At 35.4% G+C, this 115,343-nt stretch carries 114 protein-coding genes, 14 tRNA genes, 4 pseudogenes and 4 riboswitches (1 of these 136 running past the window's edge); of the genes and pseudogenes, 94 read left to right on the forward strand and 38 right to left on the reverse strand.

Annotated features, from left to right (window positions below):
• Positions 1-6: 6 nt before the first annotated feature.
• The 14 genes from ACLBXA_RS00025 to ACLBXA_RS00090 all read left to right on the forward strand — a co-directional run bounded on the left by ACLBXA_RS00025 (position 7) and on the right by ACLBXA_RS00090 (position 1,218).
• Positions 7-81 (forward strand) — tRNA-Asn (locus ACLBXA_RS00025).
• Between the two features lie 2 nt (positions 82-83).
• Positions 84-175: transfer RNA gene (locus ACLBXA_RS00030), tRNA-Ser, on the forward strand.
• Between the two features lie 17 nt (positions 176-192).
• A tRNA-Glu gene (locus ACLBXA_RS00035) sits at positions 193-267 on the forward strand.
• Positions 268-271: 4 nt separating this feature from the next.
• A tRNA-Val gene (locus ACLBXA_RS00040) sits at positions 272-347 on the forward strand.
• Between the two features lie 26 nt (positions 348-373).
• Positions 374-450, forward strand: a tRNA-Met gene (locus tag ACLBXA_RS00045).
• A gap of 3 nt (positions 451-453) precedes the next feature.
• A tRNA-Asp gene (locus tag ACLBXA_RS00050) sits at positions 454-529 on the forward strand.
• A gap of 9 nt (positions 530-538) precedes the next feature.
• Positions 539-614 (forward strand) — tRNA-Phe (locus ACLBXA_RS00055).
• Between the two features lie 14 nt (positions 615-628).
• Positions 629-704: transfer RNA gene (locus ACLBXA_RS00060), tRNA-Thr, on the forward strand.
• Positions 705-714: 10 nt separating this feature from the next.
• Positions 715-790 (forward strand) — tRNA-Lys (locus ACLBXA_RS00065).
• 13 nt (positions 791-803) lie between these two features.
• Positions 804-874: transfer RNA gene (locus tag ACLBXA_RS00070), tRNA-Gly, on the forward strand.
• Positions 875-884: 10 nt separating this feature from the next.
• Positions 885-961, forward strand: a tRNA-Ile gene (locus ACLBXA_RS00075).
• Positions 962-968: 7 nt separating this feature from the next.
• Positions 969-1,043 (forward strand) — tRNA-Asn (locus ACLBXA_RS00080).
• 7 nt (positions 1,044-1,050) lie between these two features.
• Positions 1,051-1,141, forward strand: a tRNA-Ser gene (locus ACLBXA_RS00085).
• A 5-nt stretch (positions 1,142-1,146) separates the two neighbouring features.
• Positions 1,147-1,218, forward strand: a tRNA-Glu gene (locus ACLBXA_RS00090).
• A gap of 146 nt (positions 1,219-1,364) precedes the next feature.
• Here ACLBXA_RS00090 and ACLBXA_RS00095 read toward each other — a convergent pair.
• Complete coding sequence (locus ACLBXA_RS00095) at positions 1,365-2,588, reverse strand: MFS transporter (RefSeq protein ID WP_015945917.1); 1,224 nt, start codon at positions 2,586-2,588, stop codon at positions 1,365-1,367.
• Positions 2,589-2,909: 321 nt separating this feature from the next.
• Between ACLBXA_RS00095 and ACLBXA_RS00100 the strand changes: the two genes are divergently transcribed.
• Together ACLBXA_RS00100 and ACLBXA_RS00105 are read left to right on the forward strand one after the other, a co-directional pair.
• Entirely contained in the window at positions 2,910-3,509 is a 600-nt protein-coding gene (locus ACLBXA_RS00100) for a TetR/AcrR family transcriptional regulator (protein WP_000592778.1), read from the forward strand.
• A gap of 464 nt (positions 3,510-3,973) precedes the next feature.
• Entirely contained in the window at positions 3,974-4,918 is a 945-nt protein-coding gene (locus ACLBXA_RS00105) for an L-lactate dehydrogenase (protein WP_336455446.1), read from the forward strand.
• 174 nt (positions 4,919-5,092) lie between these two features.
• On the opposite strand, the pseudogene ACLBXA_RS00110 reads toward ACLBXA_RS00105, so the two are convergent.
• Together ACLBXA_RS00110 and ACLBXA_RS00115 are read right to left on the reverse strand one after the other, a co-directional pair.
• Positions 5,093-5,446: pseudogene (locus ACLBXA_RS00110) on the reverse strand (dockerin type I domain-containing protein); the annotation flags it as partial.
• Positions 5,437-5,559, reverse strand: a pseudogene (locus tag ACLBXA_RS00115) (TasA family protein); the annotation flags it as partial. The pseudogenes ACLBXA_RS00110 and ACLBXA_RS00115, both read right to left, overlap by 10 nt.
• Before the next feature lie 470 nt (positions 5,560-6,029).
• On the opposite strand from ACLBXA_RS00115, the gene glgB reads away from it, so the two are divergent.
• The 5 genes from glgB to glgP all read left to right on the forward strand — a co-directional run bounded on the left by glgB (position 6,030) and on the right by glgP (position 14,068).
• Positions 6,030-7,967 (forward strand): 1,4-alpha-glucan branching protein GlgB, encoded by a 1,938-nt coding sequence (gene glgB, locus ACLBXA_RS00120; protein WP_000111401.1) that lies wholly within the window; start codon positions 6,030-6,032, stop codon positions 7,965-7,967.
• Complete coding sequence (glgC, locus tag ACLBXA_RS00125; protein WP_000057602.1) at positions 7,915-9,045, forward strand: glucose-1-phosphate adenylyltransferase; 1,131 nt, start codon at positions 7,915-7,917, stop codon at positions 9,043-9,045. Before glgB ends, glgC begins: the two co-directional genes overlap by 53 nt.
• Positions 9,046-9,063: 18 nt before the next feature.
• Complete coding sequence (glgD, locus tag ACLBXA_RS00130; protein ID WP_000504159.1) at positions 9,064-10,098, forward strand: glucose-1-phosphate adenylyltransferase subunit GlgD; 1,035 nt, start codon at positions 9,064-9,066, stop codon at positions 10,096-10,098.
• 112 nt (positions 10,099-10,210) lie between these two features.
• Positions 10,211-11,641, forward strand: coding sequence for a glycogen synthase GlgA (glgA, locus tag ACLBXA_RS00135; protein WP_002081949.1), 1,431 nt, complete (start codon positions 10,211-10,213; stop codon positions 11,639-11,641).
• An 18-nt stretch (positions 11,642-11,659) separates the two neighbouring features.
• Positions 11,660-14,068 (forward strand): glycogen phosphorylase, encoded by a 2,409-nt coding sequence (gene glgP, locus ACLBXA_RS00140; protein ID WP_000494094.1) that lies wholly within the window; start codon positions 11,660-11,662, stop codon positions 14,066-14,068.
• Positions 14,069-14,382: 314 nt separating this feature from the next.
• Here the strand turns inward: glgP and ACLBXA_RS00145 are convergent, their stop codons facing one another.
• The gene (locus ACLBXA_RS00145; RefSeq protein ID WP_001260110.1) at positions 14,383-15,105 is read right to left on the reverse strand and encodes a lipase family protein; all 723 of its coding nucleotides are present in this window, start codon (positions 15,103-15,105) and stop codon (positions 14,383-14,385) included.
• A 140-nt stretch (positions 15,106-15,245) separates the two neighbouring features.
• Between ACLBXA_RS00145 and ACLBXA_RS00150 the strand changes: the two genes are divergently transcribed.
• Entirely contained in the window at positions 15,246-16,016 is a 771-nt protein-coding gene (locus ACLBXA_RS00150; RefSeq protein WP_000037218.1) for a MerR family transcriptional regulator, read from the forward strand.
• Positions 16,017-16,267: 251 nt separating this feature from the next.
• Here ACLBXA_RS00150 and ACLBXA_RS00155 read toward each other — a convergent pair whose 3' ends face one another.
• Together ACLBXA_RS00155 and ACLBXA_RS00160 are read right to left on the reverse strand one after the other, a co-directional pair.
• Complete coding sequence (locus tag ACLBXA_RS00155) at positions 16,268-16,417, reverse strand: hypothetical protein (RefSeq protein ID WP_000521642.1); 150 nt, start codon at positions 16,415-16,417, stop codon at positions 16,268-16,270.
• Between the two features lie 214 nt (positions 16,418-16,631).
• A complete protein-coding gene (locus tag ACLBXA_RS00160; RefSeq protein WP_001147844.1) occupies positions 16,632-17,414 on the reverse strand; it encodes a TIGR00266 family protein in 783 nt (260 codons plus the stop codon).
• 322 nt (positions 17,415-17,736) lie between these two features.
• On the opposite strand from ACLBXA_RS00160, the gene cspD reads away from it, so the two are divergent.
• On the forward strand, positions 17,737-17,937 hold the full coding sequence (gene cspD / locus ACLBXA_RS00165) for a cold-shock protein CspD (RefSeq protein WP_001193052.1): 201 nt from the start codon (positions 17,737-17,739) through the stop codon (positions 17,935-17,937).
• 44 nt (positions 17,938-17,981) lie between these two features.
• Here the strand turns inward: cspD and ACLBXA_RS00170 are convergent, their stop codons facing one another.
• A complete protein-coding gene (locus ACLBXA_RS00170) occupies positions 17,982-18,713 on the reverse strand; it encodes a yteA family sporulation protein (RefSeq protein WP_000957354.1) in 732 nt (243 codons plus the stop codon).
• 264 nt (positions 18,714-18,977) lie between these two features.
• Positions 18,978-19,931 carry a 1,4-dihydroxy-2-naphthoate polyprenyltransferase gene (locus tag ACLBXA_RS00175; protein WP_000425770.1) on the reverse strand — a complete coding sequence of 318 codons (954 nt, stop codon included), beginning with the start codon at positions 19,929-19,931 and terminating at the stop codon, positions 18,978-18,980.
• A gap of 194 nt (positions 19,932-20,125) precedes the next feature.
• Between ACLBXA_RS00175 and ACLBXA_RS00180 the strand changes: the two genes are divergently transcribed.
• From ACLBXA_RS00180 to ACLBXA_RS00255, 16 genes are all read left to right on the forward strand, one after another.
• Positions 20,126-21,520 (forward strand): isochorismate synthase, encoded by a 1,395-nt coding sequence (locus ACLBXA_RS00180; RefSeq protein WP_000616702.1) that lies wholly within the window; start codon positions 20,126-20,128, stop codon positions 21,518-21,520.
• Entirely contained in the window at positions 21,517-23,271 is a 1,755-nt protein-coding gene (gene menD, locus ACLBXA_RS00185) for a 2-succinyl-5-enolpyruvyl-6-hydroxy-3-cyclohexene-1-carboxylic-acid synthase (RefSeq protein ID WP_242298068.1), read from the forward strand. The genes ACLBXA_RS00180 and menD overlap by 4 nt, the downstream gene beginning before the upstream one ends.
• On the forward strand, positions 23,268-24,080 hold the full coding sequence (gene menH, locus ACLBXA_RS00190; protein ID WP_001103351.1) for a 2-succinyl-6-hydroxy-2,4-cyclohexadiene-1-carboxylate synthase: 813 nt from the start codon (positions 23,268-23,270) through the stop codon (positions 24,078-24,080). The genes menD and menH overlap by 4 nt, the downstream gene beginning before the upstream one ends.
• A 68-nt stretch (positions 24,081-24,148) precedes the next feature.
• Positions 24,149-24,967, forward strand: a complete 819-nt coding sequence (menB, locus tag ACLBXA_RS00195) for a 1,4-dihydroxy-2-naphthoyl-CoA synthase (protein WP_000963888.1) — start codon at positions 24,149-24,151, stop codon at positions 24,965-24,967.
• 318 nt (positions 24,968-25,285) lie between these two features.
• Positions 25,286-26,731 carry an o-succinylbenzoate--CoA ligase gene (locus ACLBXA_RS00200; protein WP_000449560.1) on the forward strand — a complete coding sequence of 482 codons (1,446 nt, stop codon included), beginning with the start codon at positions 25,286-25,288 and terminating at the stop codon, positions 26,729-26,731.
• A complete protein-coding gene (menC, locus tag ACLBXA_RS00205) occupies positions 26,731-27,837 on the forward strand; it encodes an o-succinylbenzoate synthase (RefSeq protein WP_000403313.1) in 1,107 nt (368 codons plus the stop codon). Before ACLBXA_RS00200 ends, menC begins: the two co-directional genes overlap by 1 nt.
• 199 nt (positions 27,838-28,036) lie before the next feature.
• Entirely contained in the window at positions 28,037-28,735 is a 699-nt protein-coding gene (locus tag ACLBXA_RS00210; RefSeq protein ID WP_000822507.1) for a response regulator transcription factor, read from the forward strand.
• A complete protein-coding gene (locus ACLBXA_RS00215; RefSeq protein ID WP_000002601.1) occupies positions 28,728-29,834 on the forward strand; it encodes a sensor histidine kinase in 1,107 nt (368 codons plus the stop codon). The genes ACLBXA_RS00210 and ACLBXA_RS00215 overlap by 8 nt, the downstream gene beginning before the upstream one ends.
• Positions 29,835-29,916: 82 nt before the next feature.
• Positions 29,917-30,777 (forward strand): D-Ala-D-Ala carboxypeptidase VanY, encoded by an 861-nt coding sequence (locus tag ACLBXA_RS00220; protein ID WP_000759400.1) that lies wholly within the window; start codon positions 29,917-29,919, stop codon positions 30,775-30,777.
• 360 nt (positions 30,778-31,137) lie between these two features.
• A complete protein-coding gene (locus tag ACLBXA_RS00225; RefSeq protein WP_000139936.1) occupies positions 31,138-32,238 on the forward strand; it encodes an amidohydrolase/deacetylase family metallohydrolase in 1,101 nt (366 codons plus the stop codon).
• Positions 32,216-33,319 (forward strand): DgaE family pyridoxal phosphate-dependent ammonia lyase, encoded by a 1,104-nt coding sequence (locus ACLBXA_RS00230; protein ID WP_000510111.1) that lies wholly within the window; start codon positions 32,216-32,218, stop codon positions 33,317-33,319. The genes ACLBXA_RS00225 and ACLBXA_RS00230 overlap by 23 nt, the downstream gene beginning before the upstream one ends.
• Position 33,320: 1 nt before the next feature.
• Entirely contained in the window at positions 33,321-34,076 is a 756-nt protein-coding gene (gene dagF, locus ACLBXA_RS00235) for a 2-dehydro-3-deoxy-phosphogluconate aldolase (RefSeq protein WP_000181897.1), read from the forward strand.
• Positions 34,069-35,085, forward strand: coding sequence for a sugar kinase (locus tag ACLBXA_RS00240; protein WP_001227514.1), 1,017 nt, complete (start codon positions 34,069-34,071; stop codon positions 35,083-35,085). The genes dagF and ACLBXA_RS00240 overlap by 8 nt, the downstream gene beginning before the upstream one ends.
• Positions 35,085-35,810, forward strand: a complete 726-nt coding sequence (locus tag ACLBXA_RS00245) for a GntR family transcriptional regulator (RefSeq protein ID WP_000539293.1) — start codon at positions 35,085-35,087, stop codon at positions 35,808-35,810. The genes ACLBXA_RS00240 and ACLBXA_RS00245 overlap by 1 nt, the downstream gene beginning before the upstream one ends.
• A gap of 114 nt (positions 35,811-35,924) precedes the next feature.
• Positions 35,925-37,250, forward strand: a complete 1,326-nt coding sequence (gene gntP / locus ACLBXA_RS00250; RefSeq protein WP_000356190.1) for a gluconate permease GntP — start codon at positions 35,925-35,927, stop codon at positions 37,248-37,250.
• Between the two features lie 169 nt (positions 37,251-37,419).
• Positions 37,420-37,611 (forward strand): YjcZ family sporulation protein, encoded by a 192-nt coding sequence (locus ACLBXA_RS00255; protein ID WP_001290406.1) that lies wholly within the window; start codon positions 37,420-37,422, stop codon positions 37,609-37,611.
• Between the two features lie 50 nt (positions 37,612-37,661).
• Here the strand turns inward: ACLBXA_RS00255 and ACLBXA_RS00260 are convergent, their stop codons facing one another.
• The 6 genes from ACLBXA_RS00260 to ACLBXA_RS00285 form a co-directional block, all read right to left on the reverse strand.
• A complete protein-coding gene (locus ACLBXA_RS00260; protein ID WP_000144936.1) occupies positions 37,662-39,635 on the reverse strand; it encodes an FtsX-like permease family protein in 1,974 nt (657 codons plus the stop codon).
• Positions 39,632-40,384: an ABC transporter ATP-binding protein gene (locus ACLBXA_RS00265; RefSeq protein WP_000393250.1), complete on the reverse strand. Its 753-nt coding sequence runs from the start codon at positions 40,382-40,384 to the stop codon at positions 39,632-39,634. Before ACLBXA_RS00265 ends, ACLBXA_RS00260 begins: the two co-directional genes overlap by 4 nt.
• A gap of 20 nt (positions 40,385-40,404) precedes the next feature.
• A complete protein-coding gene (locus tag ACLBXA_RS00270) occupies positions 40,405-42,360 on the reverse strand; it encodes an FtsX-like permease family protein (protein ID WP_000145001.1) in 1,956 nt (651 codons plus the stop codon).
• Positions 42,361-42,427: 67 nt separating this feature from the next.
• Complete coding sequence (locus ACLBXA_RS00275) at positions 42,428-44,407, reverse strand: ABC transporter permease (protein ID WP_000145077.1); 1,980 nt, start codon at positions 44,405-44,407, stop codon at positions 42,428-42,430.
• A gap of 94 nt (positions 44,408-44,501) precedes the next feature.
• A complete protein-coding gene (locus ACLBXA_RS00280) occupies positions 44,502-45,524 on the reverse strand; it encodes a sensor histidine kinase (protein ID WP_000765341.1) in 1,023 nt (340 codons plus the stop codon).
• Between the two features lie 2 nt (positions 45,525-45,526).
• Positions 45,527-46,222: a response regulator transcription factor gene (locus tag ACLBXA_RS00285; RefSeq protein ID WP_000276738.1), complete on the reverse strand. Its 696-nt coding sequence runs from the start codon at positions 46,220-46,222 to the stop codon at positions 45,527-45,529.
• A gap of 261 nt (positions 46,223-46,483) precedes the next feature.
• Here ACLBXA_RS00285 and ACLBXA_RS00290 point away from each other — a divergent pair, with 261 nt between their 5' ends.
• The 5 genes from ACLBXA_RS00290 to ACLBXA_RS00310 all read left to right on the forward strand — a co-directional run bounded on the left by ACLBXA_RS00290 (position 46,484) and on the right by ACLBXA_RS00310 (position 50,346).
• Complete coding sequence (locus tag ACLBXA_RS00290; RefSeq protein ID WP_000157858.1) at positions 46,484-46,897, forward strand: sigma factor; 414 nt, start codon at positions 46,484-46,486, stop codon at positions 46,895-46,897.
• A gap of 118 nt (positions 46,898-47,015) precedes the next feature.
• Positions 47,016-47,288: an autorepressor SdpR family transcription factor gene (locus ACLBXA_RS00295; protein ID WP_001070526.1), complete on the forward strand. Its 273-nt coding sequence runs from the start codon at positions 47,016-47,018 to the stop codon at positions 47,286-47,288.
• Positions 47,285-47,920 carry an SdpI family protein gene (locus tag ACLBXA_RS00300; protein ID WP_000716351.1) on the forward strand — a complete coding sequence of 212 codons (636 nt, stop codon included), beginning with the start codon at positions 47,285-47,287 and terminating at the stop codon, positions 47,918-47,920. The genes ACLBXA_RS00295 and ACLBXA_RS00300 overlap by 4 nt, the downstream gene beginning before the upstream one ends.
• Positions 47,921-48,065: 145 nt before the next feature.
• Positions 48,066-48,782 carry an ABC transporter ATP-binding protein gene (locus ACLBXA_RS00305; RefSeq protein ID WP_000889752.1) on the forward strand — a complete coding sequence of 239 codons (717 nt, stop codon included), beginning with the start codon at positions 48,066-48,068 and terminating at the stop codon, positions 48,780-48,782.
• Positions 48,772-50,346 carry a hypothetical protein gene (locus ACLBXA_RS00310; protein ID WP_044783226.1) on the forward strand — a complete coding sequence of 525 codons (1,575 nt, stop codon included), beginning with the start codon at positions 48,772-48,774 and terminating at the stop codon, positions 50,344-50,346. Before ACLBXA_RS00305 ends, ACLBXA_RS00310 begins: the two co-directional genes overlap by 11 nt.
• 65 nt (positions 50,347-50,411) lie before the next feature.
• Here ACLBXA_RS00310 and ACLBXA_RS00315 read toward each other — a convergent pair whose 3' ends face one another.
• A complete protein-coding gene (locus tag ACLBXA_RS00315) occupies positions 50,412-51,284 on the reverse strand; it encodes an AraC family transcriptional regulator (RefSeq protein WP_000377725.1) in 873 nt (290 codons plus the stop codon).
• Between the two features lie 306 nt (positions 51,285-51,590).
• Here ACLBXA_RS00315 and ACLBXA_RS00320 point away from each other — a divergent pair, with 306 nt between their 5' ends.
• The 10 genes from ACLBXA_RS00320 (at position 51,591) to ACLBXA_RS00365 (ending at position 62,221) form a co-directional block, all read left to right on the forward strand.
• The gene (locus tag ACLBXA_RS00320) at positions 51,591-52,361 is read left to right on the forward strand and encodes an ABC transporter ATP-binding protein (RefSeq protein WP_000859656.1); all 771 of its coding nucleotides are present in this window, start codon (positions 51,591-51,593) and stop codon (positions 52,359-52,361) included.
• On the forward strand, positions 52,348-54,297 hold the full coding sequence (locus ACLBXA_RS00325) for an ABC transporter permease (RefSeq protein ID WP_000176146.1): 1,950 nt from the start codon (positions 52,348-52,350) through the stop codon (positions 54,295-54,297). The genes ACLBXA_RS00320 and ACLBXA_RS00325 overlap by 14 nt, the downstream gene beginning before the upstream one ends.
• Positions 54,298-54,439: 142 nt before the next feature.
• The gene (locus ACLBXA_RS00330) at positions 54,440-55,018 is read left to right on the forward strand and encodes a class I SAM-dependent methyltransferase (RefSeq protein WP_001176071.1); all 579 of its coding nucleotides are present in this window, start codon (positions 54,440-54,442) and stop codon (positions 55,016-55,018) included.
• Complete coding sequence (locus ACLBXA_RS00335; RefSeq protein ID WP_000422376.1) at positions 55,018-55,632, forward strand: DedA family protein; 615 nt, start codon at positions 55,018-55,020, stop codon at positions 55,630-55,632. The genes ACLBXA_RS00330 and ACLBXA_RS00335 overlap by 1 nt, the downstream gene beginning before the upstream one ends.
• A 28-nt stretch (positions 55,633-55,660) precedes the next feature.
• Positions 55,661-56,362 carry a response regulator transcription factor gene (locus ACLBXA_RS00340; protein ID WP_000033682.1) on the forward strand — a complete coding sequence of 234 codons (702 nt, stop codon included), beginning with the start codon at positions 55,661-55,663 and terminating at the stop codon, positions 56,360-56,362.
• Positions 56,346-57,854 carry a sensor histidine kinase gene (locus tag ACLBXA_RS00345; RefSeq protein ID WP_001225802.1) on the forward strand — a complete coding sequence of 503 codons (1,509 nt, stop codon included), beginning with the start codon at positions 56,346-56,348 and terminating at the stop codon, positions 57,852-57,854. Before ACLBXA_RS00340 ends, ACLBXA_RS00345 begins: the two co-directional genes overlap by 17 nt.
• A gap of 112 nt (positions 57,855-57,966) precedes the next feature.
• Complete coding sequence (locus ACLBXA_RS00350) at positions 57,967-58,332, forward strand: YxeA family protein (RefSeq protein WP_000723891.1); 366 nt, start codon at positions 57,967-57,969, stop codon at positions 58,330-58,332.
• Positions 58,333-58,515: 183 nt separating this feature from the next.
• Complete coding sequence (gene mreC, locus ACLBXA_RS00355; protein WP_001198148.1) at positions 58,516-59,277, forward strand: rod shape-determining protein MreC; 762 nt, start codon at positions 58,516-58,518, stop codon at positions 59,275-59,277.
• A gap of 642 nt (positions 59,278-59,919) precedes the next feature.
• On the forward strand, positions 59,920-61,782 hold the full coding sequence (locus ACLBXA_RS00360) for an FtsX-like permease family protein (RefSeq protein ID WP_000924815.1): 1,863 nt from the start codon (positions 59,920-59,922) through the stop codon (positions 61,780-61,782).
• A 247-nt stretch (positions 61,783-62,029) separates the two neighbouring features.
• Positions 62,030-62,221: a hypothetical protein gene (locus ACLBXA_RS00365; protein WP_002162460.1), complete on the forward strand. Its 192-nt coding sequence runs from the start codon at positions 62,030-62,032 to the stop codon at positions 62,219-62,221.
• 474 nt (positions 62,222-62,695) lie between these two features.
• Here the strand turns inward: ACLBXA_RS00365 and ACLBXA_RS00370 are convergent, their stop codons facing one another.
• Positions 62,696-62,875: a cold-inducible protein YdjO-related protein gene (locus ACLBXA_RS00370; protein ID WP_000289928.1), complete on the reverse strand. Its 180-nt coding sequence runs from the start codon at positions 62,873-62,875 to the stop codon at positions 62,696-62,698.
• Positions 62,876-63,298: 423 nt separating this feature from the next.
• Between ACLBXA_RS00370 and ACLBXA_RS00375 the strand changes: the two are divergent.
• A pseudogene (locus ACLBXA_RS00375) lies at positions 63,299-63,508 on the forward strand (DUF1093 domain-containing protein); the annotation flags it as partial.
• A 296-nt stretch (positions 63,509-63,804) separates the two neighbouring features.
• Entirely contained in the window at positions 63,805-64,023 is a 219-nt protein-coding gene (locus tag ACLBXA_RS00380; RefSeq protein WP_002081958.1) for a hypothetical protein, read from the forward strand.
• Positions 64,024-64,063: 40 nt separating this feature from the next.
• Here ACLBXA_RS00380 and ACLBXA_RS00385 read toward each other — a convergent pair whose 3' ends face one another.
• Positions 64,064-65,047: an Rpn family recombination-promoting nuclease/putative transposase gene (locus tag ACLBXA_RS00385; protein WP_086403261.1), complete on the reverse strand. Its 984-nt coding sequence runs from the start codon at positions 65,045-65,047 to the stop codon at positions 64,064-64,066.
• Positions 65,048-65,277: 230 nt separating this feature from the next.
• On the opposite strand from ACLBXA_RS00385, the gene ACLBXA_RS00390 reads away from it, so the two are divergent.
• Entirely contained in the window at positions 65,278-65,787 is a 510-nt protein-coding gene (locus ACLBXA_RS00390) for a DUF2199 domain-containing protein (protein WP_000830226.1), read from the forward strand.
• Between the two features lie 41 nt (positions 65,788-65,828).
• Here ACLBXA_RS00390 and ACLBXA_RS00395 read toward each other — a convergent pair whose 3' ends face one another.
• Positions 65,829-66,731, reverse strand: a complete 903-nt coding sequence (locus tag ACLBXA_RS00395) for a diacylglycerol/lipid kinase family protein (protein WP_000167900.1) — start codon at positions 66,729-66,731, stop codon at positions 65,829-65,831.
• Positions 66,732-66,814: 83 nt separating this feature from the next.
• Positions 66,815-67,342, reverse strand: a complete 528-nt coding sequence (hpt, locus tag ACLBXA_RS00400; RefSeq protein ID WP_086403260.1) for a hypoxanthine phosphoribosyltransferase — start codon at positions 67,340-67,342, stop codon at positions 66,815-66,817.
• A gap of 161 nt (positions 67,343-67,503) precedes the next feature.
• Between hpt and ACLBXA_RS00405 the strand changes: the two genes are divergently transcribed.
• From ACLBXA_RS00405 to ACLBXA_RS00430, 6 genes are all read left to right on the forward strand, one after another.
• A complete protein-coding gene (locus ACLBXA_RS00405; protein WP_002081963.1) occupies positions 67,504-67,719 on the forward strand; it encodes a hypothetical protein in 216 nt (71 codons plus the stop codon).
• Between the two features lie 182 nt (positions 67,720-67,901).
• On the forward strand, positions 67,902-68,234 hold the full coding sequence (locus ACLBXA_RS00410) for a hypothetical protein (RefSeq protein ID WP_063675907.1): 333 nt from the start codon (positions 67,902-67,904) through the stop codon (positions 68,232-68,234).
• A gap of 178 nt (positions 68,235-68,412) precedes the next feature.
• The gene (locus tag ACLBXA_RS00415; RefSeq protein ID WP_000746712.1) at positions 68,413-68,904 is read left to right on the forward strand and encodes an LPXTG cell wall anchor domain-containing protein; all 492 of its coding nucleotides are present in this window, start codon (positions 68,413-68,415) and stop codon (positions 68,902-68,904) included.
• A gap of 89 nt (positions 68,905-68,993) precedes the next feature.
• Complete coding sequence (locus tag ACLBXA_RS00420) at positions 68,994-69,614, forward strand: class D sortase (protein WP_000771574.1); 621 nt, start codon at positions 68,994-68,996, stop codon at positions 69,612-69,614.
• 39 nt (positions 69,615-69,653) lie between these two features.
• Complete coding sequence (locus tag ACLBXA_RS00425; RefSeq protein ID WP_000041850.1) at positions 69,654-70,343, forward strand: response regulator transcription factor; 690 nt, start codon at positions 69,654-69,656, stop codon at positions 70,341-70,343.
• The gene (locus tag ACLBXA_RS00430) at positions 70,340-72,190 is read left to right on the forward strand and encodes a sensor histidine kinase (protein ID WP_000715418.1); all 1,851 of its coding nucleotides are present in this window, start codon (positions 70,340-70,342) and stop codon (positions 72,188-72,190) included. Before ACLBXA_RS00425 ends, ACLBXA_RS00430 begins: the two co-directional genes overlap by 4 nt.
• A gap of 208 nt (positions 72,191-72,398) precedes the next feature.
• Here the strand turns inward: ACLBXA_RS00430 and thiT are convergent, their stop codons facing one another.
• Positions 72,399-73,070, reverse strand: a complete 672-nt coding sequence (thiT, locus tag ACLBXA_RS00435; RefSeq protein WP_001246589.1) for an energy-coupled thiamine transporter ThiT — start codon at positions 73,068-73,070, stop codon at positions 72,399-72,401.
• 85 nt (positions 73,071-73,155) lie between these two features.
• Positions 73,156-73,257: riboswitch (TPP riboswitch) on the reverse strand.
• Positions 73,258-73,451: 194 nt separating this feature from the next.
• Between thiT and ACLBXA_RS00440 the strand changes: the two genes are divergently transcribed.
• From ACLBXA_RS00440 to ACLBXA_RS00450, 3 genes are read left to right on the forward strand one after another with little or no spacing between them, the layout of a single operon-like run.
• Positions 73,452-73,679, forward strand: a complete 228-nt coding sequence (locus tag ACLBXA_RS00440) for a FeoA family protein (protein WP_000060521.1) — start codon at positions 73,452-73,454, stop codon at positions 73,677-73,679.
• Positions 73,676-75,664, forward strand: a complete 1,989-nt coding sequence (feoB, locus tag ACLBXA_RS00445) for a ferrous iron transport protein B (protein ID WP_001044862.1) — start codon at positions 73,676-73,678, stop codon at positions 75,662-75,664. Before ACLBXA_RS00440 ends, feoB begins: the two co-directional genes overlap by 4 nt.
• Positions 75,665-75,677: 13 nt before the next feature.
• Positions 75,678-75,848: a FeoB-associated Cys-rich membrane protein gene (locus ACLBXA_RS00450; protein WP_000989591.1), complete on the forward strand. Its 171-nt coding sequence runs from the start codon at positions 75,678-75,680 to the stop codon at positions 75,846-75,848.
• 34 nt (positions 75,849-75,882) lie between these two features.
• On the opposite strand, the gene ACLBXA_RS00455 is transcribed toward ACLBXA_RS00450, so the two are convergent.
• Positions 75,883-76,461, reverse strand: a complete 579-nt coding sequence (locus tag ACLBXA_RS00455; RefSeq protein WP_000737467.1) for a lipoprotein BA_5634 family protein — start codon at positions 76,459-76,461, stop codon at positions 75,883-75,885.
• A gap of 402 nt (positions 76,462-76,863) precedes the next feature.
• Here ACLBXA_RS00455 and ACLBXA_RS00460 point away from each other — a divergent pair, with 402 nt between their 5' ends.
• The 5 genes from ACLBXA_RS00460 (at position 76,864) to ACLBXA_RS00480 (ending at position 79,690) form a co-directional block, all read left to right on the forward strand.
• Positions 76,864-77,529, forward strand: coding sequence for a PspA/IM30 family protein (locus tag ACLBXA_RS00460; protein WP_000110281.1), 666 nt, complete (start codon positions 76,864-76,866; stop codon positions 77,527-77,529).
• An 80-nt stretch (positions 77,530-77,609) separates the two neighbouring features.
• Entirely contained in the window at positions 77,610-78,014 is a 405-nt protein-coding gene (locus tag ACLBXA_RS00465; RefSeq protein ID WP_000220087.1) for a DUF350 domain-containing protein, read from the forward strand.
• Positions 78,015-78,035: 21 nt separating this feature from the next.
• Positions 78,036-78,542, forward strand: coding sequence for a DUF4178 domain-containing protein (locus ACLBXA_RS00470; RefSeq protein ID WP_000051750.1), 507 nt, complete (start codon positions 78,036-78,038; stop codon positions 78,540-78,542).
• Between the two features lie 12 nt (positions 78,543-78,554).
• A complete protein-coding gene (locus ACLBXA_RS00475; RefSeq protein WP_000071190.1) occupies positions 78,555-79,373 on the forward strand; it encodes a DUF4247 domain-containing protein in 819 nt (272 codons plus the stop codon).
• Between the two features lie 98 nt (positions 79,374-79,471).
• Entirely contained in the window at positions 79,472-79,690 is a 219-nt protein-coding gene (locus tag ACLBXA_RS00480) for a hypothetical protein (protein ID WP_000214757.1), read from the forward strand.
• Positions 79,691-79,788: 98 nt separating this feature from the next.
• Here ACLBXA_RS00480 and ACLBXA_RS00485 read toward each other — a convergent pair whose 3' ends face one another.
• Positions 79,789-80,661, reverse strand: a complete 873-nt coding sequence (locus ACLBXA_RS00485; protein ID WP_000411240.1) for a YitT family protein — start codon at positions 80,659-80,661, stop codon at positions 79,789-79,791.
• A 241-nt stretch (positions 80,662-80,902) separates the two neighbouring features.
• On the opposite strand from ACLBXA_RS00485, the gene ACLBXA_RS00490 reads away from it, so the two are divergent.
• Positions 80,903-81,232 carry a zinc ribbon domain-containing protein gene (locus tag ACLBXA_RS00490; RefSeq protein WP_016077177.1) on the forward strand — a complete coding sequence of 110 codons (330 nt, stop codon included), beginning with the start codon at positions 80,903-80,905 and terminating at the stop codon, positions 81,230-81,232.
• Between the two features lie 73 nt (positions 81,233-81,305).
• Here ACLBXA_RS00490 and ACLBXA_RS00495 read toward each other — a convergent pair whose 3' ends face one another.
• A complete protein-coding gene (locus ACLBXA_RS00495) occupies positions 81,306-82,340 on the reverse strand; it encodes a YdcF family protein (RefSeq protein ID WP_057187512.1) in 1,035 nt (344 codons plus the stop codon).
• A 677-nt stretch (positions 82,341-83,017) separates the two neighbouring features.
• Between ACLBXA_RS00495 and ACLBXA_RS00500 the strand changes: the two genes are divergently transcribed.
• On the forward strand, positions 83,018-83,251 hold the full coding sequence (locus tag ACLBXA_RS00500) for a spore germination protein (RefSeq protein ID WP_002005871.1): 234 nt from the start codon (positions 83,018-83,020) through the stop codon (positions 83,249-83,251).
• A gap of 166 nt (positions 83,252-83,417) precedes the next feature.
• On the opposite strand, the gene cydB is transcribed toward ACLBXA_RS00500, so the two are convergent.
• Both cydB and cydA read right to left on the reverse strand, forming a co-directional pair.
• Positions 83,418-84,446 carry a cytochrome d ubiquinol oxidase subunit II gene (gene cydB / locus ACLBXA_RS00505; protein WP_000017662.1) on the reverse strand — a complete coding sequence of 343 codons (1,029 nt, stop codon included), beginning with the start codon at positions 84,444-84,446 and terminating at the stop codon, positions 83,418-83,420.
• Complete coding sequence (cydA, locus tag ACLBXA_RS00510; RefSeq protein WP_001286166.1) at positions 84,436-85,785, reverse strand: cytochrome ubiquinol oxidase subunit I; 1,350 nt, start codon at positions 85,783-85,785, stop codon at positions 84,436-84,438. The genes cydB and cydA overlap by 11 nt, the downstream gene beginning before the upstream one ends.
• 224 nt (positions 85,786-86,009) lie before the next feature.
• Between cydA and ACLBXA_RS00515 the strand changes: the two genes are divergently transcribed.
• Positions 86,010-86,573: a beta-class carbonic anhydrase gene (locus ACLBXA_RS00515; RefSeq protein WP_000838173.1), complete on the forward strand. Its 564-nt coding sequence runs from the start codon at positions 86,010-86,012 to the stop codon at positions 86,571-86,573.
• Here ACLBXA_RS00515 and yidD read toward each other — a convergent pair.
• Positions 86,570-86,806 (reverse strand): membrane protein insertion efficiency factor YidD, encoded by a 237-nt coding sequence (gene yidD, locus ACLBXA_RS00520; RefSeq protein WP_086390923.1) that lies wholly within the window; start codon positions 86,804-86,806, stop codon positions 86,570-86,572. The genes ACLBXA_RS00515 and yidD overlap by 4 nt on opposite strands.
• A 128-nt stretch (positions 86,807-86,934) precedes the next feature.
• On the opposite strand from yidD, the gene luxS reads away from it, so the two are divergent.
• The 4 genes from luxS to ACLBXA_RS00540 all read left to right on the forward strand — a co-directional run bounded on the left by luxS (position 86,935) and on the right by ACLBXA_RS00540 (position 89,414).
• The gene (gene luxS / locus ACLBXA_RS00525) at positions 86,935-87,408 is read left to right on the forward strand and encodes an S-ribosylhomocysteine lyase LuxS (protein ID WP_001141371.1); all 474 of its coding nucleotides are present in this window, start codon (positions 86,935-86,937) and stop codon (positions 87,406-87,408) included.
• A 236-nt stretch (positions 87,409-87,644) separates the two neighbouring features.
• Positions 87,645-88,406, forward strand: a complete 762-nt coding sequence (locus ACLBXA_RS00530; RefSeq protein WP_086403257.1) for a MerR family transcriptional regulator — start codon at positions 87,645-87,647, stop codon at positions 88,404-88,406.
• Positions 88,403-89,098, forward strand: a complete 696-nt coding sequence (locus ACLBXA_RS00535) for a DMT family transporter (protein ID WP_000145220.1) — start codon at positions 88,403-88,405, stop codon at positions 89,096-89,098. The genes ACLBXA_RS00530 and ACLBXA_RS00535 overlap by 4 nt, the downstream gene beginning before the upstream one ends.
• 1 nt (position 89,099) lies before the next feature.
• Positions 89,100-89,414, forward strand: coding sequence for a DMT family transporter (locus ACLBXA_RS00540; protein ID WP_000312334.1), 315 nt, complete (start codon positions 89,100-89,102; stop codon positions 89,412-89,414).
• Positions 89,415-89,439: 25 nt separating this feature from the next.
• Here ACLBXA_RS00540 and ACLBXA_RS00545 read toward each other — a convergent pair whose 3' ends face one another.
• From ACLBXA_RS00545 to ytzI, 4 genes are all read right to left on the reverse strand, one after another.
• Positions 89,440-89,670: a DUF3953 domain-containing protein gene (locus ACLBXA_RS00545; RefSeq protein WP_000957185.1), complete on the reverse strand. Its 231-nt coding sequence runs from the start codon at positions 89,668-89,670 to the stop codon at positions 89,440-89,442.
• Between the two features lie 342 nt (positions 89,671-90,012).
• Positions 90,013-90,243 carry a DUF3953 domain-containing protein gene (locus tag ACLBXA_RS00550; RefSeq protein WP_000912056.1) on the reverse strand — a complete coding sequence of 77 codons (231 nt, stop codon included), beginning with the start codon at positions 90,241-90,243 and terminating at the stop codon, positions 90,013-90,015.
• 14 nt (positions 90,244-90,257) lie between these two features.
• Positions 90,258-90,488 carry a DUF3953 domain-containing protein gene (locus tag ACLBXA_RS00555; RefSeq protein WP_144514172.1) on the reverse strand — a complete coding sequence of 77 codons (231 nt, stop codon included), beginning with the start codon at positions 90,486-90,488 and terminating at the stop codon, positions 90,258-90,260.
• A 1-nt stretch (position 90,489) separates the two neighbouring features.
• Positions 90,490-90,639, reverse strand: coding sequence for a YtzI protein (ytzI, locus tag ACLBXA_RS00560; RefSeq protein WP_000472793.1), 150 nt, complete (start codon positions 90,637-90,639; stop codon positions 90,490-90,492).
• 83 nt (positions 90,640-90,722) lie between these two features.
• On the opposite strand from ytzI, the gene ACLBXA_RS00565 reads away from it, so the two are divergent.
• The 3 genes from ACLBXA_RS00565 (at position 90,723) to ACLBXA_RS00575 (ending at position 92,254) form a co-directional block, all read left to right on the forward strand.
• A complete protein-coding gene (locus ACLBXA_RS00565; RefSeq protein ID WP_000448411.1) occupies positions 90,723-91,040 on the forward strand; it encodes a hypothetical protein in 318 nt (105 codons plus the stop codon).
• Positions 91,041-91,124: 84 nt separating this feature from the next.
• Entirely contained in the window at positions 91,125-91,604 is a 480-nt protein-coding gene (gene mutTA, locus ACLBXA_RS00570) for an antimutator 8-oxo-(dGTP/GTP)ase (protein ID WP_000276385.1), read from the forward strand.
• Between the two features lie 113 nt (positions 91,605-91,717).
• Entirely contained in the window at positions 91,718-92,254 is a 537-nt protein-coding gene (locus ACLBXA_RS00575) for a DUF3267 domain-containing protein (RefSeq protein WP_000361285.1), read from the forward strand.
• A gap of 85 nt (positions 92,255-92,339) precedes the next feature.
• On the opposite strand, the gene ACLBXA_RS00580 is transcribed toward ACLBXA_RS00575, so the two are convergent.
• Entirely contained in the window at positions 92,340-93,011 is a 672-nt protein-coding gene (locus tag ACLBXA_RS00580; RefSeq protein WP_086403255.1) for an HAD family hydrolase, read from the reverse strand.
• 92 nt (positions 93,012-93,103) lie between these two features.
• On the opposite strand from ACLBXA_RS00580, the gene ACLBXA_RS00585 reads away from it, so the two are divergent.
• Both ACLBXA_RS00585 and ACLBXA_RS00590 read left to right on the forward strand, forming a co-directional pair.
• Positions 93,104-94,216 carry a hypothetical protein gene (locus ACLBXA_RS00585; protein WP_000737816.1) on the forward strand — a complete coding sequence of 371 codons (1,113 nt, stop codon included), beginning with the start codon at positions 93,104-93,106 and terminating at the stop codon, positions 94,214-94,216.
• 227 nt (positions 94,217-94,443) lie between these two features.
• Positions 94,444-94,671: a hypothetical protein gene (locus ACLBXA_RS00590; protein ID WP_000849112.1), complete on the forward strand. Its 228-nt coding sequence runs from the start codon at positions 94,444-94,446 to the stop codon at positions 94,669-94,671.
• 34 nt (positions 94,672-94,705) lie between these two features.
• On the opposite strand, the gene ACLBXA_RS00595 is transcribed toward ACLBXA_RS00590, so the two are convergent.
• From ACLBXA_RS00595 to ACLBXA_RS00605, 3 genes are read right to left on the reverse strand one after another with little or no spacing between them, the layout of a single operon-like run.
• On the reverse strand, positions 94,706-95,512 hold the full coding sequence (locus ACLBXA_RS00595; protein WP_000368777.1) for an ABC transporter permease: 807 nt from the start codon (positions 95,510-95,512) through the stop codon (positions 94,706-94,708).
• Positions 95,505-96,269, reverse strand: a complete 765-nt coding sequence (locus ACLBXA_RS00600; RefSeq protein ID WP_000009025.1) for an ABC transporter ATP-binding protein — start codon at positions 96,267-96,269, stop codon at positions 95,505-95,507. The genes ACLBXA_RS00595 and ACLBXA_RS00600 overlap by 8 nt, the downstream gene beginning before the upstream one ends.
• Positions 96,270-96,280: 11 nt before the next feature.
• Complete coding sequence (locus ACLBXA_RS00605; protein WP_000733138.1) at positions 96,281-97,288, reverse strand: ABC transporter substrate-binding protein; 1,008 nt, start codon at positions 97,286-97,288, stop codon at positions 96,281-96,283.
• Between the two features lie 120 nt (positions 97,289-97,408).
• On the opposite strand from ACLBXA_RS00605, the gene ACLBXA_RS00610 reads away from it, so the two are divergent.
• From ACLBXA_RS00610 to ACLBXA_RS00620, 3 genes and pseudogenes are all read left to right on the forward strand, one after another.
• A complete protein-coding gene (locus ACLBXA_RS00610) occupies positions 97,409-97,705 on the forward strand; it encodes a DUF3986 family protein (RefSeq protein ID WP_000455579.1) in 297 nt (98 codons plus the stop codon).
• A gap of 10 nt (positions 97,706-97,715) precedes the next feature.
• Entirely contained in the window at positions 97,716-97,946 is a 231-nt protein-coding gene (locus tag ACLBXA_RS00615; protein ID WP_000578979.1) for a hypothetical protein, read from the forward strand.
• 336 nt (positions 97,947-98,282) lie between these two features.
• A pseudogene (locus ACLBXA_RS00620) lies at positions 98,283-98,724 on the forward strand (DUF2196 domain-containing protein).
• 40 nt (positions 98,725-98,764) lie between these two features.
• Here ACLBXA_RS00620 and ACLBXA_RS00625 read toward each other — a convergent pair.
• Positions 98,765-100,018, reverse strand: coding sequence for a glycosyltransferase family 39 protein (locus tag ACLBXA_RS00625; RefSeq protein ID WP_000956215.1), 1,254 nt, complete (start codon positions 100,016-100,018; stop codon positions 98,765-98,767).
• Positions 100,019-100,308: 290 nt separating this feature from the next.
• On the opposite strand from ACLBXA_RS00625, the gene ACLBXA_RS00630 reads away from it, so the two are divergent.
• Positions 100,309-102,375, forward strand: a complete 2,067-nt coding sequence (locus ACLBXA_RS00630; protein ID WP_000873640.1) for an LTA synthase family protein — start codon at positions 100,309-100,311, stop codon at positions 102,373-102,375.
• Positions 102,376-102,588: 213 nt separating this feature from the next.
• On the opposite strand, the gene ACLBXA_RS00635 is transcribed toward ACLBXA_RS00630, so the two are convergent.
• Entirely contained in the window at positions 102,589-103,398 is an 810-nt protein-coding gene (locus tag ACLBXA_RS00635) for an alpha/beta fold hydrolase (protein ID WP_144514171.1), read from the reverse strand.
• Between the two features lie 15 nt (positions 103,399-103,413).
• Positions 103,414-105,444, reverse strand: coding sequence for a catalase (locus tag ACLBXA_RS00640; RefSeq protein WP_000348754.1), 2,031 nt, complete (start codon positions 105,442-105,444; stop codon positions 103,414-103,416).
• Between the two features lie 181 nt (positions 105,445-105,625).
• On the opposite strand from ACLBXA_RS00640, the gene ACLBXA_RS00645 reads away from it, so the two are divergent.
• From ACLBXA_RS00645 to ACLBXA_RS00675, 7 genes are all read left to right on the forward strand, one after another.
• Entirely contained in the window at positions 105,626-106,879 is a 1,254-nt protein-coding gene (locus tag ACLBXA_RS00645) for an ATP-binding protein (RefSeq protein ID WP_000664883.1), read from the forward strand.
• Positions 106,876-108,096, forward strand: coding sequence for an ATP-binding protein (locus ACLBXA_RS00650; RefSeq protein WP_001032631.1), 1,221 nt, complete (start codon positions 106,876-106,878; stop codon positions 108,094-108,096). The genes ACLBXA_RS00645 and ACLBXA_RS00650 overlap by 4 nt, the downstream gene beginning before the upstream one ends.
• Positions 108,097-108,362: 266 nt before the next feature.
• Positions 108,363-108,451: riboswitch (cyclic di-GMP riboswitch) on the forward strand.
• 68 nt (positions 108,452-108,519) lie between these two features.
• Positions 108,520-108,608, forward strand: a riboswitch (cyclic di-GMP riboswitch).
• A 67-nt stretch (positions 108,609-108,675) separates the two neighbouring features.
• A riboswitch (cyclic di-GMP riboswitch) is annotated at positions 108,676-108,764 on the forward strand.
• 152 nt (positions 108,765-108,916) lie between these two features.
• A complete protein-coding gene (locus ACLBXA_RS00655; protein ID WP_001180906.1) occupies positions 108,917-111,502 on the forward strand; it encodes a WxL domain-containing protein in 2,586 nt (861 codons plus the stop codon).
• A gap of 39 nt (positions 111,503-111,541) precedes the next feature.
• A complete protein-coding gene (locus tag ACLBXA_RS00660; RefSeq protein WP_000724871.1) occupies positions 111,542-111,859 on the forward strand; it encodes a hypothetical protein in 318 nt (105 codons plus the stop codon).
• A gap of 36 nt (positions 111,860-111,895) precedes the next feature.
• Entirely contained in the window at positions 111,896-112,624 is a 729-nt protein-coding gene (locus tag ACLBXA_RS00665; RefSeq protein ID WP_000761529.1) for a WxL domain-containing protein, read from the forward strand.
• Between the two features lie 67 nt (positions 112,625-112,691).
• The gene (locus ACLBXA_RS00670) at positions 112,692-113,417 is read left to right on the forward strand and encodes a WxL domain-containing protein (RefSeq protein ID WP_000761506.1); all 726 of its coding nucleotides are present in this window, start codon (positions 112,692-112,694) and stop codon (positions 113,415-113,417) included.
• 109 nt (positions 113,418-113,526) lie between these two features.
• A complete protein-coding gene (locus tag ACLBXA_RS00675) occupies positions 113,527-114,543 on the forward strand; it encodes a DUF916 and DUF3324 domain-containing protein (RefSeq protein ID WP_086403253.1) in 1,017 nt (338 codons plus the stop codon).
• A 382-nt stretch (positions 114,544-114,925) separates the two neighbouring features.
• Here the strand turns inward: ACLBXA_RS00675 and ACLBXA_RS00680 are convergent, their stop codons facing one another.
• Positions 114,926-115,343, reverse strand: the final stretch of a protein-coding gene (locus ACLBXA_RS00680; protein WP_001111119.1) for a Nif3-like dinuclear metal center hexameric protein. It continues 503 nt past the right edge of the window; 418 of the gene's 921 nt are visible here — the last part of the coding sequence; the start codon falls outside the window, past its right edge; the stop codon is at positions 114,926-114,928.

A 115,343-nucleotide genomic window follows, 5' to 3' on the forward strand; every position in this document is an offset into this window, starting at 1 on the left:
TATTATTCCGCAGTAGCTCAGCGGTAGAGCTATCGGCTGTTAACCGATCGGTCGTAGGTTCGATTCCTACCTGCGGAGCCATTGGAGAGCTGTCCGAGTTGGCCGAAGGAGCACGATTGGAAATCGTGTATACGTCACAAGCGTATCAAGGGTTCGAATCCCTTGCTCTCCGCCATAGGATTTATAATATTTGGCCCGTTGGTCAAGTGGTTAAGACACCGCCCTTTCACGGCGGTAACACGGGTTCGAATCCCGTACGGGTCACCACTTTGGAGGATTAGCTCAGCTGGGAGAGCACCTGCCTTACAAGCAGGGGGTCGGCGGTTCGATCCCGTCATCCTCCACCATATGAATTTTATATAAATAGTATTATCGCGGGGTGGAGCAGCACGGTAGCTCGTCGGGCTCATAACCCGAAGGTCGCAGGTTCAAATCCTGTCCCCGCAACCAAATGGTCCCGTGGTGTAGTGGTTAACATGCCTGCCTGTCACGCAGGAGATCGCCGGTTCGACCCCGGTCGGGACCGCCATTTTAATAAGGCTCGGTAGCTCAGTCGGTAGAGCAGAGGACTGAAAATCCTCGTGTCGGCGGTTCGATTCCGTCCCGAGCCACCATTTTGAAGTCGCAAGCCGGCTTAGCTCAATTGGTAGAGCAACTGACTTGTAATCAGTAGGTTGGGGGTTCAAGTCCTCTAGCCGGCACCACTTTCAAAATGAGCCATTAGCTCAGTTGGTAGAGCATCTGACTTTTAATCAGAGGGTCGAAGGTTCGAATCCTTCATGGCTCACCATTTTCAATTTTATGCGGGTGTAGTTTAGTGGTAAAACAAGAGCCTTCCAAGCTCTGGTCGAGAGTTCGATTCTCTTCACCCGCTTTTCAATTATGGGCCTATAGCTCAGCTGGTTAGAGCGCACGCCTGATAAGCGTGAGGTCGATGGTTCGAGTCCATTTAGGCCCACCATAATTGTTCCGCAGTAGCTCAGTGGTAGAGCTATCGGCTGTTAACCGATCGGTCGTAGGTTCGAGTCCTACCTGCGGAGCCATATTTATAGAGAAGTACCCAAGTGGCTCAAGGGGCTCCCCTGCTAAGGGAGTAGATCGCGAACGCGGTGCGAGGGTTCGAATCCCTTCTTCTCTGCCAGAACTGGCCCGTTGGTCAAGTGGTTAAGACACCGCCCTTTCACGGCGGTAACACGGGTTCGAATCCCGTACGGGTCATACTAAAAGAGATAGCATAATCTGCTATCTCTTTTTTGTTGTGTATAGATATAGAAGAAGCTATGACAGATTATAAATAATAAGTTTAAAATAGGATTACCTTTTCTCATACATAAGAAAAAGTAATCCTATTTTTTGAATATGTTTTAACTTTCTATTGAATGTTCATCTTGTTTAATAACAACATGACTATATGCGGAGTGAAGAGTTTTGTAGCCTAAAAGTGCAATAGTTAAGGCAAGGCCTCCTGCTATAATAGCCACATTAAATCCTACATGGGCTCCAAAGTTATCAATAACTAAACCAGCTATCGCTGATCCTAGGGAGACTCCAATTCCAAGTCCTGTAATTGCCCAAGTCATTCCTTCGGTTATCTTTGATTCAGGTACGATTTTTTCCACAAGCCCCATAGTAATAATCATAGTAGGAGCGACAGATAGCCCTGCAAAGAAAACAATAACTACTAGCCAAGTAATACTGTTTACAAAAACTAGTGGCAGCATTGTTATCATGGAAAGTGTGACCGCTATTAAAAACTGATTATAGGGTGGGGTATTGAGTTTAAGGGTACCGAAAATAAGGCCTGCCAGGCATGAACCGATTGCATAGACAGAAAGTACAAAGCTAGCAGCTACTGTGTTTCCTTGCTGCTCAGCAAAAGCTACACTAACGACATCTATTGTGCCGAAGATAGTACCTATAGCAATGAGTGTGAATACTAGTACTCGCAAAGAACCAATTTTAAATACTGTTCCGTTGTTTGTAATGTCGCGAGGGTGTACAGGCGGTTCTGTGCTTTTTTGCATAGTAAATAGGCATACCCCGATTGTAAGAAAAACAGATGATAAAAGTGGCGCTGCTTCTGGGAAGAACATAACACTTAAACTGACAGATAATACAGGACCAATTATGAAGCAAATTTCGTCGACGACCGATTCGAAGGAAAATGCTGTATGCAATTTATGGGATCCGCGGTATAGTTTAGTCCAACGTGCACGTACCATAGCTGACATATTTGGCATACAACCTGCACATAAAGCGGATAGAAATAGCGTCCAATAAGGAGCTTCATATTTCGTACATAGAAGTAAGAGGATTGTAAAGAAAACGCTAATACCTGTAGTCGGAAGAAGTATGCGAGATTGCCCTAATTGATCAGCCATCCGAGAAATATGAGGAGCTAGTAAAGCTGATGATAATGTAAAGGTAGCTGCAACAGCTCCAGCAAGCCAATAGTCACCACTTACTTGAGATAACATGGTAACAATACCAATACCCATCATTGATATGGGCATACGAGCTATAAATCCTGCTAATGAGAATCCTTTTGTACCAGGAGCACTGAAAATCTCACGGTAGGAATTAAACATGATAATCACCACAATATTTGACGTGTACATATACATTCTTCATTCTTTTAACTCCTCCTCTGTTTCATTAATACCTTCTATAAAAAGGGACAGTGAGTCAATGTAGGGTATAGGTAAGAAGTTATATTATCTTGTAAGCTAGAAATAATTGACATACGCACCGTATGCCAATATCATATTAACATACGGAGCGTATGTCAATTGAAATGTTTTATCTCTGGATAGAGCCGATGTTTAAAGGAGTTATTCTTTTATATAGAGAACGATACTATAGTGCAATTCATTTTGAATAAAGAGAATGAATAGAAGTAGGAGGAAAAGATGATTAAAAAAACGAGAGCAGAAATGATTACTGAAACACGTGCTAAATTGCTGTGGGCAGCAAGAGAGGCTTTTGGTACAGTTGGATATGTAAATACGTCTATGGATGATTTTACAGCATCTGTCGGTTTAACACGTGGTGCAATTTATCATCATTTTGGTGATAAAAAAGGATTGTTAGAAGCAGTTGTAAAAGAAATTGATATGGAAATGGATAATAAATTAGGGAAAGTATCAGATGAAGCGGAAGGAAAATGGGAAGGGTTTGTTGGGCGTTGTCGTGCATATTTAACGATGGCACTTAATCCAGAAATTCAGCGAATCGTACTTCGAGATGCACCAGCAGTATTAGGAACTAGTTATTATCAATCATCACAGTCACAATGTTTAGTGACGATGGCCGAGATGCTTCAGCAATTAATGAAGGACTGTATTATTGAAAAGACGGACTGTGAAGCTTTAGCAAGATATATAAATGGCGGACTAGTGGACCTTGCTTGTTGGATTGCGAATTCTGAAGATGCAGAGGCACGGTTGTCTAAAGCTTTGCATAGCCTATCACTTATATTGAATGGTTTATTATTAGAAAAGAATGCATAATTTTAACGGATATTTTTTAATATATAGTAATGATTAAAAGGGAGGTGATAAAGTATAGGCTAATTCATTTATTTAACCGTATTCTATATAAGCTAATTGACGTCCATCTTGTAAGGGAATGATGTGATCAGTCAGTTTAATCTTATAATGTGATTACATTTTTTGTGAATGTTAGGATTTTTATTATAGAAAGTGAATTTAGTTACAGTGAGTAATTGAATCATACATTTTTATTCACAATCTAAAGAAAACACCTAATTTGGTATGGATTCCACACCTGATCTAACAACTTTACACTCTATGTGAAAAAGTTCACAAATAGGTCATAAATTGTGAAGTAATTCACAATAATACGTGCTACAATATGAATGTAAAGAAGTTAAACAACATTAAATTAGTATTTTAATTAATTACTTAAACAATCATAAAAAAATATATGTGAACAATAGAGAGGGGAAATTACCATGAAAAAAGGTATCAATCGTGTAGTATTAGTAGGAACAGGAGCTGTAGGTTGTAGTTACGCTTACTCAATGATCAACCAAGGTGTAGCTGAAGAATTCGTATTAGTAGATGTTAATGAAGCAAAAGCAGAAGGGGAAGCAATGGACTTAAGCCATGCGGTACCATTCTCTCCATCACCAACAAAAGTTTGGAGCGGTAGCTATGCAGATTGTAAAGATGCAGATCTAGTTGTTATCACTGCTGGGTTACCACAAAAGCCAGGTGAAACTCGTTTAGACTTAGTTGAGAAAAATACAAAGATCTTTAAACAAATCGTTCGCGGCATTATGGATAGCGGATTCGATGGAATCTTCTTAATCGCAACTAACCCGGTTGATATTTTAACTTACGTAACTTGGAAAGAATCTGGTTTACCGAAAGAGCGCGTAATCGGTTCTGGTACTACTTTAGACTCTGCTCGTTTCCGTTACATGTTAGGTGACTACTTAGATGTAGATCCACGTAACGTTCATGCTTACATCGTTGGTGAGCACGGTGACACTGAACTTCCAGTATGGAGCCACGCTACTATCGGTGTACAAAAACTAGAAACAATCTTAGCTAACAACGAACAGTACAAACAAGAAGACTTAGATAAAATCTTCGAAAATGTACGTGATGCAGCTTACCATATCATCGAACGTAAAGGTGCAACTTACTACGGAATCGGTATGTCACTACTTCGTATAACTAAAGCGATCTTAAACAACGAGAACAGCGTATTAACTGTATCTGCATACCTTGAAGGTCAATACGGTGAGAAAGATGCTTACGTAGGTGTTCCAGCTGTTATTAACCGCGAAGGTGTACGTGAAATCGTAGAACTTGAGCTAAATGAAGAAGAAAAAGCGAAATTCGCTCATTCTGTAAAAGTATTAAAAGAAACTATGGCACCAGTACTATAATTAATTGCTAAATAATCCGGAAGTGGGGACCTGCTTCTTACTTCTGGATTTATATATAATTCAATATAAATTCCTTTTCCGGTTTCCCTTGTATATCCCCAATATACCCCTTTTGCTGGATAAGGGTCATTTATAGAAAAGAGCACTCTATTTTATATAGAGTGCTCTTTATGATTATTTTTTAGGTGTTAATCCTAACTTCTTTAAAATATCTGTCAGTGTACCGCTTTTTGATTTTTCTACAGGTGTTTGTGATTTAGATGCATCTGGACCTTTTTTCAAGAAGTTCTTTTCAACGAAGCGAATATCTTTTCCGTCGACAATTCCATCTTTATTAAGATCTCCGTCTTTTACAGTTAGTCCTTTTTTAATGTAGTTGCTAGCGATAATTTTAGCATCTTTAATATGGATTACTTTATCACCATTTACATCGCCGGCAAGGTTTTCGTCAGGTCTTGCATAATAATATTGGCCAAGCAGCTTACCGTCTTTTTCAGTACCAAGCTTCGTTGTTAGGCGGCTTGAAATGAGTTACTCGATGTTTCTGAATCACTGAAATAGGCGAATACACCTCCGAATGTAAGGGATAAACCAAGTGAAGCGGTGACAACTCCCATTCCTACTTTTTGTTTTAATGACATAAGAAAGCCCTCCTAGTTAAATTTTCATAGTGACCGTTCGCAACAAGGATAAATAAGTAAACATAGTAGTCCACTATGAATTATAGTTACGGAAGATCTAAGTTCTTTATTGAGAGCGAGTATATGCTTATGAATTTTGCATTTCAATAAAATTGTGACAAAAAATGTTGAGAAACATTTTTTTATGACAGATTATTTTGTTTTGATTTTGAATGAAAAATAGCATGAAAAATAGGATAAATCTAATAAAATAAAGGTTGAGAAAAAATAATAGGTAAAAATATAGAAGAATAATAAAGCGTTTTCAATGAATATTCGTCAAAATTCGATATTTTACACGGAAATGTGAAGAAAAACTAACATTTTTAAGAAAAAAACGAATATTTTTTATAAATTAACAAGGATATTGCAGTTTTTCGCAGAAATAGTTAAAGTATAAAAAATTCTGTCATCTAAGTGAGGTGAGCATATTGAGTGTAATAAATTGTGAAGAAGTGAAACGAGATGAGTTTCATACAGAAAAGTACTATGAAAGTTATAACATCTTTGGCGCACATGTTGTGACGGAAGATGAGATTCAAGGGGTACGATTTACAGTGTGGGCTCCTCATGCGAAAGCAATGAGTGTTGTTGGAGATTTTAATGAGTGGGATTATGAGCAACATAAGATGCTACAAGTGACAGAAGAAGGCATTTGGTCCTTATTTATACCGCATATTGAAGAAGGAGAAATATATAAATATGCGATTGAAACGTTGGCTGGTGACGTCATTTTAAAGGCAGATCCGTATGCTATATATGCAGAAGTAAGACCGAATACGGCATCTGTAGTTTTTGATATAAAAGGATATGAATGGAATGATAAAAACTGGACTCGTAAGAAAAAGAAAAAACCGATTTATAAAGAAGCGATGACAGTTTATGAATTACATTTTGGTTCTTGGAAAAAGAAAGAAGATGGAACGCTGTATTCTTACAGGGAAATGGTAGAAGAGCTCATCCCGTATGTGGTGGAACATCAATTTACACATATTGAAATTATGCCGCTTGTTGAGCATCCATATGATCGTTCTTGGGGATATCAAGGAACGGGATATTATGCAGCGACGAGTAGATTTGGTACGCCGCATGATTTAATGTATTTTGTCGACGAATGTCATAAATATGGAATCGGTGTCATTTTAGATTGGGTGCCGGGGCACTTTTGTAAAGATGCTCACGGTTTATATTTGTTTGATGGCACACCGACCTATGAATATAAAGATAAAGATGTACAAGAAAATCCAGTATGGGGAACTGTCAATTTTGATTTAGGGAAGAGAGAGGTACGTAATTTCTTAATTTCAAATGCGTTATTTTGGATGAGATATTTCCATATTGATGGTTTCAGAGTAGATGCAGTTGCGAACATGTTGTACTGGAATAAAGAAGGACAAGAGCAAAGTAATGAGCATGCTGTTTCATTTTTAAGAGAGTTAAATGAAGCAGTGTTTGCAGAGGATGAAGATTTTCTTATGACGGCAGAAGATTCAACAGCTTGGCCACTTGTAACAACTCCAACGTATGAAGGTGGGCTTGGATTCAATTACAAATGGAACATGGGCTGGATGAATGATGTACTGAAATATATGGAGTGTGCGCCTGAATATAGGAAACACATTCATGAGAAAATGACGTTTTCTTTACTATATGCGTACTCTGAAAACTTCATATTACCACTTTCTCATGATGAAGTCGTTCATGGGAAAAAGTCGTTATTAAATAAAATGCCAGGTGATTACTGGGATAAGTTTGCTCAGCTTCGTTTATTATATGGATATTTCTTTACTCACCCAGGAAAGAAGTTACTTTTCATGGGAGGAGAATTCGGACAGTTTGATGAGTGGAAAGACCTTGAAGATTTAGATTGGAATTTACATGATTTTGAAATGCATCGTTATATGCATGATTACTTTAAAGAGCTCATAGCATTGTATAAGCGCTCAAAACCACTTTGGCAGCTTGACCATTCACCTGAAGGCTTTCAGTGGATTGATGCTAATAATAATGAGCAAAGTATTTTCTCTTTTATCCGCCAAGGGGATAAACAAGAAGATGCGTTAGTTGTCGTATGTAATTTTACGAAAGCTACATATGAAAACTATAAAGTAGGTGTACCAGATTTCGAGTATTATAACGAGATTTTAAACAGTGATGCTGAGCAATATGGCGGTTCGGGGCAAGTGAATAAGAAACGTCTTAAGACGATTCTAGAACCGTACCATAATCAAGCAGCACATGTAGAGATTACAATTCCACCATTTGGCGTATCCATATTACGACCAGTGAAGACGAGAAAGGGGAGCAAAAAACAAGATGGCTCAAAAACAAAAGTGCGTAGCAATGTTACTAGCAGGGGGAAAAGGTAGTCGTTTAAGTGCATTAACAAAAAATTTAGCCAAGCCAGCTGTTCCATTTGGTGGTAAATATCGCATTATTGATTTTACGCTAAGTAACTGTGCGAATTCTGGTATTGAAACGGTTGGGATTTTAACACAATATCAACCACTTGAACTTCATAATTATATCGGAATTGGAAATGCGTGGGATTTAGACCGAGTAAACGGTGGAGTCACAGTATTACCTCCTTATGCGGAGTCTTCAGGGGTGAAGTGGTATACAGGTACGGCAAGTGCCATTTATCAAAACTTAAACTATTTAAGTCAGTATGAACCGGAGTATGTTCTCATTTTATCAGGCGACCATATTTATAAAATGGATTACAGTAAGATGCTAGATTACCATATTGAGAAAGAATCGGACGTATCCATTTCTGTTATTGAAGTACCTTGGGATGAAGCGAGTCGCTTTGGCATTATGAATACAAATGAAGAGATGGAGATTGTTGAGTTTGAAGAGAAACCACAATTTCCAAGAAGTAATCTTGCATCAATGGGAATTTATATTTTTAACTGGGCAATTTTGAAAGAGTATTTAGAGATGGATGCAAGAAATCCTGAATCTAGTAATGATTTCGGAAAAGATGTACTTCCACTTTTATTAGATGAAGGGAAGAAGCTAATGGCGTATCCATTTGAAGGATATTGGAAAGATGTTGGAACGGTGAAAAGCTTATGGGAAGCGAATATGGATTTACTTCGCGATGAAACATCGCTGAATTTAAACGATCGTAATTGGCGTATTTATTCTGTGAATCCAAATGAGCCACCTCAATATATTGCAGAAAAGGCAAAAGTAGAAGAATCACTTATTAACGAAGGATGCGTCATTGAAGGGGACGTGAAGCATTCTGTGTTATTCCAAGGGGTGACGGTGGAAGAAGGTAGTATGGTTATTGATTCTGTCGTTATGCCAGGAGCAAAGATTGGTAAAAATGTTGTGATTGAAAGAGCGATCGTTGGTTCGGAAATGGTTATTGAAGATGGAACAATTATTCGTCCAGAAAAAAATGTCGACGATGTAGTACTCATTGCTGAAGGGAAATAGAAAAGGGGGATGAAATGAATGGGAGAAAAAATGTTAGGAATTATTAATGCAACGGGAAGTTTTCCTTCCTTAAAGAAAGTAACAGGGCATCGTTCATTAGCGGCGTTACCGTTTGGGGGCCGTTACCGACTCATTGATTTCATGCTTTCAAATATGGTGAATTCTAATATTCATAGTGTAGCGGTTTTTACAAGTCATAAAAATCGCTCACTAATGGACCATGTTGGTTCAGGAAAACAGTGGGATTTAGATAGAAAACGAGACGGACTATTTTTATTCCCGCCAAATTGCCAATGTGACCAAGATGAGTTTGGGTCTTTTGCACACTTTAGAAGACATATTGATTATTTTCTAAGAAGCAGAGAAGAGTACGTTGTTATTACGAATAGCCATCTCGTAACAGCATTAAATTTCCAGGCGGTGTTAGAGCGACATATACATACGGCAGCTGATATTACGGAAGTTTGCCATGAAGGGGTTTCGCTTCAAACATACGTGTTAAAGAAACAATTATTGTTAGATTTATTTGAGACATATAAAGATGTGGAGCAATACAGTTTATTTGATGTAGTGAGAGAAAAGCGCGGAAAATCACTGCATATTGCTACGTATGAGCATACAGGATATGTAGCTATTATTGATTCGATTGAAAGTTACTATAAACATAGCTTAGAAATTTTGCAGCCTGCTATTTGGAAGCAATTATTTAAGAAAGAAGCGCCGATCTTTACGAAAGTAAAAGATGAGCCGCCAACTCGTTATCTAAAGGGTGCAGTCGTGAAAAATACAATGATTGCAAATGGCAGTATTATTGAAGGGGAAGTCGAAAACAGTGTTGTTTCCCGTTCGGTTAAAATTGGAAAAGGTTCAATTATTCGTAACAGTATTATTATGCAAAAGAGCCAAATTGGAGATAACTGTATAATAGACGGTGTTATTATTGATAAAGACGTGAAAATTGGCGACGGTGTCGTATTAAAAGGAAACATCGATGAGCCATATGTTGTAGAAAAAGGAAGCGTACAAAACAGTACGATTAATAGTTATTCCTAAAGAATCAGTGGGGGCTTTTTCTCCCACTGATTAAAGTTTTAATTTAAATGAAAACTCGAAGGGAGGAAGCTGCAAGAGGAGTATAAAAACTTTTCGCGCAGTGGGACAACAAGTGAATATTTTATTTGCAGTATCAGAATGTGTACCGTTTGTGAAATCGGGAGGATTAGCTGATGTAGCGGGTGCGCTCCCAAAAGAGCTGAAAAAATTAGGAGTGGACGTTCGTATTATACTTCCGAATTATAGTCTCATTCCGCAAAAGTTAAGAGATGGATGTACGTTACATAAAGTAATTAACGTCCCGCTTGGGTGGAGAAATCAATATTGCGGAATTTTAAAAGGTGAGCAAGACGGAATTACGTATTACTTAATAGATAATGAATATTATTTTAAGAGAGATTCTCTGTATGGTCATTATGATGACGGGGAGCGTTTTTCTTATTTCTCAAAAGCAGTGTTAGAGTGTATTCCGCATCTTGATTTTGAAGTGGATGTTCTTCATAGCCACGATTGGCATACGGCTATGGTTAATTTCTTACTTCGTGAAAAGTATCAAGATAACCCGTTATATGAGCGTATTAAAACGGTATATACGATTCACAACTTGCAGTTCCAAGGAGTATTTCCTTCTGAAGTGATGTACGACTTGTTAGAGCTTGGTGATGAATATTTTCATAGTGAGCAGCTAGAGTTTTATGGAAACATAAACTTTATGAAAGGCGGTATTATCGCTTCGGATCAAATTACAGCGGTGAGCCCGACGTATAAAGAAGAAATTCAATATGAATTTTTCGGTGAGAAGTTAGATGGATTACTGAGAAAATATAATGATAAGCTTAGTGGCATTGTAAATGGTATTGATACGAGCGTATATAATCCAGAAACGGATTCATATATTAAGGCTCAGTATGATGCAGAGTCATTATATGAAAAGAGTGAAAATAAACGCGCTTTGCAGCGTTATTTTGGTTTGCCAGAAAAAGAGGATACACCAATTATTTCAATGGTAACGAGATTAACGAAGCAAAAAGGTCTTGATTTAGTACGCACTGTATTCCGCGAAATAATGGAAGAAGATGTACAATGTATTATTTTAGGTTCAGGTGATTCGGAATATGAGCAATTCTTTGAGTGGATGGCATATGAGTATCCGGAGAAGGTAAAAGTTTATATCGGATTTAATGAAGAATTAGCGCACCAAGTGTATGCGGGAAGCGATTTATTTTTAATGCCATCGCTGTTTGAACCGTGTGGACTTGGACAACTTATCGCATTGGCGTACGGTACGATTCCAATTGTAAGAGAAACAGGTGGATTAAACGATACGGTACATTCTTATGATGAAGAAACAGGCGAAGGAAATGGTTTCAGTTTCACGAACTTTAATGCACATGACATGCTGCATACGGTTCACCGTGCAATTGAATTTTATCACGATAAACCAGTGTGGGAGCAGCTTGTAAAACAAGCGATGACTGAAGATTATAGCTGGAGGCAATCGGCTCTTGCTTATAAGGAATTGTATAAAAGTCTCATGGAATAACATGTAGGTGGTGAAAAAATGTTTACTCATGTTGAAAGTTTTAAATCAACTTTTCTAGAAAAGTTAGAGACGATGTATGGGAAAAGTTTCAAAGATTCTACAAATCGTGATCAATATAATACGCTCGGCCATATGGTACGTGAGTATATGAATAGTCAATGGATTGCAACGAACGAGAGTTATCGATCAGGAGAGCAAAAGCAAATGTATTACTTGTCTATTGAGTTTTTGCTTGGACGTTTGCTTGGAAGTAACATCTTGAATTTAGGTATTAGAGATGTATGCGAGCAGGGGTTATCTGAACTAGGGATTTCGTTACAAGAGTTAGAAGAAGTGGAAGCAGATGCAGGCCTTGGTAACGGTGGACTTGGACGCTTAGCAGCCTGTTTTCTTGATTCACTTGCATCTTTAAACTTACCAGGACACGGCTGTGGAATTCGTTATAAACATGGTTTGTTTGATCAGAAAATTGTTGATGGTTATCAAGTTGAATTTCCAGAACAGTGGCTTCTTCATGAAAACGTATGGGAAGTAAGAAGACATGATCAAGCTGTAGAAGTAAGTTATTTTGGCAGTGTTGAACCGCTAGAAATTGACGGGCGTTTAGAGTTTAGGCATACAAATGCAGAAGTCATTATGGCGGTGCCATATGATGTGCCGGTAGTAGGCTATGAGACGAGTACTGTAAATACACTTAGACTTTGGAATGCTGAACCAGTTCCTTTCCCGCAAAACTGCAAAGATATTTTGAAATATAAGCGCGAAACAGAGGCTGTATCGGAGTTTTTATATCCAGATGATACGCATGATGAGGGAAAAATACTTCGTTTAAAACAACAGTATTTCCTCGTATCAGCAAGTTTGCAAAATATCGTTCGAATGCATAGAGAAAGATATGGTGACCTTCGTCAACTACATGAAAAAATTGCGATTCACATTAACGATACACATCCGGTTTTAGCAATTCCAGAACTGATGCGTATTTTACTAGACGAAGAAAAGTTAACATGGGAAGAAGCTTGGCACATAACGACGCAGACGATTTCTTATACGAATCATACGACGTTATCAGAAGCGCTCGAAAAGTGGCCAATTCACATTTTTAAACCATTATTACCGAGAATTTATATGATTATTGAAGAGATTAATGAACGTTTCTGTCATGAACTTTGGGAACGTTATCCTTATGAATGGCATCGCATTGAAGACATGGCAATTATTGCGCATGATCTTGTGAAAATGGCTCATTTAGCAATTGTCGGTAGCCATAGCGTAAACGGTGTAGCAAAAATTCATACGGAAATATTAAAGCAGCGGGAAATGCGATTGTTTTATGAATTTTATCCAGATAAGTTTAATAATAAGACGAATGGAATTGCTCATAGGCGCTGGCTTATGAAAGCAAATCCACAGTTAACAAATCTCATTTCAGAGGCGATTGGACCAGAGTGGAAGAAAGAACCGATTAAGCTTCAATCGTTGCAAACAGTTCAATATGATGCGAGTTTCCAAGAGAAATTTGCAGAAGTAAAACAAGAACGTAAAGAGATTTTAGCGGAGCGCATTCATAATACAATGGGGGTTACGATTGATCCAAATTCTATTTTTGATGTGCAAGTGAAAAGATTACATGCTTACAAACGACAATTATTAAATGTTCTTCATATTTTATATTTGTATAACCGTTTGAAAGAGGATGCTAGTTTTACATTTTATCCGCGTACTTTTATTTTTGGAGCGAAAGCATCACCTGGTTATTATTACGCGAAAAAAATTATTAAATTAATAAATGAACTCGCAAGAAAAGTAAATAATGATCCGTATGTTAGTCAATATATGAAAGTTATCTTTCTAGAAAACTATCGAGTTTCTTTAGCTGAAGATATATTCCCGGCGGCGGATGTAAGTGAGCAAATTTCAACGGCGAGTAAAGAAGCATCGGGAACAGGCAATATGAAATTTATGATGAATGGTGCGATTACACTTGGAACGCTAGACGGAGCTAACGTTGAAATAAAAGACCGGGTCGGTGATGATAACTGTTTCATTTTCGGTTTAACAGCAGAAGAGGTTCTTCATTACCATCAAAATGGTGGATATCGTGCAAGTGACTATTATCACCACAATAGGCACATTAAAAAAATAGTAGATCAATTAACAAATGGTTTCTTTGCACAATCGGGTGCTGAATTTGAAGCGATCTATGATTCTCTCGTTATTCAAAATGATGAATATTTCGTTCTGCGAGATTTTGGTCCATATGCTGAAAGACAAGAAGCTGTTGGTAGAGCTTATGAGAACCGAACAAAGTGGCTAGAAATGTCGATTTTAAATATTGCACAGTCTGGTCATTTTGCGAGTGATCGAACGATTTTGCAGTACAGCAATGAAATTTGGGGTATTGGTAATGCAGTTAAACAGTTTTAAAGAGGTTGCTACGTTGGGGGATATATTATCTATTTACTAACAAAAATTGATATTAATAAATAAAACGAGCTTACTTTTTTTAAGCTCGTTTTATTTATTTTGCTTAAGAAAGAAATGGAATAGTGGTATATATTATACCTGCCCCATCATACTCTCCTGTCGCAAAGTATGAAAATGTAAAGAAACCTGTGACCGTAAAAATTACAATAAGAAAAAGTGTGAAGATAAATTTTAACATGTAAGGTCCCCTCATCCAAAAATAACTTCATAGAGTATTATAGTATATGAATATTTTATTTCCAATTGTTTACTGGTTAAAAATGAGAAGTCAGACATGTTTTGTATGTTGTAATGGAATGATTATTTGTAATGGATTTTGTGTTTTTTGTAAATGTCATATTGTGATGGACGTGTGCATACTCCCAATCATGATCATTAAAATTTATGTTTCGGGGAGGGAGAAGTGGAACGACATCGAACAAGTTGACGAAACGAAAGCTACTAGCTACTTGTAGTTTATAATAATTTCGAAAAGCGATATCTCCTACTTTTGGGGAAGCGAATGAATAAAGTCCATACTGTGCGAAGGCAGTATTTATACGTGCATCTAATATGTGTAATGTGGCAAGCGCGCCACCTAGACTATGCCCAGTAGCTAGCAGTTTTTTATGTGCTGGCAATGATACGAGCATATCCATAATAGAATCACGGCAAGACTCATAAATAGAGAGAAAGCCGTTATGGACATTTCCACCATTTAAAGCATAAGGATAAGGTTTTTGATTGACAAGAGAGTCAATAATCCAATCTGGGTCTGTTTGAGTGCCCCTAAAGGCAACGATAATTGTATCCTCAGATTCTAATATAAATCCGAACCATTCTGTTGTTTGAATGGCCTTTCCTTGAAACCCTTGTACATATTGAAAACCATCTGGTATTTCGAAAATACCATTTTGTTTATATTGTTCATACGTTAACTCACAACAAGAAGCTAACAGTATGGCAGTGTCTTTATCAAAGGATAAAGGAGTACGCATTAAGGAAGCCCTCCTTAAGAAAAGGTATAGTTTAATATATGCAGTGAGGAACTTGATTCATTCTTTTGGAAAAAAGCTTGAACCTACAGTTACGTGAGGGAGTATGATTTTTGTAAACATATTGTTAGGAGGAGTGTAAGATGAGCAAAAAGGAAGGCTGTTCAATTGGTGAGTTTTCAAAGAGAACAGGCACATCAATACGGACACTACAATATTACGATGAAATTGGACTACTTAAACCTGAAAAGAACGTTAGCTCTGGTCACCGTGTGTACAAAGGAAAAGATATATTAGAGCTACAGAAAATAGTCAGTCTTAAAGTATTAGGATATAGTTTAGAAGAAATACGCGTCATGCTTACAATTCCAAGTTTGAATGTAAGTTTAAAAGAAACGTTGGAACAACAAAGAAAAGCCTTTGAAGAAAAGAAAAAACACATTGAAGTTTCGATAAAGGCGCTTGAACGAACAAGGGTATGTCTTGAGGAAGATGAAGAGTTGGATAGTGACATATTAATGAGTCTAATTAACAGCATTCAAAAAGAAAACGAACAAAGTTTATGGCTTGAAGGATATGTATCAAAAGAATTGGCTAATGGATTATATAATAAGCCGGAAGAAGAAGGTATAGCACTTGATAAAGAGTTTGTGCGTTTAGCAAAAGAAGTGAAAAGGTTATTTGGAAGAGAAATTGAGGATTCAGAAGTGCAAAAATTGGTTGATGAACATATGAAGGCGACTCTTAAGTATGTTGGTGAAGAGACAATGTATTCTTTAGGTAAATTAGAGAATGTAGAAGAACAATATAATAATATGATGCCATCTCCTTACACGGAAGAAGAAGAGGCATGGCTTAATGACGCGATGGAGTATTATATGATTCGAAATGGTATGTATAGCCCTCCGCAGTAAAAATAAAATGCCATATTCATAAACTTTAGAGAAATGCCTCCAATGTTTTTTGCATTGGAGGCATTTTTTACTCTTTTCCATCTAAAAGGCGAACAAGGCCACCTAATATACTACTTTCACCAGTACTTTATAATGCTGGGCTTGTAAGAGGTTTGAAAAAATAGCCTGTATATATTTGAAAGATGAATAAATCACCTATTTTCTTGTGTTTGTTCGTACTATATACAGAAAATTTCGGGAAACAAAACATATTATTTATCTGTTTGTTTTTGCTTCTTTTTCAAATACTCCGCACGCAATTGTTCAAGTTGCTGCTTTTTATCAAATTTGGCAGGCTTCTGTTTTTCATGAAACTTTGCCACAGCTACCTGACTTTTGGAATCTAATTGATATTTTCCCACTTTGTTCACCTACTTTTCTTGTCTTGAAAGAGAATCTATTCAACAAATATAATATACCTTATTTTACTGAAGTAAACCTTATTACTTTATTTCATCTGTTTTTTCTCGTTTGTAGACGTAAATTAAAACACCCTTTCACTGCATTACTGCAAGCAAGGGTGTTTTAATTGTAGTATTTTATTAGTCGATGGCCATGCCAACATAAGGGCCCTTTTTACTCTTTCCCATCCAATAAACGACCAAGTCCACCTAATACACTACCTTCACCAGTACTTTGCGCTGCTGGGCTTGTAAGGCGTGCTGCTAATCGGCTAAGTGTTAAGGACTGAATCCAAACTGTTCCAGGACCTTCTAATGTTGCGAAGAATAAACCCTCACCGCCAAATAGAGCTGTTTTTACTTTTCCAACGAATTCGATATCATAGTTAATATCCTTTGTCATGGCAACGAGACAACCTGTATCAATGCGAAGTTTCTCACCAGGTTTTAATTCACGTTTATATACAGTTCCGCCTGCGTGCATGAAAGCGAGGCCGTCACCTTCAAGTTTCTGCATGATGAAACCTTCACCACCGAAGAAACCAGTTCCTATTTTTTTTGTAAATTCAATTCCAATAGAAACACCTTTTGCGGCACAAAGAAAGGCATCTTTTTGACAAACGATTTTCCCTTGGTATTCTGTTAAATCTACAGGAATAATTTTACCAGGATAAGGAGCAGCAAATGAGACGTGGCGTTTGCCGTGCCCTGTATTTGTAAATACAGTCATAAACATGCTTTCACCTGTAACGAGACGTTTACCTGCTCCCATTAATTTTCCGAATAGACCGTTAGATGGGCCAGAACCATCACCGAAGATTGTCTCCATTTCGATGTAGTCTTCCATCATCATCATTGCGCCCGCTTCTGCGACAACGCTTTCCTTTGGGTCTAATTCAATTTCAACAAATTGCATATCATCGCCATATAACTTATATTCGATTTCATGTGCTTGCATTTTTTCACCTCATAAATATGTAGTAATTATATTGTACAGAAGTTAAAAGAATTAGAACACTATAGTTTTGTTAATTTTCGAATAAAAGTAGAATGAAAATTTAAGGTTATACTAGGATTATAAAAAATGATGGAATGAAAGTGTTCTCATTTGACGTTTTCGACATAGCATGATATAGTGAAAACACTATTGAGCTACATAATGTGGTACGGAAATAAAGCACGTTGTATTAAAGGCTGTAAGCTTGTTATACATTCATGTCCTTTATATCCACCTTTTCATGTGGATTCATAGTTTCATTTTTATTTAGGAGGTACATGACATGCAAACAGGTAAAGTTAAATGGTTTAACGGCGAAAAAGGTTTTGGCTTCATCGAAGTTGAAGGCGGAGAAGACGTATTCGTACATTTCTCAGCTATCCAAGGCGACGGCTTCAAAACTTTAGAAGAAGGTCAAGAAGTTTCTTTCGAAATCGTTGAAGGAAACCGCGGACCACAAGCAGCTAACGTTACAAAAAACTAATTAGCTAGCGATAAAAAGCATTCCGATTTTCGGAATGCTTTTTTTTATTCTTTGGAACTAGATTCATTTGAAGATAATTCGCCCTTAAAGGTACGCTCTTCAAAGTCATCAAGCATTTGTTCATATTCTTCATGTTCCTCTGTAGCGAAAACTTGTGGGTTTTTCCCGTACATATCCGTACCGATAAAGTTTTCAAAATCCTCCACGTAGCCTACGTTTTCTTCACTATTTACATACATGCCATTATAGTTTTTTGAATCTTGTCTTTCTAAATCAGACGGCGTTTCAGATGTTCCGTAATTTGCGACATCTTGCCACGCATCTTCCGCATCGTACTCAACAGAATGGTCCTCATCATGCTTGTGGAAAGAAGGAGACAACACTTCTTCTTCAACTGGTCGTGTATTCATATTTAACTTATTTGTCGCGTGCTGGATGCATGTTGTAGCAGTCGGCATTGCTTCTAATCTTTCAAATGGAATTTCTTCGCCAGACACTTCGCAAATGCCGTACGTACCCGCTTCGATTTTTTGCAGTGCATGTTTTGTATCATCTAGTTGTTTATGCCAAAATTCGATGAGTCCGAAATCTTTTTCTCGTTCGTATAATTCTGTAGCCATATCACCTGGATGGTTGTCATAGCTAGACAGTTCTCCTACTGAATCGCGTTCAGAAGCACGATCTGTATTTTCATGAGTTTGTATCGTTTGCTCTAGTTCTTGTTTTTGTTTTTCTAAAATGGATTTAAATTGACCTATTTGTTGTGGAGTTAACATAGTCGTCCACCTTCCTACAATTCAGTTTCTTTACATAGTATGAGCGTTGAGAGTAGGAATTATGAGATGAATTTCAGATATGAAAAAGGAGCCGCATAAGCAGCTCCTTCTTACCCCGCTATTTGCCGGGCAGTAAAACTCCCACCTACAAATTCGGCTGGAGCAAAGAAGCTAGGTGAGAGATTAACTGCCCGTAAACGCCCGATTGGTGAGGGCTGATAATCAGTGGAAATGAACAACCCCTCCATTGATTAAAGTTTCACTTTATAGGAAATATCCAAGTAATAATCCGATTCCCATTAGGAAACCGAAGATTGTATTTGTTTTTGCTGTTGCAATCATCGCAGGTACCATTTCCATTGGAATGCTTTTGCCGATAAAGCCTTTCGTCGCTTTAAATGCTTTCGGTGCACTTAAAAATACGATAAGCATCCATGGTGATACGATGCCCACGATAATTAAAGCAATTGTCCAAATGTAGGAAACGATGAACATCGAAGCAAGTACACCAACAGCTCTTTCACGTCCAACGAGAATTGCTAACGTTTTACGACCGTTTTCTTTATCGCCATCCAAGTCACGAATATTATTAGCTAGTAAAATGGCACCAATTAAAATGGAGCTTGGAATAGATAGTAAAATGACTTCTGATGTTACAGTGCCAGTTTGAATAAAGAATGAAATCCCAATAATAATGACACCCATAAATAATCCGGCTGTCAACTCTCCAAATGGTGTATATGCAATTGGAAGTGGGCCACCTGTATAAAGGTAAGCAACGGCCATACAAACAAGACCGATTGCAGCAAGCCACCAACTAGAATTCATACAAATATAAACACCTAATAGTATTGCGATGCCGAAAAATCCAAATGCTAAGTTAAGCACTGTTTTTGGCTGAATGCCATCGCGAACGATAGCGCCGCCGATACCAACTGAACCTTCGTGATCAAGTCCTCTTTTATAATCAAAGTATTCATTAAACATGTTTGTTGCTGCTTGAATGAGAAGACAAGCAAGAAGCATCATAAGGAAAAGAGGAAGATGTATTTGATTTATACCTCCGACCTGCATCGAATATGCTGTTCCGATGAAAACAGGTACGAAAGCGGCTGTTAATGTATGGGGACGTAGTAAACTCCACCAGATGCGCCAGCCTGTTTGCTTACTTGGCTTTGGCGCCGTAGGAGAGGAATTCGTTTTGACGTTCATTTCCATGTTGAATCCTCCTTTGGTCACATATTGTACACAACTAAGTGTAGAAAAAGCATCATTTAGTGTCAACGTTTATTTTCTAGGAAGAGAAGGTGAATTTCTCAGAAATGCTAAACGTTGACAGGCCTTTCGTTTGAGGTGTATCTTAAAATCAAGCGTAATTATGACTATTTTTCGCCCATAGGGGGGAGACAATTGTGATTCAAACGAAACAAATAGGCTTGCAAGAAGCTCTTAGTGCAGCCATTAAGCGTGCAACTGATGAAAAAATATTGGTTAGCTTCGTAAAACAAATAGACTGGATGGATCCGCTTCTGTTTTATGCAGCAGGAAAAAGGATTGCATTCGAAAATAGATGTTATTTTGCAGACCCGGCTCAGCATGTAATATTTGCTGGAATTGGCTCTGTTTTCACTATAGCAACTGCTTCTCACAAACGCTTTCAAACTGCTCGTGACGAGTGGGATAAAGTAAAAGAGAAAGCATTTGTACAAAGAGAAAAATACGAATTTGGAACAGGTCCTCTTTTATTTGGTGGATTTTCATTTGACCAAGAAAAAGAGAAAACGGACTTATGGAAAGAATTTGATGATACGACATTTTCACTACCAGCATTTTTATTAACTGTAAAAAATGAAAAAGCATGGTTAACGATGAATACATTTGTCTCAGCAACAGATTGTGCAGAGACTCTTTCTAACGAAATGATTTCTTTAGAAGAGAAAATTTTTTGGGAGAGTAAATGTGCATTAGAAGGATCGAAATTAACAGTTACTTCTAAAGTAGAAGTGGATCCGAAAGGCTGGATGGAGGCCATTGAGAAAGTACAAGATGAAATGAAGCTGGGGAACGTGCAGAAGGTTGTATTAGCGAGGGAGTTAAAAGTAGAGATGGATCATCATATTGATTCTGCTCTTGTCTTAGAAGCACTTCGCATTGGGCAACCGGATTGTTACGTATTTTCTTTTGATTATAAAGGAGCATGCTTCTTAGGAGCGACGCCAGAGAGGTTAATTCGCAAAGAAGATGAGAAGTTTACTTCGATGTGTCTTGCTGGTTCAACTGGTCATGGTCAATCTATAGAAGAAAGTAAGCGAAATAGTAATGCGCTTCTTCATGATGAAAAGAATTTAGCTGAACACGGTTATGTTGTGAATATGATTAGGTCGGTATTAAATGAGCACTGCGAATCCGTTAATATTCCGGAAAGTCCGGGCTTATTAACAACGAAAAACTTAATTCATTTATATACGCCTGTAGAGGCAAAAGGCGATGCGAGTCTTTTAACAATGGTAGAAGAATTACATCCAACACCAGCTCTTGGCGGGACACCTCGTTTGGAAGCGATGAAACTGATTCGTGATGTTGAATTGTTAGACAGAGGATTATATGGCGCACCGATTGGCTGGATAGATGATGAAGGAAATGGTGAGTTTGCGGTTGCACTCCGCTGCGGGTTATTAAATGGCGAGAAAGCATCCTTATTTGCCGGTTGCGGGATTGTAATTGATTCTGTACCGCAACTTGAATATGAAGAAACAAGTTTGAAGTTTAGACCGATGCTTGGTGCTTTGGAGGAATTAATGAAATGAACAATCATATAGAAGCATTATCATATTATTTAGGCGCGTTCGTGGATGAACTGACGCGTCTAAATGTATGTGATGTTGTCATTAGTCCAGGCTCACGGTCAACGCCGATAGCTCTACTAATGGAACAACACGAAGGAATGAACACATATTTACATGTAGATGAAAGATCTGCAGGATTTTTTGCGCTCGGTATCGCAAAAGCGAAAAAACGTCCTGTTGCATTATTGTGTACATCAGGAACGGCAGCAGCTAATTACTATCCAGCTGTATGTGAAGCTTTTCATTCACGAGTGCCGCTTATCGTCTTAACGGCAGATAGACCGCATGAATTAAGAGATGTCGGTGCACCACAAGCGATGAATCAATTCAATTTATACGGTACATTTGTGAAGCAATTTACAGAGATGGCTCTTCCAGAAGCGAGTGAAGCGATGTATCATTACGCTCGCATGACAACGCAGCGTATGATAGCGAATGCTTGTTTAGCGCCGCAAGGACCTGTTCATCTTAATTTTCCAGTACGCGAACCGCTTATCCCGGATTTCTCATTAGAAGGTTTATGGGATAAAGGACGCGGGGAATATACAGGAGTAGTTCAGCAAGGGAACGTGACGATGCCGAGTGAATATGTAGATTCGCTTGTAGGGCGCCTTTCACATATGGAGAAGGGGCTTATTATTTGTGGAGACGATAGTCATTCAGAACTCGCAGCATTTGCGGCAGAATTAGCTGAAAAAACTGGATATCCAATATTGGCAGATCCGCTTTCTAATATTCGTAGCGGACATCACGATAAAACGATGGTAATCGACTGTTATGATACATTTTTACGAAATGAACTGTTAAAAGAAACGTGGAAGCCAGAAGTTATGATTCGCTTTGGTGGTATGCCTGTTTCCAAATCATTAACGCAGTTCATAAAAAAACAAACGAAAGCAGTTCATATCGTTGTTGATGAATCTGGACAATGGAGAGATCCAGCTCTCGTTGCGACAGAAGTTGTCCAAGCAAATGATATTGTATTTTGCAGTGCATTAATAGAAAAAATGCCAGTTATGAAAAAGAATGATTGGTTCGGAATGTGGCAACATATAAACGAAAAAACGAAGGAAACGCTTCGTGAAATGGAAACATATGATACTGCATTTGAAGGGAAAGTTATTACGGATATTGTCCGCGTACTACCAGACGGGGCAACATTCTTTGCGAGTAATAGTATGCCAATTCGTGATACGGATTCATTCTTCTTCACATTGGATAAAAATATTCAAGTTATGGCAAACCGCGGTGTGAATGGGATTGATGGCATCATTTCGACAGCTTTAGGAGCGAGCATTATTAGCGATCCGCTCGTATTAGTGATCGGTGATTTATCCTTTTATCACGACTTAAATGGACTGTTAGCCGCGAAATTACATGAATTAAATATAACAATTGTCGTTGTAAATAATGACGGTGGCGGTATTTTCTCATTCTTACCACAGTATGAGAAAAAGGAACATTTCGAATCATTATTTGGAACACCAATTGGTCTTGATTATGAACACGTTGTTAAAATGTACGGTGGTTCATTTAGCCGTGTAAATGGTTGGGAAAGCTTCCGAGAAGAGGTACAAAAAGGAACGACTACAGAAGGTTTACACGTTGTGGAAATTTGTACGAACCGTGATGAAAACTTAATATTGCACCGGACATTATGGGCAAAAACGATGGACGTGATTACTACATCTTTACAAGGTGAATCGAAATGAACGTAACGCTGCAAGGTGTATCGTATGAATATGAAGTAGTCGGAAGTGGGGAACCACTTCTACTTCTTCATGGTTTTACGGGAAGCATGGAAACGTGGCGTTCTTTTATCCCTTCATGGAGCGAGCAGTTTCAAGTTATTGTAGTAGATCTTGTTGGGCATGGAAAAACAGAAAGTCCCGAAGATGTGAATCATTATGATATTCGAAATGCGGCATTGCAAATGAAAGAACTACTAGATTACCTTCATATTGAAAAAGCGCACGTACTTGGCTATTCAATGGGCGGTAGACTGGCGATTACTCTGGCATGTCTATATCCAGAGTATGTACATTCTCTTTTATTAGAAAATTGTACAGCTGGGCTTGAAAGTGAAGAGGACCAAAAAGAACGTTGTGAAAAGGATGAGCGACTTGCTGATAAAATTGAGCGAGAAGGCATCCGAAGTTTTGTATTAATGTGGGAAAATATTCCGCTATTTGAAACGCAAAAAAGTTTAGCAAAAAACGTACAAGAAGCAGTGCGAAAAGAACGACTTGCTAACAATCCAAAAGGACTTGCCAATAGCTTACGCGGCATGGGAACAGGGGCTCAGCCTTCATGGTGGGATGAGCTACACAACTTGAAAATGCCTGTTCTTTTAATGAACGGGGAGCATGATGAAAAGTTCTTTCGCATATTAAAAAATATCGAAAAATGCGTCTCTGACGCGAAATTTGTCAAAATTGATGGTGCTGGCCATGCAATTCATGTGGAACAACCGGAAAAGTTTGATACAATAGTAAAGGGATTTCTAAAAACTATGCAGTGATACTTTTTTCAGCAAGAAGGAAGCCACGCTTATAGATGAAATCAGAAATATACAAGGAGGTAGTTGTAATGGCTATTGAATGGGTAAAAGAAGGCAATTACGAAGATATTATTTATTCAACATACAATGGTATCGCAAAGATTTCGATTAACCGTCCTGAAGTACATAACGCATTCCGTCCAAAAACGGTAATGGAGTTAATCAACGCTTTTGCACACGCTCGTGATGATGCAAATGTTGGCGTTATCATTTTAACAGGTGAAGGTGGACGTGCATTCTGTTCTGGCGGCGACCAAAAAGTTCGCGGTCATGGTGGATATGTAGGTGACGACCAAATCCCTCGTTTAAACGTATTAGATTTACAACGTCTAATTCGTGCAATTCCTAAACCAGTTATCGCAATGGTAGCAGGTTATGCAATCGGTGGTGGACACGTACTTCATATCGTATGTGACTTAACAATCGCTGCAGACAACGCTGTATTCGGACAAACAGGTCCTAAAGTAGGAAGCTTTGACGGTGGATACGGAGCTGGTTACCTAGCTCGTATGGTAGGCCACAAGAAAGCTCGCGAAATTTGGTACCTATGCCGTCAATATAGTGCACAAGAAGCGCTTGATATGGGCTTAGTAAACACAGTAGTACCATTAGAAGAACTTGAAGCAGAAACAGTACAATGGGCACAAGAAATCTTAGCAAACAGCCCAATGGCACTTCGTTTCCTAAAAGCTGCATTCAACGCAGACACAGACGGTCTAGCTGGTATTCAACAACTAGCTGGAGATGCAACATTATTGTATTACACAACTGACGAAGCAAAAGAAGGTCGCGACGCGTTCAAAGAAAAACGCAGTCCGGACTTCGGTCAATTCCCTCGTTTCCCGTGATCAAAAGCGAAAGCGGCTCGCTTAGAATGTGAGGGGGATGGAGCTTCTGACGTAGAGGCGCTTTTTGCCTCGTAGGAAGAAGTGAAGCCACCGAACATTCTAGCTACTATAGCTGGATGTTTTAAAAGCAGAGCCGACTGTTTAGCCTCGTAGGCTAAGGTTCTTTCGCACAGAAAGTGTACTTTACTTTCTCGTGCGGAAGGTTCTTAGACGGAAGGGGCTAGGAGGCGCAGCTAGATGAGATCAAACCGGAAACAAAACAACTAAGAGACTTGATGTCATATCAAGTCTCTTTCTTTCATGAAAGGAGAATGTATGATGGAGACGATGCCAAATTGGTTAAAGCAACGTGCATTTTTAACACCAGATCGCACTGCAATTGAAATAGAGGAAGAGAAAGTTACTTTCGTGCAGCTGCATGAAAAAGTAGTATCTGTTTGTGAACACCTCACGTATGTAGGAGTGAAGCGTGGGCAAAAGGTGGCTGTTCTGATGAAAAATGGTATGGAGATGATTACAGTTATTCACGCCCTATCTTATGTAGGGGCAGTAGCTGTACTTTTAAATACGCGTCTTTCAAGAGAAGAGCTACTTTGGCAAATGGAGGATGCTGAGGTTGTATGTTTAGTAACGGATCAAGATTTTGAAGCTAAAGATGTTCCTGTATATCCATTCGCCGAAGTGATGAATGGACCGAAGGCGGAAGCCTCTATACAAGAAGAATTCACTTTAGAAGAAGCGATGACAATTATTTATACGTCTGGGACGACTGGGAAACCGAAAGGCGTTATTTTAACGTACGGTAATCACTGGGCAAGCGCGGTAGGCTCTTCGCTTAATTTAGGGCTTCGTGATGATGATTGTTGGTTAGCCTGTATGCCGATGTTCCACGTTGGCGGGTTATCTCTTTTAATGAAAAATATTATGTACGGAATGCGCATTTTACTCGTTCCGAAATATGATGCTGACTTTATTCATAAAGCACTTCAAACGAGAGGCGTAACAATTATTTCTGTCGTTTCTAAAATGTTAACTGACTTATTAGAGAGACTTGGAGAAGAGACATATCCATCTTCTTTACGATGTATGTTACTTGGCGGAGGACCAGCGCCGAAACCGTTACTCGAAACATGTGTAGATAAAGGAATTCCTGTATATCAAACGTACGGTATGACAGAAACGTCGTCGCAAATTTGTACGTTATCCGCGGATTACATGTTAACGAAAGTAGGGTCTGCCGGGAAACCACTATTTCAGTGCCAACTTCGTATTGAAAAAGATGGTGTAGTAGTGCCGCCGTTAGTGGAAGGCGAGATCGTAGTAAAAGGACCGAACGTAACAGGCGGTTATTTTAACCGTGAAGATGCGACGCGCGAAACCATTCAAAATGGATGGCTTCATACTGGTGACCTCGGTTATTTAGACGAAGAAGGATTTTTATACGTATTAGATCGACGCAGTGATTTAATCATTTCTGGCGGAGAGAATATATATCCGGCCCAAATTGAAGAAGTGTTGCTTTCTCATCCGATGGTAGCAGAAGCAGGTGTCGTCGGTATGACTGACGATAAATGGGGACAAGTACCAGCTGCTTTTGTTGTAAAAAATGGGGAGGTAACAGAAGAAGAAATTATTCATTTTTGCGAGGAGAAATTAGCGAAATATAAAGTGCCGAAAAAAGCGTGTTTCTTAGAGGAATTACCACGAAATGCTTCGAAAAAATTGTTAAGACGAGAGCTAAGACAATTAGTGGAGGAGATGTAGTGGAAATAAAAAAAGCGACACTGTATATAACGGAAATGCCACTCGTAATCCCGTTTGCTGCGAGCTACGGGACTTACGAAAAGCGTGAGAGTATTGTTATTGAATTAGAGGATACAGACGGGTACATCGGATTTGGGGAAGTCGTTGCATTTTCTGAACCGTGGTATACGGAAGAAACGGTGAAGACAGCACTACATGTACTGCAAGACTTTTTGTTACCTGATTTATTAAAGGCTGAAATTTCTCATCCGAATGAGGTACCGGGTCTATTTCAACATATAAAAAGAAACCGAATGGCAAAAGCCGGAATAGAGGGGGCTATTTGGGATTTATATGCGAAGCGTCAAAAGAAATCGCTAGCGACAGTTCTTGGAGGAGCTAGCCCTGAAATTGAAGTCGGCGTTGTAATTGGGATCAATACGATTCCGGTTATGTTAAAACAAATCGAGAAGTACGCAGAAGAAGGGTACGAGCGTTTTAAAGTGAAAATAAAGCCAGAGCATGATTACGAATTATTGAAAGAGATTCGTAAAGAGTTCCCGCACATCCCGTTAATGGCTGATGCAAATTCAGCGTATACATTAGCGGATACAGAGAAACTGAAACGACTAGATGAATTTCAATTGATGATGATTGAGCAACCGCTAGCAGATTACGATTTTCTCGATCATGCACAGCTGCAGAAGAAGATTGAAACGCCAATTTGTCTAGACGAAAGTATCCATAGTTTAGAAGACGCACGCGTTGCGATTACACTTGGTAGTTGCCGCATCGTTAACATTAAACCAGGGCGAGTGGGCGGATTAACAGAATCGGTTCAAATTCATAATTATTGCATGGAGCATAACATACCAGTTTGGTGCGGTGGTATGGTGGAGATGGGGATTTCACGAGCGCAAAATGTTGCTCTTGCTTCATTACCTAACTTTACGATTCCAGGCGACATATCTGCTTCTAGTAGACATTGGCAGAGGGATATTATTTCACCGGAAGTGACGCTTGAGGGCGGGAAAGTGATGGTGCCGCAAAGCGTTGATGCTGAGTATGAAGTAGATCGCGGAAGGCTGGCGGAAATCACGAAGCAGCGGATTGTGTTTGAACGGTAAATGGAAGTTTCATTAGGATGCCCGCAAGTAGCGAGAGGATTTTGTCGTTCATTGTCGGTAAGTCGATATATTTCAATAATCGCTGATATAATTTTATTTACCAAGGTTACTGTAACGAGTAGCCTTTTCGTATTGTACAAATTGGATAGACTAGTTTACAATCGAGCGTATAAAAATGGAATGAAAAAGGGGGAGTAAAATGAAGCGCATTTCAATTTTAATAGCTGATGATGAGGCGGAAATTGCTGACTTAATTGAGATACATTTAGAAAAAGAAGGGTACCATGTTGTGAAAGCAGCGGATGGGGAAGAGGCGGTTCATATTATTGAAGCGCAGCCAATCGACTTGGTAGTTTTAGATATTATGATGCCGAAAATGGATGGTTATGAGGTGACGCGTCAAATTCGCGCGAAACATCATATGCCAATTATTTTTTTAAGCGCGAAAACTTCGGACTTTGATAAGGTGACAGGTCTTGTACTAGGTGCGGATGATTATATGACGAAGCCTTTCACACCGATAGAATTAGTTGCACGTGTAAATGCACAACTGCGTAGGTTTTTTACGTTAAATCAACCGAAAGTAGCGGAGAGTAAATCTGCTTTAGAAATAGGCGGAGTCGTAATTAATCCTGAGCGCAGGACGGTTGATGTGTATGGTGAGCAAATTGAATTAACGCCGAAAGAGTTCGATATTTTATATTTATTAGCGAGTCATCCGAAGAAAGTATACAATGTGGAAAATATTTTTCAGCACGTATGGGCGGATGATTATTATGAAGGTGGAAATACAGTAATGGTACATATTCGTACTTTGCGGAAGAAACTTGGAGAAGATAAAAGAAAGGATAAATTAATAAAAACAGTGTGGGGAGTAGGTTATACTTTCAATGGCTAATATGATGAAAAGTTTTCGATTTAAAATGATTGCCTTATTTGCGTTAAGTATGGTGCTTGCAGCAACTGTAACTTATATAATTTATAAAGGATTGCAGCTGTATTATAAAACAATGGTTCGCTACGAAGAGCCTTTAGCACAATTTAGGTCAATGGTAAGGGAATTTGGAGACATTAACTTCTTTTTAATTTTCTTTATTCCGTTGTCTATTATCTTTTTCTTCTTTTTGACAAAACCGTATTTAAAATACTTTGATGAAATTTCTAATGGGATTCATCATCTTGCGAACGGTAACTTTACGAATAAAGTTCAAGTTTCATCAAATGATGAGTTTGGAAATATCGCGCGTGAAATAAATGTTGCAAGTGAAAAGTTAAAAGAAGCTGTTGAAAGAGGAGATTTTGCTGAAAGTAGTAAAGATCAGCTTGTTGTAAATTTAGCTCATGATTTAAGAACGCCATTAACATCCGTGTTAGGATATTTAGATTTAATTCTTAAAGATGAAAATTTAACAAAAGAACAAATTAAACATTTCTCCACAATTGCATATACAAAATCGCAAAGACTGGAAAGTTTAATTGATGAGCTATTTGAAATTACACGTATGAATTATGGCATGCTAAAGCTGGATAAAAAGCCGATTGATATAAGTGAGTTACTTATACAGTTAGAGGAGGAATTGTATCCGTTATTAGAAAAACATCATTTAGAAGCTAGATTGAATGTGGACCCTCATTTACCGATGCACGGTGATGGAAAATTGTTAGCTAGAGTATTTGAAAACTTGTTAACAAATGCCGTTCGTTACGGATATGATGGGCAATTTATTGATATGAATGGGTATGTTGATAATAGAGAAGTTGTCGTACAAATTATGAATTATGGAGATAGCATTCCAGAAGAAGATTTACCGTATCTTTTTGATATGTTTTACACAGGTGATAAAGCGAGAACTGAGAACCGTGGCGGGACAGGCCTTGGACTATTCATTGCGAAAAATATTGTCGAGCAGCATAATGGTACGATTTCTGCTGAAAGCAATGTAGTTAGAACGATATTTGAAGTACGATTGCCAAAAGACGAGAATGTAACAATTTAATAAAAATTTAAACTTTACCCCACTTTTTATTTTAATAGTTTTTTCTATTCTATACGTAAGTTACGTTAAGGAGGAACTAGAAATGAAAAAGTGGGTATTTATTTCTTTTTTTATAGCATGCACAGTATGTGTAGGCGTTTATATATCACCTTTATTTCAAAAGGAAATCGATGTTAAAATTGTCGGGAAAGATGAGCTAGTAAAGGCGGCAAACACTGAGAGGAAAGAGATTACGAAGGAACAAATTTATAAGGGTGATTTATTATTAGTTAACAGGGATTATCCAGTAAAAAAAGATAGTATTAGGTCTGATATTATAAATATAAATCATAATAGTGAATTAGTAAGAGGCTATGTAATATTTGATAGAAATCTTCGTTTATCAAAGGATGTTGTGAAAAAGTTTTTGAACGTTGTCGATGCGGCTGGAAAAGAAAGTGTTAACCATTTTTTGATTAGTAGTGGTTATAGAGATTTCCAAGAGCAAAAACAGCTATATGAAAAAATGGGATCTGATTATGCACTTCCAGCAGGATACAGTGAACATAATTTAGGATTATCACTGGACATTGGGTCTACTCAAAAAAAAATGGAGAAAGCGCCTGAAGGAAAATGGATTGAAGAGAACGTATGGAAGCATGGCTTTGTATTACGTTATCCGAAAAATAAAAGTAACATTACTGGAATTCAATATGAGCCATGGCATATCCGTTATGTCGGCCTACCTCATAGCGCAATTATGCAAAAAAAGAATTTTACACTAGAGGAATATTTAGAGTTTTTAAAAGAGGAAAAAGAGGTTTCAACTGAAGTAGAAGGTAAGAAATATACTGTTTCTTATTATAAAGTTTCTGAGAATACGAAAGTGAACGTTCCAGCAAACAAGCAGTATGAAATTTCCGGTAACAATATGGATGGGGTTATTGTGACGGTTCAGGAATAGAGAAAAAGGCTGTGCCATTTGGGACAGCCTTTTCTTATATAAGAAAGGAATTGACGTTTTTTGTCGGTAAATCGATATTCCTTGTCGAATCGTTGATATATTTTGAGTTACGATAGATATAATTAAAAAATCGTTGATATATTGTAAGTTATGATAGATATATTCGAAAAATCGTTGATATAATTTCCTGTACTATCAACATTTTGGAGGAGCATCTTTTTATTTACTTTTAAACATTATAACGTTATATTTACTTCTCCCTTTTTTTGTGTTACGCTAAGCGTGTGAAAGAGATATAAAAAATGAAACTTAAATGTAAGCGTATTCTTATGGCTTCTTATAGAAAAGGGTGGAAATACAATGACAGAACGATTCGTACTACGTAATGTGAAACGTGTGAACGGGGAAGAGATTGACATTGTAATTGAAAATAACAAAATCGCACAGGTGACGAAAGCTGGTGCTGGCGAGGGTGGAAAGGTTCTTGATTACTCTGGTACTTACGTATCGAGTGGTTGGATTGATTTGCACGTTCATGCTTTTCCAGAGTTTGATCCGTATGGCGATGAGGTGGATGAAATTGGCGTTAAGCAAGGGGTAACGACAATTGTTGATGCGGGTAGTTGCGGTGCTGATCGCATTGCAGATTTAGTAAAAAGTAGAGAGCAGGCAAAGACAAATTTATTTGCCTTTTTAAATATTTCTCGCATCGGTTTGAAACGAATTGATGAATTATCCAATATGGAATGGATAGATAAAGAGAAAGCGATAGAAGCAGTAGAAAAGTATAAAGATGTAATCGTTGGGTTAAAGGCGAGAATGAGTAAAAGTGTCGTTTGTGATAGTGGAATTGAACCGCTGCATGTAGCGCGCGCTTTATCTCGAGAAACATCATTACCGATTATGGTACATATCGGTTCAGCGCCTCCTCGCATTGAGGAAGTTGTACCTCTTTTAGAAAAAGATGATGTCATTACACATTATTTAAACGGGAAAGAAAATAATTTATTTGATGAAGAAGGTAAACCACTACCTGTGTTACTAGATGCAGTGAATCGCGGTGTGCATTTAGATGTTGGTCACGGTAACGCTAGTTTTTCTTTTAAAGTAGCAGAAGCAGCGAAGCGTTACGGTATTGCCTTTCGTACAATTAGTACAGATATTTACCGGAAGAACCGTATACACGGTCCAGTTTACAGTATGGCTCACGTTCTTTCGAAATTCCTTTACTTAGGTTATCCGCTAGAAGAAGTGATTGATGCGGTTACGAAAAATGCAGCAGAATGGCTTAAGAAACCAGAGCTTGGCCGCATTCAAGAAGGAGATATTGCAAACTTAACTTTATTTACGGTGAAAGATGAGAAGGTTACGTTAATTGATTCAGAAGGGGATCAGCGCATTGCTGAAAGAAGAATTGATACGAAAGGGGTTGTAATCAATGGGTCATTCATTGAATGCTAAGTACGGATTAAAAAGAGTAATTAATGCGAGCGGTAGAATGAGTATTTTAGGTGTATCCGCTCCTACAGATACAGTTATGGATGCGATGAAGCATGGTGGACAAAATTATGTAGAAATTGCTGATTTAGTAGATAAAGCGGGAGACCATATTGCGAGAATTCTAGATTCAGAGGCAGCAGTCGTTGTGAATTCAGCATCGAGCGGAATTGCACTTTCTATCGCTGGTATCGTTACAGAAGGAAATCGCCGTAAAAGTGAAAGACTTCATCAAGAAGTAATCGCGAAAAACGAAGTGATTATGTTAAAAGGTCATAACGTTCAATACGGTGCACCTGTTGAAACGATGATTTACTTAGGCGGTGGTAAACTCGTTGAAGTTGGCTATGCAAATGAAGGGAAAGCAGAGCATATTGAAGATGCAATTGGTGAAAATACAGCAGCGATTCTGTATGTGAAATCACATCATGCAGTGCAAAAAAATATGATTTCTGTTGAAGAAGCATGGGAAGTTGCGCAGCGAAATAACGTACCGCTTATCGTGGATGCAGCAGCTGAAGGAGATATTCAAAAATATGTGAAGTATTCAGATCTTGCCATTTATAGCGGTTCAAAGGCGATTGAAGGGCCTACTTCTGGTATTGTTGGCGGGAAACGAAAATACATCGAGTGGCTGAAAGTACAATTACATTGCATCGGAAGAAGTATGAAAGTTGGGAAAGAGACGACTTTCGGTTTACTTCAAGCGCTTGATGAGTACGGAGTAAAAGAAGATAAGAGCGAGCAAGAAAAAGAGCTATTACAAGTACTTATGCCGCTAAAAGAATTAAATGGTGTAAATGTAACGATCGTTCAAGATGAAGCAGGAAGAGCAATCTTTAGAGCTCGTATTCATATTAACGAGAAAGAGTTAAACAAATCAGCAAAAGAAGTTGTGACTGCATTACGCGAAGGGGAAATCGCCATTTATACACGTGATTACGGAGTAAGACAAGGATTCTTTGATATTGATCCACGTCCACTTCAAGGTGATGACATACATGTGATTGAAGAAAAATTGAGAGAAATCGTAGGGGGAAACTAAAATGACAAACATTCAAAAACGTTTTTATAAAGGCCACGTAGCATTAAATGTATTAGCAAACAATATAGAAAATGCAAAAGATATTTTTGAAGCAGCAGAAGGTTATGTAGTAGTGGGAGTGTTATCAAAAGACTACCCAACAGTAGAAGAAGCTGTTACAGCTATGAAAGCATACGGAAAAGAAATTGATGACGCTGTATCAATCGGACTAGGCGCAGGAGATAATCGCCAAGCAGCAGTTGTAGCTGAAATTGCGAAGCATTATCCTGGTAGCCATATTAACCAAGTGTTCCCTTCAGTTGGAGCAACGCGAGCAAATCTCGGCGAAAAGGATAGCTGGATTAATAGTTTAGTATCACCAACAGGAAAAGTAGGTTACGTAAATATTTCTACTGGCCCAATTAGTGCGGCTGGAGAAGAAAAAGCAATCGTTCCAATTAAAACAGCGATCGCACTTGTACGTGATATGGGCGGAAATTCATTGAAATACTTCCCGATGAAAGGGCTAGCTCACGAAGAAGAATATCGCGCAGTTGCGAAAGCTTGTGCAGAAGAAGGATTCGCATTAGAGCCAACAGGTGGAATTGATAAAGAAAACTTTGAAACAATTGTACGTATTGCGCTTGAGGCAAATGTAGAGCAAGTTATCCCGCACGTATACTCTTCTATTATTGATAAAGAAACTGGTAATACGAAAGTAGAAGATGTTCGTGAATTATTAGCAGTCGTGAAAAAGCTAGTTGATCAATATGCGTAAGAAAATTGCAGCGTTCGGCGAAGTAATGATGCGCCTGCAAGTACCTGGATATGAATTGTTGTCGCAAGCTAACACGTTAAATTACTCATTTTCAGGTACAGGTGTGAACGTTGTAGCGGCACTTTCTCACTTAGGGCATGAAGGGCTTCTTATTTCAACTTTACCGGAAAATTCGGTTGGAGATGCAGCTGTATCTTACATTCAAAAGTTAGGGATTCAAACTTCTCTTGTTTCAAGAGGTGGTAAATATGTAGGTATGTATTTTTTAGAAAATGGATTCGGTGCACGTGCAAGCCGCGTTACATATTCGAATCGATTAGAAAGTAGCTTCAATACGGCATGTGAAGAAATGTATCAATTTGAAGAAATCGCAAAGGAAATTGATATCGTTCATTTTTGCGGTATTACACTTGCGATGAATGATACTGTGCGTCATCATATGAAATCTTTAGCGAGAGCAGTTAAAGAAAACGGAGGAACCGTCGTTTTTGATTGTAATTATCGTCCCTCACTTTGGGGAGAAGACGGATATGAACAGGCAAAACCGCATTATGAAGAAATGCTAGGGCTTGCTAATATCGTTATGATGAATGAAAAAGATGCGATGTTCGTTCTTGGGATGAAAACAGAAGAGACGGAGCGTGAGGCGCAGCTGCTGGATCTCATTCCAAAGGTAGCTGAAACGTATCATATTGCTACAATCGCTGGTACTCATCGCTCTATTAACAGTGATAATACACATTCGCTTCGCGGGTTTATATGTAAAGATGGATCGTTCACTTTTGCAAAAACACTTACGTTTTCTGTATATGATAGAATAGGTGCTGGAGATGCTTATACGAGCGGAATTATTCATGGCGAGATAAAAGAGTTCGCACCAGAGAAAGCTGTTTCATTTGCGTCAGCAGCTGGAATGCTAGCACATACAATCGTCGGTGATACGCCAATGTCATCAGAGAAAGATATACTTCGGGCAATGACGGCATCAGTAGGTGATGTAGAAAGGTAGTGGGTGTAACAGTGAACGTAACGAGGAAAAAAGGACCATTATATTTACAAATAAAAAATATTATTCGTGATCGCATATTACATGGTGTATATGCGATTCATACGAATATTCCTTCAGAACCGCAATTAGAGGAAGAGTTCAAAGTTAGCAAGATTACAGTACGAAATGCCATTAAAGAACTCGCTCAAGAAGGATACTTGGAAAAAAAAAGCGGTAAAGGAACGAAAGTAATTCGTAATACTTCGGCGACAAAGTTGTCAAAGGGTAAGAAATTTACAGAAGTGTTAGTGGAAGAAGGATATAAAGTACAGAAGAAATTGCTAAAAGCAGAAGTCGTACATAATGAGGAAGGAACAGTGCCATTTCGATTATTCGGGAAAGAGAGTTTCCGTATCGAACGTTTATATACGTTAAATGATACACCGTACATTCATTATACGCACTATTTCTCAGCACACATGGCAAGTACAGATTTATCGGACTTTGATTTACAATCGCTTTATGATTTAGTTGAAGACCGAGGTATACATTTAGAAAACTTCAGAGATGAATTCGCTGTTGGGCTTGCCCCTAGCTTCGTTGCAGAAGCGCTAGGTGAAAAAGAGGGGACAGCGTTATTAAAACGTATGCGCTATTCTTATGATGAAGTTGGCGAAGTAATTGAATATAGCGAAGGCTACTACAATACAGAAATGCAGCATTATGTAGTGAATTATGACGTATAAAAAGAGGGGATGTTCCCTCTTTTTTTATAAAGTAAAACTTTAATTAGTGGAGGAGGGCATCACCCACTAATTATTAGCCCACACCAATCGGGATAAAAGTAAGGAGAATGAGAGATGGATATATACTTATTAATCGTCACGTTACTTGCGATCACAATTGTTATTTTAGGGGTATCATGGTGGAAATGGCATGCATTTATTAGTTTAACAGTTGCGAGTTTGTTTTTAGCTATTATGTCTGGACTGAACTTAACGAAAATAGTGGCTGCCTATGAAACTGGTGTTGGTAGTGTACTAGGACATTTAGTTGGTATTTTGGCACTTGGAACGATATTAGGGAAAATGATGTCTGATTCAGGGGCAGGCATGCAAGTTGCAGATTTCTTTATTCGATTTTTCGGCGTAAAAAAATTACCTTGGGCTATGTTATTTGCGGGGTTTGTTATAGGGATTCCTGTCTTTTTTGAAGTAGGGATCGTCATTTTATTACCACTTGTTATTTCCATTCGAAAAACGACGAAGCAAAATATATTATTAATTGCGTTACCTGTTATTGCGGGATTATCTATCGTACATGGGCTAGTACCACCACATCCAGGTGCCATGACAGCAATCGGTATTTATAACGCGAACTTAGGAAAGGTACTTTTATATTCATTACTTATCGCGTTACCAACGGCTATTATAGCAGGGCCAATATTTGCAAAGTGGGTACATAAGAGGGTTATACCGGAAAATGAACCGGAGCTTGTTCGAGTTACGACAGTATCAACTGATTTGCCAAGTCGTAAAGTATCATTCTTTATTATTTTATTACCAGTTGTATTGATGATTTTATCAGTAGTTGCACCATATATTTCATTACCAGAAAAGTTAACTGAATTTTTTGTTTTTATAGGGAGTCCAGTAATCGCTTTACTTATTTCATGTTTCGCAGCATTTTATTTACTTGGAATAAGACAAGGAATTAATAAAAAGATAATTAAAAAATTAACGGATGAAAGTTTATTACCGGTCGGCTCCATTATCTTAATTATTGGTGCAGGCGGTGGATTTAAACAAATATTAATTGAAAGCGGCGTTGGAACGGCTATTGCACAAATGGCAGAACATATTTCGTTATCACCAATTGTATTAGCTTTCATGGTAGCTGGATTAATTCGAATTGCAACAGGTTCAGCGACAGTCGCACTAACGACAGCAGCAGGAATTGTTTCACCGGTTATTCAGCACATGTCTGGTGTGAATTTAGAGCTTCTCGTTATTGCAACCGGTGCAGGTTCATTAATGTTTTCTCACGTAAATGATGCAGGCTTCTGGCTTGTAAAAGAGTATTTAGGATTAACGGTGAAGGAAACATTTAAAACGTGGACGGTGCTGGAAACATTGTTGTCATTTATTGCATTCGGTTTTGCCCTTTTGTTGAATATGTTTCTTTAAAAGATACCTGAATAGGTATCTTTTTTTTGATTAAGCCCAATTGCTAAAACAAGCCCGTTTTTAGGTAAGCCAAGCTTCCTATTCGCCCTGAAAACATAATATAAATGGAATCCCCTCATTTAGAACAAGAGGAACTTGTTATGAATGATACTAAAGGAGGAATAGGGTAATGAGCGAAAAGTGTGAACACAGACATGATGATTGTAACCGCAGAAATGGTTGCGGAGGCGGTTTTGCGCTTCTAATCGTATTGTTTATTTTATTAATTATCATCGGTGCTAGCTGCTTCGGCGGAGGCGGCTCTTGTGGATACGGTGGTTACGGCGGTTATGCTGGCGGCTATGGTGGATATTGCTGCTAATTAAAAACTATTGAAAATGGCCTTGTGCAATACGCACAAGGCCATTTTATTCATATTTTTATATGCTGTGATAATTTATTAATGTACAGAGAACGGATTAAGAAGAAGAAAATGATCTCGATAATCCCGAAAAAGGTGAGTACGATACATGTCTCTTTTAGTAAGGAGAAAGAAAACATGCTTTGTAAAAACTTAACCGCAAATAACGTGTGAACACCAGCAACGATGTAAGGAACAAAAAATAAAATTCCTAATTGAATGGTTGCAGAGCGAAACATTTCTAATTCAGTTAAGCCAAGTTTTGTAATCGTAATATACTTTTGTCTTTCAGTTGTTAAGTCATTATACATACGGAAATATAAGACACTAGCCGCACCGATAAAGAAGATAAAACCAAGAAATGCCCAAATAAAGAATTGAGCAACTGCATTTCCTTTACCGTAAATGAGTTCATCCGTAGCCGTATGTATGAAGAAAGGAACTTGAGCGTTCTCTTCTGTATGCTTTTTGTAGAACTCACGTGCATCACCACTAATAACACGTAACATATTTTTGGTTGGAACTATTGCATTTTCCCAGTTTTCTACGAAGTAGTTATAGATTACGGTTGTCTCAATATGAGGAATCATATTATCAAATACATAATCTTGTACGACAGCTAAATGTGGGAATGCAAAGGATGGTTCGATTCCCTTGTTAATAAACCCTTTAATATGAAATTCTTTTTTATTAGACCCGAGTGTAATCGTATTTTGCTTTGCAAATGGATTAGATACGAGATCGAGAAGTTCTGGTGAGTGCCGAGAAATAATATAAACTTCTGTAGAATCGATTGTTATTTCCGGTCTTTTCAATTGTTTAGCAATTGCGTTATAATCACTCATCTTCATAAGCATAATATCTTCTTTGGAAGCTGTATCTTTTAATACTGTAAACTTATATTTTTTGTACTGAAAATTACTAGTTGTAAGCTCCGTTTCAATTGTAGAAATATGCTTTTGTTCAAGGGAATTGTCACCTTCTGATGTATAAGTGAAGGGGACGGGATATCGCTCTAGTACTGATGCCTTCGTATTGTTATTAGCGGCGAATAACCCAATAATAATTGTAAATGCAAGTGCAGATAGCATAGAAACGATAAAGAGTACGTTAATATTACTACGGGTACGAGCAACTAAGTCCGAAATCCATAACATATTTATTTGTTTCAAATAAAACTTTCTACGCTTCTTTAAAATATAGATAAAAAGAAGAAATGTTTGTGAAAAGAATAAATATGTCCCGACTACTACGAGCGGTAAAATAGATAACATAATAAAAAAGACAGATCCATTTTGCACATTTTTTTCCGTTACGTAGCCTCGCGGATAACCAGCGATATAATAGCATAGCCCTAAACAAATTAAAGCAAATAAAGAGATGAGTATAGATGGTCTTTTTTCAGCTGGTATTTTCTTGTTCCCTTTAATAAGGTGGGCTGTTTTTCGAGTACGAATAAACATTGGTGTAAACGTAGAAACGATTAAAAATAAAATGATAAACGTTACGGTTGTCACGATAATCGCTTCTGTTGGCCAATATAAATAGAGACCTTTAGCACTTGTTAATTTCGAAGTGACTAATAAGAAAAAGTTAGAAAATACAAGGCCACCTTGAATGCCGATAAAGATAGACAATATCCCGATTATCATATTTTCAGTAAATAACAGTCTTTTTAATTGTCGCTGTGAGATACCGAGAATTGTGAGTATCCCGAATTGCTGCTTCCGTACATTTAAAAATGTTCCAATTGAATATAAGAGAAAGAAGAACGAGAACATAACAATCACAAGCTGTGCTGTACTAGCTAAGTTCATTAGAGGATCACGTTCTTGAAAGTTTTGTACACTCTGTAACCGCGGGTGATACGCGTATACAGTAAATGAAAAGAAAACCATGATAGAAAAGGCACTACTGACAAAGTAGGCGAAATATGCTTTCGAATTACGCGAGACATTTTTAAATGCGAATTGCCAAAATGTCATCCACGTCTTCCTCCTAATAACGCTAGAACATCTAATATTTCTTGATAAAATTTCTCGCGATATAATCCGCGGTGTAGTTCGTTGTAAAGCTCGCCATCTTTAATGAAAATGACGCGGTTACAATAACTTGCTGCAAACGGATCGTGCGTAACCATTAAAATCGTTGCATCTTCTTCTTTATTTAATTTCGTAAATAGCTCCATTACGTCAATTGCTGCTTTTGAATCTAAGTTCCCTGTTGGTTCATCAGCAAGTAGAAGTGAGGGATGATGGATAACAGCACGTGCTACTGCGGTACGCTGTGCTTGTCCTCCAGAAACTTCAAAAATACGTTTGTCCAAAATATGATCAATTCCAAGCTTTTTTGAAATGTTATCAAGCTTTTCATCCATTTCTTTTAACGGAACATTATCTAATGTTAAAGGTAGTACGATATTTTCACCGATTGTTAGTGTATCTAGTAGATTAAAATTTTGGAAAACAAATCCTAACTCTTGGCGGCGGAAAATGGCTAACTTCTCTCTACGAAATGTGTGCGGTTTTTTTCCATTAATAACGACATCACCAGAAGTAGGGGAATCAATTGTAGAAATAACGTTTAAAAACGTAGATTTACCGCTACCAGATGGCCCCATGATAGCAACAAATTCACCTTTATCTACGTGTAAATTTATATTTTTTAAAGCGGTATGAGGTACTTTTCCCTCATACACTTTTGAGACGTTTTTTATGTGTAATACTTCTTCCATAATAATCACCTTTCTATTCTCTAAAACTTAATGTGTTGTGATAATTTTTGCATATAGAAGGAACGAATTAAAAGGAAAAATAGAATTTCAACCGTTCCAAAAATCATAAGTACGACTGTAATCTCAGCGAAAAACGAGAGATGTAATATTTCTTGTAGCATCTTTGTCGCAAACATCGTATGGATCGATGACATAATGTAAGGCACGAAGAAAAGAATCGCAAGCTGAATTGTCGCTGAACGTTTCATTTCAGTCTCAGTTAAGCCAATTTTCGTAATCGTTATATATTTTTCTTGCTCATTTGTTAAATCTGTATACATTCGGAAGTAAAGAACACTGCCAGCACCGATAAAGAAAATAACCCCTAGGAAAGTACCAATTAAGAAGAACGAAGCGACATTTAGTTTTGTTTTATATAGAGAATCGCTCGCTTCACTTGCATGGAACGGTGGATGCTCTGCTTGAATCGCTGCATTGTCGTTATCGATTTTTGTTATAAACGCTGAACCGATATTATGTGCTTTCTCCCAATCTGTAACCTTGAAGTTATATACACTCATTTGTTTGGAAACGGTGGATAAGGCTTCTACATTTTCATCAGATAGTATGAGTACTTGGTATATTAAGCTGTTTGGGAATGGGTTATAACTTTTATATTCTTTCACTTGTAGTTGTAAATTGTTTTGAGTAAGTGTAAGAGTATTTTTCTTGTCTTTATTGTGAAGTGTTCCAATAACTTGATCATCTAAGTCTTTCATAAGGATATAAGATTCATTCTTATTCACCGTGAGTTTTTCCCAATTTAACGCCTTAGCAAGTACATTATAGTCACTTTGTTTAATTGCGTAATAGAGCTGTGTGTTATCTTCAGCTGAAGATACTTCATATATATCTGTTTTAAATTTTGTATAAGTAAAGTGCTCTTCATTAAATTTCTGCTCTAACCAGTTTAAATGTTCATCAGCTAATGTATTTTCAGTATGTGATAAATAAGTAAACGGGAAAGGGTTTTGTCTAATCGCATCAAACTTTGTAAATTTCCCGAATCCATATAAGAATGTAATCATTGTAAAAGCGAGCGTCGATAGCATCGCCACAATAAAGAGCATATTAATATTCGTACGAATGCGTGATGCTAAATCAGAAATCCAAAGCATATTAATTCGTTTCATATAAAACGTTCTTCGCATTTTTAAAATACGAATAAGTAAAAAACTAATTTGTGAAAAGAAAAAGTATGTTCCAGCTGCAATAAGCGATGGGATGACAAATATACTAGAGATGGCATATAAAAGCCCAATGATGTCACCTAGCGACATAAAATACAGCGGATTTGCGGCTAACGCATATCCACATATTAAACACATCGCACCAAATAGAGAGATGAGAACGGATGCTTTTCTTTCTTTTTGTTTTGTTCCTTCTTTTAAAAGACGTACGGCTTTTCTCGTACGAATGAGCATGGGTGTAAAAGATGATACGAGAATGAAGAGCCCAAGAAAGATGATGATAGTTAAAACGATAGCACTTGTAGGCGGATATAAATATAAACCAGGTACGTGTGTAATTTTGGCGGTAACTAATAAAAAGAACTGTGAAAAGACGACTCCAAGTTGAATGCCAAAAAATATAGAAAGAGCACCAATTAACATATTTTCTATAAATATGAGTCGTTTTAATTGTTTTTGAGATATGCCAAGTACTGTTAAAATCCCGAACTGTTTTTTTCGTACTTTTAAAAACGTACCGATTGAATACAGTAAAAAGAAAAATGAAAAGAACACAATGACAACTTCTGAAATTGTCATTAATATGTTCAGAGAATAATTCACGTCTGTCATATGCAATTTAGGATGAAATAAATAAACTGCAAATGAGAAAAAGATTGCGATGGAGAACGCACTGCTTACAAAATAGGCGAAATAAGCTCTGGCGTTCCGCGTCACGTTTTTAAATGCAAACTGCCAAAATGTCATTCACCTAGCCTCCTAATGGGGTGAAGATGAGAAGAGCATAAGAAATACTCTTTTCATCAAGTTTGTTTTAAATATTTTGTCCACTCGTGTACTGTGATAATTTTTGCATATAAAGTGAACGAATAAATAAGAAAAATACGATTTCAACGAATCCAAAAATAATAAGAACGGCTGAAACTTCTTTGAACAGAGATAAACCAATTACATCTTGTAGCATTTTTGTTGCGAACATTGTATGAATGGATGCCATAATGTACGGAATGAAAAATAAAATACTAAGTTGAATGGTTGCAGATCGTTTCATCTCTGTATCTGTTACACCGATTTTAGAAATCGTTATATATTTCTCTTGTTCGTTCGTCAAATCCGTATACATTCTAAAGTAAAGAACGCTACCAGCTCCAATGAAGAAGATAACTCCTAAAAATGTCCCGATTAAGAAGAATGCGGCACTACCAGATGTTATTTTGTATAACGATCCTGCTGATTCAAAGGATCGAATAAGAGGTCCTTCATACTGGGATTTATTTCGATCTTTTTGCACCTTTTCTATAAAATTATCAGCAATTTCATATGTCTGTTCCCAGTTTTGAATTTTGTAATTGTATGCTGATATATGTTTTACGGTGTTAGGTAAGTTATTTACGATAATATCAGGCAACACTATCGTTTGATATGAAAAGTCAGATGGGATTGCGTTTACATGCTCATAGCCTTTCACTCGTAATTTCGTATTTGTACTAGAGAGTGTAATGTAATCTCTTTTGTAGCTTTGCTCAAATTCGTTGAATATGGTGATATAAGATGTCCCTGTTAGCACATATGCTTCGTTATCATCCATAAATAGTTGTTTCATTCGTAAAGAATCTGCAAGTTTGTTATAGTCACTTTGCTTAATTGCGTATACGTCATTATAAATGGCTATATCTTTATCTTCTTTTAGTGGTGTTTCATATATATCAGCTTCTATTTTTTGATAAGGGAAATGCTCTTTTTGTAATTGTTGCTCAAGCCAATTTAAATGCTCTGTAACAAAAGGGTTCGCATCATAAGAAAAATAAGAAATTGGAAAAGGAGAAGTTCTATTAACTTCTAGCTTAATAAATTTCCCGAATCCATATAGAAACGTAATCATTGTGAAAGCGATCGTAGATAGCATCGCTACAATAAAAAGCATATTAATATTCGTTCGAATACGGCTCGCTAAATCCGAAATCCAAAGCATATTAATCCGTTTCATATAAAACTTCCTTCTTTTCTTTAAAATATAAATCAGTAAGAAACTAATTTGTGAAAAGAAGAAATATGTTCCGATTGTAACAAGCATTGGGATAACGAAAATACTTGAAACCATATATATAACACCGATTTGCGGGCTTACTGATACGAAATATTTAGGATTTCCAGCTAACGCATAACCACCAAATAAACAAATCGCACCAAATAATGAAACAAGTATGGAGGGTTTTCTTTCTTTTTGTTTTCCACCATTTGTTTTTAAAAGGTGTACCGCTTTTTTTGTACGAATAAGCATTGGTGTGAATGCAGATACAATGATAAAAAGACTAAGGAAAACAATGGTTGTTAAAATAAACGCGTTAGTAGGACCGTATAAATATATTCCTGGAACATGCGTAAGTTTGGATGTTACTAATAAGAAAAATTGAGAAAAAACAACTCCAAACTGCATGCCGAAAAAGATAGATAAAATCCCGATTAACATATTCTCCATAAAAACAAGACGATGTAATTGTTTTCTCGATATCCCTAAAATGGTCAAAACACCAAATTGTTTTTTTCTAACTTTTAAAAAAGTACCAATGGAATATAGTAAAAAGAAGAAAGAGAAAAATACAATTACTACTTCTGAAAATATCATTAATCCTGAAATTTCAGAGGTCATGCTAAAATTTTGTAATTTCGGATGAAACAAATAAACAGCAAATGAAAAGAACACAGCAATGGAAAAGGAACTACTTACAAAGTAAGCAAAATAAGCTCTTGAATTACGCGTTACATTTTTAAATGCAAATTGCCAAAATGTCATAGATTATACCTCCGGCTAGAAGATATAGAAGTAGTTGTATTGCAAAAAATGTATGAGATTGAGTTCTCATACATTTTGCTTGCATATGTTACGATCATGCTTCGGTCACCTTCTCCGTATGTTCTGCTTGATTATTTGCAGCGTTGTGGAAGATGATTTTAATCGTCGTTCCTTTACCAACTTCAGAATCTAGTTTGACAGAGTGACCTAAATAATCACAAATTTTACTTACAATATAAAGTCCCATACCAGTAGATTCTCCGAATGCGCGACCGTTTTTCCCAGTGTAAAACGGTTCAAATACTCTTCGAATATCTTCTTGCGGAATACCAACACCTTCATCACGAACTTCTAAAATAATATCTTTTCCGTTTCGATAAGCAGATAAGAAAACTTTCTTTCCGCGTTCACCAGAGTAACGAACAGCATTTGTCATTAACTGATAGATGATAAATTTTAGCCATTTCGCATCAGAAGCAACTTTTAAATCAGAATGGACTTCTAAAACAGGGAAGACACCATTACGAATGAATAGTTCTTTTAATCCGTTAATATTTTTTGTTACCGTATCTTTTAATGAAATCGTCTCGACATGGAAATCTTCATGGAAGTTATTTAACCTAGCCATGTATAAAGCCATATCAAGCCCTTGGTTTAGACGCTCTAATTCTTTTTTAAACTTTGGAATTAAATGCTCGTCTTCCATTTCTAGCACCATAAGCTGCATAACAGAAACAGGTGTCTTCATTTGATGTACCCAATGGTTAATAAATAATTGATGTTCTTGTTGTTTTACTTCATACGATTGTAGTTCTTTTTGGAAGAGGCGGTACTGCGTACGCACGAGTTCATTGACACCGTGAGGCATCGGAGCAGTCGCTCTTTCAATAAACGCATCTTCCATTTTTTCTGGTTGCTCACTTAATCTATGGTACATTCTACGATTGCGAACGTAACGATAAGCGAGGAAACAAATAAATAAGTATAAACTTAAAACAACGAAGTAAAATTTATTGTTTTGAAATCCATCTACTGCATCATAAAGAACGAAGATGATACCGAAGTTTAATACGTACAGTAGGAAAAATGCAAAATGATCACGTAAAAATAGCTTCATGCTTATTCACTCCAAGTTGCGTTAAAGCGATATCCAAGTCCACGTACTGTTTCAATAGAGTTCTCAATACCAAGCTCATTAAACTTTTTACGAAGACGCGTAATGTTTACGTTCAATGTATTTTCCTCAACGAAACTTTCATCATCCCAAAGCGCAGCTAATAAATCTTCACGGCTCGCTGTACGAGGGAATTTTGATAATAACATTTCTGCTAAAATAGCTTCTTTCTTCGTTAAAAGAACTTGTTCAGATCCAAAATGAATTTCTGGACGTTCTGGAAATAGTTTTAACCCTTCTACTTCAACGATACGTTCAGAAATATTTGGTGCATAATCACCGTAAATACGGCGTAATTGTCCTTTGATTTTCGCCATTACAACGTCGTAGTGGAACGGTTTTGTAATGTAATCATCCGCACCGCTTTCAATCGCCATAATTTGTTCCATCTCACCAGCACGCGCTGAAATGAAAATAATTGGACAAGTAGATTCATGACGAATTTGACGGCACCAGTAGAAACCATCGAATTTCGGTAAGTTTACATCAAGTAAAACAAGATGTGGTTTCACAGCGTTAAACGATTCCATAATATCATCGAAATTCTCCGCTACAACAGCCTCATAACCGTACTTCTGAATGTGAGATTGCAGTAATGATGAAATATTTGGATCGTCTTCAACGATTAAAATTTTATACATATGTATATTCCTCCTCAAAAAAAACAATTGTAGCTATAGTGTATCATGTGTTTCAAGTCTTTTCATTATGTTGAAAGATAAGCTAGTAAACAGTATAGGTTAAAAGTTAGAAAAGTAAAAAGTATTATAGGAATAATTCAATATATTTTCCTTTTAAATATATGAATGAATAAAAAGTATTATATTTTTTATGAAATTTGGAACTTTATTTTGCTTACCGTCCAATATATAGTGAGAACATCGTTAAGGAGGGGGCACTACTTGGCAAGTAATGAAGATATACATATTTGGATAGAGCGTTTACTAAAAGGTGACGAGGAGGCTTTTGAATTTATATTTAACTTAACGAGTCAGAGAGTCTATGAAACCGTCTTTGCTATAGTTAAAAATCGGCATGATACAAATGAAATCGTAAATGAAATCTACTTTCAACTTTGGAAATCTATTTCAACATATGATCAATCTAGACCGTTTCTATTTTGGTTGAATGGAATTGTTTACAAACAGATTAGTCAATGGAGAAAACACATATGGAAGAGGCTGCGCTTATTTGAAAAACAACAACTAAGTGATGAGACAGTTGTAGAAGTTCCAGAAAAAGTATTATTAAGAAAAGAAACAGAAGAGCTGCTTTCCTTTTTAACCTGCGTAATCTTTAGATTTTATTCAATATAGAGTAATTGGCGTAGGGTACAAAATAAAAAGGGGCGTATAGATGATTGACAATTAACTAAAATCATTTTAACATTTAGATAAATATCTAAATGTCTAATTAATGAGGGGAAGAAAGACATTGAATCAAGCATTCAAAGCATTAGCAGATCCAACAAGGCGAAAAATTTTAGATTTATTAAAAGAAGGCGATCTAACCGCTGGTGAGATCGCTGAACATTTCAATATGACAAAACCAAGTATTTCACACCACTTAAACGCACTTAAAAATGCTGAACTTATTCAAGATGAAAAGAAAGGGCAATTCGTTGTGTACTCTTTAAACACAACGGTCTTTCAAGATTTGTTGACTTGGGTGTTTACATTTACGAATAAGGGGGAAGAGGGGAAATGAAAAAACATCTTTTTGCAATCTTATTAATCGTTATAACTTGTTTAGCTTGGGCGTTTGCTTGGCCGCATTTGCCGGATACAATTGCGACACATTGGAGCGGCGGTAAGGTAGATGGCTATTCGTCTAAATTTTACGGAATGGTTTCTATGGTCGGAATTATGATTGCATTATATATATTTCTAAATGTGATACCAAAGATTGATCCAAGGAAAGCAAATTACGAGAAATTTTCTAAAGCCTTTATGATGATGAATAATGGGGTACTATTGCTACTATTTGTAGGAAATATAGATATTATTACAAGTGGATTAGGATATAACTTATTCATTAATCGGGTGCCTGAATTATTAGTTGGTGTTTTATTTTTAGTAATGGGTAATTATTTACCACAGTGTAAGCCAAACTTTTTTGTCGGGATGCGTAATCCATGGACGTTAAGTAATGAAGAAGTATGGCGGAAAACACATCGGTTTAGCGGAAAAGTATTTGTGGCGTTAGGAGTTATTATGATTATAAGTGTTTTCGCTCCGGCTGATTGGAGAACTTATATAATGCTTGGGATTATAGTAGTTGCTGTCATTATAACGAATTTATATTCTTACGTTTTGTATAAAAAAGAAATACAAATGTGAGTTATATTAGTCAAATTTTATATTTATAGTTTCTATGTGTTAAGGGATTTTAATACTCAGTGGGAATAATGAAAAGCTCACTGAGTAAATTTTTCGTTTTAAGGTCTGAAAATTCAATCGAAAAGGTGATTTGGGGGGGATTTACATGTTAGAAATTATAAATTTTAGCAAGACATATAAAGACGGTAAGAAAGCAGTTGATCATTTGAATATTGCTGTTAAAGCAGGGGATATCTTTGGATTTATTGGACATAACGGTGCGGGGAAAAGTACAACAATTAAGTCGTTAGTAGGAGTTATAGATTTTGAAGAGGGTGAAATTTTTATTGATGGACATTCAGTAAAAAAGGATCCGATTGCATGTAAGAGAGTAATGGCGTATATTCCTGATAATCCAGATTTATATGAGCAATTAACAGGAATTCAATATTTGAACTTTGTTGCGGATGTGTTTAAAGTGCCTGCGAGGGATCGGGAAGAACAGATACAGAAGTATGGGGATGCTTTTGAGATTACACCGTACTTAGGGGACTTAATATCTTCTTATTCACACGGTATGAAACAAAAAGTAGCGATTATATCGGCGGTTTTACATAAACCAAAATTATTAGTTTTAGATGAACCTTTCGTTGGTCTTGATCCAAAGGCAGCCGTAGTATTGAAAGGTATTATGAAAGAGCTTTGTGAAAAAGGAAGTGCGATTTTCTTTTCTACGCACGTTTTAGATGTAGCTGAGAAGTTATGTAATAAAGTAGCGATGATTAATAGAGGGAAATTAGCACTTTCAGGAGAAGTAAATTCTTTAATTAAGGAAGGCTCATTGGAAGAGCTCTTTATGAAGGAGCTTGCTAATGAATACTAATAGTTTAGGTCTTTTGAAAATTCGGTTGATAACGCAGCTCGGTTTAAACACCTTTAAATACGAAAAAGATAAGAAAAAGAAGCAGAATAAGATTTTGCTGACAGCATCTATTGCTCTAGTTGGTGTCATGTTAATGTTATATTGCGGAGCTTCGGCATATGGGTTGGTAAAACTAGGAATGAGTGAAATTATTCCCGTCTATGCACTAGTTATTAGCAGTATATTAACGTTGTTTTTCACTATATTTAAGGCAAATGGAGAAATTTTTGCTTTTAAGGATTACGACTTTTTAATGTCATTGCCGATTCGCGTAAGTACTGTTATTGCAAGTAGATTTTTGTATTTATACCTGCTGAATACAATCTTTTCAATCATAATCATGCTACCAATGGGAGTTGTGTATTGTATACATGAAAATCCATCAGTTTCTTTTTACTTTATGTGGTTCATCAGTATGTTTATCGCATCTTTAATCCCAACAACAATCGCAGCAATCTTTGGAGCTTCGATTACGGCAATCGCTTCTAAATTTAAAAATACGAATAAAATAACTACGATTTTAAGTTTTATAGTAATTATTACATTCGGTTCCTTTATGCTAAAAAACGGAAATGCTCAATATAGCCTTAATGATATGAACGGAATTGGTGCAATTGTTTCGAAGCAATTAACTAAAGTGTATCCATTAGCTAACATGTTTCAAAAAGCAATTGTTAATGCTGATATGGTAGCTTTCATCTTATTTGTGGGGATATCAGTGATTTGGTATTATCTTTTTATAAAAATACTTTCGTTAAAATATAAGCAAATAAACACAGGGATCACCACTTATCATATGCTTTCAAATTATGAGATTAATAGCATGAAAAAAGAGAGTGTATTGGTCGCATTGTATAAAAAAGAGCTGACACGTTTCTTCTCTTCTACAGTGTATGTTATAAATAGTGGAATGGGAGTCGTGATGGCGCTAGCTTTCTCGCTAGCTATAGTTGTAGTAGGACCAAGCCAATTAATAGCGTATCCTGGAATTGAGCCCCTGTTGCAAAAAATTGCCCCATTTGCTATTGCAGCAGCGATTTCGATGACATGTACAACATGTGTGTCATTGTCTTTAGAAGGAAAAAATGTATGGATTATTAAATCATTGCCTATAGCGCCAAAGGTGATTTATGATAGTAAAATTCTTATGAATCTTTCATTGAGTATACCTGCATCACTTATTAGTGCTGTATTACTAATAATCGGGTTAAAGCTAGATGTTTGGAGTTCTCTTTTCATCGTCATAACACCGATAATATATTCATTATTTTCAGCAGTATGGGGGATTTTCATTAATAATCGATTTGGTTATTATGATTGGATATCAGAAACTCAAGTAGTAAAACAAAGTATAGGATCGTTTGTTGGTATGTTTGGCGGCTTAATTGTGGCGGTTATACCTGCCTTGTTAATTGGTACTGCTACTATCTCGAACTACAGAGTATTTACTTTTGCAGTTATTATAGTGCTTACGATTATTACTATTTTCTTGTATAAGAACGAGTCGAGAAGAAGTATAAAATAAAGGAGCTGCTTTTCCTTTAAAAAGGAAGAGTAGCTTCTTTATTTTGGAAAGGTTAGATTCTTATATTACTTTTTTAAAACAGGTACCCATATTTCACTTCTGAAATTCGGAGAGGATACGTCTTTACTTTCATTCCACAATATCTCTGGTCCTTCCGCTAGTTCATAGTTCGAAGAAGGGAACCATTCAGAATAAATACGTCCCCACACATTTTGTAATGCATCAGGAAATGGACCGACAGCTTCAAATATAGCCCATGTTGAAGCTGCGACTTCAAGTTGCGCGAATTGCTCTGGACAATCTTTCGTTGTGGCTACTCCAATATAGTGATCAAGTTCTCCTTTTTCCTCCATTCTCCCTTCAGAAAAATTAGTAGAGGCACTAATAATTCCAGTAGGTTCAATGTTTGAAAGTGACTTTAATGTTTGAATGGAGTCTGGGTTTAAACTTTTCCACATAGAAGCGATTTCTTCATTTACACCATTGAAAACGATTGATACTCGTTTTGTAATACCTATAATTCGAAATGGCTCTTTTTCTTCAATTCGATAATTCATTTCATTTCCTCCTTGAATGGATAACTGGAAGGTCATTGGTGAATAAGCCTTCAAAGAATGGCTACTATTTCGGGCCTCTGAAGGTGTTATACCGTGCAAGTTTTGAAATGCACGAGCGAATGAATCTGGTGAGTTGTAGCCATATTTTATAGCGACATCAATGACTTTTACATTGCTGTTTTTTAGTTCAAAGGCAGCGAGAGTAAGACGTCTACAGCGAATATAATCAGATAGTGATATGCCTGCTAAAAACGAAAACATTCTTTTAAAGTGATACTCAGAACAGAGAGCTAGCCTCGCAACTTCTTTAAAATCAATTTCATTCGTAAGGTTACCTTCAATATAGTGCATTGCATTATTCATATTTTTAAGTGAATCCATATTATGACCTCCTCTGTACATAGAATAACAGGAACGAAATAACCCCATCCGACATTTCGTGCACAACTTTGTAGGTGCATTTTTTACCTTACAAAATTGTAATGTTCCTGTAAGGAGAATGAATGGATGGTATGATATCCCAATGTTATAGTAGCAAAGTACTTTAATTCATTATGTTAACTTTTTGATGTCTTTACTTATGTGCCTTACATAACTGTCATGTTTGTGTAAGAAACATCGATAGTGGCAAGAGTAGAGAGTGTATATAGTTGAAAATAGAGAATAGAAGAAATGAGGGATGTCGAGATGAAAACAGTGTTAGAAGCAAAAAATATCGAAAAAGTGTATGACACGGGTGGTAATAAATTTGCAGCGTTAAAAGGTATTAACTTACAAGTAAAAGAAGGTGAATTCGTTGGAATTATGGGACCTTCTGGTTCTGGTAAGACGACTTTACTAAATGTTCTTTCTACAATTGATAATGCGACGAACGGTGAAATTTTAATTGATGGAAAAGATATTGTGAAGATGAATGATGATAAGTTAGCGTTATTCCGCCGCGATCATTTAGGTTTCATTTTCCAAGATTATAATTTATTAGATACGTTAACAGTGAAAGAGAATATCGCTTTACCACTTGCGTTATCAAAGGTGAAAGCGAGTGAGATTGATCGCCGCGTTCTTGAAATCTCAAAGAAATTCGGTATTGATCATATTTTAAGTCAGTTCCCATATCAAGTGTCGGGTGGACAGAAGCAGCGCTGCGCAGCATCACGTGCAATTGTTACGAATCCAAGTATGATTTTCGGAGACGAGCCAACTGGAGCGCTTGATTCTAAATCTGCAACAGATTTACTTGAAAGTATGAAGTCATTAAATGAATATGATAACTCAACAATTTTAATGGTAACGCATGATGCATTTGCAGCAAGTTATTGTAAACGAGTTATTTTCATTAAAGATGGTGAACTATATAAAGAATTGCACCGCGGTGAATCAACGCGTAAACAGTTCTTCCAAAAAGTCGTGGACGTAATGTCTTCTATTTCTGGAGGTATGGCTGATGACCTTATCTAGCATTGCCCTCCGCAACATACAGCGGAACTTTAAAGACTACTTTGTATATTTCGCATCTATGATTTTTAGTATTGTTATTTATTTTACATTTAAAGCACTGCAATATAATTCACAAATGGAAAAAGCAGCAGAAGCTTCTAAAAAGATTAGTGGTGCATTTCAAGTTTCCAGTGTGATGCTTATCATTTTCGTAGCAGTGTTTATTATATATTCGAACGGATTCTTTACACGTAAACGTAAAAAAGAAGTTGGCTTATATTCGTTATTAGGTATTCGAAAAAGACAAATTGGTAAAATGCTCTTTTATGAAAATATGTTAATGGGATTAATGTCATTAGTAATTGGGATTGCGATCGGTAGTGTCCTTTCGAAATTATTCCTTGAGTTATTAGTAAATATGATGGGATTAAATTTAAACGTTCATTTTGAAGTACCAATGGCAGCAATTATTGATACAGCAATTATTTTCTTTGTGATTATTTTATATACATCACTCCAAGGATATCGTTTAATTTATCGCTTTAAGTTAATTGAACTTTTCCGCGCAGAACGTGAAGGAGAAGCAATGCCAAAAGGATCTGTCATTATGGCGTTAATTTCAGTTTTCTTAATCGGCTCAGGTTATTTCTTAGCGTTAATGTTTATGAAAGCAGTTATGTATGCAAACTTTATGGCAGTCGCACTTTATATATTACTTGCGACAGTATTAGGTACGTATTTACTATTTATGTTCTTTACAGTATTCGTATTGAAACGTGCAAGAAATAATAAATCATCGTTTTATAACGGTATGAATATGGTAACGACGTCACAGTTACTATATCGTATTAAAGGAAATGCAAAGTCACTTGCGACGATTTCTATTTTAAGTGCGGTAACATTAACAGCGGTTGGTACGTCAGTTACGATGTATTACAACACATTTACACAATCAAAAGCAGCTATGCCATACAGTTATTCTTACGAGAAAAAAGATGCAGAGCTTGATAAGAAAGTAAATGCGATTTTTGCAGAAGAGAAGAAAGATCATCCGATCAAAGATCAAGTTGAAATTGAGACAGTTCCTGTAAAAGGGAAGTTTGAAGGAGATAAAGTTGATTTCATTCTTAATATGAATTACACGATTTCAGAGAAATATCAATTTATGTCTCAATCTGAATTTAACAAGCTTGCTAAAAAAATTGATGCGGAAACAGTGAATGTAGCTACTGGCGAAGCATTTATATATGATAGTTCTTATATGGAAGGGTATGAGTTTAGCCCCGAATATAAAGGAAATAAAGCGGTATTCCAAATTGAAAATGAAACGAAGACGTTGAAGATCCAAGGTGCAAATAATAATGCAATTACAAACTTAGGTGAACTAGTTGTTGTCGTTTCAGATGAAATGTATGAACAAGCGAAACAAGCATTTGGAACACGTATTGTAAAAAATATTGATGTAAAAGATGAAAGAAACAGTAAAGTGTTAACGGAAAAATTAGCAAAAGTGATGCCAACTGGTGTATCAGAAATGGCACCACCATTTAGAGACTTCTATACTGGTTTCCATATGGGACTGGAAGCAACTGGACTAATGATGTTCATCGGACTATTCTTAGGTTTAGTCTTCCTATTAGCGACAGGCTCAATCATTTACTTTAAGCAGCTTACAGAAGCAAGTGCTGACCGTGATCGTTACATTGTCCTTCATAAAGTCGGGGTAACGAAACAAGAAATGAAAAAAGCTATTGCAAAACAAGTGAGCTTTATCTTTGCAATTCCACTAGTAATCGGAATTCTGCACAGCTTGTTTGCATTAAAAGGTTTAGGGAACATACTGCCATTTGAAATTATGATTCCGCTTTTAATTAGTATTGGAGTATATAGTGTTATTTATATTGGATATTACTTCATCACAGTTCGTTCTTATTATAAAATCGTGAGTGCGAAGTAATAAAGGGACAGCTATCGTAATAGGGATAGCTGTTTTTTTATTCTTCATAAAATCTTAAGAAACTTCCTCAATTTTTATTAAGAAACGATAGTTATACTTAGAAACAAGTTAAAAACTATTGAACGAATGGGGAGAAGGTTACATGCAACTCATAACATTCTTACATGAATTTATTAAACATCCGAAACATACTGGTGCAATTGCGCCAAGTTCAAAAATATTAGCAAAGAAGATGGTAGATGTAATTGATTTTAATAGAGCGAAATGCATTGTAGAGCTAGGGCCGGGTACAGGAGCTTTTACGAAAGAAATTATGAAGAGAAAGAAGAAGGAGACATTATTTCTTCTTATTGAAATTAATGAAGTATTTTTCAAAGAGTTAAAGAGAAAATTTAAAGATGAGCAGAATGTGATTGTTATACATGGCTCAGCGGAAAATATAAAGAAGTATAGGGAACAATTGAATATAGAATGTATTGATTACATCTTATCAGGATTGCCTTTCACTTCTTTACCAGAAGAGGTTTCAAAGCGCATTTTAAACAGCGTAATGGAAACGATACATGAGAATGGAGAATTTATTACATTTCAATATTCACTTGTGAAAAAAGGATTTATACAGCATTTCTTCCCTGAAATTACACTAGAAAAAGTGTGGTTCAATTTCCCGCCAGCTTACGTCTTTAGCTGTAAAAAAGAGCTAAGGAGAGCATATGCATAATGGAGCTAAATGAATTAATGTCATACATTGAGCAGTATGGTTATTGGGCTTTATTTTTCTGTTTATGGTTAGGTATTATCGGTATGCCGATTCCAGATGAAATGATTGTAATGAGCGGTGGATTAGTATCATCGATGGGTATATTGGATTTGATTCCCGCCTTTTTACTAACGTATTTAGGCGTTGTATCCGGCCTTTCTTTAGGGTATATACTCGGGAAAATTTTTGGCATAAAAATACTTAATAAATTGATGAAAAAGAAAAAGACGAAGTATCTTTTAAAATCGCAAGAGATGATAGCAAAATATGGTCATTATACATTAGTTATAAGTTATTTTATACCTGTTGTGAGGCATATCGTACCGTATTTAGTAGGAATGAATAACATGTCTTTTAAAACGTATGCGATTTATTCATATGTAACAGGATTTGTATGGACGTTAGTTTATTTCTTACTAGGTTCTATATTTGGAAAGCATATAGAAGTAATAGTAACACTTGCGACCGAGTACGGTATATATTTTGGTGGCATTGTTATTGTAGTTTGTAGTATTTCTTATATGTATATGCATAAGAAGAATGCCGTAGTGAGTGAAATAAAGCAACATTCATAGTTTGGTAAATGATGCTGGAGGAGATTTTGTGAGTAAAGGAACGATACTTATCGTGGACGATGAGAAGGAAATTAGAAAACTTATCACTATCTATTTAAAGAATGAAGGTTATGAAGTATTACAAGCTGGAGATGGTGAAGAAGGTTTAGAAATAGTAAAGAAAAGAGACGTGCATCTAATCGTCCTTGATATTATGATGCCGAAAATAGATGGTATTCATATGTGTATGAAAGTGAGAGAAATAGCGGAAATGCCTATTATTATGCTGTCGGCAAAAACGCAAGATATGGATAAGATTTTAGGATTAACAACTGGGGCAGATGATTACGTAGCTAAACCATTTAATCCACTGGAACTCATTGCTCGTATTAAATCACAACTTCGGAGATATATGAAAATGAGTGGGACAAGTGTACAAGATGAAAATGAAATAGAGATTGGAGATATGAAAGTTAATATAGTAACACGGCAGGTCATTATTGCAAATGAAGAGGTGAAATTGACACCGAGAGAGTTTGAGGTATTAGAATTGCTTGTACGAAATCAAGGAATGGTATTAAATGCAGCACAAATTTATGAAAGAGTATGGAAAGAGCAAGCTTTCCAATCTGATAATACTGTGATGGTACATATTCGGAAAATACGTGAAAAGATAGAGGCGATTCCAAGGAAGCCTCGGTACATTAAAACAGTATGGGGAGTTGGCTACAAGATTGAGAAAGATATTTGAACCGATAATATGGATGAATCAAGTTTTAAAAAAAATGACAGGTAAAATAGTGAGTTATTTGGAAAAGAGCATACGGATACAGCTAATGGCTACATTTACTTTTTGTACGTTACTCGGTGTATTAGTAGGATGGTCTTCATCTTCTTTTTTTGAGGATGCGAATAAAATTTCTATCATTGATTATGCATCAGGTATGGAAGCCATTGATGGACAGACACAAAGGCTTGTTGAAAGTATGACCGAGGAAGGTAAGGAAATTAATATACAAGAACTGCTTGATCAATTGAATGAACAAAATCAACTAAAGATTTTAATAATAGACGAGGATGGGAAAGTCGTTTATAAAACAAAGGGAGCGCCGGAAGAACAAATCAATCTTCATGAGACGATGCGTAATGTGATGGATTTTAAAATGGATCAAGTACGATATGTAGAGGCGCAAAATTTAATTCAAGATGGAACTGAACAAAAGCGTAAGGAGTTTACAACTTTTTATCCGGTTAATGTTAATACGAAAAATATGTATATTATTGCAAGTGGTATACCACAAGGAAATGTGAAGTATATAGTGAATGATAGCAGTCCATTTCCATCTTTACTAGGTTTTATCACTTTTATACTATCTTTCTTTTATATAACGAAAAGGAAAATGAATCAGATTGAAGCGATGGCAGAAGGAGTAAGGGAATTTTCGAAAGGTAATTTACAATATAAAATCAAACAGGCAGGTCAAGACGAAATAGGTTTATTAACTTCTAATATTAATCAAATGGCAGAAAAGCTCTTGGCTAATATAGAAAAGGAAAAACAAATAGAGAAGCAAAAAAGTGAATTGATTACAAATGTATCACATGATTTAAGAACACCACTTACTTCTATTATGGGGTATTTACGTTTACTAGGTGATGCGAAATATGAAAATAAAGAACAGCATGATGAGTATATAAAAATTGCCTTTTCAAAATCAGAGCAGTTGAAGATGTTAATAGAAGATTTGTTTGAGTATACAAAACTAACAGATGAAAATATGGCGTTAGATTCGCAAGAAGTGTGTATAAATGAACTACTTGATCAATTAATAGAAGAGCTAGTACCACAAGCGGAGGAGCATAATCTTTTTTTTGTAAAAGAATTTCAGGAAGATCGTATATATGCTGTGGTGGACTCAGAAAAAATGGTGCGTGTGTTTGAAAATCTTTTAATAAATGCAATTAAATACAGTATAGATAAAGCAGAAATTCGGGTTTTACTTCAAAGAGAAGAGCAGCATATCAAAATTTCTATAGCTAATCATAGTGAAGAATTTACAAAAAAAGAATTAGAGAATTTGTTTGAGCGTTTTTATAAAAAAGATCAATCGAGAAGTAGAGCTGTAGAAGGTTCAGGTTTGGGGCTTGCAATTGCAAAAAGCATTGTTGAATTGCACAAAGGAGAAATTCGAGCAAAACATGAAAATGGGGTTATTCAATTTATTATATTATTGCCAATTTAATTAGAAGAGCATTAGGAAATTTGGTTACATTTTAATAAGTAATAGTGCCACAATTGATTTAGAGGAAGTCTTTTAAGTGGAAGTATCTGAGAAGAGGAGAATAGAAAGTTTCATGAAAAAAATAAGCGCGTTTATCGCATTGATTATAGTTGGAGTTACATTACTTATAGTGAAGGGTGGATCTATTGTAGATCAACTCAATCCATTTATTAAAGAAGGTATTTATTATGCTGTTGTTGATAATGATGGTAAATATGGAGCCGAAAACAAAGGTTTTGCTAGATGGGAATATAAATTCAAAGGATATAATGAATCTGGTCAAGAGCAAAAGATTGCGATGACTGCTTCAAAACATTTAAGAATAGGAGCATATTTAAAGATTAGATCTAAAGGAAGTTATGGTATGGAATGGGAAGAAGTGCAAGGTGATGAAATACCAGCTAAAGTGAAAGAAAAAGTAACAATAAAACATATTTAGTTATAGAAATGATAAGTTGAACGATCAAAATTTGAATGCAATGGCAGTATATGATAATTTCTAAATTTTTTATAAAGAAAATAAAGTTTATCTGAACTTTATCTAAACTGCATTTATTCTGCATACAATCACTAGTATCCTATAGTGTGTGGATAAAAATTGATAAGGAGTAGCAGGATAATTATGCAGGTTTCTAAGAAGAAAATATTATTATTTCTTTCAATTATTCTTTTGGCTTTATTGGCGGTGTATGTATGTACAAATAATAAGCATGTCCAAAATATTGTTCATAATATAGAAGACATTTATAAAGTATATAAAGAGAATCAAGCATTGAAAGGGAAAATTGAACATCAAGAATCATTAAAGGGTAAAGTGCAAATGTTAAGTGAGGAGAAAGAAAATCTTACTAAACTTATCAATAAAACGAAAGAATTAAAGGAACAAGGAAAATACAATCTAATTCAAGCTACAGTAGTAAGGCGTGAAGCAGAAGATTGGTATGGAAAAATCTCTCTTGAGAGAGGGGCACAACATGGTGTAAAGGTTGGTATGGCTGTTATTACAGTGAACGGTTTTATTGGAAAGGTAGATAGTGTAGATCAATATACATCTGTTGTGAAATTAATTACGAGTGATGAACGAACGAATCGTTTAGCAATCACCCTTCAAAATAATTCATCCATTTTAGGATTTGTTACAGGGTATGATAAGAAAAAACAGGCCCTTCGAATTGATAATATCCCATCAGATAAAGTGAAAGAAATAAAAATAGGTGATAGCATTATTACCTCTGAATTGAGTCAGAAAATACCACCAGGTCTTGAAGTAGCAGAGGTACTAGAACAAGAACAAGATCAATATGGTCTTACTTATACTATTTATGCAAAACCAAAGGCAAATTTATATGATTTAGAATATGTTATTTTAATACAACCTAAATAATAGTTTTATATAGAGTCCATCAGAGGTGGATTAGAAACGAAGAGAATTAATGTAAAGTAAAGAGTGAGAGGGATAAGGAAAGGTAAAACGGTACTAATTTTAATAACATGTGGGTATATCTTTATATCGTTGTTATCTTATCTTTATCTTGGACAATTATAATGAAGAGGTAAACTGATGATAAGTGCAAAGTTATTAAGTATTACAGAGGGGCTTTTTTTGTCCATTTCTAATGTTAATGATTTATATAACTTTTTAAATAGACTAGAAAACCTATAAAATATCCTTCGAATTTATATTTATAAATATATTATTTAAGTGTGAGAATATTGATGTCATCTTCGTGAGAACAAAGTAAAGGTATATGAATCGGATTATGAAAATAATAATTTTAATATAATGATTTTAAGGTATTGTACATTACAAAAATGTAAGGATAATGTAAGAGGAATCAATATTGCTGTTTGTCGGGAAAAGATAAAATGATAGTTAGTGGCTATGAAAATAGCATGATCGTAGCACTAGCCACATGACAGGAGGCAATATGAAAACTTTAATATTTGAAGAGAACGTTGTACAAAGAGGGGATAGTAAAAAGGTGAATGTAGTATACCACGCTGTAGAGAATCGTGGGTGTAAAGTGTGTTATTAAAACTTTCTATTTCCAGTATGAAAAAAATGATAAAGGATTACATCGTTTTACTAATAGGTCTTGTAATCTCAATTTCTATTTTTTATATGTTTCAAACGCTTGCGTTAAATAAAGAGTTTACAATGAATAACAGTATTATTGGTTCAATTGTATTTGTATTTCAAATAGGCTCTGTTTTGGTAGCGTTTATTACATTCTTTTATATTTTTTATGCAAACTCTTTTCTACTTTCACTCCGGCAGAAAGAGCTTGGTATGTACCTTGTATTAGGGGCGAAAAAGAGTAAAATTAGTCAACTTTTATTTTTTGAGACGTTCATTATGGGAATGATTTCACTAGTGCTAGGTAGTGTATTCGGAGCCATTCTTTCTAATTTCGTTAGCAAATTTCTAACGAAACAATTGGAAATTTCAGCGGAAGGTTATCAAGCATTTTATGGTCCTGCATTCAAAATAACATTTATATTCTTTAGTGTGTTATTTCTACTTACATCCGTTGTGAATGTGATTCGTATAGCACTTAAAACAGAACTAGATTTAATTCGTACAGAGGAGCAAACGGAGCGCATACGAATGAAAGGACCAGCCACAATATTGTTACTTTTATGTAGTTTGCTAGGACTAGGTGTAGGGTATTATTTCGTACTCTTCGTAGGAATAAAGGGCGCTGGAGCCATTATGCTTCCACTATTCACGATTACAATCGGGACATATCTTATATTTATTTCGTTCTTACCTATGATTGTTAACAGGTTAAAGAAAACGCGCTATTTAAATGAGAAGAAATTAAATGCATTTACATTTGCACAATTGCAGTTTCGTGTAAGTAGTTTGGCGAAAATATTAGGCACGGTAACGATGCTAATTGGACTGGGTGTGGGGGCAATGGCTGGTGGCATGTCTTTACAGAAAAACGTAATCCTTACAGCAGAAAGAATGTCAGGTTATGATATTACAATTCATGATCCAGAAGCAGAGGATTATAAAGCTATGGAAAAAATGAAAATTGTAGATAAAAAACAATATAAATATAAAGTTAATAATGAGGCTGTTTACTATTTAAAAGAAGAATTATTGGAGAATCCTCCACTGTTGTTTGGAAAGAAAGAGACAACACATATTACTGAACAACTTCCATCTTCGAGCTATAGGATGTTTAAGGGGGAGGAAGTTGATCCATCTAGTTCTACGTTACCACTGAATTGGGATAAGAGTATGGATAGTGATTTTAGATCGAATATTTCTGTATATGATCGTAAACCTGTCTATATCGTCGATGAAAAACGTTATGAAGCAATTCAAGGGAATGAGCATACATTTTTTATTGCTAAAGTAGATAATATTTTAAGGTATAAAACAGAGTTAAAAGAGATGGATGATCGTCAAATCGAAAAAATAGCCGCTACTATTAATAAGCCTAAGGAAGATGTATATTTACCGACAAACTATAGTGATTATGAATCTATGCTTGCCTTTTCAAAAGGAACTTCCTTTATGGGATTCTTTTTAGGCCTTGCTTTTTTAGCTATGATGGCAAGTTGTTTAATGTTTAAGATCCTTTCTGGAGCTACGAAAGATATAGGGCGTTATGAGATGCTTCGGAAAATTGGGGTACGTAAAGAATTACTTATAAAATCTATGTATAAAGAATTAGGCATTGTATTTCTATTTCCAGCTATATTGGGTCTTATACACGTTTTGGTAGGAATGAATGTATTTACATTTGTTAAATTTTTTGTGAATCCATATGTGAATATTGGACTTCCGATTTGTATATTTTTAATTATTTACGTTGTTTACTATTTGATCACTATTCAATTATATAAGGGGATTGTCCTCCCAAAGAAAAAATAGAATATAGAATTCAAGGGTCTCAAACTTATTATAGTTTGGGACTTTTGAATATTATTAAGGAGAAATCAAGGAATCCCTCTACTATTTTTAAGGAAATACATCTATACATAGAGATTAGTGTAATTAATTACACTAATTGAATTTTTAAGTGAAATATATCGTATCTGCATCTTATATTTATATAGCTTGTTTAGTCTATAAATACCCCCAAGCTGGTATTTAAAAAAGTATACAGGGAGAAAATGAAATGAGAAAGAAAATTTTACCAATTTGTGCGATGGCACTTTTATCAATAGGATATTCATCGTTAGCTAGCGCATCTACTGGAACAACGTCAAAGGGAGAGGTATCAGCACAAGCATTAGAAAAAAAGGAAGCAGAATTTCATGCTTGGCAAAAAGAGGCGTTAGAGAAGAAGAAAGCAGCAATGCAGGAGTAAAAAAAATCATTAGAACGAGCAGAAGCCGTGATTCAGGATCAATAAAAAGAAGTATTAGGGAAAAAGAAAGCAACGATTCAATCACAACAAAAGAATGATATAGAGAAAAAAGAAGTAGCGAAACAATGATGATACCAAGTGCATGTTTTGTGGTATTAGGATCTGTATTTGGATTTATTCGTCGTAAGATTAAAGTATAAAATTTGTATTAGCCTATAAAAAATGGATGAATTAAAAGTGAAACTTGTAAATTTTATTGGATTTCCTTTTATATTAATTTGGTTATTGAGCATATAGGTGAACAGTAATCATTTGGATAGGAACTATGGTTGGAATGAGTTTGAGATATTGAAAAAGCTTTGCGAGGATACGCAAAGCTTTTTGTATAGTTTATTTTCTTTCGATTCACATTGCAAATAAGGAGAAAGAGGATCCTCTATGTTTGAGTTTATAAAAGGTGAAGAGGAAAATTTATTATAACTTTTGTAATAAGCGTTCGCTGCTTTCCATATCTCCTTTACATAAAGGACATTGCGGCTCTTCTTCTAACGAAAAGTTTTTACGCATCCACCCACGGCAGTTTTCTTCTTGGCATTCCCATACAGCAATTGCTTCTGGTTCTTCTACAGGTTTATCATTTTTTCTCCAATACATGTGATCGCTCCCTTAAATTGAAAAGTTTTTCGGAAAAAACAAAAAAGGTTGTTAACGATTTTGTTAACAACCTTTTTATATTAGTTCATTATACTTTATTTTTTGAAAAAATGCGAAGTTTAGTAATTGTTAAAGTATAGCAAAATAAGGATTATAAATCACTGTTGAAAGCTTTGATAATAATTCAATTTGACACGGTGTATGCCCCGTCAACCTTCTCGATATTTTTCTAGCTCTTCTTCATGCTATTGTTTTGTTGACTTTGGAATTTCTATATCATCAATTAGGCGTCGCTGCTGTTGTGTCTTCCAGAATATGCTCGTTGTATGGAAGACTTTTTGTTTTGAAAACACTATGAAGTTTAATAAATTTATCCAGCATAAACGGGTAGTAGGGATCCCAGCTCAAAATTTGGTTGGAGCGAAGAAGTTAGGTGGAAATAAAGGTTTTGAATATACAGTTAAAGCTTATGATGAGAAGGGAGAAGAGAAAGAAGTAACAATTGATGGCGTAGATAAATTACAAAAAGGCTCGTACTGGCATGTCATTACAAGAGGGAAGTTTTTACATGATAAAGTAGAAATAGAAGTAGATAAAATTCCTGATGGTGCGAAGGCGAAGTTAGGATTATAAAGATAAAACCGATTCTCAATGTGGGAATCGGTTTTGTTATTTTATGGTAAAATATAGAAAGGGAGTGAGAGATATGCTACTCGTTGTTAGCCTTATATTAATTGGGGTTATGTGCAGTATGAGAATAGTATCCTTACATATGATAGAACGAGAAAAGATAGAAGAGAGAGATGTATATTGTCCAAAACGTAATGCGAAAATTTGAAGAGGAAATTCTGCTCCTTTTTGTTCGAAATGTAATTTAATATTTTAACTATAGGAAATCCGAAATCATTTTGTATGGTTTCGGATTTTTTATGCTGAAAATAGAAGAAATAAAGAGCGGAAAAAAGTTTGAACAAGGGATTGAGTATATGAATATTATTGAAGGATATCCCATTATTATGAAGTATTTCGTAGAGATGGATCGAGAAGTTTTGAGGGTTTTATTACCTGATGAAAGAGGGATTCTTCCTACGAGGCCAGAGTGTGATGAATGTTATAAGACTCAATTGGATGGTATTGAGGAGAGTTGATAAAAAAAGAGCTTGAAACTATTCAAGCTCTTTTTTATGACTATTTATGTCCTAAAATATGCTCAATCTCATGCAAACTTAATTTACTTGCCTTAGCAATCGTTTCAAGTGGTATACCAAGATCATACATATTTTTAATCATTTGAATTTTTCCCTGTTGGACTCCTTCTTTTCGACCTTTTTCAATGCCCTGTTGAATGCCCTGTTGAATGCCTTTTTCAATGCCTTTTTCAAGCCCTTTTTTTATCCCTTGTTCCATCCCTCTTTTTATTCCTTCTGTCTCTGCGTGGGCGAATTTTGCTGCTTCATCCATTAAAACTTTCTCCCTTGCGTCATAGGCTTGTCGGAAAGAAGAATCTTGACTCATACGTTCCCATTTATTTATCGCTTTTTGTAAAATAGGGTCTTGGTTCATAGCAATATCCTCCAATAGTTTAGTTAAGTGCTCATCCTCATTTGCTGAAAGCAATAAAAGCCAACGAACAAATGGATCTTTCCACGGATTTACTTTTTCTTCATACCATTGTTCAGTTAACTTTGGAATTTCTATAGTGTGGATTTCTATGTCGTCACTTAGGAGTTTTTTTTGTTGTGTATTCCATAATATGCTCGTTGTATGGAAGGCTGGGTGTCCCGAAAACATTACGAAGTTTAGTAAGTTTATGGTGATGGTTTTGTGAAGTGCACTGTAGGGCATCCCTTTTTGTAGTTGAGATGTGTATAGTCTTCCCCAATAATATAAACTGCGTTTAACCATATCGTGATTATTATTGAGTTGTATTTCTACATTGACTTTTGTTCCTGTGTTTAATGTCGCTGAAATGTCTAAAATAGATAACTTATCCTCTTCATATTCCCTGTGTAAATGTGGATTTTCTAGTTGTAGAGAAGCAATGGGCGACTCTAAAGAATCTTGTAACATAGCGTTTAAAAATGCAATTAGAATATCTTCACTACCATTCGTACCAAACAATTGTTTAAATGCAAAATCAATGCGTAAATTAACTAACTGTTGGTTGAACAAAGTTTGTCCTCTCCCTTATATGAAGGTGCTTCTTTCCTTCATTGTACATAAAAAGAACTAGAGTATGCAAACTAGTCATTCTACTATTTTTTAGTAATATTATTAGAAAATGAAAGGTAAGTATGTTTATGGTATACTCTAGTGAAATTGTAAATAAGGATGCTAATACGAACTGGGAAAATTGGGTGGAGTTTGGTTGTGACTGAAAAAGATAGGAGAAAGAATAATAAATGAAAAGAAGAAGAAAATCTGGAGAAAAAGTACAAATGAGTCATTTTACACTTCCTTTATGCTACGGAAGTGAAGCACCATATTATTATTACGAGGTAGCGCCCCATGAAAGAGAGGGACGCTTCCATTTAACATCAGAACTTTGCGTAATGGACGATGAACATTACTTTATTAGAGGTTGTTTAGAGATTCCTATCATTGATTACCACGAAAATTTCATATGGACTGTGTGGGTATCGCTTAGTAAAGAAAGTTATGATGAAGTATTAGAAAAGTGGGATGAGAGAGGCCGAGAAAATAGTGATCCTTATTTTGGGTGGTTATCTGTAGAAATACCAGTTTATCCAGAAACATTAAATTTAAAAACAAATGTACATATAAGAGAAGTTGGAATGGCACCGTATGTTGAATTAGAGCCAACCGACCATCCTTTAGCAATTGAACAAAGAAATGGAATTACTTTAGACAGAGTTAAAGAAATAGAGGAAATTATTCAACGACATAACTAGATTAGAAGAGAAAAAACGAGTGCTAGCACTCGTTTTTTTCTTTACACAACCGCAGGATTATAAATCATCGTAAAGTGTCCTGGTAATAATTCAATGTGACAAGGTGTATGAAGCGAACTTTCTCCATCTGTATCTACTTCTTTTTCTTCCTCTGTTTCGATATGAATGGATTTCGCTTTTACGTGGAAGATGTCATTTTCATTTGAGTCTTCAAATAGTTTCTTTCCGATATAATCTTTAAACGCTTGAATACCTGTTGATTTGACTACGAAAATATCAAGTGTTCCGTCATCACATTTTACGTTCGGAATAAAGGACGGGATACCGCCAAGATATTCACCATTTCCAACCATGACAAGGACAGCTTCGTCTTCATATACTTGTCCGTCATAAGTGATTTTTACCGGGAATGTTTCAGCATTTTTTACAGTTCGAATTGTACTTAAATAGTAACCGATTTTACCAAGCTTTGCTTTTTCTTCTGCATCGATATTGTTTGATACTTCAGATACGAGACCAATCCCCCAGAAGTTTAAGAAATGTTGTCCATTTGCTTTTGCAACGTCAACTGGTTTTATATGTTCTTTTGTAATAAGTTTTGCCGCTTCTGCAATGTTTTGCGGAACACCAAGTGTGCGAGAGAAGTCATTGCAAGTTCCACCTGGAATAATTGCAAGTGTAGGTCTAGTTTCGAGAGGTGCTAAGCCATTTGTGCATTCAAATACTGTTCCATCACCACCAAAGACGATAATTAAATCTACTTTACTAGCAAACTCTTGGCAATATTTTGTTGCATCACCTTGTTTTTTCGTATGAAGGATATGTAGATCAGGAAAAGCTGCGGCAAGAGGTGGTACGATTTTTGTTAAATTTGTATGTAAGTCACCTTGACCAGCTTTCGGATTTACGATGAGGAGTACTTTTTCAAATTTTGTCTTTGTCATTTTTATTCTCTCCCTTTGTCTTTTACGAATCGTGATAGAAAATAAACTTCCATCAGTAATTGATGGAAGCTTATTTTATTATATTATTCCGTTACAACTGAAGCAATAAATGGTAAGTTACGATATTTTTCCGCACAGTCGATACCGTATCCAACGATGAATTCATCTGGAATTTGGAAGCCAACATATTCAGCTGTTAAGTCTACTTTACGGCGTTCTGGCTTATCAAGTAATGTACAGAACTTGAGTGCCTTTGGTTTATGCATAAAGAAGTGGTCTTTTAGGAAATAAAGTGTTAAACCAGAATCGATAATATCTTCTACAACAATTACGTTTTTTCCAGTAATGTTTACGTCAATATCTTTTAGTAGTTTCACTTTTCCTGTTGTTTCTGTTTGATTTCCGTAGCTAGATGCAGAAATAAAGTCAATTGTTACATCATTTTTAATGTGACGAATTAAATCAGCAGCAAATACGAATGAACCTTTTAATACTGCGATAACTACGATTTCTTCTCCTTCAAAGTCACGTTCGATTTGAAGTGCTAATTCTTTCACTTTTGCTTGTAATTGTTCTTCAGAAATTAAAGTGTCTTTTATTTCAATATTCATTGTAATCCTCCTACAGTGTAAAACTTGCGAACATTTCGACTGTAAAGGATAGAATAGAAAAAGTCAAAGGAGATAGTAATTTTTTACAAAGATAAAGACAAAATCATCTGATGATATGATATACTAAGTACATTAAGAAAACGCTTCCAAAAAGGGTGGATATGATGAAGAAGAAACAGTACACAAGTGTAACATTTATAAAAGCATTACTTTTAACAATTGTTCTTGGCCTGTTGGCTTACGTAATTGATGTACCTGCGATTCGTATTTCATTAATTGGAATGACTTTAGTGTTAGGAGCAATTTCGCACGGTATGATGTCGCAGCTAAAAGAAGCTGGACTTGATGATATGAGAAATCATATAGATAAAAAGTAAGAAACCTTCATTATATAGAGTGAAGGTTTTTTGTTTCTTACAAAAATGTAAGGTAGTTGTAAGGCAAATCGATAGTTGCATAATAGCATTTTGGATAAACTATGGGTGTAAGGTAAAAGGCAAGCATATTTTAGGTAAATTAAGTTTTAGGCACTCTATATGTGAAAAAGGAGTAGGAGGGCATGGAGAAACGTTGGACGACCTTTTCTTTTTTAGCGACTAGTAATACCGTAATGCTAGATGGAAAAATGGATTTTTTGCACTTGTTTGATCGTGAAGATGATCATTCTTCTTCTAAATTTACAATGAAATGGAATAAATGGAGCGAAAGTTGTAGGTTTGAAGAAGAGGCCCCTAACGAAGAGCAAAAGATTATTTTGACAAACCCTATTAAAGCGTGGGTTGTTCAACGTCGTAAGTGTAACGTCAAAAATCACTTCAAGAAAACTGAGCCGAGACAATTAGTTATCGCTCCGGCCCGTTCTACTTCCAAATCGCGCGAAAGTAACATATAAATATTGAGACACACACCCGAAAAAAACATCGTATATATTGCGATGTTTTTTTCTTTTTCTACAATGAAATCTTTAAATGAATTATATTTCATCTGCATCTTATATTTATATCTCTTGCTTATTCTAGTAATACATCCGATGCGAGTTGATGTGAATAAAATATAAGGAGAGAATGAAGATGAAAAAGAGACTATTACCAATTTGTGCAATGGCACTTTTAACAGTAGGATATTCTTCAGTAGCGAGTGCTTCAACAGGAACATTGACAAAGGAAGAAGCAGCGCAAATGCAGCAAGATAAAGCTAAAAAAGAAGAAGCAATTAAGGAACAGCAAAAAAGTGAAATAGAGAAAAAGGAAGCGGCACAAGTACAAGAAAAAAATGATATGGCTAAAGAAGAGGAAGCAATAAAAGCTGAGAAAAAAAGTGAAGAAGAGAAAAAGAGAATAGCGCAAGAACAGTTAAAAAACGATATGGCCAAAAAAGAAGCAGCTATAGAAGCTGGGCAAAAGAATGAAGTAGCTAAAAAAGAAGTAGCCAAGCCAGTTGTACAAGGTGAAAAATTGCCAAACACGGCATCAAATAACGTGGTAATGATGGGATTAAGTGCAGCCCTTGTAGCACTAGGTACATTATTTGGTTTGAATCGTCGCAGTAAGTTTAAAGTGTAAATAAAATATTGTCCTATAAAGAATGGGATAATTTCATATATTAAAAATGGTAGGTTACTCCTACCATTTTTGGCATGGAGGGATGAAACATGAAGTTACTCAATTATATCGGTATCATATTGATGGCTATAGGGCTATTCATGGGATCCTATTACGCTGTGGAATGGTATAAAGGAAAGAGCTCTGCCGGGCAATTAACAGCAGAAGAAATAAAGAGCCTTAAAAATATACAAGATACTCAACTTTCTCATGAAACACCTGTAACCACTCAAGTGCCTTCTTCTCAAACAGAACATAAAGAAGGAGAAAAGGTAGCGATGTTAAACATACCGAAAATAAAGAAGAAGTTTTCTATATATTGGGGAGCGGATGATACGACTCTGAAAAAAGGAGTTGGTATGTTTGTTAGTGATTTAACGACAACTCCATCTGGAGGGGGACATACTGTACTGAGTGGACATCGAGATACTGTATTTACAGATTTAGGAGAGTTGAAAGAAAAGGATACCCTTGTTTTAGAGTATGATAATAAAACGTACACATATGAAATTCAAAAGACATGGATTACTCATGCGGATGATCGTACTGTTATTATAAAAAAAGAAGAACCGATATTAACACTGACAACTTGTTATCCATTTGATTATATAGGGGATGCACCAGATAGATATATTATCGAGGCGAAGTTAACTGGCAGTTATTCAAAATGAAATTATAGTTTCTGAAAGCAGGAGGGGGATATATAAGTTATGTCAAAAAACATTTTAATTGTTGAAGATGAAGATATATTACGTGAAATATTAAAAGATTATTTTTTAAGTGAACAATATGTAGTGTTTGAAGCGAGGGACGGGAAAGAGGCTTTAGTTGTATTTGAAGAAGAAGAAGTTGATTTAGTTATTTTAGATATTATGTTGCCAGAACTCGATGGATGGTCTGTTTGCCGAAGAATTAGGAAGACGTCCGAGGTGCCTATTATTATGCTGACGGCGCGCGTAGATGAAGATGATACGTTACTTGGTTTTGAACTTGGGGCAGATGACTATGTGACGAAGCCGTATAGTCCACCCATTCTATTAGCAAGAGCGAAACGATTATTAGAAAGTAGAAAGGCATCGAAGAAACCTTTAGAGAATGAAGATGATACGTTATCGATTCATGGCATCCAAGTTCATTTTCCGTCACGTACTGTTACTGTTGATGAGGCAGATGTTAGTTTAACGCATACGGAGTTTGAAATATTAGTGTATTTCATGAAAAACCAAGGAATTGTACTAACAAGGGAACAATTAATTTCAAGAATTTGGGGATATGAATTTGCTGGTGATGATCGAACGGTTAATAGTCATATTCGTAATTTAAGAAATAAATTAGGAGAGAAGGCAAAGTACATTACAACTGTAGTACGAACAGGTTATAAATTTGAGGGAAATGTATGAAGAAAGGAATTGTACTAAAATTATTTACTCTTACAACAGCATTATGTATGTTGATTTTAGCGACGATATTTATTGGACAAACGATATTTTTTAAACAATATTATGCGAATCGAAAAGTGGAAGATATTAAAGTGAATTTAAATTCCTTTGAGAAGAATTATCTAAACTACACAGGAAATGCAGAAGGAATTCAGAAACTTGAGCAAGACTTTTTTAGGGAAAATAATACGTGGATTACGACACTAGATCAGAATGGGAATTTAAAACATGTGGATGATTTTTATTTTGAGGTAACGATAGATCGTAGGCAACAAAAGAGCTTTGGACAACAACTATTCAAGATACCCTTATACAATCTCGTCAATATAGAGGAGATTGATAATAAATCATTAGAGCAGTTTTTAGGACAAGAGATTTATTTTTCTGGAGTGAGAAAAGAAGATAGTTTTATTCCATTCTCTTTTTCTTTATCTAAGCAGAATTTAAGTGGATCTAATAAACCGTTAGAAAAAGCATTTCAGGAGAAAATAAAATTAGATGAGGAGAAAAAGAGAGCGGCTGGGGAGCAACTTGCTAAGGAAAAGAAACCAGCCGTACAGGAAGAAGCTGCTCAGGAATTAGGCGTTTACATAGGAGGACGTGTTACAAAAGTACAGTTACCAGATGTAAACGGTCCTGTGAATCCAATTTATAAAAATAGCATATTTTTAGATAATATTAAGGGTTTTCAAACCGATTTATTATTAAAAGAAAGCAATAAAATACGATATACAACACAAACAATAGATTATGAAAAGAATGATATAAAATATAAATTATTAATTAAGCCAATAAAAGAAAAAGACGGATCAGTAGCATATATATATGCAATGGCTTCTTTACAGCCTGTAGATGAAGCTGTACAAATGGTGCAAGATTATTACATATACATCATTGCATTTGTAGTCGTTCTTATTTTTTTAGCTTCGTTTTATTATTCAAAGCAAATTGCCAAACCGTTATTAAAAATAAATGATACGACGAAGAAAATAGCGCATTTAGATTTTACAGAAAAAATACCGATTACTTCAAAAGATGAAATTGGTGATTTATCGAAAAATATTAATATACTTTCTAACAAATTAAATTCTCATATCGGACAGCTTGAACAAGATATTGAAAAGGAAAGAAAGTTAGAAAATACACGGAAAGAATTCATTTCTGGTGTTTCGCATGAATTGAAAACACCGCTGAGTATTATGAAAAGTTGTATTTCCATTTTAAAAGACGGGGTAGCTGAGCATAAAAAAGAGTATTATTTTCAGGCGATGGAGAGAGAAGTAGACAAAATGGATACTTTAATTTTGGATATGCTTGAGTTAGCTAAATTTGAATCTGGTACATATAAAATGAAAAAGTCTTCGTTTTATATTGATACAGTAATTGAAGATATATGTGAACATCTATCTGTGGAAATAGAGAAAAAAGAACTTCATGTCCATAAAAATATACGTTCATTTGAAGTGATTGCAAATCAAGGCCGAATTGAACAAGTCATTGTGAACTTCATTACGAATGCAATACGTTATACACCAAATAAAGAGGATATTATTATTTCGACAATAGATGATAAAGATCGTATAAAAGTGTGCATTGAAAATAAAGGTACTCACATTGAAGAAGAACAATTAGATAAAATTTGGGATCGCTTTTATCGCGTGGATGCAGCTCGGCAGCGTTCACAAGGTGGGACGGGACTTGGGCTTGCTATTTCTAAAAATATTTTAGAATTACACGATGCTGAATATGGAGTAAAGAATACAGGAGACGGTGTATTATTTTACTTTTACTTACCGAAAAAAGCGTAGATAATGCATGCTACGCTTTTTTTAATTTATTTTCATACTATCTTTACCTAATCTTTATTTTTAAACGATATAATCTGGTTAGAAAACGAGGTTATGTAAGGAGTCGATGAACCGTGCATAGCAATTGGCTAAGTATAATGGTATTTATTTTCTTTTGTGCATTTATTGTATTTTTAATTGATATTACGATATGAAAAAAGAGCGCTCATTAAGCGCCCTTTTTTTGTGTATTCATTTGATAAGCACTGATGCTTTTGAATAAACGTGGTGAAGTGATAAATAAAAATATAAGTAAAACGGTACATAGAATATAGGAACCAATCATTGTACTACCGTTAAATATTAAAGAATATAGAACTGCTGATTGTCCTTTTGGTGCATATTGTCCCCAGAAAATGATACCAGCGATAAAGTGACAGAAGTAACGAGCTAGACTACCGATAAAAGTAGCGACGATAATATATCCAATTACTTTCTTCCCTTGGTTTGGTTTTGATGAAGGTTTGTCTTTACGGCTACCTAAGTTTGATTGTTCTTCGTTATTTTCATTGGATGTTAAAAGCGCCTTTTGAATTGGACGATAGAATAAACCAGCAAACCCAATGAATGCGAAAGCAATGAAGTATTCAATTAATACTTGAATTGGTGTTACGATAATGGCATCGCCTACAACAATTTGTAATAATCCCCAAATTAAGCCTCCTAAGAAAGCCATTTTGAAACCCCAGCGATAAGCGATAATAAAAATAGGAATCATTGCAAAAGATATAGAACCGCCTGTAGCTGATATTTTTATTGAAAGTGGTAAAATGTCGATGACCATGGCGAAGGCTGCAAGAATAGCAGATTCAATCATCGCTTGTAAATTGGTGTTACGCATGTTGTCTCCCCCTAAATCCAAGTTGTACAAAAAAGAATAGATATCATAGGAGGATACGAAATACGTAAATGAAAAGAGGTATGTATTTCGGACGTTTGCACAATCCCTGCGTTAGCATTAACTAACAGGTTCGAAGGGTCGGAACGAAGTGTTCCCTCTCAGCGGCATGGCTCCCCCAGTGATAACGAGATTCTTTATTTGTTATTGTTTATTGTAAGCGAAATGGATGGGAATGGCAAACGAATCTGTTATGACAATTATTGAAATAGAATTGTAGCGAAATGTTAATAAATATGAAGCAAAAGGGTATAGTACAAGAGAAATAGAGTGTGCTATAATTCTTCTGAAAATAATTATCATTCTCTTCGGAGGGGGAAGGTTATGAGCTTAGTAGATATTAAAATCGGTGAGAAAGTGCTAGTGAAAAGTGTTCAGTCTTTAGATTATTTACTAAAGAGAAGATTGGCTGCTTTCGGTCTTTCTGAAGGAAGCGAACTTCGTATGAAGCAAAAGGCGATGTTCAAAGGTCCTTGTACATTGGAGTGTCGTGGACAGTTAATTAGTATTCGTCATTGTGACGCGAAAATGATAAAGGTGGAATTAGCGTGAATAAGGTTGCTTTGCTAGGGAATCCAAATACAGGAAAGACATCATTATTTAATGCACTTACTGGTTCTTATGAATACGTAGGAAACTGGAGCGGTGTAACAGTAGAAAAAAAGGTTGGTAAATTAAAAGATAGACAAGGAACATTAATTGATTTACCAGGTGTTTATGATTTAAATCCAGTTTCACGTGATGAAGGTGTTGTAACAAACTTTCTATTAACAGAAGAATTTCAGCATATGTTAAATATTGTGGATTCTTCGCAGTTTGAACGAAATATGCATTTAACGTTGCAGTTGCTCGAATTTGGCAAGCCAGTTTCAATTGGTCTAAATATGGTTGATGTGGCGAAGCAAAGAGGAATTGTGATCGATGTAAAACGTTTATCCGAATTATTAGGCGTAACAGTCGTTCCTGTCGTTGCAAGAAGTGGAAAAGGTTGTGAAGAACTACTTGCGACCCTTAAAGAAAATGACAAAAACGAGAAAAAACCATTCATTATTTCATATGGTGTACAAATGGATGAAGGAATTGAAGAGGTAATTTCTCTTTTAGAGAAAGCGAATTACGAGCATCCGAGATGGTTAGCACTTCAATTTTTAAGCAATAACGAAGTAGTAGAAAAAGAAATAAAAGCATTACCAATTTATAAGGAACTTGTAGCCATTCGATCTCGCCTAGAGGGAAAACTTGATTGTACGTTGGAAGAGCACATTTACAAAACTCGTGAAGCGTATATTGAAAAGTTAAAAACAAATGTTATGAAGCATGAGAAAGAAGGGAAAATTCCTTTTTCGGAAAAAATTGATAGACTAATTACGCATAAAATTTTAGGACTTCCAATCTTTTTAGCAGTTATGTTTTTTATTTTTCAGGTTACGTTTACGTGGATTGGGACACCTTTATCGGATATGTTAGATGAGTTTTTTGGTGGCCAGCTTACGGATTGGGTGACGGTTGGACTTACAAGTATTGGAGCTTCTCATTTTATTCAAGCGCTCGTTACAGAAGGTATTATTGCCGGTGTTGGTGCTGTATTAGTATTCGTACCACAAATCTTTGCACTATTCTTTTTCATTTCATTATTAGAAGACTCAGGATATATGGCGCGAATTGCAGTTGTTATGGATCGAATTATGGAGTTCTTCGGTTTAAATGGAAAAGCGTTTATTCCGATGATTATCGGTTTTGGATGTAACGTTCCAGGTATTATGGCAGCGAGAACGATTGAACAAGAAAAAGAACGTTTACTTACAGTTCTTGTAACACCATTTATGTCTTGTTCGGCACGTTTGCCTGTATACGCATTATTTGCGGGCGTATTCTTCCCTCATAGTCAGGCAACTGTTGTATTTTCTTTATATGTTGCAGGTATTGTTCTTGCATTACTAGTTACAAAAATTATGTCTCTTACAATTTTAAAAGCGGAAAAGTCTATTTTCGTAATTGAACTACCTCCTTACCGCGTGCCACAAGCGAAAACGTTATGGCTAAGCACGTGGGAGAAAGGGAAAGGATTTGTTCGTAAAGCAGGTACATTCATCTTTGGTGGTTCTGTTGTCATTTGGTTATTAAACTATGCAGGTCCATCAGGATTTGGTGTTGATATGGGAGACAGTTACTTAGCGATGATTGGTGGGTTTATCGCACCGTTATTTGCACCGCTCGGCTTCGGAACGTGGCAAGCTGCAGCATCCCTTTTAACAGGATTTTTAGCAAAAGAAGTTGTCGTTTCTACAATGGCAATTATTTATGCAGTTAAAGAAGATGTGCTTGGAAACGTAATGGGAGCACATTATACAGCATTATCAGCTTATGCATTTATGTTCTTTATTTTATTATATGTTCCATGTTTAGCGACGGTGGCTGTTATTAAACGTGAAACAGGATCAGCGAAATGGACGATTTTCTCAGTCGTTTATCCACTCGTTGTTGCTTATGTATTAACGCTTATTATATACCAAGTTGGATCTTTACTAGGATTCTAAAAGGAGATGTATAATGATGGTCAATATTATAATTGGAGCTATCATTTTTGGTTATGCAGCATACACGTTAGTTAATTTTGTAAAGAGAAGTAAAAAAGGAAAATGCGCAGCATGTTCTTTAAATAAGTCATGTCAGTCGAAAACTTGTAATCCGGATATGGAACAAATTGCTCATAATAAATAGAAAAAAGCTTTGCGAATTGCAAAGCTTTTTTGTTTTACTTTTTAATTTTTACAAGTTGAGAAGCTTCGACGCCTTTGTAACCAGGGAACTCTTTACTTGGGTCTTTATCAAATTTTAATACACCTACAGATTTTTCATCACCTTTTACACTGTTGTAAGTTGCGTCATCGACAATCGCATACATATCTGTATATGCACGGCCACTTCCGATAATTGTGTTGCCTTCATATTTTAATTTTGCCCCATCAAGTGTAGCATTTTCTACTTTTTCTTTTGCAAATAATAAACCTTGTTCTGTTGTTACAGCTGGTAATTTATCAAGTGGTTTCGTGTTGTCTTTTTCATCAACTTTGCTAAGTAACTCTTTTTTCACTAGTTCTTCACCAGTTTTCTTATCCATTACAAGAACTTTTTTACCATCTAATGTTGTCATTTTCATTTTATAGAAGTCTTTTTCTTTCACTTCTTTTTTGTTTTTATCTGTAATTTGCTGAACTTGTTCTTCTGAGCCGTACAGTACAAAACCGTTCGCTTTCTCTCCTAATAAAGAACAACCTGATAATGCACCAAATGAAATTGCTGCTGCTAATCCGATTCCTACTAATTTTTTCATGATGATTTCTCCTTTTATATGTTTTATAGTAAATACAATTTTTGTATTATTGCTTACATGTGAAGAAGCTTGTTTGTTGCTTCTGGTATTAGTGTATAAGAAATATCAGAATGCAACTATCGAGTTAGCTTACAGTAACATTACACTTATGTAATTTAGTGAAATCGCACAAAAGTAAGTTAATTTCAAAGAGGGATAATGAGAATATATTATAAATACAATATTGTATATAGAATGTCATATTATAATGGATGTATTTTGGAAATAACATGTAAGGACATATTAGTTTTGTTATAATAAACAAATAGGCTGTAAAATGAATATTCTTTACTGTAAAGGGAGATTTTTCAGTTTTCCAAGTAGTGAATTTGAAATATGAGGTTTATCATAGGAGGAATTTAGATGTCTGTATTTAAACGATTAAGAGATTTAACAATGTCAAATGTGTATTCATTAATTGAAAAAGCGGAAGATCCAGTTAAGATGACTGATCAATATTTACGCGATATGCAAGCCGATGTACAAGAAGCTGAGAAAAGTGTAGCAGCTCAAATCGCACTTGAGAAGAAATTCAAAATATTATTTGAAGAGCAAGAAGCACTTGTGAAAAAACGTGAAGAGCAAGCTCATATGGCTGTTCAAGCTAATAACTTAGATCTTGCGCGCCGTGCATTAGAAGAAAAACAAAATGCAGAGCAAAAAATGAATGAATATAAAGCAAGCTACGAGCAAAATAAAGCTGCTGCTGATAACCTGCGCCTTAAGCTAGAAGAAATGCGCAAGCAATTAACAGAGCTGAAAAATAAACGTGAAACACTTGTAGCACGTGTAAATGCAGCGAAAGCACAGAAAAATATTAATCAGGCAATGTCTGGATTTGATTCAAATTCAGCAAAAGCTGGTTTAAGCCGTATGGAAGAGAAAGCTCTTCAATTAGAGGCTGAAGCGGAAGCAAGCGGTGAAGTTTATAAGAAAGAAAAGTCATTAGATGATGAATTCGCAAGCTTAAACAAAAATTCTGCTGTTGACGATGAATTGGCTCGTATTATGAAGCAGTATGAGAAATAATATAGAATAAAGACAAATGAACCGACATGTCTAAACAAATTCATGTCGGTTTTCTATTATATTTTTGAGGAGGTTTTGCAATGACATGGATGAATGTAGTTGCCATGCTTGTATGGACTGGAGCGAGTGCAGTACTTTTATTTGCAATTATGTGGGTTGATTCAATTTTTACAAAATACAATGATTTAAAAGAAATCAAAAATGGAAATACAGCTGTAACAACTCGTTTTATTATGAAATTATTTGCACAAGGGTACATTTTATCTCAATCAATCACGAAAGCAAATGACTTATGGCAGGCGCTTCTTGCTTCAGCAGTTTCTTTCGTTATTTTATTAGTTGTAGAAATGTTTATCGAATTTGTGTTAAAGAAAATGTCTGGCTTAGATTTAGAAGAAGGTACGAAAGAAGGTAGCGTTGCACATGCGATGTTAGCTGGATCATTACATATTGTTGGTGCACTAATTTTAGGTGCTTGTTTATAAAGAGAAAAGGAGGGGTAGATCATGAGTTTATTTAAACGAATTAAAAATATAATGAAAAGCCCAGAGCCACCGAAGCCGGAAAAGAGTCTTTTAACGTTAGCTCCTGGCGATATGATTGAAGTTTCATTAGTTATGTACGAATTGACTGGGAAAACGAGTATGCATTCTCGTAAAGAAATTGTTTTAACACTGCAAGATGGAAAAGATATTCGTTATTTAAAAATTGAAGATCGTGAAAATACGTATTACAAATTATATACTCCAATTGATGGTCGCTTAGATTCAATTGATGAAATTCCGACGACAATTGAAATGGATGATACTGAGTACCATATGGAAGAACAATATAACGGACGTGTTGTTGTGATGGGGAAAACACCATTCTCAGCTTCAGAGGAACAGTACGTATGGGAATTCCAATCAGATAATCGAAAATTATTGCGTATTGAATGGCAAAATGGTCGCACAATGATGTATGAGGGAGAAGCAATCATTCCTGCTGATGTACAAATTATAAGAGCAACGTAAGGGGGCGTAATCATGTCAAACCGATTGTTTACCATGATTAAATCGTTTGTGATCCCTATACTTGCTATCGTTATATTACTTGTTGTTGCTGGTTATGCCTTATCAGGTTGTCAAGGCGGGCAGACAAAGTCGATTCAAGACCGTTATCCACTTGAGTCTGTCGCCAAGGAAGGTAAACAAGAATCTTACGTGTATAGGGCCGCCAATCGGTCAGTTCCTGAAGTAGCGAAGGAACTCATTAACGAAAGAGAACCGAAGCAAGCATCTAAAGAAGACGAAAATCAAATGTTCCTCGTTTATTCTGACAAGATTTATAACTTGCAAAAGGATAAAGAGAAACCATCGGATACGTTAATTGAAATAAGTAATAAAGAATTTGTCCGTCAAAATTATCAACCGTCCTTCTTGCAAGGATATATTATGGGTAGCATATTAAACGATATATTTGGTTCACGAAAATCATCATACGGTGATTATCGAGGATATAACGACAGACAAAATCATAAACCAGTCATTCCAGAGAGACCACCTACGAAAGAAGAAAAGAAAACCCCACCTCCAATTACGAAGGAAGGGAAAGGGTCTATTATTAAGCGAGGCGATAATGTAGATTCGAAACCATCAGTAGGTGATAAGGGAAGTATTACTGAAAAAGGAAGTAATACGACGCCCCCACCCTCTACTGGAAGCAAGGGTAAAATTACAAAAACACCAGGCGGTTCAAGCGGATCAGATGTGAAGCCGAAATCATCTATTAAAACTCCGCCAAGGAATACATCTCCCCCGAAAACGAGGGTCGGTGGTTCAGGAAAGATTACGAAGAGAAGATAGTGTAGAGACCGAAAAGTGTAAATTACTTTTTGGTCTTTTTTTGTTATGGGAATTAATTCCTTATAACTGGTACAATTGAAGTATAAGGAGGGGATAGTATGACTACGTATAAAAGATTTAGTGTAATTATGTTCCTTGTATTATTCCTCAGCTTGTTTATTAGCACGACAATGAAATTTCATTTTGTAGTAGGTATTCTATGGATACTGTGTACATGCACTTTATTTTTGTATATCCCGCTGCGTTTTCAACATGAAGTGACGGCTTTTCAAAAGTATGTAGCGTGGATTAAACGTGGGAGTCGGTGGGGCGAGTAAAAATATATCTACGTACTGAAAAAAACTGACAACTATAGCAATTTAATAATAAGAAGAGGGTGTGCCAAATTGTTGGCCCACCCTCTTTTTCATAATGATTAATGAATATCACGTTTCTTGAAATTACCGCCTTTTACTTCTGCTACGTCATAAACTGTAATAAAGGCGTGTGGATCGATTTCATTAATAAGTTCTTTCATTTTACTTTCTTCTAAACGGTTAATTACACAAGAAATTTCTTTGAATTTCTCTCTTGAATAACCACCGTATACTTCGTTATATGTTGCACTTCGGCCTAAACGATCGCGAATTGTTTCTACCATTAATTCAGGCTCTTTTGTGATAATTTTAAATGCTTTTGAACCACTTAAACCAACTTCAACGATATGAATCACTTTCGAAGCGATAAAGTAAGCAATTGCCGAAAGGATAGCTCCTTGAAGGCCGAATACCGTTGATACGAAAATAAATACGAACATGTTTAAGAATAAAATAAGGTCACTCGTTCCAAATGGTAACTTACGAGAAAGCAATACAGCTAGCATATCGATTCCATCTAATGCCCCACCGTTACGTAATGCTAGTCCCATACCAAAACCGATAATAATACCACCAACAACTGTAACTAATAATGTATCGCCTTCGATAATAGCTGGTATTCCGTGCATGACAACGGTACCTATTGCTAATGAAGCGATTCCAATAATAGAATAAATTGCAAAGCTTTTACCGATTTGCTTATATCCTAACCAAACGAAAGGAATGTTAATAACTGCGATTAGAGCTCCTAATGGCAATCCAAATAATCTTGAACTAACGATACTTAAACCAGTCACACCACCGTCTGATACGTTATTTGGAATTAATACTGCTTCTAATCCGTACGCTGTGATAAATGCCCCAATAATAATCATCAAAGCTTTCGAAGCAATTTTTAGCTTATTGGGCTTGTTTTTGATAATTTTCTCCATATAATTTCCTCGTTTCAAACTAGTTTCTTGTTTGTTACATAATTCACACCTAAATTTTATTTTAACATTTAATTTGAAAAAATTCTCCTTTAATGGATGTATGCAGGGAATATTATGACCATATTATTATTTTAAATACAACTGTAGAAGATTAGAGAGTGGTCATAATTTTAATATGAAAAAGTAGAATGAATAGTATGGATATATACATTTGGGGCACTAACCTTAGGGAGGGGGTTATGTGGGATACTGTACGAAATGTGGAAATGAAACGAACGAGGGCAACAAGTTTTGCGGGCAGTGCGGGGAGAGTCTTAGCTATAAAACGGTAGGGGGAAGTTTTTCGAATAGCAGTTCTAATAGTAGTATAGAAATTTTTTCTTTAGTCGGTTTCATCACTGGATTAATATCTTGGTTTATAAACTTATGGGGGCTTATTGGTAGTGTAGCTATCGTATTTTCTATATTGGGTTTAAACAAAAAAGTGACGGGTACGAGTAAAACATTTGCTATTGTTGGAGTGATTTCTGGAATAATTAATGTGTTGTATGCTGTTACGTTATTTATTTAAATTTGATGAACAAAAAGGTATAAAAAAGTCCCCTGTGCATAAAGCATTCAGAGGAATTTTTATTTGATAGCTATTAAGAAACAATAAAACTAATTACTGTTAGGAATAAAGCGAAGCCTAAAATAGTTCCACATATTTTCATATGGCGCTTACGTCCCATAACAACAATTGCGACATATTCACGAATCATTGCGTTAGGCCAGTAATAAAATGCAGTTTTTGATCCGATTCCTTGGCTATTAAGGCCAGCTTGTCTTGCATATATACCAGCGCGGAAAAGATGGAAATTATTCGTTGTAAAAATACTTCTATACTTACCTTCTGTTTTTAAAGAATCCATAATTTCTTTAGAGAACAACATATTTTGATATGTGTTTACAGAGCGATTTTCTTGCACTGTATGTTCAAGAGGAATTCCTTTTTCAACAGCATAATTTTGCATCGCTTCCGCTTCTGGAAGGCCTTCATCTGGACCTTGACCACCAGAAAAAATAATTGTTGGTGGTGTATTCACAGCTGCTTGTTTCCAATAAAAGTCGATAGCTTTATTAATACGACTTGCAAGTAAAGGTGGTACTTTATCATTAATTAAGCCGCTACCGAGAACGATGATGAAATCTTGATTACGTCTTGGTCTGTTGAATTGATATAAAAAATATGCGCTTAAGAAGTTAGATAAATGCACAAAGAAATACATAGTTATAAGAGAGATAGCAGCAAAGATAAATTGAAAATGCTCTGAGAATAAATTTGCTGGATTTATGATAGGGAGCATTATAAAGAATAAAATCCCTAAAGCAGCAATTAAAGTTAAAGAGTTTGTGAAGCGTCTTCCTTCACGTTGCATTAAAATTTTTGCATTAAGAAAGAGTCCGAACATTAAAGCGACTATAGCAAAAGGAATCATTACAAGTAGTGCTAACATGGGGATGATAACGATAAAATGTAAATCGTTATTACCAGACTCAAATGAGGCTATAGCGCAAAATAATAGAAATGAACAGATAAAGGCATTAAATAAAAAGCCGTTTATTATTTTCCGCGGATCTTTTAAATACGAGATAAGAAAAATAATAAACAATATAAGAGGAATAATTCCAAAATACAGCATAAATATAGTACACCTCAACTTGTATAAGAATTTGACATACCTTTTATATTACATGATTATATAAGTAAAAATGAAAGAAAAAGGATTTTGAATTTTCTTAATAAAATATATGGATACATATGTTACAATATATTCAAAGCGATATATTAAAAGTAAAATGGTTGAAGAGGCACTCAGTAGAGTGCTTTTTCTTTTTGTATGTAATTGTGCATATTATATTTTTTTTCAAATGAAGAGGATTACAATATAAGTTGTAGACAGACTTTATAAAGCAGAATTTAATACAAACATTTCCCTCTACTTTTTGTATCTAACAATCGTATAACAATAAATAATTCTGTTTTATAGTGTCTGTTTTTGAAAGGTGGCTTCTTTGAAGGCACTTTTTTTTTATTAGTATAGATAGTTTTCACTGTTAGCATAGTGTAAACTATCTATACTAAACATTAGCAATCTTCCGTATAAATATTATCAATTTACTATATATTCCAGTGGTGTTAACCTACATATGAAAGGCTTTCTTTTTCAAAATATTACCCCTAATAAAATTTTGAAGAAGTCAACTGTCTCCAAACTTGTCTTTATGCTTAAGGAAAAAGCACTCAATTTGAGTGCTTTTTCTTATTAAAACATGCTATTTTTCTAGGCGATTTTCATAAAATAAAAGTAAAGAAATGAAAGTGGGTGACAAAATGCCAGCAGTTGTGGAAGGTGTTATTATTGAAAACTGCAATGGAACAATTAATGTAGGTGATAAATATAACGTACAGCCGATTGAAAAGACGAAAGCTTACAATGGATCGGGATCATCAAATACAGGAATGAAAGTACAAACGTTTAGCGGAATTAGTACAGCTGATGTATGGGATAATGATGTGAATGATCAGGGGATACAGTTTACTTTATAGCACAATATGTAAAATTGCATAAAATGATGAAGTTGCCCTATGATACAATCTAGCTGTGAGCTGTTAATGATTCTTCTGTATTATAGTTGTTAGATTAGAAATATAACATCTTATTAAAAATCATACGTATAAAAAAGACACTTCAACCGAAGTGTCTTTTTTTATTTTAGTGATACCCTTTAGCAGAGTCTTTATGAATTTTATTTTTAAAGATACTGTAGCTCCAAAGCTGATATCCAATAACGATTGGTACCATGACCATTGCAACGAAGAACATAATCTTTAAGTTTAATTGACTACCAGCTGCGTTGTATAACGTTGTACTGTATGCATCGTTAATACGAGATGGTAACATTCTTGGGAACATACCTGCAAAGCCAGTTGTCATAAACATTGCGATTGTTAGGCAAACGAATGTGAATGCAAGGCCAATTTTATGTTTGTACACCATAATAAGTGCGAGTACACTCATTAACATTGCAAGTACTGGAAGAATGAATAGTACCGGATATTCCGTAAAGTTTTGGAACAAGTTTGTCCGATTAGCAGTTGCTACATAGAAGATAGCTAAAATAATAGCTGCTGCCATTGAAAACGGTCTCGCGATTTTATAAGCACGGTCGGATACTTCACCAGTCGTTTTAATCATGACCCAAAGGGCACCGGATACGACAAATATAGCAGTGAAGAACAATCCTCCTAAAATACCGTAATGGTTTAATAAGCTAAGTAAATTTCCTTCATAACCATTTTTTCCGATTTGTAGTCCGTAATAAAGATTAGCGAACGTAACACCGAATAGGAAAGCAATTAAAAAACTCCCAATTGCAAATGCCCATTTACAAGTTTTTTGCCAAATCGGTGAATCATCTTTATGCATGAATTCCAGCCCAGCGGCACGAGCAAATAGTGCAAGTAATACTAAGAATAACGGTGTATAGAGATAACTAAACATATTTGCATATGTGACTGGGAAGGCAGCAAATGTTGCGCCACCAGCTGTAATTAACCATACTTCATTACCGCCCCAGAATGGACCAATTGCTTCTTGTAATTGATTTCGTTCTTGTCGATCTTTCGTAACGAAAGGGAAAATCATTCCGTTACCAAGTGCATACCCATCAAGAATGAAGTAAACTGTCCAAATCACGCCCCATAAACCAAACCAGATGATTGCAAGCATATCATGAGACATGAGCCACACCTCCCTCAGTAGCAGGTTCTTCTAATGCTGCAGGTCCTTTTTTCGCGAACTTCAGCATTAAGTATACGTCTGCAATTAAAAGTAAAGTGTAGAACAAAATTAAACTAATTAATGAGAACCAAATTTGTGGAACTGATATAGGCGATACAGATTCTGCTGTACGCATTAGTTTATATACTGTCCATGGTTGACGACCTACTTCAGCGACAATCCATCCTGCGTTAATCGCGATATAAGGAAGTAAGACAGACCATATTGTAATTTTTAAATAACGTTTTGAGTTTTCTAGTTTTCCTTTTCGGTTTAAATAGAAGCCGTACCAAGTTAATGCCATAAAGAACATACCAAGTGCAACCATTAAGCGGAAGCTATAATACACGAGGTTAACATTTGGACGTTCATCTTTCGGAATATCTTTTAAACCAACAATTTCGCCATCAAATGAGTTTGTATAGAAGAAGCTTCCGAGTTTTGGAATCGTAAGGAATTCAAAGTTCTTCTCATTTTTTACATCAGGAATTTGAACAATTGAGAAGCCTTGTCCTTTTCCAGTTTCCCAAACTGCTTCCATCGCAGCTCCTTTTGCTGGTTGATATTTAGCTGCTGATACACCAGATTGATGTCCCATAAACGGTGTAATTGTTGCGGCGAATAAACCTAGCATTAAACCAAACTTAAATGATTTTTTGAAGAATTCCACTTCGTTTTTACGTAATAAGTGATAGGCACTAATTGCCATAACGAAGAAAGCACCTACGATATAACAACCAATGACAGTATGGAAGAACATATTCCAAGCATATGGATTTGTAACGAGTGCCCAGAAGTCATTTAATTCAGCGCGGCCGTTACGTACTACGTAGCCAACAGGGTTTTGCATAAAGCCGTTTGCTGTAATAATCCAAAGTGCGGAAATATTTGTTCCAAGTGCAACCATCCACATACAGAAGGCACGGAACTTTGGTGAAATTTTGTCTTTACCGAATAACCATATTCCCATGAAAGTAGATTCTAAGAAGAAGGCAACAAGTGCTTCAATTGCGAGAGGTGATCCGAAAATATCTCCCATATATTTGGAGTACTCAGACCAGTTTGTTCCAAATTGGAATTCCATCGTAATCCCGGTTATAATCCCCATTACGAAGTTAATTGTAAATAATTTACCCCAGAAATTTGCCATTTTACGGTATGTTGGATTCAATGTGCGGGCGTATTGAGTTTCCATACATGCTACTAAAATGACAAGTCCGATTGTCAAAGGTACAAATAAAAAGTGATAAAAAATAGTAATTGCAAATTGAAAACGACTCAGTAACAGAACGTCGGACATAATGAATATTCACTCCTTTTTTACATTATCTACAATCAGTTTATAGTGAAAATACGTTTGAAATAGAGGTGACTTGTTACAAAGGTGTGTGTATATTTTGAAAGAATTATGTCGATTATCTGAAAATATCCTATTTTTACTATAAAGCGATATCCTTTTTGAGTTTTTCATATTTTGGTACACTATATAAGTAATGTAAATGAGAGAAAAGAGGGTTTTTTACTATGAAGTCATTAGAAGAGATTTTACAATACAATGAAAAATTTGTTGAAGAGAAAAGATACGAAGAGTATGAAACGGGAAAATTCCCGAATAAAAAAATGGTAATTATCTCTTGTATGGATACTCGTCTTGTTGAATTATTACCAAAAGCAATGAATATGCGTAACGGTGATGTGAAAATTATTAAAGTAGCAGGAGCTGTTATCTCACATCCATTCGGAAGTATTATGCGTAGTATTTTAGTTGCTGTATATGAACTTGGTGCTGATGAAGTTTGTGTAGTTGGTCACCACGATTGCGGTATGGCAAAAATTCAGGCAAGCAGTACAATTGAGAAGATGAAAGAGCGCGGTATAACAAATGAGAAATTAGATACACTCCGTTATTCTGGAATCGATTTAGAAAGATTCCTACAAGGGTTCTCTAGTGTAGAAGAAAGTGTAGAACATAGTGTATCAATACTTCGCAACCATCCATTACTTCCAGAAGAAGTACCTGTTCACGGTCTTGTTATAGATCCTGATACAGGAAAATTAGATTTAGTTGTGAATGGTTACGACAATTAAGAATTTACTTTGTCATCCTTTTTTTCTGGGACAGGATCAAATCCTCCCGGGTGGAAAGGGTGACATTTTAATATACGCTTACAAGTAAGCCAAAAACCTTTGAGTGCACCATGTTTTTGAAACGCCTCTAATCCGTAATGAGAACAAGTTGGATAAAAGCGGCATGTTGGTGGTGTCATCGGAGAAATGAACTTTTGATAAAAGCGTATAATCCCAATAAAAATCTGTTTCATAATGGTCTCCTTTTCAGCATACTCTTAAAGTATTATAGCACGACTGTACATAATACTTTACTAATGTGCATTTCCGTTATATCATATTGGATATAACGGAATTAAATTAAAAGCGGGAGAGATGTTGTATGCCATCAGTAGAAAGCTTTGAATTAGATCATACGATTGTAAAGGCACCTTATGTAAGACATTGCGGAGTTCACAATGTAGGTAGTGACGGTATTGTAAATAAATTTGATATTCGTTTCTGCCAACCGAATAAACAAGCAATGAAACCAGATGTTATTCATACGTTAGAGCATTTATTAGCATTTAATTTACGTAAATATATTGATCGTTATCCGCATTTTGATATTATCGATATTTCACCGATGGGCTGCCAAACAGGATATTATCTTGTAGTGAGCGGAACACCGACAGTTCGAGAAATCATTGATTTATTAGAACTAACATTAAAAGATGCGGTTCAAATTACAGAAATTCCGGCTGCAAATGAAACGCAATGTGGTCAAGCGAAGCTTCATGACTTAGAAGGAGCACAACGCTTAATGAACTTCTGGCTAAGCCAAGATAAAGATGAACTTGAGAAAGTGTTTGGATAAAGAAAAACTGCCTGTTAAAGGGCAGTTTTTTTATTTGTAAAAGAGAAAAGTACAGGTTTTATAGAAAAACGATGAGTTTCACTTATGAGCATTTTTAAGAAATGAAAGGCAGTAGGTGAATATATTAATGAGAGCTCCTGTTTGAAAAACAGGAGTTTTTTGTGTGAATGGAGTATTGACTTTAACGTATACGTCAAAGTTTATAGTGAAGATAAATAAGGCGTGAGGAGGAAACGATGGATAAGTATAGCATTGGTGAAATTTCAAAAGAAACGAATGTAACGACGAGAACACTTAGATATTATGAGGAAATTGGATTATTAAAACCGTCGTACGTTGCTGAGTCAGGATATCGTTACTATTCAAAAGATGATGTAATTACATTGCAACAAATAACAACGTTTAAAAAGCTTGGTTTTAAGCTTTCGGAAATAAAAAAAGTGTTAAAAGAGGAAAAGGGGAATTCAGAAGAAAGATGGAAAAGTGCAATTCAAAATGAAATTCAAACAATACAAGCGGAAGTAAAAAGATTAAAGGACTTAGAAAAACTATTATATACAGCATTTCATTCCATTGAATTAACAGGAGAGCTTAAAACAGAAGATTTAATGTTATTCATAAAATCAGTACAGGGAATTGAGCAGAGAGAAAATTTCCGACAAAAATATTTTACGGAGGAAGAACAGAAGGTTATAGAGGATTTACCAACACTTGAAGAAAACGATGAAAGAACAAAAGAATGGTTACAAGTATTAAGAGAAATTCGTCAGCGTATAAATGAACCAGTAGATTCACCGGAAATTCAAATGTTAGCGGAAAGGGTAGTGGCTTTTTCAATGCACGTATTTCATGAAGATGAACAATTAATAAATAAGTATTGGGATTTAATTAAACCTGAAGAGGGAGAGATTGCAAGAGTATACGGAATTGATTTAGAAACGATGAATTATATAGAAAAGATGATAGATTGTTATTTAAAAAAGGAGGAGGGTAAATGACTGGCGCGGGAAAAGAGAAGCTATATGGAATTAAGCATGCGCGGATGGAGAGGCAATATTTTTATAAGCATCTGGGGATTTTCATTTTTGCACAGATTCTATTTATTTTTATAGTAGGGCTTGTACCAGCTCAAGAGTTGCCAAGCGGTTCCTATTTCCTTCATATGAAAGAGTGGATTTTAAATAAACAAATTGGATTTTATAAAAATGAAACGATTAATACGATTACAAGTGTCTGGACATCAGTGCTTATTATTCATTTTATATGGGCGATGTCTTACATTCTTTTTCCGAAAAAGAAGCGTAATTCTTCGAAACAAGAAACAAGAGAAGAGATAAAAGAAGAAGTGAAAAAGAAAAAGGAGATTAGCATAAATAGGGCGTGGATGTATTTAGTATTTGGGGGCTTAATTGAAATATATTGGGCGACAGGATTAAAAACAAATTCAATGAGTATTTTGACACTCATTGCAATTTTAGTGAGCTTTCAACTACTAATTGAAGCAACTAAAAAAATTCCAATTGGTACGGCATATGCAGTATTTACTGGAATTGGTACAGTTGGAACGATATTGGTAGATATTTTATATTTCAAAGAACCATTTTCGCTCATCAAAATTTTCCTCGTTTGCTTATTGGCACTATTTATTATCGGATTGAAATTTAGTGGGAATAAGGAAGAGGTGAAATAAAGTGGCATGGATCTATTTAATTATAGCTGGGCTCTTTGAAATTGTCGGTGTAATTGGGATAAAGAAAGTAGCAAAAAATAATAGTTGGACGAATAATATTATTTTAATAGGTGGTTTTATTATTAGTTTTCAATTTTTAACGATGGCGCTTCAAGAAATTCAGTTATCGATCGCATATGCAGTTTGGACTGGAATCGGAACGCTCGGGGCAGCAGTTGTCGGTATTTTATTTTTTCAAGAACCTAAAAACGCTTTTCGGATTATTTGTATTGTTGGGATTATGGGGACGATTATTGGATTGAAAGTAGTGAGTTAAAGAAGAGCACACAAGCTCTTCTTTTTTATGGAAGTATGTCAGAAATCCCAACGAAGAAAGTGATTATCCCAACTATAAAACAAAAGATAGCTTTCGATTTTTGCTTTTGTTGTATTTCAGCAACTCCCGAAAGAATAAATGTGATGCTTAAAAGGATAAATACATAAGAGAAAAGAATAGAAATTCGTGTAAAAAGACTAAAAAAAGCAAGAATAAAAGCAATAGCAGATAGTAAGATTCGAAGGTTTGTTAGCATAGTATCCTCCAATTTATTAACTGTTTAAAAAATCCAAATTAGTGAGAGGTAATGGTCAGTAGGTGATTGGAAATTACATGTTATCTTTAGTGAAAGTAGTTCGATATTACAATGAAGAGCATAAGACTAGAAACGAAAAAATGCGAGATACCCATTGATTTTCTTCCGGATTTCAGTTCATTAATTCCTAGAAGAATAAAGAAACAACTGAGAGCAAATTGCATGTATGGGAGAAGTGTGAAGTTGTCGGTAGCAAGAGAATAAGTGCAAAGAGAGAGTGTGAGAAGCATGAAAAAATAGCGTAATCCAGTTAGCATTGTATACCTCCTTTAAAGGGACTATTTATCGAAATATTTCTGAGAAGCCAAGAAATAAAGCACCAGCTCCTGCTAACAGAGCAAGTATACTACCACCTTTTTGCTGCTTTAAGATTTCCTCTATACTAATAACGAAAGCCATCATCCCTAAAAAGATGAACATATAAGGCATAATTTCTCTATTACTAGTAAAGAAACTATAGATTGCTATACATAAAGCAATAAGTGATAAAGTAATCCGTACTCCTTTTAGCATGCATGTACCTCCTTTTATTTTATATAGCTAATGATGAGAACAATCCAAATGAAAGCACCGGAAATAATACAAATAAGCCCAGTTGCTGCCTCCTTTTTCTTTATTTGTTCAAATGCGATGAGAAACATTAAAGCCCCTAATAGAAATTGTGAAAGAGGTAGAAAATTATTTTGACCTGTATATAATCCAATTGCCGACATAACGAACACAGTGAATGCGATTGTGATGCGGAGTATACGAAGCATATTAGGAATTCTCCTTATTCTTTTTTGTATAAGGATTATCTTCTAGTTTATCGACGTAATGTTTATAAGCATAGCCTTTATTAATTGTCATGATGGAGAGTACGAGGATGATTAGGACGATGATAATACCGATAATTAATATTTTGAACATAAAACCCCTCCTTTTCTTTATTTTACATAATTTTGTAATTGATGAAAACAATAGAAAATAAAAGGATGAAAGAAGGGTGTTACATGGAAACGAAAAAAACATATTATATATCAATAGGAAATGGTCAAATTTCACAAGTGAAGACGGCGGATACGTATAATTTTGAAATTTATGCAAATGATGAGGAAATTACGGAATTAAGAGAGCACTTCGATCAAGCATATGTAGAAGATTTAGGTTCATTTGTACGCTCCCACGTTCCATTTGTTGAGTATCATCACGATTCAAATAATGACCGATATGATGAACAACTACAAAAAGCATATAAAATGATTTACGATTTAGGAAATCATGAGACGAAAGAATTAGTCGCGCAAATGGGAATAATCAATGGATTGTAATTGGATAATATTATGCAGAAAAGCGAGAATATGCTACAATTTGTGGTAGGAAAAACTTGTAACCATCAATAGGGGAGTAATGGCATGTACAAATTTAAAGATTATTACCACAACACTGTACAATTATCGTTTGAACGTTATCCATTTTCTCCTGAGCCAAAGCATGTTTGGGTTGTATGCCGGTACGGGGATCAATGGTTATTAACACATCATTTACGTCGTGGTCTTGAATTTCCAGGTGGTAAAGTAGAACTAGGGGAAACACCGGAAGAAGCGGCAGTTCGAGAGGTTCATGAAGAAACTGGCGGCATAGTTTCTGATTTAACTTACTTAGGACAATATAAAGTATCTGGAAAAGACAAAATAATCATTAAAAACATTTATTTTGCAACAATTAGTGCGGTAGAAGAACATACGCATTACGAAGAAACGAAAGGGTCTGTTTTATTAAAAGACATTCCTGACAACATTAAAACGAACAGAAAATTTAGCTTTATAATGCGCGATGACGTATTAGCGCGTACGATGAAACATATAGAAGAAATCGGCTGTTTTACGAAGTAAAGTAGCCGGTTTCTTTTTTTGTATGTAATAATAAATGTAAATATATCTTTATGTTATTTTTGGGTATATTATACAATTTTGCGAAGATATACTTACATTTTAGGAGGGGGAAGATGGATAAAAGAAAAGAAACGACTGTTACTGTTTCGATGGTTAAATTAAACTTTTCTTTATTTTTTATAATAATTGCTTTGTCGTTTGGAATAGGTTATTTGCATATATTTCTTTCAGGTGGGGTCCAAGTTGAAGTTACATTATTAACGATGTTTCTGTTTATTATTGCAATGATTGTTCTCGTCTGTATTCATGAAGCGATACATTTAATAGGATTTCGCTATATCGGAGGTATTCCGTGGAGTGAACTAAAATGGGGCGTTAATTGGAAATTAGGTGTTGCATATGCTCATTCTAAACAGGCGGTTACAGTAAAGCAAATGAAGAAAGTGTTAATGCTTCCGTTTTTACCAACTGGAATTTTGCCAATTGTATTGGGATTAGCTATGAATCTGGAGCCACTCTCATTTTTAGGAATTCTACTAACAGCAGGTTGTATCGGTGACATTGCCTTATATCAAAAAGTTTCAAAGTTTCCAGATGATGCGCTAGTAAAAGATCATCCGAGTAAACCACAGTTTACAGTATATGAATAAAGAAAGAGGAGGCGTTTTTGAGCAACGGCCTCCTCTTATTATGGTCACTTTTTGTTGGTAAATCGCTGATATAATTTATTTGCTATTATTGTATTTTTATCTCTACCTCTAAAAATGAAAGAACCTCTAATAAATCATCTACGATACGTGAATGCTTAAAATCACCCCAAAATGAATCTTTTTTCCAAACACCAAGAATCCCTACTTGTTCAAAACCAAGCACATCGTTTTCTGGATGATCTCCAACATAAAGACATTCTTCTGCCTTAACATCTAGTCTTTGCAAAGCACGTTCGAAAATTTCAGGGTGAGGTTTTTTAATTCCTTCAGTTTCTGAAACGAGAATGGTGTTTGTATACGTATGTATATGTAGTGCTCGAAGGTTGCTCATCTGAAATTCAGTAAAACCATTTGTGATAATACCAATTTTAATGTTTCGCTGTTTTAACTGTTGAAGTAGTTCATGCGTGTTTTTGAAAGAAATACAATGATGTTGGAAGTTTGTAATATAGTCGTGTAGCAGTTGCTCTTGCGTTAAAGTAGTAATGTTGTATTCGGAAAGGAGAGTAGCATACACTTTACCCTTCCACGTATAGCCATTATTATCAAGTTCAAGAAATCGAGAACAATACTCGGATTTTTCTATGCCCATCAAATGTGAGGCGAAGCGATTATATTGGTCACAAATAAATTGTTCTAAAGATTGGCGCCGATCTAATAGTGTGCCATCTAAGTCGAATAAGATTGCACGAATCATGGGAAACCTCCTTGCAGTTTTTATAATTAATTATCGCATAATCACAAAAAAATGATTATGATATTTTGTAGAATGGAATAATGGGGGATTGTATGAAGAAACTGTATGGCAAGTTAATGTGTTGTATGATAGCAAGCAGTTTAGTTGCAGGATGCGATAGTGCTATTGAGGTTACGAAAGAAAAAGAAATTTGTAAAACAGAAGAAGAGTGCACGCAAATAGGAGATAAAACATTACAAAAAGTATATAAAAAGATAGAGGGACTTTCAGAACTTGAAAAAGTAGAGGATTATGACATAGAAGAGTATGAAAGTATGAATATGAAAGAGGCGGAACAGAAAAAAGAAGAGGATGACAATTATTTCTTTTTAGCTTCTTATTATATCGATGATGATGAAATTGTAGATCCTTATTTTGAGAAATTGGATCGTAAGAGATTGAATAAAGCTTTTGCAGATGACGAAGTAGCAAAAGATGATTTGTTAAGCCAGCGGCAAGATAGAGAGTATCATGAAACTTTATGGGACATGTATCGCACTCTCATTCCAGTGAAATATCGTGAGAATATAACAGGGTTTGATCTAATAACGGATGGTTATGATGGCGTTGTTGCTCATGTCATGCCAAGTATGGATGACCCGAGAGATTGGTTGCTTAGTTTAGACGTGCTCGATTCTGGGGTGAATATAGATGAAGTGATGAAAACATTAATTCATGAAACGGCTCACGTATTAACGATTGGGCATAAACAAGTACCAGTGGATAGGAAATATTTAGAGGCGTTTGATGAAGAGAAAGACATTTCATCATATCGAAATAAATGTAAAACGGTGTTCTTGAAAAATGGATGTGCGAGAAAAACTTCGTATATTAACCAATTTTATAATGAATTTTGGAAACCAATTGAACAAGAGTGGACAGAAAAGCAAGTAGAAGAAAGTGAAGAGGCACAAATTAAATTTTATAAAGAAAAGCATGATGAGTTTGTATCGCTGTATGGAACAACAAATGTAACGGAAGATATCGCAGATACATTTACAGCGTTCATTTTACAAGATTCAAAAAAAGTGAAAGAAGGAACAGAGTTAAAATATAAGAAAATTGCTTTCTTCCATCAGTTCCCTGAGCTTGTAAAAATGAGAGCGGAAGTGCTGTCAGGATTATATGATGTTTCGAAAACGATAGAACAACAAAGTGGAGACTAATGTGAGTTATGCGTTCGATATAGTTTCGTTAAAGTAAAGCGTGAAGAATTTTTAATTCTTTACGTTTTTTCATGTTGATAAAATTGAAAATTCTGTATTTTTATCGAAAAGAAGAAGGAACTGGCGGTATAAAATAGAATTAGTATAAAAATGTCACAATTTAGACACAATTATAATGCGCGTGTTGTAGGGACTATAAGTTTACTCTCGAGGAGGTAATGAAACGTATGAAAACGATTCTTGCTGTTGCTGGTCTCATTTGGGTAATGTCTCACGGTTTTCCGATTTTTGAAGGGGAGCAAATTCGTAGTGCTTTGAATGAAAAGTTTAATGATTATCATGTGATAGATCGAAAAGATAATGTCGTTACAGTACGTGTGAAAGACTGTTTTCATACAGTTACGGTTGCGGATGGAAACATTACAAATGAAACGAAAATGTGTGATAAAAGGTAAAAGAAAGAAGCTGACTATAGCGCACTGTTTTGAGTCAGCTTCTTTTTCTTTTTCCAATTAGAATTTTTTCAAATGCCTCGACAAATACATACATAAGAGTTGCAAGAACACATGTGAGTAGTACGCTAAGTAAGACGAGTGTGAAGTTAAAGACTTGGAATCCGTAGCTAATTAAGTAGCCAAGTCCTTGTTTGGAAACGAGAAGTTCTCCGAAAATAACACCGACCCAGGATAAACCAACGTTTACTTTTAACGTTGAGATAATTGCTGGAAAGGATGCAGGGAGAACGACTTGCTTATAACATTGCCATTTATTTGCGCCAAATGTGTCCATCACTTTTATATAGTTAGAATCGACTTCTTGAAACGCACTGTAAATAACGAGAATGGTAATGATGATGGAAATGATTACTCCCATTGCGATAGAAGATGAAATGTTTGGACCGAAAATAACGATGATGATTGGACCGAGTGCAACTTTTGGCATTGCATTTAGGACGACGAGATAAGGATCAAGTACGCGGGCTAGAAGTGGCATCCACCAAAGAAACGTTGCAATAATAGCACCAAGTACTGTTCCGAGAATGAAGCCTACTCCCGTTTCCAGCAATGTCGTCCATATGTGGACCCAAAGTGAACCGTCGATCCATTTCGTTAAGAAGAGATCCCAAATACTTGAAGGAGAGCTAAAGAGTAAAGGATCAATCCATTCTCTTTTGCTAGATATTTCCCATAGTGCAAAGAAAAGAATAAGTAGTAAAAGTTGTAGAGAGCGAGCAATCCAAGCACGCCTACGTTCTTTCTTTCGAAACTGTTCATGTAGTTGTTTTATATTATCCAAGTCGTTCCAGCTCCTTCCATATATCTTGAAAGAGGGCTGGGAAATCGTAGTGATGGCGTGCTTCTAACGGTGATAAAGAACGGATACTTTCCGGGACGATAAAGGTTTTTGCGATTTTTCCAGGATTCGCTTGCAGTAAATAAATACGATCACTCATCGCGATCGCTTCTTCAATATCGTGAGTAACAAGTAGTGATGTTTTCTTATATTTATTTAGCAAGTTGAAAACGAGTTCTTCTAGTTTTAATTTCGTTTGATAATCGAGTGCGGAGAATGGTTCATCTAGTAATAAAATTTTTGGATCAGTCGCTAATGTTCGAACGAGAGCGGCACGTTGACGCATACCGCCGGATAGTTCACGAGGATATTGTCCTTCTACCCCATGTAGACCGACTTGTTTTAAAAGATTTAAAGTATGTTCTTTCATCTGTTCATCATAAATCTTTCGAATATGAAGTCCAAGCATAATATTTTCTTCAATCGTTTTCCAAGGGAATAAGTAATCTTGTTGCAACATATATCCCATAGATGAAGTTTTCGTTGTAATCGGTTCACCATCTAAAAAGACGATACCGTCAATTGGATCAAGTAGCCCAGCAATGATTGAGAGGAGTGTTGTTTTACCACAACCACTTGGACCGAGTATAGAAATAAATTCGCCTTCTTCCACTTGTAAGCTCATATCTTCGAGAATAAGTTTGGCATTCTCTTTTGCAAAAAAGCAGTGAGAAACGTTACGTATTTGTAAAAAACTCATACACTTCGCCTCTATTTCTTAATAACGCTTTCGGCAATTTTTGTATTGACGAGCGCTTCATGTGGAACTTCTTTTTGTAATTCGCCAGCGTCTTTCATAATAGTTTGGAGCTGTTTCCATTCTTCCGCATCTAGTAGTGGATTTGTCGCATAAGAATGCTGTTTTTTATACCGTTCAATTACTTGTATTGTTATGTCTTTTGAAGTGTCTTTAAATAGCGGAGAAACAGCATCAGCAATCTCTTCTGGGCTATGTGTATCAACCCATTGCTGTGCTTTATAGAGCGCACGTGTGAACTTTTCAGCAGCAGCTTTATCTTTCTTTAAGAAACTTTCTTTTGCCATGAACGTTGTATAAGGAACAGTACCAGATTCATTTCCGAATGAAGCGACGATATAACCTTTACCTTCTTTCTCAAGTATACTTGCAGTCGGTTCAAAGAGCTGCACAAACTCTCCAGTACCAGATGCAAAGGCATTTGCAATATTAGCAAACTCAATATTTTGAATTAAGTTTGTATCTTTATGAGGATCAATGCCATTTTTCTTTAAAACGTATTCCCCAACCATTTGCGGCATGCCGCCTTTACGCTGTCCTAAAAATGTAACACCTTTTACGTCATTCCAATTAAAAGAGTCTAGTTTTTTACGTGAAACTAAAAATGTCCCATCTGTTTGTGTAAGCTGTGCAAAGTTAATGATAGGGTCTTTCGCTCCTTGTTGATGAACGTAAATAGAAGTTTCAGAACCGACGAGAGCAATATCAATTCCGCCAGATAATAGGGCGGTCATCGTTTTATCGCCACCGGCTGTTGTTTGTAGGTCAATATCTAGTCCTTCATCTTTAAAAAATCCTTTTTCAATCCCGACATATAACGGGGCGTAGAAGAGAGAATGGGTAACTTCGCCGACACGAATGTTTTGAGTTTGTTCTTTCGTACCTTCTTTTTTATTACTACAAGCAGCAAAAGTAAAAACAGCTAGTAACATGATGCAAAAAATCGCGATTAATTTTTTCACTATATAACACCTCCTAGAAGTCACTCTACAAGCATGATATGTAGGTAAGTGCCTATATGTGAGTGTAGATAGCAGGAATTTTTTGGATGGTAAAGAAGTACAAATATAAGGGGTGATAAAATGGAGTACGAATACGATGATAGCGTACATTTACATCTTGATTATTTTGGGACAGAATGCGACATGGAATCGATTGCTTATAAGAGGAAGAATGAAGACGTATGGGATGTGTATTTTAATTTTGGAGTATACGGTATTCAGAAAGACGATGTAGAGTTAGGGAGGTTTATGGACGAATATGCTGGTCATTACGTTTTTTCTGTACATGCTCGCGATCTTAGCTGGGAATTTGGAAGTGCCCAGTTTGAAGAGTGGGTTTTGAAAAATCGGATAGTAGAAAAAACGCTACAAAAATAGGAGGAATTTTGTGATTGGATTTCTCATCTTATTATTTATTTTTGTGGCCGGATTTTTTATCATGCAAATGCTTATTTACCGATTTGCCAAGAAAAACATTCATAAATATATGAAAATAAAATGGTTTCATATGTGGCTACATATGAATATGAAAAAAGGTCCGAGATTAGATTTTTTTGATTTTGTAGTTATAGTACTCGTATGTATCGTATGGAAAATATGGCTGCTTCCTTTTATATAATACACATGCTAATCATTTTCTCTTTTATCATAAAATAACGAAAAGAACCTGTCTTGTGGCAGGTTCTTTTCGTTATAGTAATAGTTGTTAAAAACTTGTATTTATACGTAAAGTAGCACTTGTAAAAATGATTTTGGAATATGAATTTTTTCATGTATTCATATCATAAATCTTGTCTTTCTAAGTATAAGTTTTATTTTAATATAATAAAATGAATATATAAGACGAATTTTGACAAAAGAATATATATACTTTTGTTATGCTATGAAAGTTATTAATTTGTAATATATATAGGATGATTTTTTCATGTAAAAAAAAGTATTATTTTCTGTACTTATGGGCTTATATGTAATTGCTTTAAGTGCTTGTAAAAGGTGAGGAAGAAAAAGTAAAAGCAACAACAGATGAGCAAAAAATAGAAGAAGATAAAAAAGTGGCAGAGGAAGAAAAACGTAAGCAAGAAGAACAGCAAAAAGCAGAGGAAGAAAAGCGTAAGCAAGAAGAGCGACGAAAACAAGAGCAACAGAAAGCTCAGCAACAACCTGTACAACAAGAGAGAACACAAAAGCAAGAAAATACAAAACAAACAACGGGCGGGAAACCAACACGATCACAAATTTCAGTTGGTTCACATGTAGTTATCCAATTAGATAATGATTATAGTAAAACAGTGAGTGGTGTTGTGAAAGATATTTTGATAAATACAGAAACACATACATATGGAATTAAAGTGCGATTACAGAATGGACAAATGGGCCGTGTGCAAAGTGTTGGGTAATAAGAAAGAGGTCGGCCACAGATGGCCGACCTCTTTCTTATTATGCTTGGTTAGTGCGGAAGAATGGAAGCTTCTGCGCAATGTGAATTAATCCGTATGCAAGAATTAAGCACATAAGAGGATTAATGAAAAATCCGTAGCGGTTAATTGCTAAGAATAAGTTTGAGAAGATAATGTAAATAATAGAACTTGCTACTAGCATCATAACGCGTTTATGTTTAAATGAATTTAGCATGAGGCAGAAGCTGCTCAAGAATGTACCAATGATAAACACTCTATGACATAGTTGCATAAAATTATGAATACGGTATTGGTCTACAGCAGGAGCTGTTTTGAATAACTCAATTGTTTTACCGACAGTGAACCAAGAGAACCAATAAGTGAAGTCCGTCTTAAATCCATTCTTGATTAATTCCTTTGCGTATGCACCTTTGTCATCTAAGCCTTTAGCTCTCATTTCATTTACTATATTTTCATAGCCAATTTTATTGAATGGATCTGCACCGGCAATCAGTGGATCTGCACCTTGGGTTGAGAATAAAATAAATTGGTTGAGCGCTAAATAGTTACGAACAACCCATGCGCCAATAATCAAGAACGGTCCGATAAACCATAACAATCCGATTCGAATGGAGTCTTTAAATCCATATGTAAATAACACAACAAGAACAGGAATGAGCATCATTGGAGCTGGATTTGGACGGAACATAAGTAAAATTGAAACGACAATTCCAAACCATATATGGAATTTCGTTTTATTGTATTTCCATGCGAGAACAAATACATATACACATAATGCCAATAAGAATATGGATGGAACTTCTGTTAGCAATGTACGGAAGTATGTATAGTTACTTGGATAAATAGCATATAAAATACTTGCAACAATTCCATAAATGTTTTTTTCGAACAATTCTTTTCCTATTAAGAATACCAATAGCACTGTGCAAAGGTTCATGATCATGTTAATAACAGTTGCTACGTAATAGTAAGGAATTGATGTAATATCAGAAATAATCATAGCGCCAGCTAATAGTAATGGCTGACCTGGTGTGATATATGCATTTTTCCCTGGAACTTCACTAGGTTCTAAATACACATAACCAAATACACCATGTTTTAATAGTTGTTCAGCTGTTAACGAATAGTTAAAGGCATCATTTGCACCATATGTTACTTTGACTAACTCTCCATCTAATCCTGGCTGTTTTACTAAACAAAAAACGTGCAACAGGAAAGAAAGCGCCAAAATTGCATATACCGCTTTAGGCAAACTCTTAAACTTAGTAAGCAAAAATGAGCAACTCCTTTTTTATTAATTCTTTCGTATTTTTATGTGAAATCTTTAATAGTATTAAGGATTTCCAAAACATAGTTATTATATCATAAAGTAGAATATCAAAATTAAGTTTTTCAAGAATGAGTAATTTGTATGTCACAATTTAACTGTTGATTAAGGGAATATTAAGACAATACATTTATAATAGAAGCAAGTATACAGACGAAATATGTAATATATGTTATTTTAATAGAAATAGTTCTTTCGATGCGGGGGAAATTAAGACATAGAAACGAGGGAATGAATTGAAGTATGGTTCTACACTTTTTCATCTTCCGAAAAGAAGTATATTAATTTCTAGCATTATAAGTAGTATGGTGACTTTATTAGTAATAACTATGCTGTTTATGATTTTAAAGGTTTTTAATTTAGACATGATGAAAGATCATTTAAATCAAAAGCTTATTTTAAGTGTTATGATGATTTTCATATGGGGCATAACATTTTATATTACGCATTTCAATAAAAAAGAGATGTCTATACCTAGGGTATCCCTGCGAGTGCATTTTATATTATTTTTGCTAGCTCATGCAGTAGCATTATTTTATATTGTAATGCAAGTTAATATGAGTTTCATAGAGACAATGAATTGGATTTACATTTATAATATGCAGTTTATATTAAGTTTTGTAGTAATTTATGCAATATATATTCTTGTATATAATTTAATAGGTAAGGTTTTTCTAAGTATGGTTTTATCTAGCTGTACGTTAGTCATTTTAGGTATTGTGAATTATTTGAAGCTTATTTTCAGAGGGGATCCGTTATATCCTTCTGATTTCACACAAATTACGCATATGCAATCTGTTATACCGATGGTGATGGACTATTTTAGCTGGAGTTATATTTTAATCATTATCGTAAGTATCGTGGCTTGTATTGTAGCAGGGATATATATGAGAAGGTATATTCAAAATGTAAAGATTCATCTAGGAATAAGAGCCTTATTAGTAGTAGGATCTATTTTTGTTCTATATGCGTACGGTAATTTTGCGAATACATTTATGAATAAAGTATTTCAAAAATCAGGTGTAGATTTTGTTTTGTGGAATCAAAATGAGAACTATGCTTCAAATGGTTTTGTACTGGGGTTTATTAGCAATTTAGATACAACAGTTATGGAAAAACCAAAAAATTATTCTAAAGAAAATATGCTTCAAATAGCAAACGATATAAAAAAACAATATAGTGGAAATATAGGGAACGAAAAGAAAAAAGAGAAACCGAATATTATTTTTGTAATGAGTGAATCGTTTTGGGATCCGACGAAAGTAACCAACCTTTCTTTTAGTGAAGATCCTGTACCAAATTTACATCATTATATAGAAAACTTTCCTGGTGGACAAACTATTTCTCCTACATTTGGGGGAAATACGGCGAACGTTGAATTTGAGGCATTAACGAGTTATTCAATGAGTTTGTTAAAGCCAGGTTCTATACCATATCAGCAGGTTATTACAAATAAGAAAGAAATTCCATCAATCCCGACGGCTTTGAAAAAAGAAGGCTATTACACAAGTGCAATTCATTCATTTGGACGCACATTCTTTAAACGTGATGATGTATATAAGGTGTTAGGATTTGATAAGTTTAATGCAGAGGACACGATGGAAAATGTGGATATTGATGGAGATTATATTAGTGATTTAGCGATGAGTGAAGAGATAATTGCTGAGTTAGAGAAACAAAAACAACCTACATTTATTCATGCAGTTACGATGCAAAATCATTTTCCATTTACAGAGGGCCGATTTGGTGAAAATCTAATAGAAATTAGCGGGCTAGAAAATGAAGAATCAAAGGGAGAATTAGAGACGTATACAGAAGGGTTAAGACGTTCAGATGAGGCTCTTCAATATTTAATAGAGCAACTAGATAATTTAGATAGACCTACATTATTAGTATTCTTTGGAGATCACCTTCCATCATTAGGAACAAATAAATCTTTTTATAAAGAAAATGGGTATATAACGAATGAAAAAACACCGAGTGAACGTTTAGCAATGGCGCAAACGCCGCTATTAATGTATGCAAACTTTGATATGCCAAATGATAATTTAGGTTTAGTAAGCCCAATTCATTTTTCTAATCTTATTTTTGATTATGCAGGGTTAAATAAATCCTCATTTTATCAATTTTTATCGGGACTTTACAAGGAAATACCAGTGCTTAGAGATGAATTAAAAGTTGATAAAAATGGGGAAGTAATCAATGATTTAACAAAGAAACAAAAAGAAATGTTAGAGCAATATAAAATGCTTCAATATGATTTACTCGTTGGAAATCAATATAGCAAAGAAATCCTCTTTTAATAAAAGAAACAAAAAGAACTTGTATAACGATACAAGTTCTTTTTTCATAGTATTTAACGGGGTAACCAGACAAGCTGGGTTTAGGGAGTATTACTTGTACATTTAGTATATATGAAAATGTAATCGTTTTATTTGTATATTTGTGAGAAATGTGTGAATTTTATGTTTTGTAAAAAATCGATTATGTTAACTTTCAATCTTGTATTGCAGTTGTTATGCATGTAAAAATTTTATCAGTTCTTTATTTAATTCACCCGCTTGATCGATTGGTGAACCATGGCCACTATTTGTAAGAGCATGTAACTGAGAATTTTTAATTCGTTGTTGCGTAAGCTCAGCACTTTTGTAAGGAATTAGTTGGTCGTGAACGCCGTGGAAGATTTTTGTTGGGACGTTAATTTTATTTAAATCTTTCGTTACATCTTCATTTGCAGCTGCTTGTAAAATTTTGATAAGGGCATAAGAAGCGGACTGCATACCGAGATAAGAAAACCATTCAAGGGTTGCAGCTCCTAAGTTTCTATTGAAAAAGGATAAAGATACATCATTTAAAAATTTTGGTAAATTAGCATACATTTGATTAATGAGAGCATCTGCTTGTTCTTTCGGTACACCGTAAGGGGACTCTTGATTTTTAACGAAAGAGGGGGAGACAGCGTCAATTAATGCGAGCTTAGAAATGCGGCGCCCATTATAGCGAGACATATAGCGAATAGAAAGAGCACCACCAACTGAGAAACCGACTAATGTAGCGTTCTCTACTTGGAGTGCTTCTAGAACAATTGCGATATCATCGGCTAATCGATCATACGTGTAACCAGTCCATGGCTTATCAGATTGCCCATTCCCTCGTATATCCATGGCGATACAGCGAAAGCCATGCTCTGGTAAAACATTGAGTTGATATTGATACATTTGATGATTTAAAGGCCATCCGTGAACGAAGAAAACAGTCTTACTACCTGGACCAGGATTAACGTCTTGCACAAAAATATGCACATCTTTCTCGACAGTAACAAACATAAATGTCCCCCTATTTTATGAATATGCTCTATCCCAAAAGCGTTGTTTTGTCATAGCTTTAATAAATTCATTTGCTAGTCGCGTAGGGTCTTGTTCTATTAAAACACCAGGCTTTCCTTCTATATTTAAAGATTGAATAATAGAAGAGCCGTTTTGGAAGGAGCCAATCGGCTTAAAGTGATTATATGATTCTACGACAAAGGAACTTGCTTTGTTAAGAAAATGATCATCCATCTTTCCGCCGATAAGAAGTAATCCATCATAAAGGAGTGGTGAGCCTGTTAAGAAAGTATCATTTACTTCCCAATGTCCATTTGATGTTCCCTGCACTATGCCTAATCGTTCGGAAACGATCACTGGTTGAAGACCTACTTGTTTGAACTGATTTATTATATATTGTGCGCTTGGCCCATCATATCCATTTGCAACAATGACACCTACTCGTAATGTATTAGGACTAAAGGTCGTATTTGCCATACTGAGTGCTGGAGATGATTTTGTAACGTTGGATTCTTGCACATTTGGGACTTTTGCTCCGAGAGCTTCTGCAACTAAAGTAGCCAATTCTGTACTAATATGTCCAATCATATCAACGACTTGTTGGCGGACAGATTTACTTTTGACTTTTCCTAATTCAAAGGAGAAAGCTTGTATAATATGGATTTTTTCGACGTGACTCATACTATTCCAAAATAAACGAGCTTGAGAGAAGTGGTCTTTGAAGCTAGCAGCAGTTTCCCTTGTTTTATGACCAGATACAGTAGAAGGATATGTAACGAACCCCCCCTTTGTCCCAGGTACAGTATAAGGAGAATTATTTGCTAAGGAATTGTTATGGTAGGCAACGTTTCCTTTGTCAATTATATATTTAGATGCACCATCTCTTTGATTGTTATGAAATGGGCATATTGGACGGTTAATCGGTAGTTCTTGATAATTTGTACCAACGCGTGCTAATTGTGTGTCTGTATAAGAAAAGAGTCTACCTTGTAAGAGAGGGTCATTGGTAAAGTCAATACCACGAATGATACTTCCAGGGTGTAGTGCCACTTGTTCAGTTTCAGCGAATACATTATCTACATTGCGATTTAAGGTCATTTTCCCAATGATTTTAACGGGAAAATCTTCTTCAGGCCAAATTTTCGTTGCATCTAATATATCGAAGCCGTATTTAAATTCGTCCTCTTCTTCTAAAATTTGAATGCCAAGTTCGTACTCAGGATAGTTTCCAGCATTAATATTTTCCCACAAATCACGGCGATGGTAATCTGGATCAGCACCACCTAGTTTTTGTGCTTCATCCCAAATTAACGAATGAACGCCGAGCTTTGGCTTCCAGTGGAATTTCACGAATCGTGACTTTCCATTTTTATTAACGAAACGAAATGTATGAACGCCAAATCCTTGCATCATTCGAAAGCTTCTTGGAATTGTACGATCGGACATAATCCACATCATCATTGCAGCTGATTCTTGATTATTGGCGATGAAGTCCCAAAAAGTATCATGTGCTGTTTGTCCCTGTGGAATTTCATTATGCGGCTCTGGTTTAAGGGCGTGAATAAGATCAGGGAATTTAATGCCATCTTGAATAAAGAAAATGGGAATATTGTTTCCTACTAAATCAAAATTTCCTTCTTCTGTATAAAATTTAACGGCGAATCCTCTTACATCTCGATTCGTTTCATTTGCTCCTTTTGATCCAGCTACTTCAGAGAAACGAATGAAAAGCGGTGTTTTTTTTGAAGGGTCTTGTAGAAAATGGGCCATTGTTAGCTCTTCTAAAGATTCATATAACTCAAAAATGCCATGTGCTCCGTATCCTCGTGCGTGAACGACTCGTTCTGGAATTCGTTCACGGTCAAAGTGAGAAAGTTTTTCTCGCATAAGGAAATCTTCTAGAAGGGTAGGGCCACGATCTCCAGCTGTTAAAGAGTTTTCATCATTTGAAATTTTAACACCTGTATTTGTTGTCATCTCCTTTCCTTCATTTTCACGCGTGAAAGATTGGAGTTGTTCTATCTTTTTATTTTTTTTGCCGTCCATAAAAACACCTCCCATAATATACGTATTATTGTTTATGGTTTTTATGCTTGTATATAGCATGAAGATGTTGCATCGTTGGGATGATTTTCCTCAAATGTGCGATTTATCTTTGTTTGTCTATGAAAATCATTTATTATAATAAATGGTATTCTTCGAGATATTATTTTGAAGGGGTGTTGAAGTGAAAGAAAGTTTTCTATCATATAAAGAAGAAGAAAGGAATGCAAAAATCCTTTTATGGGTGTTATATGTTATTGTTATTGTATATCAAATTTTCTATGCAATTGTATTAGACAATAAATCAATAATGGATAAGGGATACAACATAGTATGGCAAGTTATTTGCGGAGTAGCAATACTGTGCGTGAATATATATTTAATGAAAAAAGAGAAGGCAAACCTTGTTAAATATGCATGGATATTTGCATACATAGGGATAGAAATCGCTAATATATTTTCGTATATTTTTTATAATAAGGCGGCGTTTGATGCGACAAATATAATAGAAATTATTCTCATTTTCTTTGTACCCATATTTTTAAATAAAAAATTTTATGTAATCTTACTTTCTTCTATTGTAGGAAAATATTTAATTTATTTATTTGTATTAGAGGAAATAAAAGCATTTATGTTCCTTATTATGTGTACACTTATGTTAATAGCTGCATATATCATTTTAAACCGATTTTTACAATATCTTTCAGCTGTAAAGGAAAGTATTGCGATTGCTAGTGAATCACAAAAATTAGCAGTAATCGGAAAAATGGCAGCGACGGTTGGACATGAAATTAAAAATCCACTCGCTTCATTAAAAGGATTTACGCAATTACAAAGAGAGAAGCATGAAGAGGATCCTGTTTATAAACGTATGATCTTTGAAATAGAAAATATGAATAATATGATAAGTGAGTTGATGGAAGTTGCTACATGCAAGCCTTCTATTTATAAGAAACATGATCTGGGAAAAATTGTATTACAAGCAACAACAACTCTTCGCGAAAAAATGAATGAATTAAATGTGCAGCTTATTTCTAATGTGGGAGAACAAACAATAGAAGTTGAATGTGATGAACGAAGAATAAGAGGAGTCTTTCTATATACGATAAAAAATGCTTTAGAAGCAATGGAGCAAGGTGGCATATTACATTTACGGTTAGAAAATAAAGGGAAAGAGTATGTGATGATCAGCTTAATTGATAATGGTCATGGTATTAAGCAAGAAAACTTAACCCGTGTTACAGAGGCCTTTTATACAACGAAACAAGATAAAATTGGTCTGGGTCTTACAGTAGCGAATCGAATTGTCGCCGAGCACCTTGGTGAGTTACATATTTCAAGTGAAAGAAATACTGGAACGAGAATAGACATTATTCTGCCAAGGAAGTGTGGAAATACTGAAATTCAAGTGGAAGAAAAGCTAGGAGTTACCATATGAATAAAGGCTATATATTTAAAAATGAAGAAATAAAGGCGTTGAAAGTATTTTTAAGTTTATTTTTTATTATATTTTTTGTGTATGATCTTGCCTATGAATTTATCGTACCTTTAATCGCGGGAGAGCAAGAAGGCGTAGGAAAGTTTGAAGATGGTTTAGGTTTATGGCTTTACTTTTTGATGGTAGTATTGTTTTGCATTGGAATATACTTTATGAAATGGAAGAATGTTTTTGCGGTAAAGTATATTATTCTAATTGGCTATAATGTATTAGATTGTATCCACAACATTATGATTTATTATGGTAGCGATGCGGAATTTGACGGTGGAAATATAGTAGAAGTATTTTTTATTTTGTTTGCACCAATCTTTGTGAATAAAAGATATTTCTGGTTAGTTCCAGCGATACTTGTCGGGAAGTACGCTTTTACAGGAATCATTATTCAATCTTCTCTCGTTTTAATCCCAATGGCATTATATAGTGTATTTACTATTATATGTTGGATTATATTTTTGAGGGTTCAGTCTTACGTTCGTACGCTTGAGATGATGGACAAAGAAATAAAACAAACAGAAAAACTAGCAGCTGTTGGAAAGATGGCAACGGTTATTGGTTATAAGATTAGAAGACCTTTAGCAAACTTAAAAAAACTTGTGAATAAACAAGCAGACAAGCATCCAGAGGATAAAATTTATAGTGATATTATGAAACAAGAAGTAGATCGGATTCATATAATTGCTACAGAACTTAGTGGATTTGAGAAATCTAAATCACTAGAATCAGAAACTCATAACATACAAGAAATTATCTCTTATGTTATTCGAGTTATGGAAAAGCCTGCTTTAAAACAAGGAGTCCACATACAAGGTATTTACAGTAAAGACTTACCATCAATTACATGTGATGAAAAACGATTAAAACAGGTCTTTTTTAATTTAATTAAAAATGCAATTGAAGCAATGTCAGTTGGCGGAACAATTACGATTAAAGTTACTGTAAAAGAAGGAATCATCGTTCAAGTGAAAGATGAGGGATGCGGCATTCCGAAAGATAAAATTCCAAAGTTAAACGAAGCCTTTTATACAACGAAAGAAACAGGAACTGGTCTAGGTTTAGTAGTTACAGAAAAAATTATTAAAGATCACAACGGTAAAATGAGTTTTGAAAGTGAAGTTGGGGTTGGAACGACGGTTGAGGTTATGTTACCACTGCATTAACTACAAAAAACATCACTTATTTGGAAGTGATGTTTTTTTATTTTATCCCGCTATTTGCCGGGCAGCCCGATTGGTGAGGGCTGATTAAAGTTTCACTTTATCTATAAAGAATGTATGATGTGTTTTTAATATCAAAATGTTTTTTGAAAGTTTTCATTATGGATTTTCCGGGGGGAATTTAGACTATAAAAATTAATTATTTTTTTCTAAAAAAACTATTTTCTTTTTTGGGTTTTAATGGTATATTCAAAACACGATAAATAAATTCCTATATTTGGCACACTATTCGAAAGGATAGGTCGCAAAGCTAAGAGTCTAAAGTAATGAAAATTACTATGATAGTCTGGTTGCAGTTTGGATTTTCACACATAGTTGTATGTATGAAAATCGAAGAGGCAACTGGACTTTTTGTTTTCTTAAAAAAAAATAAATGGGCACACTGTTCGAAAGAATAGGTCGCAAAGCTAAGAGTCTAAGGTAATGAAAATTACTATGATAGTCTGGTTGCAGTTTGGATTTTCACACATAGTTGTGTGTATGAAAATCGAAGAGGCAACTGGACTTTTTGTTGTCTCAAAAAAAATAAATAGGCACACTGTTCGAAAGGATAGGTCGCAAAGCTAAGAGTCTAAGGTAATGAAAATTACTATGATAGTCTGGTTGCAGTTTGGATTTTCACACATGTTGTGATATATGAAAATCGAAAAGGCAACCAGGCTTTTTATTTTTTCAGAATACACATTATGATTGTAAATTTAGTCGATTAATACATTTAATGTTCGGAATATTCTGTGCATAAAAAGCGAGGGAGGGAAGTACATTGCAAAATCAAATAGGGAAATTTGGGCGTATACTTCTCGCTGGAGGAATATTATTTACACAAGTTGGTGTGCTAGACTACTCTGCAACGAAAGTTTATGCGGTTACAAATGACGAGCAAGGACGTTTTATCGTTCATATGGATAAACAAGAAATAAAAGTTGATGAAAATGTAGTATTAAAGATTACAAATACAAATAAACAAGATGCTAATATCGAGCTGAAATTATCTAATGAGCAGCTCTTTAATGAAGAAGAAACGAAAAAAATGAATGAAAATAATAAAGCGATTCAAAACATTTCAGTAACAGAAGATCACATTGTAAAAATTGAAAAGAATGAACAAAGTAATTTTATCGGTGACGTATATGTAGTCATTCAAATGAAAAAAGCTGGAGAGTACAAATTTGAACCGATAGTGAAGTTTGAAGGGAATGAAAAGAAAATTGAATCTCCTTCTCTACATGTTGTAGAGAAAAAAGAGGCTTTAAATGTAGCTATTTCTGATGAAAATCCAAAGGCTTCAGAGGAAGTTGTGAAAAAAGAAAAAAATGAAAAAGTAAAAGTATCGGAAGAAAATAAAAAACAAGAAATAAAGCCTACTAATGCTGAAGTTCCAAAAGAAACGAATACTTTAGAGAAAGAAAAGGTTAATGAAGAACTCGTATCAAAGGAAAATGAATTAAAAGAGAGCAATAAGGTAAACGAAAATAATCAGGAATTACCTGCTATTCAAGCTGAGAAGGTATTAAAGAGCCAATCTCTACTAGCTGCTAGTCCTGTTACAAGTATTCTTAGATATCCAAATGTAAAGGTAATAAATAATAGAACAGGTGAAGGGCCTTCTATCCCGGGTAAATATGCTTTTAGATTTGTTTGGAGCCCACAAGTAACATATGAGGTAAAGGGTAGTAGCAATGACAGAACTGGTCAAAGTCAATATACATTTAGAAATTCAAATAGAGAACAGTACGTATTAGTAAAAAAAGCTGGTGAATATCAAGGGAAATGGATTGATGTCCGTATTAATATTCACTCTATGACAGCTTCATCTGTAGATGTTAAAACACCAATAACTAAAGGTGATGCAAAAAACTTTTTACAATTATATGGGAACGGAAGGTCAGGACAAACTTATAATGCTTCCTTTGAATTTTATGAACACGGAACAAGTAAAAAAGTACCATTAACGGCAATGTGGAATTTCAAAAGGATAAATAGTTATAAAAATGTAACGTTACGTAATGATGGTAGTCATTTAACGAATTTATACGTGTATGATACGAGTTCAATTAGGTATCAAGACAAAGGGAATAATAAAATAGAGTTTTCTGGAACAGCAGGCCCAGTAGCTACTCCAGAAGCAGATATGACAATTACATTTGATAATTTAACAGAATTACCGCTAGAAGTTAGATTAAATGCTTCAGGTGTTAATGTATCATACGACCAATTAGCGATTGCACAAATTGAAATTCCAGCTCCAAGTGTAATAGGAGATATCGTGGAAGATAATTCCCGTCAACTTTCTTATAAGGTATATCAAAATATGCCTGCTCAATCGAAAGATATTCACTATGCGAAATCTTTTGTATTAGAAAGTGAAGTGAATAAGGATTTTACTGTGAATGATGTTTCCATTCAAGATGTGGAAAGTGGAGATGATGTAAGTAGCTTCTTTGATATTAGCAGGAAAAACAATAAGGTCACTGCGGTTGCGAAAGCAAATGCGCTAAAAACAGAAGAATTCAACGGGAAAATTTACGAGATGACAATTACAGGTTCTCCTGTAAAAGGTGCTGATGTAATGAAATATTATAAAGATGGTTATCTTGAAATACCGGTGTCAGCTAAAAACTATTTAGATGACGATAAGAATGGGCAAGATAGTAATCGAGATGGAATCGCAAAAATAAGGTATAAAGGTATTCCGACTGGGAAACCAGTCCCACAAAAAGTAGTGCAAGGAACAGATTTAACAAAAATGGATATTTCTAAATTTGTGACAGATTTATCTGTAGATACGAATTTGGATGTAGATAAACCAATATCAGTAATGAAGTTAATCAATATTCCGGATACAAAAACAATAGGGAATCATACTGTAACGGTTGTAATTGAAACGAAGCAAGGTGTACAAGCGGAGATTCAAGTACCGGTTACTGTCGTTGATGGGACTTTAAAGTTAGTAGACGTACCAAAAGAAATTACCTTTGGAGATGTAACAATTCCATCGAAAACAACGACATACACACCGAAGGCGATTTCAAATTCTTTAAAGGTAACCGATAATCGTGTTAAAAAGCAAAAATGGAGTGTATATGTAAAGGAAATTACACCATTAACTTCAGCGCAAAATGACACATTGACGGGAGCATTGATTTACAAACGAAATGGAAAGGATACACCTTTAAGTAATTCTAGTATAGAAGCATTCTCGTATACTTCTAAAAACGACGAGGAGGTTTCATTAAATTGGAAGGAAAACGAGGGAATTCATTTACAAGTAAAACCAGGGCCGAATGTCAAAGCAAATACAAAATATGCTGGACAGCTAGAATGGACATTAACCGATGCTCCTCTCTAAAAATATATGAAATATATAAATTTTAGAAAGGAGAGAGTAATGAAAAAAATAGTTGGTATTATCGTTTCCACAGTTATATGTGTGCCGTTTCTTATGGCAAATGTAGTAACGGCTACAAGTACGAATTCAAAAGCGGGTATTACATTTTCGAATAGCTATACACCAAATACATCAACTGATCCGACAAAGATAAATACAAAAAAAGAGACAGTTGATAAAAATAAAAATGGAGATAAATATTTACCGAAAACAGGAGGCCAGACACGGGACTTCAAACAATATATAGGATTGTTTTCGATTGTTTTATCTCTATATGTATTCAAAAGAATTAGGGGAAAGCAAGTGTATTCAAAATAAAAAATAGATGAAAACAGAGAAAAGGGGAAGGTACATATGAAACTAGCAAAATTAGCATTAATCGGTGCAGTATCATTAACATCAGTTGCAGCAGTAGGAACTTCAGCATTTGCGGAAGAGAAAGCAAATATGAAATCAAAAACCGATGTAACGTTTATTGAAGATACAAGCACAACAGATCCAAACAATCCAGAAAATCCAAATGAAAAAGTTACACCAGAGAACCCTGATGACCATGAAAAAGGAACAAAAGGTCCATTAAGTATTAACTACGTTTCTAACTTACACTTCGGCGAGCAAGTTATCTCTGGTAATGATCAAACGTACTTTGCAAAATTGGATAAAGTGAAACAAGGGAGCAAAACAGTTGAAGTACCTAACTTCGTATCTGTAACAGATAACCGTGGTACAAATGCAGGATGGAAATTGAAAGTAAAGCAAAATGCACAATTTAAAAGTGGTAATAGTGAGTTAACAAATGCAGCTTTAAGCTTAAGTAACCCAGCTGTAAATTCTGTAACTGATGCACAATATGCACCTACAACATTTAAAAATAAAGTAACGCTAGCTCCAGGTGGAGATGCGGTGGAAATTACTACTGCCGCAAAGAATAAAGGTATGGGTGATTGGACGACTGCATTTGGTAAAGGAACAGAACAAGGTAAACAGAGTGTGAGCTTATTCGTACCAGGTACGACGGCGAAAGAAAAAGGTGCGAAATATTCAGCTGAGTTAACTTGGACTTTAGAAGATACACCAAACTAAGCTTATACAAGATTGAAAATTAAGAATGACTGAATTTTAAAAAATGATTATAAAGGGGTATAAAACTATGAAACTAGCAAAAATAGCATTAATTGGAGCGGTAACATTATCATCAGTATCAGTAGGGACGTCTGCATTTGCAGCTGAGAAAGATGGCGGGAAATTAGACTCAAAAGCATTTATTAAATTCGAGAAAAATACAGATAAAATTGATGTTGTTAATCCAGAGAATCCAGATGAAACTGTAGATCCAGTTGATCCAGATAAAAAAGGTACAGATGGTCCACTAAGTATTGATTATGTATCTAACTTCAACTTTAAAACACAAAAAGCATCAGGGAATAACGAAATCTACTTTGCAGAATTAGATAAAGTAAAGAAAAAAGTAGACGGTTCTGTAATTGACGTGCCGAACTACGTTCAAGTAACAGATAATCGTGGTACAAATGCTGGATGGCATTTAACAGTAAAACAAAATGGTCAATTCAAAACTGCAGATGATAAAGCGTTGGATGGTGCAGCATTAACATTAAAAAATTCAGCTTTGAAATCAAACGCAGGTAGCGACGCACCAACAGCAGAACAATCTATCACATTAAATCCAAGTGGTGCAGCATCTGATTTAATCGATGCAAAAGAAAACCAAGGTATGGGTACATGGGTAAATACGTTTGGTAAAGATGCAACAGAAGCGAAACAAAGCGTAGAGTTATCTGTACCAGGTAAAACGAAAAAAGAACAAACACAATACACAACTTCACTAACTTGGGAACTAACAGACGCTCCTATGTAAGTAAGAGGAATTTTAAGATAAAAGAGGAAAATGAGAAGAGATAAGGGAATGGCTTTAACCTTATCTCTTTCTTGTCTATAAAATGGATATGAAGGGGACTACATAAGAGATGGTAAAAAAACTATTTACTAGCTTACTATTAATTACATTCTTCATGGTAAACGCTTTTTCAGTATATACGGCTGAAATGAAATTCGCTGTGACAGCAGTTATACCAGAAAATCAAATTGATAAAAATCAAACGTATTTTGATTTGAAAATGCAACCTGGACAAAAGCAAACAATTCAAGTCCAAATGAAAAATGATACGAATAAAGAAGTTGTGGTAGAATCGTTTGCTAATACAGCAATTACGAATAGCAATGGTATTACAGATTATAGTACAGTAGAACCAAAAACGGATTCTACTTTGAAATATCCGTTTTCTAAAATTGCTAAAATGCCAAAAGAAACGAAAGTCCCAGCTAACAGCATAGTGACAGTTGATATAAACTTGGAAATGCCAAGTGAGTCGTTTGATGGTGTTATTTTAGGTGGTTTATACTTTAAAGAAAAAGAAGATGAGAATGCAAAGAAAAAAGATGAAGGTGTGCAAATTGAAAATAAATATGCATACGCAATTGGCGTTGTTTTAAAAGAGACGGATGCTGAAGTAAAACCAGACATGAAATTAAACGAAGTAAAGCCAACACAAATTAACGGGCGTAACGTTGTTACTGCAAATTTACAAAACGTAAAGCCAGCAATGTTAAAAAATTTAAGTGTTGATGCAAAGGTATATAAAGAAAAAGGTACAGACGTTTTATTTGAAGCGAAAAAAGAAAATTTAAGAATGGCGCCAAACTCAAACTTTGATTACGCTATTAGCTGGGAAAACAAAGCGTTTGATCCAGGAATGTACCGAGTAGAAGTGAAAGCCACTGATGGCGATCAAAAGTGGGAATGGACGAAGAAATTTACAATTGAAGGAAAGACAGCCGATAAGTTAAATGATACAGCGGTAGAAGCGAAAAAAGACTACACGCTATATTACATTATCGGCGGAGTACTACTGGTAATTATATTATTAGTTCTTGTGTTCTTCTTAGGTAGACGTTCTAAAAAAGAGGACGATAACGAAAAATAATATATTGATAGTGTAAAAAGAAAATAATGGATGTTTTACTATGAAAAATATATAATGGCTTTGTCTGTTATTTGTTGTAGTTCATTTATATTTCTATTTGTTGACCCGAATCTCGGGTCTTTTTTTATGGAATGAATTGCTATATATCAGTAATGAGAAAAACAGAGTATACAGCACTTGCAGCATGAATATAAAGAGGGGTTGTATACTCTCTCAAAAATAGGTTTCCAGCTGTAATACTGTTAGCACCAGTAAATTCGGTGCTAACAGTAGGTTCGTTTTCTGGCACAACGAAAGCATTTACGTTGGTACATGTACTTTCTCATTTATCTATTTTTCTGTGGTCAATTGTATTGTGTATATAAATTTAAAAATGATAGCGTTAGAGCCACCATTTCTCCTGAGGAAGCAAAATAACATCCACATCAAAATTCTCTTTAAACCAATCATACATCAATGTCTCTTTCACTAAATATTCAGAGGCAGAGTGTGACACCCCAATTAGAGACATATTCGTTTCTTTTACATAATCCATAATGAGCGAGTATTTATGTCGCCCGTAATCATTGTCGATATGGCAATGGATTTCTCCTGTAATATATGCTTCGGCACCTTTTTTTTCTGCTTCCTTCATTAAAGATACAACATCGCCACATCCAGCGATAATTGCGATTTTTTTGATGGAATCATGTCGTTTACCTTCGAAGTCTGTGTAAGGGATCTGGAAGAGTTGTTTTAGATGTTTTTGGAGTGCTTCTGTTGATGTTTCATCTATTTCACAAATAAGGCCAACTGGTTCT

The sequence above is a fragment of the Bacillus sp. D48C genome (assembly GCF_053345735.1).

Excerpts from the sequence above, each read along its gene's own strand:
- ACLBXA_RS00095 (WP_015945917.1), bottom strand. The coding sequence starts at position 2,588 with ATGTTTAATTCCTACCGTGAGATTTTCAGTGCTCCTGGTACAAAAGGA.
- ACLBXA_RS00100 (WP_000592778.1), top strand. The coding sequence starts at position 2,910 with ATGATTAAAAAAACGAGAGCAGAAATGATTACTGAAACACGTGCTAAA.
- ACLBXA_RS00105 (WP_336455446.1), top strand. The coding sequence starts at position 3,974 with ATGAAAAAAGGTATCAATCGTGTAGTATTAGTAGGAACAGGAGCTGTA.
- glgC (WP_000057602.1), top strand. The coding sequence starts at position 7,915 with ATGGCTCAAAAACAAAAGTGCGTAGCAATGTTACTAGCAGGGGGAAAA.
- glgD (WP_000504159.1), top strand. The coding sequence starts at position 9,064 with ATGGGAGAAAAAATGTTAGGAATTATTAATGCAACGGGAAGTTTTCCT.
- glgP (WP_000494094.1), top strand. The coding sequence starts at position 11,660 with ATGTTTACTCATGTTGAAAGTTTTAAATCAACTTTTCTAGAAAAGTTA.
- ACLBXA_RS00145 (WP_001260110.1), bottom strand. The coding sequence starts at position 15,105 with ATGCGTACTCCTTTATCCTTTGATAAAGACACTGCCATACTGTTAGCT.
- ACLBXA_RS00150 (WP_000037218.1), top strand. The coding sequence starts at position 15,246 with ATGAGCAAAAAGGAAGGCTGTTCAATTGGTGAGTTTTCAAAGAGAACA.
- ACLBXA_RS00160 (WP_001147844.1), bottom strand. The coding sequence starts at position 17,414 with ATGCAAGCACATGAAATCGAATATAAGTTATATGGCGATGATATGCAA.
- cspD (WP_001193052.1), top strand. The coding sequence starts at position 17,737 with ATGCAAACAGGTAAAGTTAAATGGTTTAACGGCGAAAAAGGTTTTGGC.
- ACLBXA_RS00170 (WP_000957354.1), bottom strand. The coding sequence starts at position 18,713 with ATGTTAACTCCACAACAAATAGGTCAATTTAAATCCATTTTAGAAAAA.
- ACLBXA_RS00175 (WP_000425770.1), bottom strand. The coding sequence starts at position 19,931 with ATGGAAATGAACGTCAAAACGAATTCCTCTCCTACGGCGCCAAAGCCA.
- menD (WP_242298068.1), top strand. The coding sequence starts at position 21,517 with ATGAACAATCATATAGAAGCATTATCATATTATTTAGGCGCGTTCGTG.
- menH (WP_001103351.1), top strand. The coding sequence starts at position 23,268 with ATGAACGTAACGCTGCAAGGTGTATCGTATGAATATGAAGTAGTCGGA.
- menB (WP_000963888.1), top strand. The coding sequence starts at position 24,149 with ATGGCTATTGAATGGGTAAAAGAAGGCAATTACGAAGATATTATTTAT.
- ACLBXA_RS00200 (WP_000449560.1), top strand. The coding sequence starts at position 25,286 with ATGGAGACGATGCCAAATTGGTTAAAGCAACGTGCATTTTTAACACCA.
- ACLBXA_RS00210 (WP_000822507.1), top strand. The coding sequence starts at position 28,037 with ATGAAGCGCATTTCAATTTTAATAGCTGATGATGAGGCGGAAATTGCT.
- ACLBXA_RS00215 (WP_000002601.1), top strand. The coding sequence starts at position 28,728 with ATGGCTAATATGATGAAAAGTTTTCGATTTAAAATGATTGCCTTATTT.
- ACLBXA_RS00220 (WP_000759400.1), top strand. The coding sequence starts at position 29,917 with ATGAAAAAGTGGGTATTTATTTCTTTTTTTATAGCATGCACAGTATGT.
- ACLBXA_RS00225 (WP_000139936.1), top strand. The coding sequence starts at position 31,138 with ATGACAGAACGATTCGTACTACGTAATGTGAAACGTGTGAACGGGGAA.
- ACLBXA_RS00230 (WP_000510111.1), top strand. The coding sequence starts at position 32,216 with ATGGGTCATTCATTGAATGCTAAGTACGGATTAAAAAGAGTAATTAAT.
- dagF (WP_000181897.1), top strand. The coding sequence starts at position 33,321 with ATGACAAACATTCAAAAACGTTTTTATAAAGGCCACGTAGCATTAAAT.
- ACLBXA_RS00240 (WP_001227514.1), top strand. The coding sequence starts at position 34,069 with ATGCGTAAGAAAATTGCAGCGTTCGGCGAAGTAATGATGCGCCTGCAA.
- gntP (WP_000356190.1), top strand. The coding sequence starts at position 35,925 with ATGGATATATACTTATTAATCGTCACGTTACTTGCGATCACAATTGTT.
- ACLBXA_RS00255 (WP_001290406.1), top strand. The coding sequence starts at position 37,420 with ATGAGCGAAAAGTGTGAACACAGACATGATGATTGTAACCGCAGAAAT.
- ACLBXA_RS00260 (WP_000144936.1), bottom strand. The coding sequence starts at position 39,635 with ATGACATTTTGGCAATTCGCATTTAAAAATGTCTCGCGTAATTCGAAA.
- ACLBXA_RS00265 (WP_000393250.1), bottom strand. The coding sequence starts at position 40,384 with ATGGAAGAAGTATTACACATAAAAAACGTCTCAAAAGTGTATGAGGGA.
- ACLBXA_RS00270 (WP_000145001.1), bottom strand. The coding sequence starts at position 42,360 with ATGACATTTTGGCAGTTTGCATTTAAAAACGTGACGCGGAACGCCAGA.
- ACLBXA_RS00275 (WP_000145077.1), bottom strand. The coding sequence starts at position 44,407 with ATGACATTTTGGCAATTTGCATTTAAAAATGTAACGCGTAATTCAAGA.
- ACLBXA_RS00280 (WP_000765341.1), bottom strand. The coding sequence starts at position 45,524 with ATGAAGCTATTTTTACGTGATCATTTTGCATTTTTCCTACTGTACGTA.
- ACLBXA_RS00285 (WP_000276738.1), bottom strand. The coding sequence starts at position 46,222 with ATGTATAAAATTTTAATCGTTGAAGACGATCCAAATATTTCATCATTA.
- ACLBXA_RS00300 (WP_000716351.1), top strand. The coding sequence starts at position 47,285 with ATGAAAAAACATCTTTTTGCAATCTTATTAATCGTTATAACTTGTTTA.
- ACLBXA_RS00305 (WP_000889752.1), top strand. The coding sequence starts at position 48,066 with ATGTTAGAAATTATAAATTTTAGCAAGACATATAAAGACGGTAAGAAA.
- ACLBXA_RS00310 (WP_044783226.1), top strand. The coding sequence starts at position 48,772 with ATGAATACTAATAGTTTAGGTCTTTTGAAAATTCGGTTGATAACGCAG.
- ACLBXA_RS00315 (WP_000377725.1), bottom strand. The coding sequence starts at position 51,284 with ATGGATTCACTTAAAAATATGAATAATGCAATGCACTATATTGAAGGT.
- ACLBXA_RS00320 (WP_000859656.1), top strand. The coding sequence starts at position 51,591 with ATGAAAACAGTGTTAGAAGCAAAAAATATCGAAAAAGTGTATGACACG.
- ACLBXA_RS00325 (WP_000176146.1), top strand. The coding sequence starts at position 52,348 with ATGACCTTATCTAGCATTGCCCTCCGCAACATACAGCGGAACTTTAAA.
- ACLBXA_RS00330 (WP_001176071.1), top strand. The coding sequence starts at position 54,440 with ATGCAACTCATAACATTCTTACATGAATTTATTAAACATCCGAAACAT.
- ACLBXA_RS00335 (WP_000422376.1), top strand. The coding sequence starts at position 55,018 with ATGGAGCTAAATGAATTAATGTCATACATTGAGCAGTATGGTTATTGG.
- ACLBXA_RS00350 (WP_000723891.1), top strand. The coding sequence starts at position 57,967 with ATGAAAAAAATAAGCGCGTTTATCGCATTGATTATAGTTGGAGTTACA.
- mreC (WP_001198148.1), top strand. The coding sequence starts at position 58,516 with ATGCAGGTTTCTAAGAAGAAAATATTATTATTTCTTTCAATTATTCTT.
- ACLBXA_RS00365 (WP_002162460.1), top strand. The coding sequence starts at position 62,030 with ATGAGAAAGAAAATTTTACCAATTTGTGCGATGGCACTTTTATCAATA.
- ACLBXA_RS00370 (WP_000289928.1), bottom strand. The coding sequence starts at position 62,875 with ATGTATTGGAGAAAAAATGATAAACCTGTAGAAGAACCAGAAGCAATT.
- ACLBXA_RS00380 (WP_002081958.1), top strand. The coding sequence starts at position 63,805 with ATGCTGAAAATAGAAGAAATAAAGAGCGGAAAAAAGTTTGAACAAGGG.
- ACLBXA_RS00390 (WP_000830226.1), top strand. The coding sequence starts at position 65,278 with ATGAAAAGAAGAAGAAAATCTGGAGAAAAAGTACAAATGAGTCATTTT.
- ACLBXA_RS00395 (WP_000167900.1), bottom strand. The coding sequence starts at position 66,731 with ATGACAAAGACAAAATTTGAAAAAGTACTCCTCATCGTAAATCCGAAA.
- hpt (WP_086403260.1), bottom strand. The coding sequence starts at position 67,342 with ATGAATATTGAAATAAAAGACACTTTAATTTCTGAAGAACAATTACAA.
- ACLBXA_RS00405 (WP_002081963.1), top strand. The coding sequence starts at position 67,504 with ATGATGAAGAAGAAACAGTACACAAGTGTAACATTTATAAAAGCATTA.
- ACLBXA_RS00410 (WP_063675907.1), top strand. The coding sequence starts at position 67,902 with ATGGAGAAACGTTGGACGACCTTTTCTTTTTTAGCGACTAGTAATACC.
- ACLBXA_RS00415 (WP_000746712.1), top strand. The coding sequence starts at position 68,413 with ATGAAAAAGAGACTATTACCAATTTGTGCAATGGCACTTTTAACAGTA.
- ACLBXA_RS00420 (WP_000771574.1), top strand. The coding sequence starts at position 68,994 with ATGAAGTTACTCAATTATATCGGTATCATATTGATGGCTATAGGGCTA.
- ACLBXA_RS00425 (WP_000041850.1), top strand. The coding sequence starts at position 69,654 with ATGTCAAAAAACATTTTAATTGTTGAAGATGAAGATATATTACGTGAA.
- ACLBXA_RS00430 (WP_000715418.1), top strand. The coding sequence starts at position 70,340 with ATGAAGAAAGGAATTGTACTAAAATTATTTACTCTTACAACAGCATTA.
- thiT (WP_001246589.1), bottom strand. The coding sequence starts at position 73,070 with ATGCGTAACACCAATTTACAAGCGATGATTGAATCTGCTATTCTTGCA.
- ACLBXA_RS00440 (WP_000060521.1), top strand. The coding sequence starts at position 73,452 with ATGAGCTTAGTAGATATTAAAATCGGTGAGAAAGTGCTAGTGAAAAGT.
- ACLBXA_RS00450 (WP_000989591.1), top strand. The coding sequence starts at position 75,678 with ATGATGGTCAATATTATAATTGGAGCTATCATTTTTGGTTATGCAGCA.
- ACLBXA_RS00455 (WP_000737467.1), bottom strand. The coding sequence starts at position 76,461 with ATGAAAAAATTAGTAGGAATCGGATTAGCAGCAGCAATTTCATTTGGT.
- ACLBXA_RS00460 (WP_000110281.1), top strand. The coding sequence starts at position 76,864 with ATGTCTGTATTTAAACGATTAAGAGATTTAACAATGTCAAATGTGTAT.
- ACLBXA_RS00465 (WP_000220087.1), top strand. The coding sequence starts at position 77,610 with ATGACATGGATGAATGTAGTTGCCATGCTTGTATGGACTGGAGCGAGT.
- ACLBXA_RS00470 (WP_000051750.1), top strand. The coding sequence starts at position 78,036 with ATGAGTTTATTTAAACGAATTAAAAATATAATGAAAAGCCCAGAGCCA.
- ACLBXA_RS00475 (WP_000071190.1), top strand. The coding sequence starts at position 78,555 with ATGTCAAACCGATTGTTTACCATGATTAAATCGTTTGTGATCCCTATA.
- ACLBXA_RS00480 (WP_000214757.1), top strand. The coding sequence starts at position 79,472 with ATGACTACGTATAAAAGATTTAGTGTAATTATGTTCCTTGTATTATTC.
- ACLBXA_RS00485 (WP_000411240.1), bottom strand. The coding sequence starts at position 80,661 with ATGGAGAAAATTATCAAAAACAAGCCCAATAAGCTAAAAATTGCTTCG.
- ACLBXA_RS00500 (WP_002005871.1), top strand. The coding sequence starts at position 83,018 with ATGAAAGTGGGTGACAAAATGCCAGCAGTTGTGGAAGGTGTTATTATT.
- cydB (WP_000017662.1), bottom strand. The coding sequence starts at position 84,446 with ATGTCTCATGATATGCTTGCAATCATCTGGTTTGGTTTATGGGGCGTG.
- cydA (WP_001286166.1), bottom strand. The coding sequence starts at position 85,785 with ATGTCCGACGTTCTGTTACTGAGTCGTTTTCAATTTGCAATTACTATT.
- ACLBXA_RS00515 (WP_000838173.1), top strand. The coding sequence starts at position 86,010 with ATGAAGTCATTAGAAGAGATTTTACAATACAATGAAAAATTTGTTGAA.
- yidD (WP_086390923.1), bottom strand. The coding sequence starts at position 86,806 with ATGAAACAGATTTTTATTGGGATTATACGCTTTTATCAAAAGTTCATT.
- luxS (WP_001141371.1), top strand. The coding sequence starts at position 86,935 with ATGCCATCAGTAGAAAGCTTTGAATTAGATCATACGATTGTAAAGGCA.
- ACLBXA_RS00530 (WP_086403257.1), top strand. The coding sequence starts at position 87,645 with ATGGATAAGTATAGCATTGGTGAAATTTCAAAAGAAACGAATGTAACG.
- ACLBXA_RS00535 (WP_000145220.1), top strand. The coding sequence starts at position 88,403 with ATGACTGGCGCGGGAAAAGAGAAGCTATATGGAATTAAGCATGCGCGG.
- ACLBXA_RS00545 (WP_000957185.1), bottom strand. The coding sequence starts at position 89,670 with ATGCTAACAAACCTTCGAATCTTACTATCTGCTATTGCTTTTATTCTT.
- ACLBXA_RS00550 (WP_000912056.1), bottom strand. The coding sequence starts at position 90,243 with ATGCTAAAAGGAGTACGGATTACTTTATCACTTATTGCTTTATGTATA.
- ACLBXA_RS00555 (WP_144514172.1), bottom strand. The coding sequence starts at position 90,488 with ATGCTTCGTATACTCCGCATCACAATCGCATTCACTGTGTTCGTTATG.
- ytzI (WP_000472793.1), bottom strand. The coding sequence starts at position 90,639 with ATGTTCAAAATATTAATTATCGGTATTATCATCGTCCTAATCATCCTC.
- ACLBXA_RS00565 (WP_000448411.1), top strand. The coding sequence starts at position 90,723 with ATGGAAACGAAAAAAACATATTATATATCAATAGGAAATGGTCAAATT.
- mutTA (WP_000276385.1), top strand. The coding sequence starts at position 91,125 with ATGTACAAATTTAAAGATTATTACCACAACACTGTACAATTATCGTTT.
- ACLBXA_RS00575 (WP_000361285.1), top strand. The coding sequence starts at position 91,718 with ATGGATAAAAGAAAAGAAACGACTGTTACTGTTTCGATGGTTAAATTA.
- ACLBXA_RS00580 (WP_086403255.1), bottom strand. The coding sequence starts at position 93,011 with ATGATTCGTGCAATCTTATTCGACTTAGATGGCACACTATTAGATCGG.
- ACLBXA_RS00585 (WP_000737816.1), top strand. The coding sequence starts at position 93,104 with ATGAAGAAACTGTATGGCAAGTTAATGTGTTGTATGATAGCAAGCAGT.
- ACLBXA_RS00590 (WP_000849112.1), top strand. The coding sequence starts at position 94,444 with ATGAAAACGATTCTTGCTGTTGCTGGTCTCATTTGGGTAATGTCTCAC.
- ACLBXA_RS00600 (WP_000009025.1), bottom strand. The coding sequence starts at position 96,269 with ATGAGTTTTTTACAAATACGTAACGTTTCTCACTGCTTTTTTGCAAAA.
- ACLBXA_RS00610 (WP_000455579.1), top strand. The coding sequence starts at position 97,409 with ATGGAGTACGAATACGATGATAGCGTACATTTACATCTTGATTATTTT.
- ACLBXA_RS00635 (WP_144514171.1), bottom strand. The coding sequence starts at position 103,398 with ATGTTTGTTACTGTCGAGAAAGATGTGCATATTTTTGTGCAAGACGTT.
- ACLBXA_RS00640 (WP_000348754.1), bottom strand. The coding sequence starts at position 105,444 with ATGGACGGCAAAAAAAATAAAAAGATAGAACAACTCCAATCTTTCACG.
- ACLBXA_RS00650 (WP_001032631.1), top strand. The coding sequence starts at position 106,876 with ATGAATAAAGGCTATATATTTAAAAATGAAGAAATAAAGGCGTTGAAA.
- ACLBXA_RS00660 (WP_000724871.1), top strand. The coding sequence starts at position 111,542 with ATGAAAAAAATAGTTGGTATTATCGTTTCCACAGTTATATGTGTGCCG.
- ACLBXA_RS00665 (WP_000761529.1), top strand. The coding sequence starts at position 111,896 with ATGAAACTAGCAAAATTAGCATTAATCGGTGCAGTATCATTAACATCA.
- ACLBXA_RS00670 (WP_000761506.1), top strand. The coding sequence starts at position 112,692 with ATGAAACTAGCAAAAATAGCATTAATTGGAGCGGTAACATTATCATCA.
- ACLBXA_RS00675 (WP_086403253.1), top strand. The coding sequence starts at position 113,527 with ATGGTAAAAAAACTATTTACTAGCTTACTATTAATTACATTCTTCATG.